The sequence below is a fragment of the Rhodococcus sp. BH5 genome (genome assembly GCF_027583855.1).
GTDB lineage: Bacteria > Actinomycetota > Actinomycetes > Mycobacteriales > Mycobacteriaceae > Rhodococcus_F > Rhodococcus_F qingshengii.
In genome coordinates this window covers 230,686-346,028 of record NZ_JAJHVW010000001.1, presented here as the reverse complement: position 1 = coordinate 346,028, position 115,343 = coordinate 230,686, and the positions used below count along the sequence as shown (strand labels likewise).

98 protein-coding genes (2 of these 98 only partly in view) are annotated in these 115,343 nt (G+C 63.7%); 71 read left to right on the top strand and 27 right to left on the bottom strand.

The window, feature by feature from the left end; genetic code table 11:
• The 11 genes from RhoBH5_RS01440 to aroQ form a co-directional block, all read left to right on the top strand.
• A protein-coding gene (locus RhoBH5_RS01440) for a replication-associated recombination protein A (protein ID WP_370852743.1) crosses the window boundary here: on the top strand, positions 1-245 show its end. Its footprint begins 1,195 nt before the window's first position; the window shows 245 of its 1,440 coding nt (coding positions 1,196-1,440); its start codon lies beyond the left edge, outside the window; its stop codon occupies positions 243-245.
• A gap of 77 nt (positions 246-322) precedes the next feature.
• A complete protein-coding gene (alaS, locus tag RhoBH5_RS01435) occupies positions 323-2,995 on the top strand; it encodes an alanine--tRNA ligase (protein ID WP_270007878.1) in 2,673 nt (890 codons plus the stop codon).
• A gap of 2 nt (positions 2,996-2,997) precedes the next feature.
• On the top strand, positions 2,998-3,531 hold the full coding sequence (ruvX, locus tag RhoBH5_RS01430) for a Holliday junction resolvase RuvX (protein WP_003944838.1): 534 nt from the start codon (positions 2,998-3,000) through the stop codon (positions 3,529-3,531).
• Positions 3,528-4,838, top strand: coding sequence for an endolytic transglycosylase MltG (gene mltG / locus RhoBH5_RS01425; RefSeq protein ID WP_042445689.1), 1,311 nt, complete (start codon positions 3,528-3,530; stop codon positions 4,836-4,838). The genes ruvX and mltG overlap by 4 nt, the downstream gene beginning before the upstream one ends.
• Positions 4,828-5,667 carry a shikimate dehydrogenase gene (locus RhoBH5_RS01420; protein WP_081557839.1) on the top strand — a complete coding sequence of 280 codons (840 nt, stop codon included), beginning with the start codon at positions 4,828-4,830 and terminating at the stop codon, positions 5,665-5,667. Before mltG ends, RhoBH5_RS01420 begins: the two co-directional genes overlap by 11 nt.
• A gap of 182 nt (positions 5,668-5,849) precedes the next feature.
• Entirely contained in the window at positions 5,850-6,371 is a 522-nt protein-coding gene (locus RhoBH5_RS01415) for a prepilin peptidase (protein ID WP_270007877.1), read from the top strand.
• Between the two features lie 225 nt (positions 6,372-6,596).
• A complete protein-coding gene (locus RhoBH5_RS01410; protein WP_270007876.1) occupies positions 6,597-7,295 on the top strand; it encodes a S1 family peptidase in 699 nt (232 codons plus the stop codon).
• A gap of 111 nt (positions 7,296-7,406) precedes the next feature.
• Positions 7,407-8,594: a chorismate synthase gene (gene aroC, locus RhoBH5_RS01405; RefSeq protein WP_063316721.1), complete on the top strand. Its 1,188-nt coding sequence runs from the start codon at positions 7,407-7,409 to the stop codon at positions 8,592-8,594.
• Positions 8,595-8,607: 13 nt separating this feature from the next.
• Positions 8,608-9,117: a shikimate kinase gene (locus tag RhoBH5_RS01400; protein ID WP_030536425.1), complete on the top strand. Its 510-nt coding sequence runs from the start codon at positions 8,608-8,610 to the stop codon at positions 9,115-9,117.
• Between the two features lie 25 nt (positions 9,118-9,142).
• The gene (gene aroB, locus RhoBH5_RS01395) at positions 9,143-10,252 is read left to right on the top strand and encodes a 3-dehydroquinate synthase (RefSeq protein WP_003944873.1); all 1,110 of its coding nucleotides are present in this window, start codon (positions 9,143-9,145) and stop codon (positions 10,250-10,252) included.
• Positions 10,249-10,677 (top strand): type II 3-dehydroquinate dehydratase, encoded by a 429-nt coding sequence (gene aroQ, locus RhoBH5_RS01390; RefSeq protein ID WP_003944916.1) that lies wholly within the window; start codon positions 10,249-10,251, stop codon positions 10,675-10,677. Before aroB ends, aroQ begins: the two co-directional genes overlap by 4 nt.
• Before the next feature lie 87 nt (positions 10,678-10,764).
• On the opposite strand, the gene RhoBH5_RS01385 is transcribed toward aroQ, so the two are convergent.
• The gene (locus RhoBH5_RS01385) at positions 10,765-11,373 is read right to left on the bottom strand and encodes a B-4DMT family transporter (RefSeq protein ID WP_019748369.1); all 609 of its coding nucleotides are present in this window, start codon (positions 11,371-11,373) and stop codon (positions 10,765-10,767) included.
• 111 nt (positions 11,374-11,484) lie between these two features.
• Between RhoBH5_RS01385 and RhoBH5_RS01380 the strand changes: the two genes are divergently transcribed.
• From RhoBH5_RS01380 to RhoBH5_RS01290, 19 genes are all read left to right on the top strand, one after another.
• Positions 11,485-12,579, top strand: a complete 1,095-nt coding sequence (locus tag RhoBH5_RS01380; protein WP_003944812.1) for a M24 family metallopeptidase — start codon at positions 11,485-11,487, stop codon at positions 12,577-12,579.
• Positions 12,580-12,613: 34 nt separating this feature from the next.
• Positions 12,614-13,177 (top strand): elongation factor P, encoded by a 564-nt coding sequence (efp, locus tag RhoBH5_RS01375; RefSeq protein ID WP_003944958.1) that lies wholly within the window; start codon positions 12,614-12,616, stop codon positions 13,175-13,177.
• On the top strand, positions 13,178-13,675 hold the full coding sequence (gene nusB, locus RhoBH5_RS01370) for a transcription antitermination factor NusB (protein ID WP_007728014.1): 498 nt from the start codon (positions 13,178-13,180) through the stop codon (positions 13,673-13,675).
• 173 nt (positions 13,676-13,848) lie between these two features.
• Positions 13,849-14,490, top strand: a complete 642-nt coding sequence (gene pyrR / locus RhoBH5_RS01365; protein ID WP_003944977.1) for a bifunctional pyr operon transcriptional regulator/uracil phosphoribosyltransferase PyrR — start codon at positions 13,849-13,851, stop codon at positions 14,488-14,490.
• Entirely contained in the window at positions 14,487-15,431 is a 945-nt protein-coding gene (locus tag RhoBH5_RS01360; RefSeq protein ID WP_270007875.1) for an aspartate carbamoyltransferase catalytic subunit, read from the top strand. The genes pyrR and RhoBH5_RS01360 overlap by 4 nt, the downstream gene beginning before the upstream one ends.
• A 26-nt stretch (positions 15,432-15,457) precedes the next feature.
• Positions 15,458-16,765, top strand: a complete 1,308-nt coding sequence (locus RhoBH5_RS01355) for a dihydroorotase (protein ID WP_003944990.1) — start codon at positions 15,458-15,460, stop codon at positions 16,763-16,765.
• Positions 16,766-16,771: 6 nt separating this feature from the next.
• Positions 16,772-17,338, top strand: coding sequence for a PH-like domain-containing protein (locus RhoBH5_RS01350; protein WP_003944773.1), 567 nt, complete (start codon positions 16,772-16,774; stop codon positions 17,336-17,338).
• A complete protein-coding gene (gene carA, locus RhoBH5_RS01345) occupies positions 17,335-18,510 on the top strand; it encodes a glutamine-hydrolyzing carbamoyl-phosphate synthase small subunit (protein WP_270007874.1) in 1,176 nt (391 codons plus the stop codon). The genes RhoBH5_RS01350 and carA overlap by 4 nt, the downstream gene beginning before the upstream one ends.
• Positions 18,510-21,866, top strand: coding sequence for a carbamoyl-phosphate synthase large subunit (gene carB, locus RhoBH5_RS01340; RefSeq protein ID WP_003945010.1), 3,357 nt, complete (start codon positions 18,510-18,512; stop codon positions 21,864-21,866). The genes carA and carB overlap by 1 nt, the downstream gene beginning before the upstream one ends.
• Positions 21,863-22,684, top strand: a complete 822-nt coding sequence (pyrF, locus tag RhoBH5_RS01335) for an orotidine-5'-phosphate decarboxylase (protein WP_270007873.1) — start codon at positions 21,863-21,865, stop codon at positions 22,682-22,684. The genes carB and pyrF overlap by 4 nt, the downstream gene beginning before the upstream one ends.
• Before the next feature lie 57 nt (positions 22,685-22,741).
• Positions 22,742-23,941 (top strand): glycosyltransferase 87 family protein, encoded by a 1,200-nt coding sequence (locus RhoBH5_RS01330; protein ID WP_225320370.1) that lies wholly within the window; start codon positions 22,742-22,744, stop codon positions 23,939-23,941.
• A gap of 369 nt (positions 23,942-24,310) precedes the next feature.
• On the top strand, positions 24,311-24,631 hold the full coding sequence (gene mihF / locus RhoBH5_RS01325; RefSeq protein ID WP_003944825.1) for an integration host factor, actinobacterial type: 321 nt from the start codon (positions 24,311-24,313) through the stop codon (positions 24,629-24,631).
• Between the two features lie 36 nt (positions 24,632-24,667).
• Positions 24,668-25,267: a guanylate kinase gene (gene gmk / locus RhoBH5_RS01320; RefSeq protein WP_003944801.1), complete on the top strand. Its 600-nt coding sequence runs from the start codon at positions 24,668-24,670 to the stop codon at positions 25,265-25,267.
• 98 nt (positions 25,268-25,365) lie between these two features.
• On the top strand, positions 25,366-25,665 hold the full coding sequence (gene rpoZ / locus RhoBH5_RS01315; RefSeq protein ID WP_003944996.1) for a DNA-directed RNA polymerase subunit omega: 300 nt from the start codon (positions 25,366-25,368) through the stop codon (positions 25,663-25,665).
• Entirely contained in the window at positions 25,662-26,960 is a 1,299-nt protein-coding gene (coaBC, locus tag RhoBH5_RS01310; protein WP_003944888.1) for a bifunctional phosphopantothenoylcysteine decarboxylase/phosphopantothenate--cysteine ligase CoaBC, read from the top strand. Before rpoZ ends, coaBC begins: the two co-directional genes overlap by 4 nt.
• A gap of 188 nt (positions 26,961-27,148) precedes the next feature.
• Entirely contained in the window at positions 27,149-28,363 is a 1,215-nt protein-coding gene (metK, locus tag RhoBH5_RS01305; protein WP_003944827.1) for a methionine adenosyltransferase, read from the top strand.
• Positions 28,364-28,388: 25 nt separating this feature from the next.
• On the top strand, positions 28,389-30,407 hold the full coding sequence (locus RhoBH5_RS01300) for a primosomal protein N' (protein ID WP_081557843.1): 2,019 nt from the start codon (positions 28,389-28,391) through the stop codon (positions 30,405-30,407).
• A 172-nt stretch (positions 30,408-30,579) separates the two neighbouring features.
• Positions 30,580-31,248, top strand: coding sequence for a PadR family transcriptional regulator (locus tag RhoBH5_RS01295; RefSeq protein WP_442972449.1), 669 nt, complete (start codon positions 30,580-30,582; stop codon positions 31,246-31,248).
• Positions 31,249-31,342: 94 nt separating this feature from the next.
• The gene (locus tag RhoBH5_RS01290; protein WP_270007872.1) at positions 31,343-32,362 is read left to right on the top strand and encodes an esterase/lipase family protein; all 1,020 of its coding nucleotides are present in this window, start codon (positions 31,343-31,345) and stop codon (positions 32,360-32,362) included.
• A gap of 57 nt (positions 32,363-32,419) precedes the next feature.
• Here the strand turns inward: RhoBH5_RS01290 and RhoBH5_RS01285 are convergent, their stop codons facing one another.
• On the bottom strand, positions 32,420-32,626 hold the full coding sequence (locus RhoBH5_RS01285; RefSeq protein WP_003944900.1) for a hypothetical protein: 207 nt from the start codon (positions 32,624-32,626) through the stop codon (positions 32,420-32,422).
• 288 nt (positions 32,627-32,914) lie between these two features.
• Between RhoBH5_RS01285 and fmt the strand changes: the two genes are divergently transcribed.
• From fmt to tpiA, 16 genes are all read left to right on the top strand, one after another.
• A complete protein-coding gene (gene fmt, locus RhoBH5_RS01280) occupies positions 32,915-33,838 on the top strand; it encodes a methionyl-tRNA formyltransferase (RefSeq protein ID WP_007727991.1) in 924 nt (307 codons plus the stop codon).
• Entirely contained in the window at positions 33,835-35,283 is a 1,449-nt protein-coding gene (locus RhoBH5_RS01275) for an RsmB/NOP family class I SAM-dependent RNA methyltransferase (protein WP_118607253.1), read from the top strand. The genes fmt and RhoBH5_RS01275 overlap by 4 nt, the downstream gene beginning before the upstream one ends.
• A 40-nt stretch (positions 35,284-35,323) precedes the next feature.
• Complete coding sequence (locus RhoBH5_RS01270) at positions 35,324-35,671, top strand: MmcQ/YjbR family DNA-binding protein (RefSeq protein ID WP_064075326.1); 348 nt, start codon at positions 35,324-35,326, stop codon at positions 35,669-35,671.
• Between the two features lie 64 nt (positions 35,672-35,735).
• Positions 35,736-36,419 (top strand): ribulose-phosphate 3-epimerase, encoded by a 684-nt coding sequence (gene rpe / locus RhoBH5_RS01265; RefSeq protein ID WP_270007871.1) that lies wholly within the window; start codon positions 35,736-35,738, stop codon positions 36,417-36,419.
• An 8-nt stretch (positions 36,420-36,427) separates the two neighbouring features.
• Entirely contained in the window at positions 36,428-37,480 is a 1,053-nt protein-coding gene (ribD, locus tag RhoBH5_RS01260; RefSeq protein ID WP_030536416.1) for a bifunctional diaminohydroxyphosphoribosylaminopyrimidine deaminase/5-amino-6-(5-phosphoribosylamino)uracil reductase RibD, read from the top strand.
• Between the two features lie 5 nt (positions 37,481-37,485).
• A complete protein-coding gene (locus RhoBH5_RS01255; protein WP_003944892.1) occupies positions 37,486-38,094 on the top strand; it encodes a riboflavin synthase in 609 nt (202 codons plus the stop codon).
• 110 nt (positions 38,095-38,204) lie between these two features.
• Positions 38,205-39,479, top strand: a complete 1,275-nt coding sequence (locus tag RhoBH5_RS01250; RefSeq protein WP_270007870.1) for a bifunctional 3,4-dihydroxy-2-butanone-4-phosphate synthase/GTP cyclohydrolase II — start codon at positions 38,205-38,207, stop codon at positions 39,477-39,479.
• Positions 39,476-39,973 carry a 6,7-dimethyl-8-ribityllumazine synthase gene (gene ribH, locus RhoBH5_RS01245; RefSeq protein WP_003944999.1) on the top strand — a complete coding sequence of 166 codons (498 nt, stop codon included), beginning with the start codon at positions 39,476-39,478 and terminating at the stop codon, positions 39,971-39,973. Before RhoBH5_RS01250 ends, ribH begins: the two co-directional genes overlap by 4 nt.
• Positions 39,970-40,443 carry a PH domain-containing protein gene (locus RhoBH5_RS01240; RefSeq protein ID WP_054826645.1) on the top strand — a complete coding sequence of 158 codons (474 nt, stop codon included), beginning with the start codon at positions 39,970-39,972 and terminating at the stop codon, positions 40,441-40,443. The genes ribH and RhoBH5_RS01240 overlap by 4 nt, the downstream gene beginning before the upstream one ends.
• A 74-nt stretch (positions 40,444-40,517) precedes the next feature.
• The gene (gene uvrC, locus RhoBH5_RS01235) at positions 40,518-42,710 is read left to right on the top strand and encodes an excinuclease ABC subunit UvrC (protein WP_270007869.1); all 2,193 of its coding nucleotides are present in this window, start codon (positions 40,518-40,520) and stop codon (positions 42,708-42,710) included.
• Entirely contained in the window at positions 42,707-43,606 is a 900-nt protein-coding gene (gene rapZ, locus RhoBH5_RS01230; protein ID WP_270007868.1) for an RNase adapter RapZ, read from the top strand. Before uvrC ends, rapZ begins: the two co-directional genes overlap by 4 nt.
• Positions 43,603-44,667, top strand: a complete 1,065-nt coding sequence (locus tag RhoBH5_RS01225; RefSeq protein ID WP_270007867.1) for a gluconeogenesis factor YvcK family protein — start codon at positions 43,603-43,605, stop codon at positions 44,665-44,667. Before rapZ ends, RhoBH5_RS01225 begins: the two co-directional genes overlap by 4 nt.
• Positions 44,664-45,641, top strand: a complete 978-nt coding sequence (gene whiA, locus RhoBH5_RS01220) for a DNA-binding protein WhiA (RefSeq protein ID WP_021344225.1) — start codon at positions 44,664-44,666, stop codon at positions 45,639-45,641. Before RhoBH5_RS01225 ends, whiA begins: the two co-directional genes overlap by 4 nt.
• Before the next feature lie 158 nt (positions 45,642-45,799).
• A complete protein-coding gene (gene gap / locus RhoBH5_RS01215; protein WP_003944851.1) occupies positions 45,800-46,819 on the top strand; it encodes a type I glyceraldehyde-3-phosphate dehydrogenase in 1,020 nt (339 codons plus the stop codon).
• 17 nt (positions 46,820-46,836) lie between these two features.
• Positions 46,837-48,048, top strand: coding sequence for a phosphoglycerate kinase (locus RhoBH5_RS01210; RefSeq protein WP_003944901.1), 1,212 nt, complete (start codon positions 46,837-46,839; stop codon positions 48,046-48,048).
• Between the two features lie 6 nt (positions 48,049-48,054).
• Positions 48,055-48,840, top strand: coding sequence for a triose-phosphate isomerase (gene tpiA / locus RhoBH5_RS01205; protein WP_007727965.1), 786 nt, complete (start codon positions 48,055-48,057; stop codon positions 48,838-48,840).
• 89 nt (positions 48,841-48,929) lie between these two features.
• Here tpiA and RhoBH5_RS01200 read toward each other — a convergent pair whose 3' ends face one another.
• Complete coding sequence (locus RhoBH5_RS01200; RefSeq protein ID WP_118607251.1) at positions 48,930-49,730, bottom strand: tyrosine-protein phosphatase; 801 nt, start codon at positions 49,728-49,730, stop codon at positions 48,930-48,932.
• 209 nt (positions 49,731-49,939) lie between these two features.
• On the opposite strand from RhoBH5_RS01200, the gene secG reads away from it, so the two are divergent.
• The 3 genes from secG to RhoBH5_RS01185 all read left to right on the top strand — a co-directional run bounded on the left by secG (position 49,940) and on the right by RhoBH5_RS01185 (position 53,941).
• The gene (gene secG, locus RhoBH5_RS01195; protein WP_003944946.1) at positions 49,940-50,173 is read left to right on the top strand and encodes a preprotein translocase subunit SecG; all 234 of its coding nucleotides are present in this window, start codon (positions 49,940-49,942) and stop codon (positions 50,171-50,173) included.
• A gap of 103 nt (positions 50,174-50,276) precedes the next feature.
• Positions 50,277-53,051 carry a phosphoenolpyruvate carboxylase gene (ppc, locus tag RhoBH5_RS01190; RefSeq protein WP_007727963.1) on the top strand — a complete coding sequence of 925 codons (2,775 nt, stop codon included), beginning with the start codon at positions 50,277-50,279 and terminating at the stop codon, positions 53,049-53,051.
• A gap of 104 nt (positions 53,052-53,155) precedes the next feature.
• A complete protein-coding gene (locus tag RhoBH5_RS01185) occupies positions 53,156-53,941 on the top strand; it encodes an oxidoreductase (protein WP_042919818.1) in 786 nt (261 codons plus the stop codon).
• Here the strand turns inward: RhoBH5_RS01185 and RhoBH5_RS01180 are convergent.
• From RhoBH5_RS01180 to tkt, 11 genes are all read right to left on the bottom strand, one after another.
• Complete coding sequence (locus RhoBH5_RS01180; RefSeq protein WP_230587563.1) at positions 53,928-54,440, bottom strand: hypothetical protein; 513 nt, start codon at positions 54,438-54,440, stop codon at positions 53,928-53,930. The two genes, RhoBH5_RS01185 and RhoBH5_RS01180, sit on opposite strands and share 14 nt — an antisense overlap.
• A 172-nt stretch (positions 54,441-54,612) precedes the next feature.
• Positions 54,613-54,861 carry a hypothetical protein gene (locus RhoBH5_RS01175; RefSeq protein ID WP_207624530.1) on the bottom strand — a complete coding sequence of 83 codons (249 nt, stop codon included), beginning with the start codon at positions 54,859-54,861 and terminating at the stop codon, positions 54,613-54,615.
• 134 nt (positions 54,862-54,995) lie between these two features.
• Complete coding sequence (locus tag RhoBH5_RS01170) at positions 54,996-55,316, bottom strand: TfoX/Sxy family protein (protein WP_003944891.1); 321 nt, start codon at positions 55,314-55,316, stop codon at positions 54,996-54,998.
• Between the two features lie 27 nt (positions 55,317-55,343).
• The gene (locus tag RhoBH5_RS01165) at positions 55,344-55,991 is read right to left on the bottom strand and encodes an AAA family ATPase (RefSeq protein ID WP_270007866.1); all 648 of its coding nucleotides are present in this window, start codon (positions 55,989-55,991) and stop codon (positions 55,344-55,346) included.
• Positions 55,992-56,099: 108 nt separating this feature from the next.
• Positions 56,100-56,444: an iron chaperone gene (locus RhoBH5_RS01160; protein WP_007727947.1), complete on the bottom strand. Its 345-nt coding sequence runs from the start codon at positions 56,442-56,444 to the stop codon at positions 56,100-56,102.
• Positions 56,445-56,650: 206 nt separating this feature from the next.
• A complete protein-coding gene (locus tag RhoBH5_RS01155) occupies positions 56,651-57,574 on the bottom strand; it encodes an SDR family oxidoreductase (RefSeq protein WP_270007865.1) in 924 nt (307 codons plus the stop codon).
• Between the two features lie 325 nt (positions 57,575-57,899).
• On the bottom strand, positions 57,900-58,640 hold the full coding sequence (gene pgl, locus RhoBH5_RS01150; RefSeq protein WP_054188220.1) for a 6-phosphogluconolactonase: 741 nt from the start codon (positions 58,638-58,640) through the stop codon (positions 57,900-57,902).
• Entirely contained in the window at positions 58,633-59,541 is a 909-nt protein-coding gene (opcA, locus tag RhoBH5_RS01145; protein WP_270007864.1) for a glucose-6-phosphate dehydrogenase assembly protein OpcA, read from the bottom strand. The genes pgl and opcA overlap by 8 nt, the downstream gene beginning before the upstream one ends.
• Positions 59,541-61,085, bottom strand: a complete 1,545-nt coding sequence (gene zwf / locus RhoBH5_RS01140) for a glucose-6-phosphate dehydrogenase (RefSeq protein ID WP_003944956.1) — start codon at positions 61,083-61,085, stop codon at positions 59,541-59,543. Before zwf ends, opcA begins: the two co-directional genes overlap by 1 nt.
• A 4-nt stretch (positions 61,086-61,089) precedes the next feature.
• Positions 61,090-62,214, bottom strand: a complete 1,125-nt coding sequence (tal, locus tag RhoBH5_RS01135) for a transaldolase (RefSeq protein ID WP_039972890.1) — start codon at positions 62,212-62,214, stop codon at positions 61,090-61,092.
• Positions 62,215-62,219: 5 nt separating this feature from the next.
• Positions 62,220-64,322: a transketolase gene (tkt, locus tag RhoBH5_RS01130; protein ID WP_270007863.1), complete on the bottom strand. Its 2,103-nt coding sequence runs from the start codon at positions 64,320-64,322 to the stop codon at positions 62,220-62,222.
• Positions 64,323-64,523: 201 nt separating this feature from the next.
• On the opposite strand from tkt, the gene RhoBH5_RS01125 reads away from it, so the two are divergent.
• Entirely contained in the window at positions 64,524-65,507 is a 984-nt protein-coding gene (locus RhoBH5_RS01125; RefSeq protein WP_003944994.1) for a heme o synthase, read from the top strand.
• 56 nt (positions 65,508-65,563) lie between these two features.
• Here the strand turns inward: RhoBH5_RS01125 and RhoBH5_RS01120 are convergent, their stop codons facing one another.
• Positions 65,564-66,529 carry a quinone oxidoreductase family protein gene (locus RhoBH5_RS01120; RefSeq protein WP_270007862.1) on the bottom strand — a complete coding sequence of 322 codons (966 nt, stop codon included), beginning with the start codon at positions 66,527-66,529 and terminating at the stop codon, positions 65,564-65,566.
• Between the two features lie 83 nt (positions 66,530-66,612).
• On the opposite strand from RhoBH5_RS01120, the gene RhoBH5_RS01115 reads away from it, so the two are divergent.
• The gene (locus RhoBH5_RS01115) at positions 66,613-66,975 is read left to right on the top strand and encodes a hypothetical protein (protein ID WP_003945032.1); all 363 of its coding nucleotides are present in this window, start codon (positions 66,613-66,615) and stop codon (positions 66,973-66,975) included.
• A 63-nt stretch (positions 66,976-67,038) separates the two neighbouring features.
• On the opposite strand, the gene RhoBH5_RS01110 is transcribed toward RhoBH5_RS01115, so the two are convergent.
• The 5 genes from RhoBH5_RS01110 to mptB all read right to left on the bottom strand — a co-directional run bounded on the left by RhoBH5_RS01110 (position 67,039) and on the right by mptB (position 73,145).
• Positions 67,039-68,013, bottom strand: a complete 975-nt coding sequence (locus RhoBH5_RS01110; RefSeq protein ID WP_270007861.1) for a COX15/CtaA family protein — start codon at positions 68,011-68,013, stop codon at positions 67,039-67,041.
• A 146-nt stretch (positions 68,014-68,159) separates the two neighbouring features.
• Entirely contained in the window at positions 68,160-69,554 is a 1,395-nt protein-coding gene (locus RhoBH5_RS01105; RefSeq protein WP_270008055.1) for a hypothetical protein, read from the bottom strand.
• A gap of 47 nt (positions 69,555-69,601) precedes the next feature.
• Positions 69,602-70,438: an ABC transporter permease gene (locus RhoBH5_RS01100; protein WP_371684328.1), complete on the bottom strand. Its 837-nt coding sequence runs from the start codon at positions 70,436-70,438 to the stop codon at positions 69,602-69,604.
• Between the two features lie 14 nt (positions 70,439-70,452).
• Positions 70,453-71,394: an ABC transporter ATP-binding protein gene (locus tag RhoBH5_RS01095; protein ID WP_007727917.1), complete on the bottom strand. Its 942-nt coding sequence runs from the start codon at positions 71,392-71,394 to the stop codon at positions 70,453-70,455.
• Positions 71,391-73,145, bottom strand: a complete 1,755-nt coding sequence (gene mptB / locus RhoBH5_RS01090) for a polyprenol phosphomannose-dependent alpha 1,6 mannosyltransferase MptB (protein WP_003944776.1) — start codon at positions 73,143-73,145, stop codon at positions 71,391-71,393. Before mptB ends, RhoBH5_RS01095 begins: the two co-directional genes overlap by 4 nt.
• A 130-nt stretch (positions 73,146-73,275) precedes the next feature.
• On the opposite strand from mptB, the gene RhoBH5_RS01085 reads away from it, so the two are divergent.
• The 8 genes from RhoBH5_RS01085 (at position 73,276) to RhoBH5_RS01050 (ending at position 94,563) form a co-directional block, all read left to right on the top strand.
• A complete protein-coding gene (locus RhoBH5_RS01085; RefSeq protein ID WP_076948451.1) occupies positions 73,276-74,022 on the top strand; it encodes a helix-turn-helix transcriptional regulator in 747 nt (248 codons plus the stop codon).
• A 155-nt stretch (positions 74,023-74,177) separates the two neighbouring features.
• Positions 74,178-75,638 (top strand): Fe-S cluster assembly protein SufB, encoded by a 1,461-nt coding sequence (gene sufB / locus RhoBH5_RS01080; protein ID WP_003944799.1) that lies wholly within the window; start codon positions 74,178-74,180, stop codon positions 75,636-75,638.
• Complete coding sequence (sufD, locus tag RhoBH5_RS01075; protein WP_003945011.1) at positions 75,638-76,858, top strand: Fe-S cluster assembly protein SufD; 1,221 nt, start codon at positions 75,638-75,640, stop codon at positions 76,856-76,858. The genes sufB and sufD overlap by 1 nt, the downstream gene beginning before the upstream one ends.
• A gap of 61 nt (positions 76,859-76,919) precedes the next feature.
• Positions 76,920-77,726: a Fe-S cluster assembly ATPase SufC gene (gene sufC / locus RhoBH5_RS01070; RefSeq protein ID WP_003944795.1), complete on the top strand. Its 807-nt coding sequence runs from the start codon at positions 76,920-76,922 to the stop codon at positions 77,724-77,726.
• A gap of 5 nt (positions 77,727-77,731) precedes the next feature.
• The gene (locus RhoBH5_RS01065) at positions 77,732-78,997 is read left to right on the top strand and encodes a cysteine desulfurase (protein ID WP_003944865.1); all 1,266 of its coding nucleotides are present in this window, start codon (positions 77,732-77,734) and stop codon (positions 78,995-78,997) included.
• Between the two features lie 3 nt (positions 78,998-79,000).
• Positions 79,001-79,504, top strand: coding sequence for a Fe-S cluster assembly sulfur transfer protein SufU (sufU, locus tag RhoBH5_RS01060; protein ID WP_003944894.1), 504 nt, complete (start codon positions 79,001-79,003; stop codon positions 79,502-79,504).
• Positions 79,501-79,923 (top strand): metal-sulfur cluster assembly factor, encoded by a 423-nt coding sequence (locus RhoBH5_RS01055; RefSeq protein ID WP_003944963.1) that lies wholly within the window; start codon positions 79,501-79,503, stop codon positions 79,921-79,923. The genes sufU and RhoBH5_RS01055 overlap by 4 nt, the downstream gene beginning before the upstream one ends.
• 339 nt (positions 79,924-80,262) lie before the next feature.
• Positions 80,263-94,563, top strand: a complete 14,301-nt coding sequence (locus tag RhoBH5_RS01050) for a non-ribosomal peptide synthetase (RefSeq protein ID WP_270007860.1) — start codon at positions 80,263-80,265, stop codon at positions 94,561-94,563.
• Position 94,564: 1 nt separating this feature from the next.
• Here the strand turns inward: RhoBH5_RS01050 and ku are convergent, their stop codons facing one another.
• Positions 94,565-95,404 (bottom strand): non-homologous end joining protein Ku, encoded by an 840-nt coding sequence (gene ku, locus RhoBH5_RS01045; RefSeq protein WP_442972445.1) that lies wholly within the window; start codon positions 95,402-95,404, stop codon positions 94,565-94,567.
• A 148-nt stretch (positions 95,405-95,552) separates the two neighbouring features.
• Here ku and RhoBH5_RS01040 point away from each other — a divergent pair, with 148 nt between their 5' ends.
• A complete protein-coding gene (locus RhoBH5_RS01040; RefSeq protein ID WP_270007859.1) occupies positions 95,553-96,524 on the top strand; it encodes an alpha/beta hydrolase in 972 nt (323 codons plus the stop codon).
• A 14-nt stretch (positions 96,525-96,538) separates the two neighbouring features.
• Here the strand turns inward: RhoBH5_RS01040 and RhoBH5_RS01035 are convergent, their stop codons facing one another.
• Both RhoBH5_RS01035 and RhoBH5_RS01030 read right to left on the bottom strand, forming a co-directional pair.
• On the bottom strand, positions 96,539-97,669 hold the full coding sequence (locus tag RhoBH5_RS01035; protein WP_270007858.1) for a lycopene cyclase family protein: 1,131 nt from the start codon (positions 97,667-97,669) through the stop codon (positions 96,539-96,541).
• Between the two features lie 10 nt (positions 97,670-97,679).
• Positions 97,680-98,465 carry an SDR family oxidoreductase gene (locus tag RhoBH5_RS01030; protein ID WP_218695031.1) on the bottom strand — a complete coding sequence of 262 codons (786 nt, stop codon included), beginning with the start codon at positions 98,463-98,465 and terminating at the stop codon, positions 97,680-97,682.
• A 129-nt stretch (positions 98,466-98,594) separates the two neighbouring features.
• Here RhoBH5_RS01030 and RhoBH5_RS01025 point away from each other — a divergent pair, with 129 nt between their 5' ends.
• Positions 98,595-100,226, top strand: a complete 1,632-nt coding sequence (locus tag RhoBH5_RS01025) for an ABC-F family ATP-binding cassette domain-containing protein (protein ID WP_003944932.1) — start codon at positions 98,595-98,597, stop codon at positions 100,224-100,226.
• Between the two features lie 60 nt (positions 100,227-100,286).
• On the opposite strand, the gene RhoBH5_RS01020 is transcribed toward RhoBH5_RS01025, so the two are convergent.
• A complete protein-coding gene (locus RhoBH5_RS01020) occupies positions 100,287-100,853 on the bottom strand; it encodes a TetR/AcrR family transcriptional regulator (protein WP_003944970.1) in 567 nt (188 codons plus the stop codon).
• 180 nt (positions 100,854-101,033) lie between these two features.
• A complete protein-coding gene (gene acnA / locus RhoBH5_RS01015) occupies positions 101,034-103,835 on the bottom strand; it encodes an aconitate hydratase AcnA (protein WP_007727883.1) in 2,802 nt (933 codons plus the stop codon).
• Between the two features lie 456 nt (positions 103,836-104,291).
• Here acnA and RhoBH5_RS01010 point away from each other — a divergent pair, with 456 nt between their 5' ends.
• The 8 genes from RhoBH5_RS01010 (at position 104,292) to RhoBH5_RS00975 (ending at position 113,003) form a co-directional block, all read left to right on the top strand.
• A complete protein-coding gene (locus tag RhoBH5_RS01010) occupies positions 104,292-104,882 on the top strand; it encodes an Rv1476 family membrane protein (protein WP_270007857.1) in 591 nt (196 codons plus the stop codon).
• A 451-nt stretch (positions 104,883-105,333) separates the two neighbouring features.
• Positions 105,334-106,881 carry an NlpC/P60 family protein gene (locus RhoBH5_RS01005; protein WP_003944866.1) on the top strand — a complete coding sequence of 516 codons (1,548 nt, stop codon included), beginning with the start codon at positions 105,334-105,336 and terminating at the stop codon, positions 106,879-106,881.
• Between the two features lie 150 nt (positions 106,882-107,031).
• Positions 107,032-108,228: an AAA family ATPase gene (locus RhoBH5_RS01000; protein WP_003944917.1), complete on the top strand. Its 1,197-nt coding sequence runs from the start codon at positions 107,032-107,034 to the stop codon at positions 108,226-108,228.
• A complete protein-coding gene (locus RhoBH5_RS00995; RefSeq protein WP_003944991.1) occupies positions 108,225-109,217 on the top strand; it encodes a DUF58 domain-containing protein in 993 nt (330 codons plus the stop codon). The genes RhoBH5_RS01000 and RhoBH5_RS00995 overlap by 4 nt, the downstream gene beginning before the upstream one ends.
• Positions 109,214-110,194: a VWA domain-containing protein gene (locus RhoBH5_RS00990; protein ID WP_019748426.1), complete on the top strand. Its 981-nt coding sequence runs from the start codon at positions 109,214-109,216 to the stop codon at positions 110,192-110,194. The genes RhoBH5_RS00995 and RhoBH5_RS00990 overlap by 4 nt, the downstream gene beginning before the upstream one ends.
• 70 nt (positions 110,195-110,264) lie before the next feature.
• Positions 110,265-111,014, top strand: a complete 750-nt coding sequence (fabG1, locus tag RhoBH5_RS00985; RefSeq protein ID WP_007727875.1) for a 3-oxoacyl-ACP reductase FabG1 — start codon at positions 110,265-110,267, stop codon at positions 111,012-111,014.
• Positions 111,015-111,068: 54 nt separating this feature from the next.
• A complete protein-coding gene (gene inhA / locus RhoBH5_RS00980) occupies positions 111,069-111,866 on the top strand; it encodes an NADH-dependent enoyl-ACP reductase InhA (RefSeq protein WP_003944803.1) in 798 nt (265 codons plus the stop codon).
• 84 nt (positions 111,867-111,950) lie between these two features.
• Entirely contained in the window at positions 111,951-113,003 is a 1,053-nt protein-coding gene (locus RhoBH5_RS00975) for a ferrochelatase (RefSeq protein WP_007727874.1), read from the top strand.
• Positions 113,004-113,014: 11 nt separating this feature from the next.
• On the opposite strand, the gene RhoBH5_RS00970 is transcribed toward RhoBH5_RS00975, so the two are convergent.
• Complete coding sequence (locus tag RhoBH5_RS00970; RefSeq protein WP_007727873.1) at positions 113,015-113,623, bottom strand: transcriptional regulator; 609 nt, start codon at positions 113,621-113,623, stop codon at positions 113,015-113,017.
• Between the two features lie 106 nt (positions 113,624-113,729).
• Positions 113,730-114,071, bottom strand: a complete 342-nt coding sequence (locus tag RhoBH5_RS00965; RefSeq protein ID WP_003944783.1) for a metallopeptidase family protein — start codon at positions 114,069-114,071, stop codon at positions 113,730-113,732.
• A gap of 77 nt (positions 114,072-114,148) precedes the next feature.
• Between RhoBH5_RS00965 and RhoBH5_RS00960 the strand changes: the two genes are divergently transcribed.
• The gene (locus RhoBH5_RS00960) at positions 114,149-114,640 is read left to right on the top strand and encodes a hypothetical protein (protein WP_003944993.1); all 492 of its coding nucleotides are present in this window, start codon (positions 114,149-114,151) and stop codon (positions 114,638-114,640) included.
• 154 nt (positions 114,641-114,794) lie between these two features.
• Positions 114,795-115,343, top strand: the start of a protein-coding gene (locus RhoBH5_RS00955; RefSeq protein WP_270007856.1) for an enoyl-CoA hydratase-related protein. Its footprint extends 1,245 nt past the window's final position; the window shows 549 of its 1,794 coding nt (coding positions 1-549); the start codon lies at positions 114,795-114,797; its stop codon lies beyond the right edge, outside the window.

Below are 115,343 nucleotides of genomic sequence, written 5' to 3'. Positions count from 1 at the left end.
ACGTGGCCGCCGGAAAATCCGGACTGGTACCGCCGCACCTGCGTGACGGGCACTACAAGGGCGCCGAGCAATTGGGCAACGCAGTCGGATACAAGTACCCGCACGACACACGTGATGGTGTTCTGCGGCAACAGTATCCACCGGACGATCTGGTGGGTGTCGACTATTACCAGCCCACCGCGCACGGCAACGAGCGGGAGATCGCCGATCGGGTGAGCAAACTTCGCCGAATAGTTCGTGGCTGACGCCTGCCAGGTTCCACCGGCCGACGCGTTAGTCTGGACACCCATAGCTCGACGCTCTTGAAGGTAAGGACCGGTTAGTGCAAACCCACGAGATCCGCAGGCGATTCCTCGACCACTTCGTCAAGGCCGGCCACACCGAGGTGCCCAGCGCCTCGCTGATTCTCGACGACCCGAACCTTCTGTTCGTCAACGCGGGCATGGTTCCGTTCGTGCCGTTCTTCCTCGGGCAGCAGACGCCGTCCTACTCACGGGCGACGTCCGTGCAGAAGTGCGTCCGCACCCTGGACATCGAAGAGGTCGGCATCACCACCCGCCACAACACCTTCTTCCAGATGGCGGGCAACTTCTCCTTCGGTGACTACTTCAAGAAGGAAGCCATCTCCCACGCCTGGCAGTTGCTGACAGGTTCGGTCGAGGACGGCGGATACGGCATCGATCCCACGCGCCTGTGGGCCACCGTCTACCTCGACGACGACGAAGCGTTCTCGATCTGGCGCGACGAGGTAGGAGTGCCCGAAGAGCGCATCCAGCGCCGCGGCATGAAGGACAACTACTGGTCCATGGGCATTCCCGGGCCGTGCGGCCCCTGCTCGGAGATCTTCTACGACCGCGGCGCCGAATACGGCGTCGAGGGTGGCCCCGAAGCCGACGAGGATCGCTACATCGAGATCTGGAACCTCGTGTTCATGCAGAACGAGCGCGGCGAGGGCACCAACAAGGGCGACTACCCGATCCTCGGACCGTTGCCGAAGAAGAACATCGACACCGGCATGGGCGTCGAGCGCGTTGCGTTCCTCCTGCAGGGCGTCGAAAACGTCTACGAGACAGATCTTCTCCGCCCCGTCATCGACAAGGCCGCCGAACTGACCGGCAGTGTCTACGGGACCGACCACACTTCAGACGTCCGTTTCCGCGTCATCGCCGACCACGCACGCACCGCAGCGATGTTGATCGCCGACGGTGTGAACCCCGGCAACTACGGCCGCGGCTACGTCCTGCGCCGGTTGCTGCGTCGCATCGTGCGTTCGGCCAAACTGCTCGGCAGCGAGCAGCCCACCATGCGCGAGTTCATGGTCGTCGTCCGCGACACGATGGCGCCGTCGTACCCGGTTTTGGAAACCGACTTCACGCGCATCGAGAACGTCGCCGTCGGCGAGGAGACCGCGTTCCTCAAGACGCTGGCTTCGGGTTCTGCTCTGTTCGAGAATGCTGCCGAGACGGTCAAGTCGTCCGGAAAGTCGGTCATCGCCGGCGATCAGGCGTTTGCACTGCACGACACCTACGGCTTCCCGATCGACCTCACGCTCGAGATGGCGTCCGAGGCCGGTCTCACCGTGGACGAGGACGGCTTCCGCACGCTCATGGCCGAGCAGCGCAAGCGCGCCAAGGACGACGCTCAAGCGCGCAAGCACGCCCATGCCGACCTCACGGTCTACAAGGAACTGCTCGACCGAGGTGCCACCGAGTTCACCGGTTTCGACGAGCTCGTCTCCGAGGCTCACGTCCTCGCACTGATCGTCGACGGCGTCCGTGTCCCGGTCGCGAAGGCCGGTCAGAACGTCGAGGTCATCCTCGACCGAAGCCCTCTCTACGCAGAGTCCGGTGGACAGATCGCCGACATCGGTTCGCTCACCGCTCCGGGCCTCGAAGCCAAGGTCAACGATGTGCAGAAGATCGCCAAGAAAGTCTGGACGCACAAGGTGACGGTGCAGAAGGGTGAGATCACCGAGGGCGACGTCGTGCTCGCGCACGTCGACGCCGAGTGGCGCAAGGGTGCAACCCAGGGGCACTCCGGTACCCACATGGTGCACGCGGCGCTGCGTCAGGTGCTCGGCCCCAACGCCGTTCAGGCGGGCTCGCTCAACAAGCCGGGTTACCTCCGCTTCGACTTCTCCTGGCAGGGCGCGCTGTCCGACTCCCAGAAGCAGGACATCGAGGCACTCACCAACGAAGCCGTGGCGTCGAACTACGCGGTCAACACATTTGTCACGGATCTCGACAAGGCCAAGGCGATGGGTGCGATGGCACTCTTCGGTGAGAACTACGGCGACGAGGTTCGTGTCGTCGAAATCGGCGGCCCGTTCTCGATGGAACTGTGTGGTGGCACTCACGTCGGAAGCTCCGCACAGATCGGTCAGGTAACGCTGCTCGGTGAGCAGTCGGTCGGCTCCGGAATCCGACGCGTCGAGGCGTACGTCGGTTTGGACTCCTACCGCTACCTCGCCAAGGAACGCGCGCTCCTGGCCGGACTCTCCTCCTCGCTGAAGGTTCCTTCGGAAGAGGTGCCCGCCCGCGTCGAGGCGCTCGTCGAGCGACTCAAGGTGGCTGAGAAGGAACTCGAGCAGACCAAGGCCAAGGCTGTGCTGGCGTCGGCAGGCGAGTACGTCGCCAAGGCCAAGCGCATCGGCAGTGTCCTCGTCATCGCCGAGCCTGCTCCCGCCGGAGTCGGCGGAAACGACCTGCGCAGCCTCGTCACGGACATCAAGGGTCGCCTCGGCTCCGAACCTGCCGTCGTAGCTCTGCTCGGTGATGTCGACGGCAAGGTTCCGTTCGTGGTCGCCTCGAGCAAGGCAGCTCAAGGTCTCGGTGTGAAGGCCGGTGAGCTGGTCGCGTCGTTCGGTCCCAAGATCGGTGGCCGCGGCGGCGGAAAGCCCGACATGGCCCAGGGTTCGGGTTCGGACTCCGCCGGAATCCCGGCGGCGCTCGATGCGATCCGGGACAGAGTCGGAGAGCTGGCGGGCGGCAGCTGACGGTGGTGGCTACGCAGCAGGGTCCCGATCGCCCCGGCATCGACGACCCTGGTCGCGGGCGGCGCATCGCCATCGACGTGGGCAGTGTTCGCATCGGCGTCGCGTCCAGCGACCCCGACGGCATCCTCGCGACACCGGTGGAAACGGTTCCACGCTCGAAGGAGCGTGGGCCCGACGCGCCGGATATCCGGCGCATTATCGCCATCGTGTCCGAATACGAGGCGGTTGAGGTTATCGTCGGACTGCCACAGACGCTGCGCGGTGAGCAAGGTAAAGCCGCCGGTATCGCGACTGCATTCGCCAAACGACTGCAGCGGGCCGTCGAACCGATCCCGGTGAGACTGTCCGACGAACGACTGACGACCGTCACGGCTGCGCGCAATCTCCGCGAAAGTGGAGTCAAGGCACGCGGCCAGCGACCGATGATCGATCAGGCTGCGGCGGTGGAAATCCTGCAAGGCTGGCTGGACGAGCGGAGTAGAGCTGTGAAACCAGGGGAGTCGTCGAAGGACGCTGCACTGGAGGGCGATCTGTGAACGCGCGGTGGGATGAGGGCGGCGGAAGCCGGCCCACCAGTTCGTTCGACTTCGACAACGACGAGACCATGGTCATGCGTGCACTGCCGCAGAACATCGATCCGCCGCACATGTCGCGAGCCGAGGCACGCAAGCAACGCGAAGCGCGCAACAAGCGCGCCAAGCGTGGCAAGAAGGTCGGCGTTCTCGCCCTGCTGGTGTTGGTGATCGCAGTCCTCGGTGTCGGTGCATACGGCGCTCTCTGGTACATGGATCGCAACAAGACCGCGGAGGATTTTGCCGGCCCCGGCGGCGCACCCGTGGTCATCCAGATCAACAGTGGAGAAACCGCATCGGAGATCGGTGCGACGCTCGAGGCGAAGAACGTCGTCGCGAGTTCCGCTGCTTTCTACAACGCGGCGATCGCCAATCCGTCTGAGATCCAGAAGGTGCAACCCGGCTTCTACCAGGTGCCGGTGCAGAGTAGCGCCGCGAGCGCACTCGACACCTTGGTTGCCCCGGACTCCCGAGTCGGCAGTGTTGTCATCGCCGAAGGGCGTCAGCTGCACGACAGTTCGGACGCGCAGACGGGCTCACTCAAGAAGGGCATCTACAACCTCATTTCCGAGGCGAGTTGTGTCGGCCCGGTTTCCGCTCAGAAATGTGTCTCGACAGACGAATTGAACACTGCGGGAGCATCTTCCGATCTGGCTTCGCTCGGCGTGCCCGAATGGGCGATGTCGTCGGTCAAGAGCGTGCCGGACAAGGACCGTCAGCTCGAAGGCCTGATCGCCGCCAGCAGTTGGGATTTCGATCCCACTGCGACGCCGACCGAGATCCTGCGGTCGTTGGTCGAGGGTAGCGCCGCCAAGTACGAGGCCACGGGAATTCTGACAGCCGGCAGCGGGGTCGGAATGTCTCCGTACCAGTTGTTGGTGGCAGCGTCGCTGGTCGAGCGTGAGGCGTTGCCCGCTGACATGGCCAAGGTCGCGCGGGTGATCGTCAACCGACTCGCAGTCGATCAGCCTCTGCAGTTCGACTCCACGGTCAACTACTCACTCGACACCACCGAGGTCGCAACCACGGATGCCGACCGTGAGCGCGTCACGCCGTGGAACACGTACGCAATGCCGGGTCTGCCTGCAACGCCCATCGCTTCGCCGAGCATCGACGCGCTGAAGGCCGTGGAATCGCCGGCGGCCGGTGACTGGTTGTACTTCGTCACGATCAACAAGGAAGGCCAGACGCTCTTCACCAAGAGCTACGAGGAGCATTTGGCCAACATCGAACTGGCACAGCAAAGTGGGATTCTCGACAGTGGACGGTAGTACCGCGACTTCGCTCGCGACGCCCCGTAAGGCGGCAGTTCTCGGAAGCCCGATCGCTCACTCGAAGTCCCCGTTGCTGCATCTTGCGGCGTACGCGGCTTTGGGGCTGAGCGATTGGACCTACGAGCGGATCGAATGCACCGGCGAGCAGTTGCCTGCCCTCGTCGACTCACTCGGCCCCGAATGGATCGGCCTCTCGGTGACGATGCCGGGCAAGATCGCAGCACTCGAATATGCCACCGAACGCACACCGCGAGCGGTGACCATCGGCTCGGCCAACACCCTGGTTCGCATCGACGGCGGTTGGCGTGCCGACTGCACGGACGTCGACGGAGTCAGCGGTGCGTTGATCGCCGGCGGTGTCGGCGATCTCAGCGGCACTTCGGCGGTAGTTGTCGGCGCGGGCGGCACCGCGCGGCCGGCATTGGTCGCGTTGGCCGACATGGGAGTTCGGACAGTCACCGTGGTCGCGCGTGATCCGGGGCGCGCATCCGGTGCCATCGAATGCGGTGGTGCGGTCGGGTTGGACATAGATCTGGTCGCCTTCGACGACGCACAGCTAGGCGGGATCTGTGCCGAATCCTCGGTCTTGGTCAGTACCGTTCCCGCGGAAGCGGCAGCGCCCTTTGCCCAGCAATTGGGGAAGGCGCGATTTGTCCTCGACGCGATCTACAACCCCTGGCCGACGCCACTTGCTTCGGTTGTCGAGGCGGCCGGTGGCACGGTGATCGGTGGCCTCGAGATGTTGCTCAATCAGGCCTTCGGGCAGGTAGAGCAGTTCACGGGCAAGCCCGCTCCGCGAGAGGCGATGGCAGCCGCTATCGCCTAGCTCTGTTCACAGTGTCGAGGTAGTCCACAAGACAATTCGTAGTCTGCCGCTGGTGAACGCCAGACGCCAAGCTCGAAACCATGTGGACGTTGGTGGTCTTGGCAGGCGCTGGGGTAATCGCTGGTTTCGGTGCTCGGGCGATCGTCGACAATTGGTTGCGGCGACACGGTTATCGACCAGTCGTGACTTTCTGTTGTGTGCCGCAGTGCGCCGTCGCAACAGGCTGGGTTGTCGTCGGTGCGCTGAATACCTCGGTGGTGCAGTTACTTTCCGGTCTCGCCGTGGTGTGGTGGTGCGTCGCGATCTCGACTGTCGACCTGGCTGTGCGTCGGCTGCCCAACAGTTTCACGCTGCCGGGCTACGCCGTCGTGATGGTCTACGCGACGGTGTCGGGAACGGTGTGGGTGGCGGTGGTGGGGTCGGCACTGCTCGCCGGAATCCACCTCCTGGCGCACGTGATGTCGCCTGGTTCCATGGGTGTCGGCGATGTGAAGCTCTCGCTTCCTCTGGGCGCCGTGACCGGATTGGTGGGAGCGGACGCCTGGCTGTGGTCGTTGGTGTCTGCGTCGGTGCTCACCGCAACGCTGGGCACCGCGCTGGAACTGCGTAGACGAGGGCCGGTAGCCCACAATTCGCCCATTGCGCACGGACCCTCGATGTGCCTGGCAGCCTGCTGTTCGATTGCGTTTGCCTGGCTGACGTGACGAGTGCAACATCCGCGAGAAGTCTGGCGTTATTGACCGTTCAACGACGGACGGTGAACTGCAGGAAAGACGTAACCGTCGGTTTCATAAATGCGGGTATTGCCAGCGCGCGGTCCCAATATGCGGCGAGTCGGACTTGCCGAATGTCCACATCCTGACGTTCACTGAGGTTTCGGAAATGGGACAAAACGAATCTCGTTTCGCACTCGATTATCGGGGGAACCTATGCGCACAAGGCTTTTCGTCGCTGCGGCAGCCTGTTTGGCGGCTGTGGCTGCAGGAGCGGGCGTCGCCGGCGCCGCGCCTGCACCTTCATCGGTGGCACTGGGCGGGGGCTCAGGAATCCTGCTGCCGGACGTGGATCACTCCGATCCTGACCGAGTTGCAGCATGCATGTTGACCGCGGTCGGCTACGACAACGCCGGTTCTCTCGTGGCACTCACCGCCGGACACTGCGGAGTTGTCGGGGACCGGGTGTTCGCCGAGTACCTGCCCGAGGCCGGACCCATCGGTCGGTTCTCTTACTCGAGCCCGGTCTCGGACATCGCCGTGATCGATCTCGACGACGCCAAGGTAGCTCCGCTGCGTACCGTCGGCGGCACGACGATCAACGGAATCGGCGCCCCGCCGGCACCGGGCACGATCGTGTGCAAGGAAGGCCGTTCGACCGGCAACACGTGCGGTATCACCTGGGGCTACGACTCCGTCTACGGTGAGATCGTCGAGCACACGTGCTCGATTCCCGGTGATTCCGGTGGACCGCTCGTCGTCGGTGACCGCCTGGTGGGCTTGATCAGCAACGGCTACCCGCCGTACTGCTTCGAGCCGCTTCCGCCGCCGTTCCACGCTCCCGACAACTCGGCGGACATCAACATCGGTTTGGCTGACATCAACGCAAACGGTGGAGGATTCCGCCTGTTCTAGACCCACAGGTACCTCTGAGATGGCCCACACGCCTCGTGCGTGTGGGCCATCTGTGTTCACCGGGAGGACCACTGTGACAACTGAGGTCTGCGACGTGGAAAGATGGTCGGCGTGCTGCGTTGGATAACTGCCGGAGAATCCCATGGTCCCGCCCTCGTCGCGATGCTCGAGGGCATGGTCGCGGGGGTCGAAGTGACCTCTGAGGCCATCTCGTCCGAACTTGCCCGTCGTCGACTCGGTTACGGCCGTGGCGCACGGATGAAGTTCGAGGCCGACAAGGTCACCATCATCGGCGGTGTCCGCCACGGATTTACGCTCGGTGGCCCCGTGGCCATCGAGATCGGCAACACCGAGTGGCCCAAGTGGGAAACCATCATGTCCGCCGACCCGGTCGACCCGGACCTGCTCGCCGATCAGGCTCGCAATGCCCCGTTGACGCGCCCGCGTCCCGGACACGCCGATTACAGCGGCATGCTCAAGTACGGCTTCAACGACGCGCGTCCCGTCCTCGAGCGCGCCAGCGCTCGCGAGACCGCGGCCCGCGTAGCCGCTGGAACCGTCGCACGGTCCTTCCTGCGTCAGGTATTCGGTGCCGAGGTCGTTTCACACGTTATTTCCATCGGTGCTTCCGAGCCGTACGTCGGCCCCGTGCCGGCGGGCAAGGATCTCGACGCGATCGATGCGAGCCCGGTCCGCGCATTCGACAAGGCTGCAGAAGAGTCGATGATCGCCGAAATCGAATCGGCGAAGAAGGACGGCGACACCCTCGGCGGCGTCGTGGAGGTCGTCATCCACGGCCTGCCGGTCGGACTCGGCACCTTCGTCAGCGGCGCCGAGCGTCTCGATTCACGACTTGCTGCTGCTCTCATGGGAATTCAGGCCATCAAGGGTGTCGAGGTCGGCGACGGCTTCGAGACCGCGCGCCGTCGTGGCAGCGAAGCTCACGACGAAATCCGCCCGGGCCCGGACGGCATCGTGCGCTCCACGAACCGCGCAGGCGGAATCGAAGGTGGCATGACCAATGGTGAGGCTCTTCGAGTTCGCGCCGCGATGAAGCCGATCTCGACGGTTCCGCGCGCTCTGGCGACGGTCGACATGGAGAGCGGCGAGGAAGCGGTTGCCATCCACCAGCGCAGCGACGTGTGCGCGGTTCCGGCCGCCGGCGTCGTCGCCGAGTCGATGGTCGCGCTCGTCGTGGCTCAGGCCGCACTCGAAAAGTTCGGTGGTGATTCCATTGCTGAAACCACTGCCAACTACCGTCGTTACGCCGAGGGCATCGCAGCCCGACCGCCTCGATAGGACTCACGTATCGATGAAGCCGAAGGCTGTACTCATCGGTCCGCCCGGTGCCGGCAAATCGACCATCGGTCGACGTCTCGCGCAGGCACTCGAACTCGAATTGGTCGATACCGACGCCGAGATCGAACGGACCACGGGTAGGACGATCCCGGAGATCTTCACCCATGACGGAGAGCCTCGGTTTCGTGAGATCGAGGAATCGGTGGTTCGCGAAGCGTTGCAGGCCACCGACGGAATCGTCTCGCTCGGCGGTGGTGCGATCCTCTCCGATCGCACGCGCGAACTGCTCCAGGGGCACACGGTCATCTACCTCGAGATCAGTGTCGCCGAAGGGCTTCGCCGCACGGGGGCGAACAATCATCGCCCGCTGCTGGCCGGCGGAGATCCCAAGGTCAAGTACCAGGAGTTGATGAGGCGTCGTCGTCCGCTGTACCGGCGTTCGGCCACGATTCGGATTCGGACCGACGGCCGAAGTCCGGCGCGTGTCGTCGGGCAACTGGTGTCGAAACTTCAAGACAAATGAACAACCGGAGCGGAGTAGTGGAGCAGTGACCGAACCCGTACGTGTAGAGGTGAAGACCGCAAGTCCTTACCCGGTCGTGATCGGCCGCGGCCTGCTCGGTGATCTCGTTGCCGAGTTCGACGGCGCGCGCACTGTCGCGATCTTCCATCAGCCGCCGCTGGCAGAGACCGCGGAGGCCGTACGGGCTGCGTTGGCGGAGAAGGGAATCGACGCCCACCGTATCGAGATCCCCGATGCCGAGGACGGCAAGGATCTTGCTGTCGCGGGCTTCTGCTGGGACGTGCTCGGCCGGATCGGCCTGACTCGCAGCGACGCGATCATGAGTTTGGGCGGGGGAGCGGCGACCGACCTCACCGGCTTCGTCGCGGCTACGTGGATGCGCGGTGTCAAGGTAGTTCACGTCCCCACCACCTTGCTCGCGATGGTCGACGCAGCAGTGGGCGGCAAGACCGGTATCAACACCGAAGCGGGCAAGAACCTCGTCGGTTCGTTCCACGAACCGGGAGCGGTGTTCATCGATCTCGCGACGCTCGAGACTGTGCCGCACAACGAGATCGTTGCCGGCATGGCCGAGGTCATCAAGACCGGATTCATCGCCGACCCGGTGATCCTGGATCTCATCGAAGCCGATCCCAAGGCAGCTCTCGATCCGTCGGGAACTGTTCTGCCCGAGTTGATTCGGCGCTCCGTAGAGGTCAAGGCCAAGGTCGTGGCCGCGGATCTGCGCGAGTCGGATCTGCGCGAAATCCTCAACTACGGCCACACCCTCGGCCACGCGATCGAACGTCGTGAGCGCTACAAGTGGCGCCACGGTGCCGCTGTCTCCGTCGGCCTGGTCTTCGCTGCCGAACTCGGACGGCTCGCGGGCCGACTCGACGACGCCACCGCGGATCGTCACAAGTCGATCCTCGATCTCGTCGGGCTGCCGACGTCGTACGACGGTGATGCGTTCGGCGATCTGATGAAGGGAATGCAGACCGACAAGAAGAACCGTGCCGGGCTGCTGCGTTTCGTGGTCCTCGACGGACTGGCCAAGCCGGGTCGCCTCGAGGGGCCGGATCCGAGTCTGCTGGTTGCGGCGTACTCCGCGATTGCCCGCGATGCGCGGCCGGCCGGCGGAACGGTCCTGTTGTGAGGATCAACGTCGTCAACGGACCCAATCTGGGGCGTCTGGGTAAGCGTCAGCCCGAGGTCTACGGCGCGACCACACACGACGATCTGATCGAATTGTGCGTCGCGGCAGGCAAGGAGCTCGGCGTCGAGGTGATCGTCCGTCAGAGCGATCACGAAGGCGATCTGCTCGGTTGGATCCACGACGCGGCGGACGCGGGGGAACCGGTGATCCTCAATGCCGGTGGCTTGACGCACACGTCGGTGGTCCTGCGAGATGCATGCGCCGAACTGACCGCAGGTCTCGTCGAGGTACACATCTCGAACGTTCATGCGCGAGAAGAGTTTCGGCACCACTCCTACCTGAGTCCGATTGCGACCGGAGTGATCGTCGGACTCGGCGTCGCCGCGTATCCGCTTGCGATCAGGTTCCTCGCCGAGCGAGGCTGAACGAGGGAAGTCGAAAAAACAGCCACACGAATGCGGCCCCGAGGAAAATATCCTCGGGGCCGCATTCGGTTGTGTGGACGGCGGGCGTTACTGCTCGCGCTTGCCCAGATCGATCGCCGGGAAGACCGCGGTATCGGCGTCGGATTCCTCGACGGACATGGCGGCTCCGCTGTATGCGTGCTGCTCGGTGGGGGAGTCATAGCCCTCGCTGACGGGCACCGGTTCGTGGTGACGCTCATGGGACGGGGTCTGCGGAGCTGTTCCGTTCTTGCGCTGTTCACGGCTGACGAAGAAGCGTCCGACAGTGATGGCGATCATGGCGGGGACGAAGATGAGAAGGATCGTGAACGCCGCACCGGAGGTCACCTCGAAGAACAAGCCCTGCTGGGTCAGTTCGAGGGAGGGGACGAGGCTGAGTGCCCAGCTGGCAGCGCCGGCGACGAACCCGCCGACCAATGCGGCCTTGAGCCACAGCATGGTCAGATCGGCGCCGTCCTCGGGTTCGGGGAAGTTCCGGCGGTCACGAATGCCGTCGATACCACCCCAGATCGCGGCGAAGACGATGACGATCAACAGGGACAGCCAGCGCAGGGTGGACCCCTGAAGTGGCCACTGTGCGATCGCTGCACCGAGCAACGCACGAAACACAACATGTATCAGGGCCATGCCGAGGCCACGTACCAACCACGCATTCATGGGTACAGCCTAACTAGAACCCATTACACCTTGTGGCCTAACCCACACTTATTGCTGTAACCGCGAGTTTCGAGTTGATCGGCAGGTCTGCGCGGGCGGTAGGTTCGAGGGATGCCGGTCGACTTCAGAACACGCCGTGAATCCCTCAGACGCCTCCTCTCGGAGCGCGAACTCGACGCGATTCTCGTCACAGATCTCCTCAACATCAGATACCTCACCGGTTTCACCGGTTCCAATGCGGCGCTCGTCGTCAGTGCATCGGATTCAGCGTCCGACGAGCGTGAGACGGTGATCTGCACCGACGGCCGCTACGTGACGCAGGTGTCAGAGCAGGTGCCGGACCTTCGGGCCGAAATCGCCCGTTCGAGTGCTGCGCACTTGATCGAGAAGTCCACGGCGCCCGTTCTCGCGTTCGAGTCACATGTGGCGACGTTCGCCGAACATCGGGCTTGGACCGAAGCAGCGCCGAAGATCCGGTTCGAACCGGTGAGCGGACTCGTCGAACAATTGCGCATGGTCAAGGACGAGTACGAGGTGGAGTTGTTGCGAGCCGCGTGCACCGCAGCCGATGTCGCGTTGGCGCAGTTGATCGCTCGCGGTGGTCTGCGACCTGGCCGAACGGAACGAGAGGTCGGCCGCGAGCTGGAAAATCTGATGCTCGACAACGGGGCGGACGGTATTTCCTTCGAGACGATCGTGGCGGCCGGCGCCAACTCGGCGATTCCGCATCACCGACCGACCGATGCGATCCTGGCGTCGGGTGACTTCGTCAAACTCGACTTCGGCGCCCAGGTCGGTGGGTACCACTCGGACATGACACGGACCTACGTGCTCGAGTCCGTTTCCGATTGGCAACGGGAGATCTACGAGCTCGTCGCGCGTTCGCAAGCTGCCGGTTGCGACGCGCTCGCGCCGGGTGTCGAATGTGCGGCAGTCGACGCCGTCGCCCGTGCGGTGATCGACGATGCAGGCTACGGCGAGTTGTTCCTGCACGGCCTCGGCCACGGTGTGGGGCTCGAAATCCACGAAGCACCGGGGATCGGCAAGCTCGGCACCGGTACACTTCTTTCCGGCGCGGCGGTGACCGTCGAGCCGGGCGTGTACTTCTCCGGGCGCGGAGGTGTACGGATCGAGGACACGCTCGTTGTTCGTGAGCAGGGGCCAGAGCTGCTCACACTGACCGCAAAAGACCTTACCGTCGTCTGAGACGGTTTCCCGACCCCTAGGAGACGCGAAGCAAGTGGCTTCCACCAGTGATTTCAAGAATGGTCTGGTTCTGCAGATCGAAGGCCAGCTGTGGACGATCATCGAGTTCCAGCACGTCAAGCCCGGCAAGGGCCCTGCCTTCGTGCGCACCAAGCTCAAGAACGTGCTCTCGGGCAAGGTAGTGGACAAGACGTTCAACGCCGGTGTGAAGGTCGAGACCGCCACGGTCGACCGTCGTGACATGACGTACCTGTACCACGACGGCAGCGACTACATCTTCATGGACGGCGACACCTACGACCAGGTGTCGATCAGCGAATCCACCGTCGGCGACCAGTCGCGTTTCCTGCTCGAGAACATGGCAGTCCAGGTCGCGACCCACGAAGACGTTCCCCTCTTCGTCGAGCTTCCGGTCACCGTCGAGCTCGTCGTCAAGCACACCGATCCGGGCCTGCAGGGCGACCGCTCCACCGGCGGCACCAAGCCTGCGACCCTCGAGACCGGTGCCGAGATCAACGTCCCGCTCTTCATCAACACCGGTGACAAGCTCAAGGTCGATTCTCGTGACGGCAACTACCTCGGGCGTGTGAATTCCTGAGTGTCCGGCACACATAAGAAACTCGGTGCACGCCACAAGGCGCGCAAGCGTGCCGTCGACTTCCTCTTCGAAGCCGAGGCACGTGACCTCGATCCGGTCGCACTGGCGTCGGAGCGTTCCGATCTGTCCGTCAAGGACGACGCGGTAGCACCCGTCGCGGCCTACACCGTCACGTTGGTGTCCGGCGTTGCGGAGAATCTGGACCGGATCGATCAGGTCATCTCCTCGCATCTGCAGGACTGGACGCTCGAGCGTCTGCCCGCCGTCGACCGTGCGATTCTGCGTATCGCCGTGTGGGAGCTCTTCCACGCGACGGACGTTCCGCCGGTTGTCGCCGTGGACGAGGCCGTCGAACTCGCGAAGCAGCTCTCGACGGACGACTCTCCGGGATTCGTCAACGGAATCCTCGGCCAGGTCGTTCTCGTTGCGCCGCAGGTTCGATCGGCTGCGGCCGCGACCTCCCAGCGCGCGCAGGAATCGGATTCGGGTACCGAGTAGCAAGTTTTGTTCCACCACCGCCGTGCGAGTGTCACCGTGCGCGTTGTGTGTCTGCACACAACCGGTCGGAGTCGCTGCTCGCACGGCGGGATCAGGTCTGTCGGCTGATAGGGTGGGGACCGTCAGACATCCTTTAACGATCCGTCCAGTGAGGCGGAGAAGGAGGTCGCTGCATGAGCGTGCCCGAAGGGTCTCGCCCATCCGATCTTGCAGGTCCAGGTAACTCGAAGGCGCCGGTCGGTGCCGAGGCAGGTAGCGAAACCCGCGAATTGTTGTCCGCCCAGGATGTGGGCCGGACCATCGCGCGGATCGCTCACGAGATCATCGAGAAGACCGCACTCGACGGACCCGAGGGAACTGCCCCTCGTGTGGTCCTGATCGGTATCCCGACGCGTGGAACCACCCTCGCCACGCGACTGCGCGCCAAGATCGAAGAATTCTCCGGTGTGCGACTTCCCATCGGATCTCTCGACATCACCCTCTACCGCGACGATCTCCGGAACAAGCCGCACCGCCCGCTCGAGCGCACGTCCGTCCCCGAGGGTGGCGTCGACAATGCGCTGGTCGTTCTCGTGGACGACGTCCTCTTCTCCGGTCGCACCGTGCGCTCGGCACTCGACGCGTTGCGCGATCTGGGCCGCCCCCGCGCGGTCCAACTCGCAGTGCTCGTGGATCGTGGTCACCGCGAACTCCCGCTGCGCGCCGACTACGTCGGCAAGAACGTCCCGACCGCGAGGTCCGAGGACGTCAAGGTTCTCCTCCAGGAGCACGACGGCAGGGAAGCGGTAGTCATCTCCGGGGGTAAGAGCGCGTGAAGCACCTACTTTCCATCGCGGACCTCGATCGTGAGTCCGCGGTAGAACTTCTCGACGAGGCAGAACGGTTCGAGCAGGCACTTCTGGGACGAGAGGTACGCAAGCTCCCGACGCTGCGCGGACGCACGGTCATGACGGTGTTCTTCGAGAACTCGACGCGCACCCGGGTGTCTTTCGAGGTGGCAGGCAAATGGATGAGTGCCGACGTCATCAATGTCAGCGCATCCAGTTCCTCGGTGTCCAAAGGTGAATCCCTGCGCGATACCGCGATGACCCTGCGCGCGGCCGGTGCCGACGCACTCATCGTGCGCCACCCGGCTTCGGGCGCCGCCCACCAGATCGCAAAGTGGACCGGAGCGGCCGACGACGGTGGCCCGGCAGTCATCAACGCAGGTGACGGCACGCACGAGCACCCCACTCAAGCGCTTCTCGACGCTTTGACCCTTCGCCAGCTTCTCGGCGACATCGAGGGCAAGCGGATCGCCATCGTCGGCGACATCCTGCACAGCCGTGTCGCCCGCTCCAACGCACTGCTGCTCTCGATGCTCGGTGCCGAGGTTGTTCTTGTTGCGCCGCCGACACTGCTGCCGGTCGGTGCGCACACGTGGCCGGTCACGGTCTCGCATTCGCTCGACGCGGAACTGCCCGGACTCGACGCGGTGCTGATGCTGCGGGTTCAGGCCGAACGCATGAACGGTGGCTTCTTCCCGTCGCAGCGCGAGTACTCGATCAACTACGGCCTGTCCGAGAAGCGGCTGGCGATGCTGGCCGATCACGCGGTGGTCCTGCACCCCGGCCCGATGCTGCGCGGCATGGAGATTGCATCCGCCGTTGCCGATTCCTCCAAAACTGCTGTACTGCAACAGGTTACCAACGGCGTACACATGCGCATGGCTGTCTTGTTCCGACTGCTGGTCGGGTCGGAGGACGGTGCGCTGTGACCAGAAACGAGAACGGAGAATCACCCGTGAGTGTCCTGCTCCGCGGAGTCCTGATCTACGGAGAAGGTGAGCCCACCGACGTACTCGTCGGCGACGGCACGATCCTCGAGATCGGCGTGGACCTCGATCCGGCCACGGCATCCGAGGTGATCGATGCCGGCGGGCAGATCCTGCTTCCCGGCTTCGTGGACCTGCACACACATCTGCGTGAGCCCGGCCGCGAAGACACCGAGACCATCGAAACCGGAAGCTCGGCAGCGGCTCTGGGTGGATACACCGCGGTCTTCGCGATGGCCAACACGAGTCCCGTCGCCGATTCGGTGGTCATCACCGATCACGTCTGGCGACGCGGGCAGGAAGTCGGCCTCGTCGACGTCCACCCCGTCGGCGCAGTCACAGCGGGCCTGGAAGGCAAGCAACTCGCCGAGATGGCGACCATGGCCGCAGGCGTCGGCAAGGTCAAGATGTTCTCCGACGACGGCCACTGCGTCTACGACCCACTGATCATGCGTCGCGCGCTCGAATACTCCAGCTCACTGGGCGTCCTGATCGCCCAGCACGCGGAAGAGCCGCGTTTGACCGTCGGTGCGGTCGCCCACGAGGGCCCCACGGCCGCGCGTCTCGGCCTGGCCGGATGGCCGCGAGCAGCCGAAGAATCGATCGTGGCCCGCGACGCACTGCTCGCGCGTGACGCCGGCGCCCGCGTTCACATCTGCCACGCCTCCACCGCCGGAACCGTCGAACTCGTGAAGTGGGCTCGCAGCCAAGGGATTTCGATCACCGCCGAGGTCACCCCGCATCACCTGCTCCTCGACGATTCACGGCTCGAGACGTACGACGCGATCAACAAGGTCAACCCGCCCTTGCGTGAGGCCAGTGATGTTGCCGCGCTGCGCAAGGGTCTGGCCGAGGGAATCATCGACTGCGTCGCGACCGACCATGCTCCGCACGCCGAGCAGGACAAGTGCTGCGAGTTCGCAGCCGCTCGCCCTGGAATGCTCGGCCTCGAAACCGCACTCTCGATCATCGTGCAGACGATGGTCCAGCCCGGCTTGTTGGACTGGCGCGGTGTTGCCCGGGTCATGAGCGAGCGCCCCGCGGCAATCGTCGGCCTCGACGATCAGGGCCGTCCCATCGAGGTGGGGGAGCCCGCGAACCTGACATTGGTCGATCCATCGGCCGAGTGGACGGTCCACGGTCCCGACCTGGCGAGTGTCGCGCATAACACTCCGTACGAGTCGATGACATTGCCCGCTCGGGTCACGACCACACTGTTACGTGGCCGCATCACCGCACACGACGGGAATGTGCGGCTGCGGAGTAGCGAGGAGTAGCGCGTCATGGACAGAGCACTGTGGATCATCGGTCTGGCGATCTTCTGGGTCGCGATGATCGGCCTGATGTACGTCGGCTGGCGTGGACGCGCTCGACGCCAGAAAGACAAGATCGGCGAACTGCCGACGGTACCGGCAACCCTGGGTGAACTGCTCGTCCTGCCGACCACCGGCCTGTACGTCGGCAGCACCATCGCACCCAGTTGGCAGGACCGAATCGCCGTCGGCGACCTCGGTTTCCGCGCCACCTGCGAGATCAGCCGCTACAGCGGCGGAATTCTGGTCGAGCGTGACGGCGCGTCGGCCATCTGGATTCCGGAGAAGTCGATCCGCGCGATCCGCACGGAGAACGGTCTTGCCGGCAAGGTCATGAGCAAGGACGGCGTCCTGGTGATTCGCTGGGAATTGCCGAGCGGAACCGAGATCGACACGGGCGTGCGCGGTGACGACAAGACGGTTTATCCGGACTGGGTCAAGCCGGTGACTGCTTCGAACAAGACCGCTTCGAACAAGACGAATGACAACGAAGACGCAAGCTCTGGCGACATCGAGCAGAACGGAAAGAACGCATGAGCGGCTTTGACAACAGCCCCGCAGTACTGGTCCTCGAAGGCGGACGGGTGTTCCGCGGAACCACCTTCGGTGCGGTTGGACAGACCCTGGGCGAAGCGGTGTTCAGCACCGGAATGACCGGCTACCAGGAAACGCTCACCGATCCCAGCTACCACCGCCAGATCGTCGTCTCCACCGCACCGCAGATCGGCAACACCGGCTGGAACGACGAAGACGACGAGTCGGTCGGACCGACCGGCGAGCGTGCCGGCGCCAAGATCTGGGTTGCCGGGTACGTCGTTCGTGACCCCTCGCGCGTCACCTCGAGCTGGCGTGCAACCGGTTCGCTCCAGGCCAAGCTCGAAGAGCAGGGCATCGTCGGAATCGCCGGGATCGACACCCGCGCCCTGGTTCGCCACCTGCGTACTCGCGGTTCGATGAAGGCCGGAATTTTTTCCGGTGAAGCCATCGCCGCCGATGACGAACTGGTCCGACGGGTTCAGGATCAGCCGACCATGCTCGGCGCCGATCTTGCCGGTGAGGTCAGCACCACCAGCGGCTACGTCGTCGAGCCGAAGGGCGGGGAGGCGCTGTACACGGTTGCCGCCATCGACCTCGGTATCAAGACCAACACCCCGCGCATGTTCGCCGAGCGCGGTATTCGCGTCCACGTGCTGCCGTCCAACGCGAGTCTCGAACAGATCCTCGACCTGAAGGCCGACGGAGTGTTCCTCTCCAACGGTCCCGGTGACCCAGCCACCGCCGACGGCGCAGTCCACCTCACGAAAGAGGTCATCGGACAGGGCTTGCCGCTGTTCGGTATCTGCTTCGGCAACCAGATCCTGGGCCGCGCCCTGGGCCTGAGCACCTACAAGATGAAGTTCGGCCACCGCGGAATCAACATCCCGGTGATCGAGCATCAGACCGGTCGCATCGCGATCACCGCTCAGAACCACGGCTTCGCGCTCGAAGGCGAAGCCGGTCAGGAATTCGACACCCCGTTCGGCCGCGCGGTGGTCAGCCACACCTGCGCCAACGACGGAGCCGTCGAAGGTGTTCGCCTGCTGGACGATTCGGCCTTCTCGGTGCAGTACCACCCCGAGGCGGCAGCCGGCCCGCACGACGCCGCGTACCTCTTCGACCGCTTCACCAGCCTGCTCTCCGCACGGAAAGAAACCGGAGTCAAGAACTAATGCCACGCCGTACAGATCTCAAGCACATCCTGGTAATCGGCTCCGGTCCGATCGTCATCGGTCAGGCCTGCGAGTTCGACTACTCGGGCACCCAGGCCTGCCGCGTCCTCCAGGAGGAGGGCCTGCGCGTCAGCCTGGTCAACTCCAACCCGGCCACCATCATGACGGACCCCGAGTTCGCCGACGCCACGTACGTCGAGCCGATCACGGCCGAGTTCCTCGAGAAGGTCATCGCCAAGGAAGCCTTGCAGGGCAACAAGATCGACGCCGTCCTCGCGACGCTCGGCGGTCAGACTGCGCTCAACGCCGCAGTGGCGCTGCACGAGCAGGGCATCCTCGAGAAGTACGACGTCGAACTGATCGGCGCAGACTTCGACGCCATCCAGCGCGGCGAGGATCGCCAGAAGTTCAAGGACATCGTCGCCAAGGTCGGTGGCGAATCCGCGAAGTCCGCAGTTTGCTACACGATGGACGAAGTACACGCCACGGTCGCCGAACTCGGTTACCCGGTTGTCGTGCGTCCGTCCTTCACCATGGGCGGCCTCGGTTCCGGCATGGCGTACGACGTCGACGATCTCAACCGCATCGCCGGTGGCGGTCTGGCCGCGTCGCCGACGGCGAACGTCCTGATCGAGGAATCCATCCTCGGTTGGAAGGAATACGAACTCGAGCTCATGCGTGACAGTCGCGACAACGTCGTGATCGTCTGCTCCATCGAGAACGTCGACCCGGTCGGTGTCCACACCGGAGACTCGGTCACCGTCGCCCCGGCGATGACGCTGACCGACCGCGAGTACCAGGCGATGCGCGACCTTTCCATCGACATTCTGCGTGAGGTGGGCGTCGACACCGGCGGCTGCAACATCCAGTTCGCGATGGACCCGAAGGACGGCCGCCTGGTCGTCATCGAGATGAACCCGCGTGTCTCCCGCTCGTCGGCTCTGGCGTCGAAGGCGACCGGTTACCCGATCGCGAAGATGGCGGCCAAGCTTGCCATCGGCTACACGCTCGACGAGATCGTCAACGACATCACCAAGGAAACCCCGGCTTGCTTCGAGCCGACACTCGACTACGTCGTCGTCAAGGCTCCGCGGTTCGCTTTCGAGAAGTTCCCCGGTGCCGACGGAACTCTGACCACCACGATGAAGTCGGTGGGCGAGGCCATGAGCATCGGCCGCAACTTCACCGAGGCTTTCGGCAAGGTCATGCGTTCGCTCGAGACCAAGCGTGCGGGTTACTGGACCGGCGCCGACATCGAGACGGAGAGCCTGGATGCACTGCTCGCCGATCTGAGCGTTCCGCAGGACGGCCGCATGTACGGCATCGAGAAGGCATTCGCGCTCGGAGCAACTGTCGAGCAGCTCTTCGACGCCACCAAGATCGATCCGTGGTTCCTCGACCAGTTCCAGCAGATTCACGAGCTCGGTGAAAAGCTGCGCGCTGCAGAGTCTTTCGACGAGGCTTCCCTACGTCAGGCCAAGTACCACGGCATCTCGGACCGCCAGATCGCGGCTCTGCGCCCCGAACTCGGTGGTGACACTCACGCAGGTGAGGACGCCGTTCGCGCTCTGCGTGATCAGCTGGGCGTGCGCCCCGTCTACAAGACCGTCGACACCTGCGCCGCAGAGTTCGAGGCCAAGACGCCGTACCACTACTCGACCTACGAGCTCGATCCCGAGGCCGAGTCCGAAGTTGCTCCGCAGACCGAGCGACCCAAGGTTCTGATCCTCGGATCCGGCCCCAACCGCATCGGTCAGGGCATCGAGTTCGACTACTCGTGTGTCCACGCGGCGCAGACGCTGTCCGAGGCCGGGTACGAGACCGTCATGGTCAACTGCAACCCCGAGACCGTCTCCACGGACTACGACACCGCTGATCGCCTGTACTTCGAGCCGCTGACGTTCGAGGACGTCTTCGAGGTCTACCGCGCGGAGGCGCAGTCGGGCACCGTTGCCGGCGTCATCGTCCAGCTCGGCGGCCAGACCCCGCTCGGACTGGCGAAGCGTCTCGAAGCTGCCGGCGTCCCCATCGTGGGAACCAGCCCCGCAGCCATCGACCTGGCGGAGGACCGCGGCGAATTCGGCCGCGTACTGACCGAAGCCGGTCTGCCCGCACCGAAGTTCGGTACCGCCACCACGTTCGACGGCGCCCGCGAGATCGCGGCAGGTATCGGCTACCCGGTGCTGGTGCGTCCGTCGTACGTGCTCGGTGGACGCGGCATGGAGATCGTCTACGACGAGGCTTCCCTCGCCGACTACATCTCGCGCGCCACGGAGATCTCCGACGATCGTCCGGTCCTGGTCGACCGCTTCCTCGAAGACGCGGTCGAGATCGACGTCGACGCTCTGTGCGACGGCACCGAGGTGTACCTCGGCGGCGTCATGGAGCACATCGAGGAAGCCGGCATTCACTCCGGTGACTCGGCGTGTGCGCTCCCGCCCATCACACTGGGCCGGGCGGATCTCGAGAACGTCCGCCGCTCCACCGAGGCTCTCGCGAAGGGCATCGGCGTCAAGGGCCTGCTCAACGTCCAGTACGCCCTCAAGGACGACATCCTCTACGTGCTGGAAGCAAATCCCCGCGCCAGCCGCACGGTTCCGTTCGTGTCCAAGGCGACGGCCGTCCAGCTGGCCAAGGCATGCGCCCGCGTCATGCTCGGCGAATCCATCGCGGAACTGCGTGCGAGCGGCATTCTGCCGGCGAAGGGCGACGGCGGAAACACCCCGGCCGGTGCACCGATCGCGGTCAAGGAAGCTGTGTTGCCGTTCAACCGCTTCCGCCGCGCCGACGGTACCGGCGTGGATACCTTGCTCAGCCCGGAAATGAAGTCCACCGGTGAAGTCATGGGAATCGACTTCGACTTCGGTACGGCTTTTGCCAAGTCGCAGACTGCCGCCTACGGTTCGTTGCCCACCACGGGCGCGGTGTTCGTCTCGGTCGCCAACAAGGACAAGCGTTCGCTGATCTTCCCGGTCAAGCGCCTGGCAGACCTCGGATTCACCATTCTTGCCACCGAAGGAACCGCAGATGTTTTGCGGCGCAACGGTATCGAGTGCAAGCAGGTGTACAAGCAGTCGGGTGAAGATGTTCCGGCCGGTGCCGAGACCATCGTCGACCAGATCCGCAGCGGCGAGGTCGCCATGGTCATCAACACGCCGTACGGCAACAACGGCCCGCGTGTCGACGGCTACGAGATCCGAAGCGCAGCGGTTGCGTCGAACATCCCGTGCATCACGACGGTGCAGGGCGCCTCGGCTGCCGTGCAGGGCATCGAAGCAGCCATTCGCGGCGACATCGGAGTTCACTCCCTGCAGGAATTGCACGCAGGTCTTCGTCAGCCGGCACAGCAGTCGTGAGTCACAGTTGGGGGCAGCGTCTCCGGTCCGCGATCGCGGACCGGGGGCGGCTGTGCGTCGGTATCGACCCGCATCCCGCGCTTCTCGACGCGTGGGGACTGCCGCGTACGGCCGAAGGTCTCGAGACTTTCGCCGAGATCTGCGTCGAGGCGTTCACCGGTGAGGTCGGACTGGTCAAACCGCAGGTTGCGTTCTTCGAGGCTTACGGCAGCGCCGGCTTCGCCGTGTTGGAGCGGACCATCTCGGTTCTTCGCGATGCGGGAACGCTGGTCGTCGCGGATGCCAAGCGCGGTGACATCGGTTCGACGATGGACGCGTACGCGCAAGCCTGGTTGGGTGATTCGCCGTTGGCCTCCGACTCGGTCACCGTTTCGCCGTACCTGGGATTCGGGGCGCTGACTCCGACACTCGAACTGGCACGGCAGAACGCACGCGGGATCTTCGTCCTGGCACGAACCTCCAATCCGGAAGGCGGCGTACTTCAACAGTCGTCGGCTGACGGTGTGAGCGTGGCTCAGTCGATCGTCGACGCTGCGGTCGATGCGAACGTCGACGGCCGTGAGACCGTCGGACTGGTGGTCGGTGCAACTCGGGACCACGGTCTGGACCTGTCGCAGTTCAACGGCCCGATTCTCGCTCCGGGACTCGGCGCGCAGGGTGCGACGGCAGCGGATCTCGCAGACATCTTCGCGGGATCGACCGAGCTCCTGCTGCCGAACACTTCCCGTGGGGTGCTCAAGCATGGTCCTTCGGTATCGGCACTTCGGGAGGCAGCAATGCGTGACCGAGACGAGATCGAAGCCGCATTGGCGAACTGATCCGTGAGTGACCTCGAGGCTCGTTCGAGCGGTGGAACCCGGTGGTACCGTCCGTCGGTGAATCGTTGGTGGCAGATCGGACTTCTCGTCGCGGCGTGCGCGCTGCTGGCCACCGGGTTCCAATCCGTCACCGGCGTACACGGCGACGATCTCGCCGTGTACCGGACGGCGGGTCAGGCCGTCCTCGACGGCTCGAACCTGTACGACGAGTCGTTCAACGCGAGACTGCCGTTCACGTATCCGCCCTTCGCTGCGCTCGTCGCCGTTCCCGTCGCCCTGGGTTCCTGGGGTGCGGTCCAGTGGGGATGGAGTTTCGTCAGCCTCCTGATGCTGGCCGCGATCATCGTGCTCAGCTATCGCGAAGTCCCGTTCACACGTAAGCGGCCAGTCGTCGTCTACGTGGGTTTCCTGGTCCTGTGGACGGCGGCATCGCCGATCTCCGATCACCTCGGGTACGGCCAGGTCGGGTTGTTTCTGACTCTCCTGTGCTTGATCGACGTGCTGGCTCGACCACGGTGGATTCCCGAGGGCGTGCTGGTGGGGATCGCCGGCGCGGTCAAACTGGTGCCACTCGTCTACATCGGTTACTACGTGATCACCGGGCGCTGGAAAGCAGTTGCGGGCGGCCTCGCCGGCTTCCTCGGCGCCACGGCTCTGGGCTTTGCGGTTCTCCCGCGCCAGACGATCGACTACTTCGGCGACATCGCCTCACTCTCGGGGCGCGTCGCCGTCGGTGACCCGTCCGTGTTCGGTAACCAGTCCGTGCGTGGAATGGCCTTGCGGCTACTTCCCGAGGGCCTGGTGGGTCCGGCATGGCTCGTCGCCTGTGCGGTGTTGGGTGTCCTCGGAATTGTCGCGACGCGGCGCGCTCAGCGCCTGCGGGGCGATCTCGCCGGTTTCACGGTGGTGGCTCTGCTGGCGGCAATCGTGACTCCCATTGCCTGGACGCACCACTTCGTGTGGTTGGTGCCGGCGGTGGGTGTACTCCTCGTTCCGATCAAGTCTGGCGTGGGGGAGGGCACTCGATCGGTCCCTGTGTGGTCCTGGATCGCGATCGGTCTCACCGCTGTCGTAGTGCTGTTTCGGCTTCCTCGAGTCGGCGCGGACATGGATATCCCGGTAGTCGGCTTCGTGCTGGAGAATTCATTGCTCTGGGCGAGCCTCGCGGTAGTGCTCGCTCTGGCCGCCCCCGGCGTGAGTCGCATCGAACCCGAGACGGTCGACGCCGGCGATCCGAAATCGTCGCTGCAGACCTGAAAACGGGCCGCGACACGCGCATAGGCGCCGAAAATGCTCGAAAATTTTGGATGTGTCGGCGACCACGTTCATTCCCGCAGGTAACGATTTCGCACACTCGCACGGGGGTGTCGCACGCTATGGGTCGAAATACATTGTGTTACAGTCTATTTCGGTACTGTACGCACGTTCGTGTGGCGTCGAATTCGTCTCGATCCAGCCGAAAACGGTGACGATCCGTGACATCGATTCGACGCGCATAACCCACCGCGATCTGCATCGGACCGCGGGGGGTGGGTTAGCAATTCGCGCCAGGCGTGAGTACGGTCGCTATCGCTGCTGGTTATCAGCGGAATAGACAAAATTTGCACACGACGAGACGGAGGAACCGTGGCCCTTCCCCAGTTGACTGATGAGCAGCGCGCTGCTGCTTTGGAGAAGGCAGCTGCTGCCCGCAAGGCCAGGGCTGAGCTCAAGGAGCGCCTGAAGCGTGGCGGCACCGACCTCAAGCAGGTCCTCAAGGACGCCGAAGACAACGAAATCTTGGGCAAGATGAAGGTTTCGGCACTGCTCGAGGCGCTGCCCAAGGTGGGCAAGGTCAAGGCTCAGGAGATCATGACCGAGCTGGAGATTGCACCGACCCGTCGCCTTCGTGGCCTCGGTGATCGGCAGCGCAAGGCTCTGCTCACCAAGTTCGACTTCGAGGCCTGAGCCGACAAGTGATGATTGCTGACGCGGCAGTGTCTGATGATTGCTGACGCAACAGTGTCAGAGAGCAAGACCGCAGTGCGGAGGGGTCGGCTGGTTGTACTGGCCGGCCCTTCGGCTGTCGGTAAGTCCAGCGTCGTTCGCGAGCTGAGAACTCGGTTGCCTGAACTCGTTTTCAGTGTTTCGGCGACCACTCGCGATCCCCGTCCAGGTGAAGTGGACGGCAAGGACTACCGATTCACCTCCCGTGAAGAATTTCAACGGATGATCGACTCCGGTGAACTTCTCGAATGGGCGGAAATCCACGGCGGCCTGCAGCGCTCCGGCACCCCCGCAGCTCCGGTCGAAGAAGCGCTCGAAGCTGGAAAGCCCGTTCTCGTCGAGGTCGATCTCGCCGGAGCACGAGCTGTCCGCAAGGCGATGCCCGAGGCTCTGTTGGTGTTCATGGCTCCACCGAGCTGGGACGTTCTGGTGCAACGGCTGACCGGACGTGGAACCGAAACGGAAGACGTCGTGGCGCGCCGACTCGAGACGGCCCGAGTGGAATTGGCCGCACAGGACGAGTTCGACACGGTCATCGTGAACGAGGATGTAAGCCGTGCTTGCGATGAGTTGGTATCCTTGTTGGTTGGGAACTGATTCCGCACCCTTCGGGAACCGATTTCCACCCCGTTTCTCAGATATCCGGATCGATAAAACTAGTTCTTCAATGAAGATCTAATTCAGGAGACACAAGAGTGAGCAGCACTTCAGCCGCGTCCGCAGCAGGTCAGGGCGCTCTGCCTGCCTACGACACCCCGCTCGGCATCACCAACCCGCCGATCGACGAGTTGCTCGAACGCACCTCTTCCAAGTACGCCCTGGTCATCTACTCAGCCAAGCGCGCGCGCCAGATCAACGACTACTACAACCAGCTCGGTGACGGCATCCTCGAATACGTCGGACCTCTGGTCGAGCCCGGTCTGCAGGAAAAGCCGCTGTCCATCGCGTTGCGTGAAATCCACGCTGATCTCCTCGAGCACACCGAAGGCGAGTGAGCACCACATCTGCCGCACCCGAACCTCGTTCGGGTGTCGGGGGAGTGTCCGACGCGCCCACATCGATACGTAAGCGCATTGTCGTCGGTGTCGGTGGGGGTATCGCCGCGTACAAGGCGTGCTCGATCATCCGCAGCTTCACCGAGAGCGGTCATCACGTCCGCGTGATTCCGACCGAATCCGCTCTGGAGTTCGTCGGGCGCGCGACGTTCGAAGCACTCTCCGGCAACCCGGTTCACACCGGCGTCTTCAACGACGTCCCGCAGGTTCCGCATGTCCGTCTCGGACAGGAAGCCGATCTGGTCGTCATCGCGCCGGCAACCGCTGATCTGATGGCGCGAGCGGTCATGGGTCGCGCAGACGACCTGTTGACGGCCACTTTGTTGACCGCGCGCTGTCCGGTTGTCTTCGCCCCAGCAATGCACACCGAGATGTGGGAGCACCCCGCAACGGTCTCGAACGTGGCGACACTGCGTTCGCGCGGCGTCCACGTGATCGAACCTGCCTCCGGGCGTTTGACAGGGAAAGACACCGGAGCCGGTCGACTTCCCGAACCCGACGAGATCGTCGGGTTGGCATCGTTGCTCCTCGAGCGCTCGGACGCGTTGCCGCGCGACCTGGAGGGTCGCCGCATTCTGGTCACCGCGGGCGGTACTCGCGAGCCGCTCGATCCCGTGCGCTTTCTCGGTAATCGCAGCTCGGGCAAGCAGGGCTACGCGCTCGCCCGTCTTGCCGCGCAACGCGGCGCGCACGTGACACTGATCGCCGGGTACACGGCTGATCTCGCCGACCCCGCCGCTGTCGACGTCGTGCACATCAAGACGGCCGAAGATCTCCGGTTGGCAGTGGAAAAGCACGCACCGGGACACGACGGAGTCGTCATGGCTGCGGCTGTCGCGGACTTCCGCCCCACCACCGTCGAAGGCAGCAAGATCAAGAAGGGCGCAAACGAACCCGACTCGATCAGCCTCACCAGAAATGCCGACATCCTCGCCGGTCTCGTCGAAGCGCGTCGTGACGGCGACTTGGATGCTCGAACGGTGATCGTCGGATTCGCCGCTGAGACCGGTGACGCCCATGGTGACGTTCTCACCTATGCCCGCTCCAAGCTTGCCCGCAAAGGTTGCGATCTCCTCGTGGTCAATGCGGTCGGCGAGGGCAAGGCGTTCGAGGTCGATCACAACGACGGTTGGTTGCTCGGTTCCGACGGCTCGGAGTCCGCTCTCGAACACGGATCCAAGGCTTTGATGGCCAGTCGAGTACTCGACGCCCTGGTCAAGCTCTTTCCCGAGTAGCGACACGCGCCCGGTGGTGAGAGTTACCCCACGATAATCGGGTGAGTACAAGGGTGTTGCGCAGGCGGTCCAACCGTTATCGTCGGCTCAGCCCCCAGCTAACAAAGCATGACAAAACGGTCACCGAACGGTGATTCGGATACTTCAATAAGCTGTAGTCAAGAACTCAGTCGTCGAGAGGGAGATCTGTGAGCAAGTCCGGCAGTCGGCTATTCACCAGCGAGTCCGTCACCGAGGGGCACCCGGACAAGATCTGTGACGCGATCAGCGACTCGATCCTCGACGCGCTGCTCACCCAGGACCCGCGCGCCCGCGTGGCCGTCGAGACACTGGTCACCACCGGCCAGGTTCACGTAGCCGGTGAGGTCACGACCACTGCGTACGCGGACATTCCGAAGATCGTGCGCGACACGGTCCTCGAAATCGGCTACGACAGCTCCGCAAAGGGCTTCGACGGTAACTCCTGCGGCGTCAACGTCGCGATCGGCGCCCAGTCGCCCGAGATCGCGCAGGGTGTCGATCACTCGCACGAGGCTCGCGTCGACGGAATCAGCGACGACGAGATCGACCGTCAGGGTGCGGGCGACCAAGGCCTGATGTTCGGCTACGCCACCACCGACACGCCGGAACTGATGCCGCTGCCCATCGCGCTGGCTCATCGTCTCTCTCGCCGGTTGACCGAGGTCCGTAAGTCCGGCGTGCTGCCGTACCTGCGCCCGGACGGCAAGACCCAGGTCACCATCGAGTACGACGGTGACAAGGCTGTCCGTCTCGACACCGTGGTCATCTCCACCCAGCATGCCGCTGACATCGACCTCGACAACCTGTTGACGCCCGATCTTCGCGAGAAGGTGCTTCACTCGGTGCTGACCGACGTCAACCTCACCGATCTCGACACCTCCGATGTTCGTCTGTTGGTGAACCCGACGGGCAAGTTCGTCCTCGGTGGCCCGATGGGTGACGCCGGTTTGACCGGCCGCAAGATCATCGTCGACACCTACGGCGGAATGGCTCGCCACGGTGGCGGCGCGTTCTCCGGCAAGGACCCGTCAAAGGTCGACCGCAGCGCTGCCTACGCCATGCGCTGGGTGGCCAAGAACGCTGTTGCCGCAGGTCTGGCCGACCGCATCGAGGTTCAGGTCGCCTACGCCATCGGCAAGGCAGCTCCGGTCGGACTCTTCGTCGAAACCTTCGGCACCGAGAAGACCGATCCGGCACGGATCCAGAAGGCGATCACCGAGATCTTCGACCTGCGTCCGGGAGCGATCATCCGCGACCTCGACCTGCTGCGCCCGATCTACGCGCAGACGGCGGCATACGGTCACTTCGGTCGCACCGATATCGACCTCCCGTGGGAGAGCACCGATCGCGCCGACAAGCTGCGTAGCGCAGCTGGTCTCTGATCACTGACGTACAGACGGGGCGCGGGTGGGCGCGGAAAGAGTAGCGGCAGAAGTCGATCCGGTCGCCCGGGTGCTGCCGATGCTCCCGCTCGCTCACCTCGACCGTGAATTCGACTACCTCGTTCCTCGTGAACTCGAAGCGGATGCGCAGCCCGGAGTCCGGGTGCGCATCCGCTTCGCTGGTCGTCTGGTGGACGGTTTCATCGTCTCGCGCGAGGCGACCAGTGACCATCAGGGGAAGTTCGGCTGGCTCGAACGCGTCATCTCGTCCGAGCGGGTCCTGACGGCCGAAATCGCGCAAGTCGTCGATCGTGTGGCGGAGCGTTATGCCGGAACCCGTGCCGATGTTCTCCGTTTGGCGGTACCGCCGCGGCACGCGAAGGTCGAGGCGGAACCGTGGGGGCCCGCCGAGCCGCCGTCCGCTCCTGAACCGATCGAAAATGGTTGGCATCTCTACAGATTCGGTGACGCCTTCCTGTCCGCGATTCGCGAGTCGAAAAGCCCACGTGCGGTCTGGCAGGCGTTGCCTGGTGAAAACTGGCCACTGCGCCTGGCCGAACTGGCCGGGGCCGTAGCGGCAAGTGGTAAATCCGCGATCCTGGTTGTGCCCGATCAACGCGACCTGGACCGCGTCGTCGCCGCTTGTACCGAACTCTCCGGAGCGGATGCGGTGGTAGGTCTGTCCGCGGGCCTGGGGCCGGCCATGCGATATCGGAGGTGGCTCGCTGCACTGCGCGGGACCGCCCGGATCGTCGTCGGCACGCGGAGTGCTGTTTTTGCGCCGACGCCCGAGACCGGTCTTGTCGTCGTCTGGGACGACGGCGACGACAACTTGTCCGAGCCGCGGTCGCCGTATCCACATGCCCGCGAAGTTGCCGTCCTGCGTGGCTACGTCGCCGGGTGCGCCGTCGTGATCGGTGGGTTCTCCCGTACGGCAGAAGCGCAGGTACTCGTCGACTCGGGATGGGCGCACGATCTGGTCGCTACGCGGGACGTCGTTCGTGCCCACGCACCCAAGATCACCGCGCTTGCCGACAGCGATCAAGCCTTGGCCCGCGATCCGGGAGCCAGAGCGGCTCGTTTGCCCGCTATTGCATTCGCGGCCGCCCGGCGCGCTCTGGGTGAGGGCAACGGAGTCCTGGTACAGGTGCCTCGGCGGGGGTACGTACCGACCCTGGCCTGCGGAAAGTGCCGTGCCCCGGCACGGTGCCGTCGGTGCAACGGCCCACTGGCTCTTCCCGCTGCGGCAGGTCCCGACGGCGCCGGGACACCGGCGTGCCGCTGGTGCGGGGTTGCCGATGCCGCCTACCGATGTCACGCGTGCGGGGCGAAAGCGTTGCGCGCGGTGGTGGTCGGTGCCGGCCGGACCGCCGAAGAACTCGGGCGGGCGTTTCCCGGTGTGAAAGTTGTTCTGTCCGGGGGCAGTGATGTGGTCAAGGAACTGCCACACGGGCCCGCGTTGGTGGTCTCGACAGTGGGTGCGGAGCCGGTGATGACCGGCGGCTACGGCGCCGCGCTCTTGCTCGACGGTTGGGCACTGCTCGGCCGGCCCGATCTTCGCGCCGCCGAGGAAACACTCAGACGCTGGATGTCGGCTGCTGCCATGGTGATTCCGCTGTCCGAAGGCGGTGAAGTTGTGGTTGTCGCAGACTCGGGTATCCCGACGGTGCAGGCGTTGGTCCGATGGGATCCAGTGGGGCACGCACAGTCTCAATTCGAGGAACGGGACGAGGTCGGCTTTCCTCCGGCCGTTCACATGGCTGCGATCGACGGTGGATCCGCGGCAATTGCGGAGTTGGTGGATTCAGCTGATCTGCCGGCAAGTGCTGTACTGCTCGGACCAGTGGAATTGCCTGCGGGGGAGAGGCTTCCGTATTCCGGTGAGGACGAGAGCGGTGTCGCGCCGGAGCGAATGCTGGTCCGCGTTCCACGCAAGGACGGTCGCGGCCTTGCGGACGCTCTGGCACATGCGAGGGCCGCGCGCAGTGCGCGGAAGTCTTCGGGTCCGGTCCGCATTCAGATCGACCCACGCCGCATCGGCTGAGTTTCGAGTTGTCGGAGGAATCCTTGCGCTACCCGATATGACGATATATCGTCGAACTATCAACGATAGTGATGGAGGTTCGACGATGGATGCAAGTTTCCCGAACGAGGGGATGTTCGGCCGGCGCGGTTTCTTCGGCGGTTTCGGCCGTGAGCAACGGCCACCATTTGTGATGTGGGTGCCGACGGACGACGGCGCGTCGGGCGATGGTCCCGGCGATCGAGACGGTGGACGACGCGGTCGACCGCACGAGCGGCCGGGCTTCGGTGACATGCCACGCAGAGGCCATCGGCGGGGGCGTTTCGGTCCAGACGGCGGACCCGGCCCCGGCTTCGGTCCGGGCGCTCAGTTCGGTCGCGGGCGAGGACGTGGCGGACGAGGTCGTCGAGGAGATGTGCGCGCTGCGATTCTGCTGTTGATCGCGGAAGAGCCGATGCACGGCTACGAATTGATTCAGCAGATCGTCGAGTGCAGCGGCGGCGTCTGGAAGCCGAGTCCGGGCTCCATTTATCCCGCGCTGTCCCAACTCGAGGACGAAGGACTGGTGATCATCGAAAAGGTTGCCGGCCGCAAGACCGCCAAGCTGACAGAAGAAGGCGTCGCGTACGTCGAGGAACATCGCGCCGATCTCGGGGCGCCGTGGGATGACGTTCGTCTCAGCGTAGGGGAGCCGGAGCAGGACCTTCGAGAACTGATCGGCCAGCTGATGGGCGCGGCCGGTCAAGTGGCTGCTGTAGGCACACCAGCGCAGGTCAAGGCCGCAGCCGACGTGCTTGTCGAGGCGCGCAAATCGCTCTACCGAGTGCTTGCCGGTGATGACGCCGATGAAGGCGGCAATTGAGACGTCGGATACCTACTGTTCGGTAGGGTATGCGCCTCGAAGTTTCTGGTGTTACGGTCAGCTCCCTCGTAGGATCAGAGCAGGAGCAGGAACAATGTCTGGCGTCAAACGGTCTGTGGGACCGACATTTTCGGTAGCAGTGGCGCTGCTGATCGGAGCACCGCCGGCTATATCGGGTGCCGCACCGACGCTTCCGTCTGCGAGTGCCGACGCGATGGACGTTCCTCTCGACGTCGGTCCGGGTCAGGCGACCCGTTCCGTTGCTACGGCATATGCGCATGCTCATCCAGCATCCGCACCTGCCGGATCGAACGATTTCGGCTGTGAGCCTTCCGCCACGCATCCCCGACCGGTTGTACTCGCCCACGGAACCGACACCGAGGCGTACGCGGATTGGGCGGCCCTGTCGCCGGCACTGGCAGCTGACGGCTACTGCGTCTTCGCCCTCAATTACGGCGGTGCGATCAAAGAAGAAGACGGGGACGTCGCACACGAGACCTACGGCGTCGGCGACATAGTCGGTAGTGCCACCGCGTTCGGTTCTTTCGTCGATCAGGTGCTGACCGCGACCGGCGCGGACAAGGTCGACGTCATCGGCTATTCGCAAGGCGCGACGGTGACGCGGTACTACGTCAACAAGATGGGCGGCGACGCCTACGTCGATCATTGGGTCGGTTTGGCTTCGCCGACCTACGGCGGGGTGATGTTCGGGTTGGTTCCGATCGTCCGCGCGATCCCCGGCGGAGAGGACTTTGTCGAAGACGTCTTTTCGCGAGCTGTCCGTGAGCAGATGCAGGGGTCGGATATGTTGAACGCCCTCAACGACGGCGGCGACACCGTACCCGGAGTGCGCTACACGACCATCGGGTCCACTGTCGACGAGATGATCCAGCCGTCCTCGAACATCGCGCTCCGCGATGCCGGTGCAGAAAACATCGTCCTCCAGGATCTGTGCCCGTCGAACCTGACCGGCCACTTCCGCATGCCGTACGACCCCTACGTGATCGACGTCATCCGGACGGTCCTCGACCCCGATGCCGAGCGGCACGCTTCGTGCAGCGCGGTGCCGCTCGGCACGGATATTCCGCAAGTGGTCATCGACGCAAATTCGTGAGCTGCAAATTCGTGAGCTGCTAACTCGTGAGCACCGAGATCACGTGGGTCGGGATGTTTACTCGGCGAGCTTGGCAGTGGCCTGCGCCCACAGGAAGAACTTGTTCGTTCCGAGGTCGCGGACGGTCTTGATGTTGAACGCTGCCTTCAAATGTTCTGCGTCCGAATCGCTTACGCCGTTGAGTGCCGCGACCGGGGCGTCCGCCAATTCTTCGACGGACTTTCCTGCGTAGGCCTTGTCGAACTTACTGTCGATGCCTGCCATCTAAGTTCCTCCGTGTGATCGGTGTATCCCGTATCAGCCTCCGCCGAGTGGCGACGACAGAAACAGTCAATACCGAGGACCGGTGAATGTGCAGGGTTCTGATCAAAGAAATTGCTGAGAAAGTGGTTTGGTGTGGCGCGAGGTAGGTCGTAGCTCTCGCAGTCCTTAGACTGACAGTTCCACCCACCGACACATCCGGGAGCATTTTCGTGAGTTGCAGTCCACCGCGTTCGACAGGCCGATCGGCTGATCAGAGTCCGAAGAGCCCAACGAAACGGGAGAGCTGACATGCGCGTCGTGTTCGCCGGAACACCCGAACCCGCGGTTCCTTCACTGCGTCGGCTCATCGAATCCGCCAACCACGAAGTGGTAGCCGTCGTCACGCGTCCGGACGCTGTGGCGGGCCGCGGTCGAAAAGTCACCCGATCGCCGATCGGTCTGCTTGCCGACGAGCACGGCATCCCGGTGCTGACGCCGGCCAAGGCGTCCGATCCCGACTTCGCGGCCGAACTCGCCCGCCTCGAACCGGACTGTGCACCCGTCGTCGCCTACGGAAACCTGTTGCCACAGAACGTCCTCGACATTCCGAAATACGGTTGGGTCAATCTGCATTTCTCGTTGCTTCCCGCGTGGCGCGGCGCCGCGCCGGTGCAGGCCGCGATCAGTGCCGGTGACGAGGTGACGGGTGCGAGCGCGTTCCGTTTGGAAGCCGGGATGGATACCGGCCCCGTGTACGGAGTGATGACCGAGCGGATTCGCGACACCGATACGGCGGGCGACCTGCTCGGACGTCTCGCGGAAAACGGCGCTGCCCTCCTCGAATCGGTACTCGACGGACTCGAGGCCGGCGAGATCAACGCGGTTCCGCAGTCTGCCGACGGCGTCTCGTATGCCCCCAAGGTGACGGTGGACGCGGCCCGCGTGCGGTGGGAACTGCCCGCTCGCACAGTGGACCGGCATATCCGAGCCGTCACACCCGCACCCGGGGCCTGGACGATGATCGGTGATCTTCGAGTCAAGGTCGGCCCGATCACCGTCACGGACGAGACCCTGGCAGTCGGTGAGATCTCGGTACGCAAGGATGGTCTGTACATCGGTACCGCGACCACCGCGGTGCGACTCGGGCAGATTCAGCCCCCGGGCAAGAAATTGATGTCGGCAGGGGACTGGGCACGCGGTGCCCGACTCGACGCGGAGGTACGAGCACAGTGACCGAATCACGACGACCGGCACGGCGGACACAGGGTCCCGGAGCCAAGAACGGCGGCGGCGCCAAGAACACCAAGCCGAAGCAGGCCAAGCGGCCTGATCCGGCAACCGCCGGGCTCGATCAACCGCGTCTGGCGGCGCGTGACGTCCTGCGCGCGGTCCGTGAGCGTGACGCGTACGCGAACCTGGTTCTGCCAGGGCTCCTGCGTGACCGCAAACTCGACGCACGCGACGCTGCGCTGGCAACCGAACTGGCGTACGGCGCGGCACGTGCTCAGGGACTGCTGGATGCGGTGATCGCCCATGCAGCGGGTCGGCCGATCGAAGAGATCGACGGAACGCTGCTCGATGTACTCCGACTCGGCTCGTACCAATTGCTGCGCACTCGTGTCGCACCGCACGCTGCCGTCGCAACCTCGGTCGATCTGGTCCGCGCCGAAAACGGCCAGGGCCGAGCAGGATTCGTCAATGCGGTCCTGCGCCGTGTTTCCGAACGCACCCAGGAGGAGTGGGTCGAGCTGCTGGCCCCGAAGGACCCGGTCGGCCGGCTCGCCTTCGAGCACGCTCACCCCCTGTGGATCGCGCAGGTATTTGCCGACTCGCTCGGCGCTGCTGCCGGTGAACTCGAAGACGTCCTGATCGCCGACGACGCCCGCCCTGCAGTACACCTCGTCGCCCGCCCCGGCGAGATCTCCGCCGAGGAGCTAGCACTGGTGACCGGCGGCGAGATCGGGCCGTACTCGCCGTACGCCGTGCATCTCGACGGCGGTGACCCCGGACAGCTCGAGGCGGTCCGCCAAGGCTTGGCGGGCGTGCAGGACGAGGGCAGTCAGCTGGTGGCCCGCGCCCTCAGCATTGCTCCTCTTGAAGGTGAAGACTCCGGACGCTGGCTCGATCTCTGCGCAGGTCCGGGCGGTAAGGCAGCGCTTCTCGGCGCTCTCGCCGGTATCGAAGGCGGGCGACTCGACGCCGTCGAGCCCGTCGAACACCGTGCCGAGTTGATTCGCAAGACCACTCGCGAGCTTCCCGTGGACGTACACGTGGCGGACGGCCGCGAATCCGGGCTCGAACCCGGATACGACCGCATCCTCGTCGACGCTCCCTGCACCGGGTTGGGTGCGCTGCGTCGGCGCCCGGAGGCACGTTGGCGTCGCCAGCCGTCCGATGTGGCTCCGCTCGTGAAGTTGCAGCGTGAATTGCTTGCTGCCGCAATCGAACTGGTTCGCCCCGGCGGAGTGGTGCTGTACTCCACGTGCTCGCCGCACTTGTCGGAAACGCTGGCAGTGGTCGCCGATGCGGTGCGGCGTCATGGCGTCTTGGAACTCGACACCAAGGAATTGGTGCCAGGTGTCCCGGACGTCGGAGACGGATCGTCGGTTCAGTTGTGGCCGCATCGACACGGCACGGACGCTATGTTCATGGCCGCTTTGCGCAAGCCGCTGGCCTGATCGGATGACTTCTGGGCATCGGTAGTCGTATGGTGCCTACATGGTTACGTGGGAACAGGTTGTAGTACTGGGTTCGGCTCTTCCCTCCGTGGAAGAGTCGACCTCGTACAACACCCCGGCACTCAAGGTGGCAGGTAAAACTTTTGCACGGCTCCGCACCGAAGCGGAGGGCGCTTTGGTCGTGATGTGCGGTCTGGACGAGAAGGAGGCGCTACTCGCCAGTGGCGAGTCGGCTTTCTTCACCACCGATCACTATCACGGGCACGGCTCGATCCTCGTGCACCTCGAACTGATCGACGAGGTGCAGTTGGGTGAGATGCTCGAAGACGCGTGGCGGATCAAGGCACCGGCCAAGGTGCGAAAGCTCCACACCGTCGTCAAGAACTGATCTGATTGCACCGGCTCCGATGTGCATGCACGGTCGGCAATGAGACACAGCTAAACTCGGCGTCGTGGCTTCCCCGATGATTGCACCGTCCATTCTGTCCGCAGATTTTGCTCGACTCGCTGATGAAGCGACTGCCGTGTCCGGCTCCGACTGGCTTCACGTCGACGTGATGGACGCGCATTTCGTTCCCAATCTCACGCTGGGTCTGCCGGTGGTCGAGAGTCTGCTGAAGGCGACGGATATTCCGCTCGACTGCCATCTCATGATCGAGAATCCGGAGCGCTGGGCGCCGCCGTACGCCGAGGCCGGTGCGTACAACGTCACGTTTCACGCCGAGGCCACCGACGATCCGCGTTCGGTTGCCCGCGATATTCGTGCAGCTGGTGCCAAGGCGGGGCTGAGCATCAAGCCTGGAACCCCGATCGACGACTACCTGGAAATCCTCAAGGACTTCGACACCCTCTTGATCATGAGCGTCGAACCCGGATTCGGTGGTCAGTCCTTCATGCCTCACGTGCTCGACAAGGCACGCGCAGTTCGAAAGCTCGTCGACTCGGGTGAGCTGACGCTCCTTGTCGAAATCGACGGCGGCATCAACGCTTCCACGATCGAGCAGGCCGCTGAAGCAGGGATCGACTGCTTCGTCGCCGGTTCGGCGGTGTACGGAGCGAGTGATCCCGGTGAGGCGGTGCGCAAGCTGCGCGCGCAGGCCGCCTCGGCGTCGCCGCACCTGACGCTGTCGGTCTGAGCCGCTCGATGGCAAAGGGTGGACAGGCGTCGACGGCTGATCTCGACGCCGCGATGCAGATCGCGCTGGCCGCAGCTGATTCCGCGCGCGGATTCACCAGCCCCAACCCACCGGTCGGCGCGGTCATCCTCGCTGCCGACGGAACCATCGCGGGCGTCGGTATGACGCAACCGCCCGGTGGACCGCACGCGGAGGTCGTGGCTCTCGACGAGGCCGGCGATGCAGCGCGTGGCGGTACGGCAGTGGTGACACTGGAACCGTGCAATCACCAGGGGCGAACCGGCCCTTGCTCACAGGCATTGATCGATGCCGGAGTCTCGGCGGTTGTCTACGCCGTCGGTGATCCCAATCCCGAGGCTTCCGGCGGCGCAGCGACGCTCATGCGCGCTGGAATCAGCGTCACGGCCGGACTGAGAGCACCCGAGGTGGAAGCTGGTCCACTGCGGGCCTGGCTGCACAAACAGCGCACCGGTCGCCCGCACATCACGTGGAAGTACGCGGCCAGTCTGGACGGACGCAGCGCCGCCGAGGACGGAACGAGTCAGTGGATCACCGGTCCGCAGGCGAGGGCGCGCGTGCATGCGCAGCGAGCGCAGATCGATGCGATCGTGGTCGGTACCGGCACCGTGTTTGCCGACGATCCGTGGCTGACCGCACGTCAGCCCACCGGTGAGCTCGCGGCGCACCAGCCCGTTCGCGTCGTCGTCGGAAAGCGCGAAATACCCTCGACGGCAAGCATTCTCGACGACACCGCACCGACTCTGGTGCTCAACACCGACAACATCGACGAAGTAGTCGAGGCGTTGGGGGAGTACACGGACGTACTTCTCGAGGGTGGGCCCCGTCTGGCCGGAGCATTCCTTGCCGCCGGATATGTCGACGTCATAGAGGCATACATCGCTCCGATCCTGCTCGGCGCGGGCGCCTCCGCACTCGTCGATGCCGGAGTGCACACCATCACCGACGCCCACCGATTCCGTTTGGAGTCTGCGGTAACGATCGGCCCCGATATTTTGTTGAGTCTGGTTCCGGAGAGTTCTGCTCCGGGGAACGAGGAGTAGGGCGCGTGTTCACAGGAATTGTGGAAGAACTCGGCGAAATTGTCGCCAAGGAAGAACTGGTCGATGCTGCACGTTTCACGGTGCGCGGGCCACTGGTCACCTCCGACGCCGGTCACGGTGATTCGATCGCGGTCAACGGAGTGTGCCTGACGGTGGTCGACGTGCTTGCCGACGGTTCGTTCACCGCAGATGTCATGCAGGAAACCCTGAACCGCTCGAGCCTGGCGAAATTGGATGTCGGCTCTCGCGTCAACCTCGAGCGTGCCGCGGCGCTGAACAGCCGACTCGGCGGCCACCTGGTTCAAGGGCATGTCGATGGAACAGGCCACGTCATTTCCCGCTCGCCGTCCGAGAACTGGGAGGTAGTGCGGATCGCACTGCCCGACTCCATTTCCCGTTACGTCGTGGAGAAGGGTTCGATCACCGTCGACGGAGTCTCGCTGACGGTCTCCGCGCTGGGCGGAGACCGCGGGTTCGAGTACTTCGAGATCTCGCTGATCCCGACAACGCTCGAGTTGACGACGCTCGGAACCGCTGTGGTCGGTACGCCGGTCAACCTCGAGGTGGACGTGATCGCCAAGTACGTCGAGCGGCTTCACTCTGCCGGTCGGTAGGACCAGGCTGATCGGACCCGTCCGATTGGTCGTAGGGTTGTCAGTGCATCCGTCGGATGCACTTGTTGTATTCGATGATGTGAAAAGTCAAGACTTTGGAGTGCGAGCACGTGACCAGGTTCGACAGTATCGAGCGCGCAGTAGCAGATATCGCTGCAGGTAAAGCTGTTGTCGTCGTGGACGACGAGGATCGCGAGAACGAGGGCGACCTCATCTTCGCCGCCGAGAAGGCCACCCCGGAACTGGTGGCGTTCATGGTCAGGTACACCTCCGGCTACCTGTGCGTGCCGCTCGACGGTGACGATTGTGATCGGTTGGGCCTGCCCCCGATGTACGCCACCAACCAGGACAAGCACGGCACGGCGTACACCGTCACGGTCGACGCCCGTGAGGGAATCGGTACCGGCATCTCGGCGTCGGACCGCGCTGCGACGATGCGTCTGCTCGCCAACCCCGAATCCGGTGCCAACGATTTCACTCGCCCCGGTCACGTCGTTCCGCTCCGCGCGAAGGAAGGCGGAGTACTGCGTCGTCCTGGCCACACGGAAGCTGCAGTCGACCTCGCCCGCATGGCGGACCTGCGTCCTGCCGGCGTCATCTGCGAAATCGTCAGCCAGAAGGACGAAGGCGCGATGGCTCAGACCGACGAGTTGCGAGTCTTCGCCGACGAACACAACCTTGCTCTGATCTCGATCGCCGACCTCATCGCGTGGCGTCGCAAGCACGAGAAGCACGTACTGCGCATCGCCGAGGCCCGCATCCCCACCCGCCACGGTGAGTTCACCGCTGTCGGCTACACCAGCATCTACGACGAGGTCGAGCACGTTGCGCTGGTGCGCGGCGACATCGCAGGCCCCGACGGCGACGGTAGCGACGTACTCGTCCGCGTTCACTCCGAGTGCCTCACCGGCGACGTCTTCGGTTCGCTGCGGTGCGATTGCGGCCCGCAGCTCGACGCCGCACTGGACATGGTCGCCCAGGAGGGCCGCGGCGTTGTTCTGTACATGCGCGGGCACGAGGGTCGTGGCATCGGTCTCATGCACAAGCTGCAGGCCTACCAGCTCCAGGACGCCGGTTCCGACACCGTCGACGCCAATCTCGAACTCGGCCTGCCGGCGGACGCCCGTGACTACGGCATCGGTGCCCAGATCCTCGTCGATCTGGGGATCTCGTCGATGCGTCTGCTGACCAACAACCCGGCCAAGCGTGTGGGTCTGGACGGCTACGGCCTGCAGATCACCGATCGTGTTCCGATGCCGTTGCGCGCGAATGCGGAGAACCTCACCTACCTGCGCACCAAGCGCGATCGGATGGGGCACGATCTGATCGGACTGGACGAGTACGAGGCGAACCATAACACCACACAGCCGGGAACCGCACTGTGAGCGGCGAAGGTCAGCCGCAGCTCGCGATCGCCGAGGCCAAGGATCTGAAGCTGGCGATCGTTGCCGGGCAGTGGCACGCGACGATCTCCGAGGCCCTGATCGCGGGCGCGCAGCGCGTCGCGCAGGAAGCACAGATCAAGGACGTGACACTGGTCCGTGTCGCCGGCGCGATCGAACTGCCGGTCGTTGCGCAGGCATTGGCGCGCACGCACGACGCCGTCGTCGCTCTCGGTGTTGTCATCCGCGGCGGTACGCCGCACTTCGAGTACGTGTGCGACGCGGTCACCGCGGGCCTCACACGCGTCTCGCTCGACGAAAGCACCCCCGTGGGGAACGGTGTCCTGACCACCGACACCGAGCAGCAGGCTCTTGACCGTTCGGGTCTGCCGGGTAGCGTCGAGGACAAAGGCGCACAGGCCTGCGCCGCCGCACTGGACACCGCAGTGACCCTGCGCCATCTCCGAGCACCATGGACCGAGGATTCGTTTCGATGAGTACACCCGGCGACCATGAGAACTGGGAACTGATCGCGTCACCGCGTAAGTCGACGCGATACGCGATCGGAGTTGCCGTCCTCCTGGTGATCGTTCACGTCACACTGGCACTCCTGCTTCGCCAGGGGTCCACCGGCGTGTACTTCCGTGCCGCGGACCAGATCGCGATGGCAGGCATCGGCACCATTCTGGCTCTCGGTGTGCTGATGTTGACGCGGCCCCGGGTCAAGGTGGGCAAGCAGGGTATTGCCGTACGAAACATCCTGGGCGAGAAGATCGTCGACTGGGATCTGTTCGAGGGACTCTCGTTCCCCGACGGTGCCGCCTGGGCACGCATCGAATTGCCCGACGACGAGTACATGGCAGTGATGGCGATCCAGTCCAACGACCGCGAGTACGCCGTCGACACGGTCGGTAAGTTCCGCGAACTGGCCGACCGCTACGCACCGGTCGCGCACAAGAGCAACTGACGTCTTCCGACCGGTTCGGTGCCCGCATCCTGCGCGTTTCCGAGTCGGTCGGTGGCGGCGACTAACCTGAAACCGTGCCGGATCCCTCGACTTACCGCCCCGCTACCGGAACCATTCCGGCTGCGCCGGGCGTCTACAAATTTCGCGATCCGCATGGTCGGGTCATTTACGTCGGAAAGGCGAAAAGCCTCCGTTCACGTTTGAACTCGTACTTCGCGGACGTCACGACACTTCATCCCCGTACTCGGCAGATGGTGACCACCGCCGGCAGCGTCGAGTGGACCGTCGTCAGTACCGAAGTCGAAGCGCTTCAGCTCGAGTACAACTGGATCAAGGAATTCGATCCGCGGTTCAACGTCCGGTACCGCGACGACAAGACGTATCCGGTTCTCGCTGTGACGCTCAACGAAGAGTTCCCGCGCTTGTTCGTCTACCGCGGTCCGCGGCGCAAGGGTGTCCGCTACTTCGGTCCCTACTCCCATGCCTGGGCGATCCGCGAAACACTCGATCTGCTGCTACGAGTCTTTCCCGCACGAACGTGCTCGTCCGGAGTCTTCAAACGACACAACCAGATCGGCCGGCCGTGTCTGCTCGGCTACATCGACAAGTGCTCGGCGCCCTGCGTCGGGCGAGTCAGCGCCGAGGAGCATCGTCAGATCGTCGAAGATTTCTGCGACTTCCTCGCCGGCCGCACGGACAAGTTGGTCAAAGATCTCGAAAAGCGCATGCAGCAGGCTTCCGAGGACCTCGACTTCGAGACCGCAGCCCGTCTGCGTGACGATATCGGGGCTTTGCGCAAGGCGCTCGAGAAGCAGGCCGTCGTACTCGGTGACGGCACCGACGCCGATCTCGTCGCCTTTGCCACCGATGATCTCGAAGCCGCCGTTCAGGTGTTCCACGTGCGGGGCGGACGCGTGCGGGGTCAGCGTGGATGGGTCGTGGAGAAGGCAGGCGACGCCATCGACTGGGCCGCACTCGACGCCGAGTCCGACCTGCCGATCCTGGTCGAGCAGTTCCTCACCCAGTTCTACGGGGAGCAGGCGGCCCTCGACCCGGGAGCGGGTTCCGAGGCCGGGATCAGCGCAGTTCCCAAGGAAGTTCTGGTGCCGGTTCTGCCGGCAAACGCGACCGAGATCCAGGCGTGGCTGAGCAAGCTTCGGGGATCGCAAGTGCAACTGCGGGTTCCGCAACGCGGCGACAAGAAAGACCTCGCCGAAACAGTCCAGCGAAACGCGAAAGAGGCTCTGGCGCAGCACAAGCTCAAGCGCGCCGGCGATTTCACTTCGCGTTCTGCGGCGCTGCAGGGCATCCAGGAAGCACTGGACCTGGACTCGGCTCCGCTACGAATCGAATGCATCGACATCAGTCACGTCCAGGGAACCGACGTCGTGGCGTCACTGGTCGTGTTCGAGGACGGGCTCCCGCGTAAGTCGGACTACCGCCACTACGCGATCAAGGAAGCTGCCGGCGACGGTCATTCCGACGACGTCGCGAGTATCGCGGAGATCACGCGTCGGCGGTTCCTGCGCCACAACCGCGACCTGGGCGTCCTCGCGGCGTCGGCGTCGACCATGGACTCGGACGGTGGGGATCTGGCTCCCGAAGCGGCGATCGACCCGGCGACGGGCCGGCCTCGGCGGTTCGCCTATCCGCCCAATCTGTTCGTCGTGGACGGCGGCGCCCCTCAGGTCACGGCGGCAGCGGCGGTCCTCGACGAGCTGGGGGTCACTGACGTCGCGGTAGTCGGGTTGGCCAAAAGACTCGAAGAGGTATGGGTACCGGGGGAAGAAGATCCGGTCATCCTCCCTCGGACGAGCGAGTCGTTGTACCTACTGCAGCGCATCCGAGACGAAGCCCACCGCTTCGCGATCACGTTCCATCGCAGCAAACGCTCGAGGCGGATGACGGCTTCGGCTCTGGATTCGGTCAAGGGACTCGGTGAAACTCGTCGAACCGCTCTGGTGGCTCACTTCGGTTCCGTGGCGAAGCTGAAAACGGCAACGGTCGAGGAGATCATGCAGGTCCCCGGTATCGGTGAGACCACCGCCACAGCAGTTCTGGCCGCACTCGGCACGGATTCGGCTGCAGCCGACGCGGGCGCTGAAGCTCGAGCGCTGCGAGCCGCGGTAGGGGATGATGAGCTGGACACGGAATCCGAATCGTCTGTTACGTCTGCTGACGCGCCCAGTGCCGAATCCGGTAGCGATGACGAGGGCTCCGAGTCACGAGAATTGTCCATGCCGACGACGGGGCCGAGTGCACAGTGACTACCGACAGCGCCAAAGACAGTCGAACGATGGATTTCCTGCTGGTGACGGGATTGTCCGGAGCAGGTTTGAGTACCGCTGCCAAGGTGCTCGAAGACCTCGGCTGGTATGTCGCGGACAATTTGCCACCTGAGCTCATTTCCCGAATGGTCGGTCTGAGCTTGACCTCCGATCCGCCGGTCGATCGTCTCGCCGTCGTGATCGACGTGCGGAGTCGACTCTTCACCGGCGATCTCGGGTGGGTGCTCACCGAACTCGAGGCGGAACCGATCCACACTCGGGTGCTGTACCTCGAAGCGTCGGACGACGTGTTGATCCGACGGTTCGAACAGGTGCGCCGCAGTCATCCGTTGCAGAACGACGGCATCGACGGCACGTTGTCCGAAGGGATCGCAGCCGAGCGTCGGCAGTTGGCCGTGGTGAAGGCGGCCGCCGATCTGGTCATCGACACGTCGGCACTGAAGGCGCATCAGCTGCGTCAGAAGATCGAAACGGCGTTCGGGAACGATGCCAACCGCACGATGAAGGTGACGGTCCAGTCGTTCGGATTCAAGTACGGCCTGCCGATGGACGCCGATCTCGTCTGTGACGTTCGTTTCTTGCCCAATCCCCACTGGATCCCTGAACTTCGCCCGCACACCGGTCAGGATGCCGACGTTCGCGACTACGTGTTGTCCCGCGAGGGCGCGGAAGACTATCTCGACACCTACCGACATCTGGTGGATTTGACGATCGCCGGATATCGACGAGAAGGAAAGCGCTACATGACAATTGCGGTCGGATGCACCGGCGGTAAGCACCGAAGCGTGGCCATGTCCGAAGCTTTCGCGAGGCGTTTGGGTTCCGAGGACGACATCTCGGTCAGCATCGTGCACCGGGATCTGGGGCGCGAATGAGTGAACCGACACATCGCTCGCGGGAGACACCCGAAGGGCCGGCCATCGTCGCGCTCGGCGGCGGGCACGGATTGTTCGCCACGCTCCAGGCCGTCAGAGGCTTGACGGTCGACGTCACCGCCGTGGTCACGGTCGCCGACGACGGTGGTTCGTCGGGCCGGCTGCGCGCCGAACTCGGCGTCATCCCGCCTGGAGACCTCCGGATGGCGCTGGCAGCTCTCGCGTCGGACGAACCCGAGATAGTCGACTGGACTCGGACCATTCAGCATCGCTTCGGCGGTGTCGGCGCACTTGCCGGGCATTCGGTGGGCAATCTCATCCTGGCCGGACTGACCGAGGTGCTCGGCGATCCGGTCGTCGCACTCGACGAGATGGCGCGACTGCTGCGAATCCGTGGCCGTGTGCTGCCGATGTCGCCGATCGCGCTCGAGATCGAAGCCGACGTTCAGGGACTCGAGGAGGACCCCCGCGTCAGCCGCTGCATTCGTGGACAGGTTGCCGTCGCGACCACCCCGGGCAAGGTTCGGCGTGTGAGACTGCTCCCGTCCAATCCGCCCGCGTGCCCCGATGCCGTGACTGCGATCGATCGTGCCGATCTCGTGGTTCTCGGCCCGGGATCGTGGTTCTCGAGCGTGATCCCACACGTCCTGGTACCCGAACTCGTCGAATCACTGTCGTCGACGAAGGCTCGAAAGGTACTGGTACTCAATCTCGCACCCGAGCCGGGGGAGACCGCCGGATTCTCCGCGGAGCGTCACCTGCACGTACTCTCCCAACACGTGCCCGATTTCCGGGTCGACTACGTGGTGGTCGACTCGGCGTCGGTACCGGCCGGGCGTGAACGTGAACATCTGCAGCGTGCGGCGGATCAATTTTCAGCCGAAGTCAGGTACGCGGATGTCGCGGACACCTCACCGGGCGCAGCGCATGTACACGATCCGGCAAAACTGGCCGATGTACTGGCTGAACTGTCGAGCAGTGCGGCAGTAGGGGATTCGACACAGTCTTCCCTGCAAGAACAGCAATCCGAAGAACAGAGGGAGAACGCTTCGTGGCAATGACAGCGGAGGTCAAGGACGAACTGAGCCGGTTAGTGGTGACTCAGGTCAGCTGCCGCAAGGCAGAGGTCTCCGCGTTGCTGCGCTTTGCCGGTGGGCTCCACATCGTCGGCGGCCGGGTGGTCGTCGAAGCAGAGGTGGATCTGGGCTCCACGGCGCGACGTCTGCGCCGGGAGATATTCGACCTGTTCACCTACAGTGCCGATGTGCACGTACTCAGTGCGGGCGGGCTTCGAAAGTCCGCTCGCTACATCGTGCGTGTAGCGAAGGAGGGTGAGGCCCTCGCGCGCCAGACGGGACTGCTCGATCTTCGCGGGCGCCCGGTTCGCGGCTTGCCTGCGCAGGTCGTCGGCGGAAGTGTCGGCGACGCCGAAGCAGCGTGGCGCGGTGCGTTCCTCGCGCACGGTTCCCTGACCGAACCCGGCCGTTCGTCGGCGCTCGAAGTGAGCTGCCCCGGCCCGGAAGCTGCACTTGCTCTGGTTGGAGCTGCGCGGCGTCTGGGGATCTCGGCGAAGGCACGTGAGGTTCGCGGAACGGATCGTGTGGTGATCCGCGACGGTGAGGCCATCGGCGATCTCCTGACCCGAATGGGAGCCCAGGACACACGTCTGGTGTGGGAGGAGAGGCGGATGCGACGCGAGGTCCGCGCCACCGCCAATCGTCTCGCCAATTTCGACGACGCAAACCTGCGACGCTCTGCTCGCGCTGCCGTTGCGGCTGCTGCGCGCGTCGAGCGTGCGTTGGAGATCCTCGGTGAGGACGTGCCCGATCACCTCGCGGCGGCGGGTGCACTGCGCGTCGAGCATCGGCAGGCGTCCCTCGAAGAACTCGGCCAGTTGGCCGACCCGCCGATGACCAAGGACGCCGTTGCCGGACGTATCCGTCGCCTGCTGTCCATGGCTGATCGCAAGGCCAAGGAAACGGGCATACCCGACACCGAATCCGCAGTGAATGTGGAGCTACTCGAAGAGGGGTGACCTGCCCTCCGTCAGGGTGGGCTGCGCACGTTCGGGCCACGCGCATTAGGGTATGAGTCACATCGACCGATGAACCCCACGTCCGCGTCGTGCACACACGGATTCGGAGTATGCGTGGGTCAAGTTGCACACCAGAATCATGGTCAAAGGAGCGAATTGTGACTGTCCGGGTTGGCGTAAACGGTTTCGGCCGTATCGGACGTAACTTCTTCAGGGCGGTGGATGCGCAGAAGGCGCTCGGAACCACCGATATCGAGATCGTGGCAGTCAACGACCTGACTGACAACGCGACGCTCGCTCACCTGCTGAAGTACGACTCCATCCTCGGCCGTTTGCCGTACGACGTGTCGCTCGACGGTGACGACACGATCGTCGTCGGCGATCAGCGCATCAAGGCCCTCGCACACCGTGGCCCGTTGAACGAACTTCCCTGGGGCGAGCTGGGCGTCGACGTCGTCGTCGAGTCCACCGGCATCTTCACCGACGCCGCAAAGGCCAAGGGACACCTCGAAGCCGGCGCCAAGAAGGTCATCATCTCGGCTCCGGCCAAGGGTGAAGACATCACCATCGTGATGGGCGTCAACGACGACAAGTACGACGGCAGCCAGAACATCATCTCCAACGCGTCGTGCACCACCAACTGCCTCGGCCCCATCGCCAAGGTTCTCGACGACGAGTTCGGCATCGTCAAGGGTCTGATGACCACGATCCACGCGTACACCCAGGATCAGAACCTGCAGGACGCTCCGCACGCAGACCTCCGTCGCGCCCGCGCAGCTGCCCTCAACATCGTTCCCACCGGTACCGGTGCAGCCAAGGCAATCGGCCTGGTTCTCCCGCAGTTGCTCGGCAAGCTCGACGGCTACGCACTGCGCGTGCCGATCCCCACGGGCTCGGTCACCGACCTCACCGCGAACCTGAAGAAGTCGGCCACCGCCGACGAGATCAACGCTGCGATGAAGGCTGCTGCCGAAGGACCCCTCAAGGGCATCCTGAAGTACACCGACGCACCGATCGTCTCCTCGGACATCGTCACCGACCCGCACTCGTCGATCTTCGACTCGGGTCTGACGAAGGTCATCGACGACCAGGTCAAGATCGTCTCCTGGTACGACAACGAGTGGGGCTACTCCAACCGCCTCGCCGACCTCATCGGCCTCGTCGCCAAGTCTCTCTGAGCGGAGTTTCGATAACAGTGGCAGTTCAGACGCTGAAGGATCTGCTGGACGCTGGGGTCGAGGGGCGCACCGTACTGGTGCGTTCCGACCTCAACGTCCCGTTGGATGGCGGAGAAATCACGGACCCGGGCCGCATCGTCGCGTCCGCTCCCACCCTGCGGGCACTCGCCGAGGGTGGAGCGAAGGTCATCGTGACCGCGCACCTCGGGCGCCCCGACGGTCAGCCCGATCCCAAGTTCTCCCTCGCACCGGTTGCCGCGAAGTTGGCCGAAATCCTCGGTCGCAACGTGCAACTCGCCGGTGACGTCGTGGGACAGGACGCGCTGGCTCGTTCCGAAGGACTCACCGACGGTGACGTCCTGATGCTCGAGAACATCCGTTTCGACCCTCGCGAGACCAGCAAGGACGAAGCCGAGCGGGTCAAGCTCGCCAAGGCTCTCGTCGAGCTGGTCGGTGACGACGGCGCATTCGTCTCCGACGGATTCGGTGTTGTTCACCGTAAGCAGGCGTCGGTCTTCGACGTCGCGAAGCTGCTCCCGCATTACGCCGGATACCTGGTCGGCGCCGAGGTCGAGGTGCTCGCCAAGCTCACGCAGGACGCAGCGCGTCCGTACGCGGTGGTGCTCGGTGGCTCCAAGGTCTCGGACAAGCTGGCCGTCATCGAGGCACTGGCACCGAAGGTCGACACTCTGGTGATCGGCGGCGGAATGTTCTACACGTTCCTCGCGGCTCAGGGTGTTTCCGTGGGCAATTCGCTATGCGAAGAGTCCATGATCGAGACCTGCAAGGATCTCCTCGACCGGTACGCCGACGTCATCCACATCCCTCAGGATGTTGTCGTCGCGGACTCCTTCTCGGCCGATGCCGAGTCGAAGATCGTTCCGTTCGACAAGATTCCCGACGGCTGGATGGGTCTGGACATCGGACCGGAGTCGGTCAAGCGCTTTGCCGCGATCCTGACCGGCGCCAAGACGGTGTTCTGGAACGGCCCGATGGGCGTGTTCGAGTTCCCGAAGTTCGAGGCAGGCACCCGCGGTGTCGCCGAGGCAATCGTGGAGGCAACCGAGAAGGGCGCCTTCAGCGTCGTCGGCGGCGGCGACTCCGCAGCAGCCGTTCGTCAACTCGGTATCCCGGACGAGGGCTTCTCGCACATTTCCACCGGTGGTGGCGCTTCCCTCGAGTACCTCGAGGGCAAAGAGCTGCCTGGCATCGCAGTACTGGAAGGCTGATCCGACATGGCACGTAAGCCGTTGATCGCCGGCAACTGGAAGATGAATCTGAACCACCTCGAGGCTATCGCCCTGGTGCAGAAGATCGCTTTCTCCTTGCCTGCGAAGTACTTCGACAAAGTGGACGTCACGGTCATCCCGCCGTTCACCGACATCCGAAGCGTCCAGACGCTGATCGAGGGCGACAAGCTCCTCCTCACGTACGGCGCGCAAGATGTCTCGGCTCAAGACTCGGGTGCGTTCACGGGCGAGATCAGCGGCTCCATGCTGGCCAAGCTCGGTTGCACCTTCGTCGTGGTCGGCCACTCCGAGCGTCGCACCCTTCACGGTGAGACCAACGAGACCGTCCTCGCGAAGACGAAGGCTGCTCTCAAGAACGGCCTCACGCCGATCGTGTGCATCGGCGAAGGCCTCGAGATCCGCGAAGCGGGCGAGCATGTCGCCTACAACGTCGACCAGCTCAAGGGTTCGTTGGCGGGCCTGAGCGCGGAGGAGATCTCCAAGATCGTCATTGCGTACGAACCTGTCTGGGCCATCGGCACCGGCCGTGTCGCTTCTGCCGCCGATGCACAGGAAGTGTGTGCTGCGGTACGAGCAACAGTGGCCGAACTTGCCGACGCCGAGGTCGCGGCCGGCGTTCGCGTTCTGTACGGCGGTAGCGTCAGCTCGAAGAACGTCGGAGAGATCGTCGGCCAGACCGACGTCGACGGCGCTCTTGTCGGCGGCGCGTCACTCAAGGCTGACGAGTTCGCGACACTGTCTGCGATCGCTGCAGGCGGTCCACTCCCGTGATGATCGGGTAGTGAGCTGAAACTGCTCGAGACTAAGACTGCGGGTGTGTGACCGAGTAGGTCACACACCCGCAGTTTTTTGTTCGCGAGTCAGCTCACCAGTTTGGTTTCCAGAGCGCCGACGAGTTCGGGAGCAAGCTCCAACCCGGCGGTCAGATAGTTCTCGACGGTCCCGTAGTGGTGCTCGACCTGCTCGAAGGCAGCGCCCAGGTAACTCGCGTCGACGGAAAGCAGCAACCGGATCACCTCGCCCTTGTCTGCATCTGTGGCAGCGGCGATCTTCGCGACTGTTGCATCGATGTACTCGGCCGAGTACGTGTTCGTGAGCAGGTAGTCCGCCGTGATCGTTTCGCGCGGTACACCAGCGAGTGTCTGCAGTAGTGCTGCCGCCCAACCTGTTCGGTCCTTGCCCGCCGTGCAGTGGAAGAGTTGCGGCCCCTCGGTGGTCGCCAGGGCGGCGAACAACTGCGAAAATCCGTTCCGAGTGACGGGGTCTGCGACAAAGCTGCGATTGATGTTCTGCATGAAAGCTGTTGCAGCGTCCGCTGTTCGGAGAGCCATCGCTTCGGCGTGGATGTTTCCGGACAGGATGGGAATGTGGGCGTACATCGCCGGCGCCGGCACGATGTCGGGAGTTTCGTTCGCCTCGGTTTCGGAGCGCACGTCATAGACGGCGGTCAGCCCCAGCGATTCCACGATTGCAAGATCCTCGGGCGAGGGCGTCAGTACGTTTGCACGGTAGAAGACTCCGCGGCTCATCGCCTGTCCGCTGGTCGTGACGTACCCGGGGCCGGCCACGTCGCGGAAGTTGTGAATCGAAGCCAGACGCGGTGTGTCAGGCAGGGGTGTCTCGGGCAGGGCAGTGTTGGGCAGGGCAGTGTCGGAAAGCATGGAGCCGGCCTTTCGGAGGTAGAGTCGCGTCAACTGAAAAACTACTGAATCGGTATCTCGACAGTGTGATCGATGCCACTGACCAAGAGTCGTGCCTGGCCGGGTGCAAAGTCATGTGCGAGGCGGGTATGTGGTCAGGCTATCTGCGCGCGCCTGTATGGTGTTATCGGTTGTAGTTGTCCCTATTGGATTGGTGGACGTAGACAGACATGAAACTGTTCCTGGATATCCTGCTGGTCATCACCAGCTTGCTCCTCATCGCCTTGGTGCTCCTGCATCGCGGTAAGGGCGGCGGTTTGTCGAGTCTGTTCGGTGGCGGTGTCCAGTCCAGCCTGTCCGGATCGACTGTTGTCGAGAAGAACCTCGACCGGTTGACGGTCTTCACCGCGTTGATCTGGCTCATTTCGATCGTCGGCATCGGCCTGGAGATCAAGTTCGCCTGATTCTCGGCTCATGACTTACAGCCGGTAGTTTTTCACACACGAATTTCAGACACGGAACCCCGCCTATCGAGCGGGGTTCTTTGTTTCGGTCGATAATTGTGTGATGACTGAAACCGCGTCGCATCGAGAAACACCGCGAGAGGCCACCGAGCCGCTGCGCGAAGACATCCGGCTTCTCGGCGGAATACTCGGACAAATAGTGCGAGAGCAAGCCGGCGACAATGTGTTCGATCTGGTCGAGCGAGCCCGTGTCGAGTCGTTCCGAGTCCGTCGTTCGGAGATCGATCGCGCCGAACTGGTGTCGCTGTTCGCCGAAATCAGTACGGACGACGCCATTCCCGTCATCCGGGCGTTCAGTCACTTCGCACTGCTCGCCAACCTGGCCGAGGACATCCATCGCGAGCGTCGACGGGCCATCCACGTCAATGCGGGGGAACCGCCCCGCGACAGCACTCTCGCGGCCACGTACACCAAACTTGATGCAGCCGATATCGATTCGGCCACCGTCGAAGAAGCGCTGCGGGGCGCCCTGGTCTCACCCGTCATCACCGCTCACCCGACGGAGACTCGACGCCGTACGGTGTTCGAGACGCAGAGTCGGATCACCGAGTTGATGCGATACCGCGAGCGCACGGCGCTGAGCGTCGCAGAAACCGCTGATGTCGATCTGCAATTGCGCCGTCAGATCCTGACCCTGTGGCAGACGGCTCTGATCCGGCTCAGCCGCCTCCGCATCCAGGATGAAATCGAGGTAGGCCTGCGCTACTACGACGCAGCGTTGTTCGAGGTGATTCCGAAGATCAACGCCGAGGTTCGCAAAGCTCTGCGCACTCGTTGGCCGGACGCCGGGCTCCTGCCGGAACCGATCCTGAGGCCGGGTTCGTGGATCGGCGGTGACCGAGACGGCAATCCGTACGTGACCGGCGAAATCGTCCAGCGCGCCACGTCGCGCGCTGCGGCGACTGCTCTCGAGCATCACCTCGAGGAACTCGAACATCTCGAGCGTGAACTGTCGATGTCGGCGCGGCTGGTTTCCGTCACGCCCGAACTCGATCTGCTGGCGTCTACCTCCGGCGACGACTCTGCCTTCAGGGCCGACGAGCCGTACCGTCGCGCGATTCGCGGTATCCGCGGGCGCTTGAGCGCCACAGCACTGACGGTACTGGGGGAGTTGCCCGCCCACGGGTCCGACGACGGACTCGAGGCGTACACCGACCCGGCACAGTTGCAGCGGGATCTCGGAATCATCGACACCTCGTTGCGTCGTTTCGGTGACGAGACCATCGCCGACGATCGACTCGATCGGCTCCGAGAAGCGGTGGAGGTGTTCGGCTTTCACCTGTCCGGTCTGGATATGCGGCAGAACTCCGAGGTACACGAAAGCGTCGTCGCAGAACTTCTGGCGTGGGCCGGAGTTCACCCGGACTATGCGTCCTTGCCGGAAGCCGATCGAGTCGAATTGCTGTCGGCCGAGTTGACGACGCGGCGACCACTGACTTCGCCGGACGCCGAGTTCAGCGAATTGACCACCAAGGAACTGGCCATCATGGCGGCCGGTGCCAAGGCAATGCGGGTTCTCGGAGCGGGTGCGGTACCCAACTACATCATCAGCATGTGTACCTCGGTCAGTGACATGCTCGAGGCCGCAGTGCTGCTCAAAGAGGTCGGGGTGCTCGATCCGGGCGTCGGTAGCGAGCCCTCGTGCCCGATCGGCATCGTGCCGTTGTTCGAGACGATCGAGGATCTGCAGGGCGGCGCCGACACATTGCTGGCGACGCTCGACATCCCGATCTATCGTGCGATCGTCCGTTCCCGTGGTGACAGTCAAGAAGTGATGCTCGGGTACTCCGACTCGAACAAGGACGGCGGGTACCTGGCAGCCAACTGGGCGCTGTACCGTGCCGAACTCGACCTCGTCGATGCCGCGCGTAAGAGCGGAATCAGGTTGAGGCTCTTCCACGGCCGCGGCGGAACCGTCGGACGTGGCGGCGGACCGAGTTACGAAGCGATTCTGGCTCAGCCTCCCGGTGCAGTCGCTGGTTCTCTGCGAATCACCGAGCAGGGTGAGGTGATTGCGGCCAAGTACGCCGAACCGCGTCTGGCACATCGCAACCTCGAAACACTCATCGCCGCGACTATCGAGTCGACGTTGCTCGACGTCGAAGGACTCGGCAGCGATGCCGACGCTGCCTACGCGGTACTGGACGAGCTCGCGGCCCTCGCCCGCACCGCGTACAGCGAATTGGTGCACGACACACCAGGATTCGTGCAGTACTTCGAAGCGTCGACACCGGTCGCCGAGATCGGGGCACTCAACATCGGCTCTCGTCCGGCCTCTCGCAAGCAGACCAAGGCGATCTCCGACCTGCGAGCGATTCCCTGGGTGCTCTCGTGGAGTCAGTCTCGCGTGATGCTTCCGGGTTGGTACGGAACCGGCGCCGCGTTCGAAAGATGGATAGACGGAGACGATACTCGGCTTGCCACGTTGACGGCCCTGTACGAGAAGTGGCCGTTCTTCCGAACCGTGCTCTCGAACATGGCCATGGTGATGTCGAAGTCGGATCTCGGTTTGGCGGCCCGGTACGCGGACCTCGTGCCCGACGCCGAACTGCGCGATCGAGTCTTCGGAATGATCACCGACGAGCACGAACGCACAATTCGCATGTACAAGGCAATCACGGGCAACGAGAACCTCTTTGCCGACAACTCGGGCCTCGAGCGTTCGGTCCACAACCGGTTCCCGTACCTCGAACCTCTCAACCATCTACAGGTCGAGCTGATCCGTCGGTACCGTTCCGGCGACGAGAGCGATCAGGTGCGTCGGGGTATCCAGCTGACGATGAACGGCCTGGCCACTGCGCTTCGTAACAGTGGCTAGGTAACAGCGGCTGGTTCTGCAGGTTTACCAGGGTGTGCGTGCGGCGACTCTAGAGCTGTCGCACGCACACCCAACGCTGCGCACCGGACCGAACGGGGACCGCAGTGGATCTGCAATTGGACGGACGAACTGCCGTCGTTACCGGCGCGGGAAAAGGTATCGGGTTGGCGATCACTCGGGCCCTGGTGGCCGAGGGAGTCCACGTCGTCGCGGGCTCGCGGACGCTCTCGCCGGAACTCGAATCGCTGCAGTCCGGCGGCGCCGTCACCTTTGTCGGCGTCGACCTCGCGAGTGTCGAAGGATCAACCCGACTGCTCGAGGTTGCAGCAGCGAGGGGCGGCGTCGACATCCTGGTCAACAACGTCGGCGCCGTCACCCCGAGAACGAGCGGTTTCGCGGCCATCACGGACGAAGAGTGGGCGGCGTCGTTCAATCTGACGTTCTTGTCTGCTGTACGCACTGTTCGCGCTGCGCTGCCGGAGTTGATCCGCCGAGGTGGAGGGAGCATCGTGACGATCAGTTCGGTCAACGCATTCTTACCTGACCCCACGGTGATCGACTACAGCGCCGCCAAAGCGGCATTGACCAACTTCTCGAAGTCGTTGTCGAAAGAACTGGGCGGGCAGGGGATCCGCGTCAATACCGTCAGCCCTGGCCCGGTGCAAACGGAGTTGTGGCTCGGCAAGCACGGAGTGGCCTCGACGCTGGCGAAGGCGAGTGGATCAGCCGCCGACGACATCGTCGAAAGCGCCGCGGCCGGAGCCGAGACTGGGCGGTTTACCTTCCCCGAAGAGGTTGCCGACCTGGTGTTGTTCCTCGCCAGCGATCGTGCGGGGAACGTGACAGGCGCGGATTTCGTGATCGACGGCGGTCTGATCAAGACCTTGTGATCATTGCTGCCTGAAACCTGATCATGTGCGCGACGGTCGACGACGTGATGCACAGGATCACTGCGGACGCGATGACCACCCACAGTCCCCACCCGATGGACGGTCCGGCAGTGTGCCCTGCGAACTCGGTACTACGTCGCACGATGGACGCGGCGTTTCCGACGGCAACGATCAATACCGCGATTCCGACCAAAGGGCCGGTGCAGTGATTCTTGATCTCGGGCGTGACGTCTCGAACCATGAGGGTGATCAACGCGGTCACCGCGCACAGAGCGAGGACGAGAGTGATCGCTCCGCATTCGTCGACACCACTGTGGTCCAGCGCAGAGGATGACGTCCACGGGCCGAGGCTTCCGGCGACGATCCCGGCGCACGCCCAGAGCGATCCGATGAGGCTAGGTCCGAAACGGTCGGGCATGAGGGAGGGAATTGCGCGGGTCGACGGCGTCTGAAACCCGAAGGCGCGTTGGTGATCCGGCTGATTGGGTGTGAACGTCACGCGACGGACCACCTTTCCTCCGCGGCGTCGAGCCGCCCAATCCAATGCTTTTCCGGAGTCTAAGGGCCGCCCAGTTCACTTTTGCCGAATCGAGCGAAATTGATCGAACCGGCGCTAGGGCTCGAGCAACTCGGCGTGAGAATATTCGTTGCGGCCCGCACCGACGAGGCGCTTACTGATCAAACGGCGTCGTGAACGACACTGGTTTGCCGGCGGCGCGCGCGTACGCGATCTCTCGGCGCGTGGACTCACCGATGTATCCGCGAGGGTTGACGACCAGAACCCGATCGGCGAGGTCGATCTTGCGCAGATGGAGCGCGTCGAGCAGGTTCTTCTGCTCGACAGAGACCGCCTCGTCTGCTTCAACCGGCGCGACGACGATCACGCCCGCGAACGTCAGGTCGCGGTTCGCCTCCCGCATCTCTTCAGCGAATCGCGCAGAGCCGCAGATACAGACAATCTCAGGTCGATCGGGCACGGTTCAGTCTCTCATCGACGCGAGAGCCCGCGGCCACACCAGTCTCGTCAGATATCTTCGGCAACGCACCCCAGCTGTCAGTGAACGAAGTCCAGAGCTTCCTTGATCCACGCGTTGAATTCGACGTTCGAACTCGTCCCGGTTCGGTCGACGACGATCCATCCCTTGCTCATCGGCTTACCCCGCATCTCGGGCCAGCTTGCACCCTTGTGCGTCAGAAGCTCGTCGACTCGATCGGGGTCACACCGAACCATGATGTTGCCGTGTGAGTTCGCACTGGCGGCCAGCTTCCCGTTCACCATGAAGCTCAGCCCACCGAACATCTTTACTTCCTCGACGTCGTCCTCGCCCGAGAGCGCATCGCGGATACGCTCAGCCAGCGCTTTGTCGTATGCCATGGAGGCCTCCTGGGGTGGAGTTCCAGGTTAGATCAGATGGCGCAGGTACGTGTGCGGGTCGTGAAGGAACCGCTGCCAGTTCGACACCAGATCGAGGTCCTCCCAGCTCGAGGCTCGGATTCCCCATTCTCCGATCTCGAGCAGGTTGGCGTTCGGCAGCGCCGCGATGATCGGCGAGTGCGTCGCGATCACCGCCTGCGCGCCGGATTCCACCAGCTTGCCGAGCAGCGCCGCCAGTGTCAGGGTCCCCTGGAAGGAGAGTGCGGCATCGGGTTCGTCGATGAGATAGAAGCCGCCGTCGGAGGTCCTCGACGACAGGATCTCGAGCAGCGCCTCACCGTGGGAGAGGTGATGGTAAAGCGGTTCAGGTCGCTTGGGATTGGGGTTGTCCTCCAAGTACGTGTACAAACCGTGCAGGGTTTCGTCTCGGAGGTAGTACGCCCACTTCGATGCGCCGGGACTCCGCTCGACCACAAGGTCGAGGCCGCCCGGTTCACTCGATCGAGTCTGATGCCGCGTATTGGTCGACCCGCCTTCGGCATTGAGACCGAGAACGGCGGCAAGAATTTCGATGACGGTCGACTTTCCCGCTCCGTTTTCGCCGACCAGAATGGTGACACCCGGTGGAAGTTCGAGACCGTCCTGAACGATCTGCGCAACAGCGGGTACCGTCATCGGCCAGCTGCCTACGTCAGCGCCTGACGATGTCCCGGTCTTGATGCGTCGGATGGGTTGTCTCTGCACGGCCATACGCTCTCACAGGGCTCCGACGGGAAACTGGAGCTAGTGGCGCTGCGCGAGCAATTCGACGATTCGGGCCACGAGGTCGAGAGGGATCGGTTTGTTCAGCGGGAACTTCACCGTTGATTTCGCAGCCCGGTACGGGTCGACGGACTTCTCGAACTCTGCATCACCTGCCGGGAGCGGGTACATCGAGATGTGGTTTTTCCAGCCTGCGAAGTGAATCAGGTTCTTTCCGTTCACCGTCATGGTCGGCATCTGATAGCTGATGGTCTCATCGAGGCCTGGAACCGTGTTGTGAATCGTCTCGCGGATACTCTCGAGGGCTGGTTGCACGTCGGTGGGAAACGAAGCGATGTATTCGTTGATCGTCGCGAATTCGGCCATGCGCGGATCATAATCGCGCTCCGACTCCCAATTGCGGCGACTTGGGGGACAAATGAGACCATTAGGTATGAAAAATCTGGAACCTTGGGAGTTCGCCGGCATGCTCACGCATCTGCGCGCCTACCTGACCAACGCAAGGCGCTTTCTGTGGGGGTGGTCTTACCGCGAGATAGACGGCTCGTCGGAAGATCGTTGACTAGTCACGTTCAGCGTTGGTAATGCCAGAAATCGGGGCGGCTGCCGTCCGCGTCGGTGAACCCGTATTCCGTTCCGAGTTCGCCTGAACTGACCGATCGCTGATTCCATCGCTGTCGATTCGGATCGGCAGCGATGGCCGCGATCGCACGTCCGATGAATCTTGGTGACTCGGAGCGTGCGAAATCCGCGGGCGCAGTCGGACCATCCCGCTCCGACAACAGAGCGTCACGCCAATTCGATTCGCCGACACCAAAATTGTCGAGCATCATCTCCGATCGCAGGAACCCGGGAGTGATGGCGACGGCAGTACATCCGAACGGGGCAAGTTCGTGGCCTTGCGAAAATGCGAGCCTGTTCACGGACACCTTGGCCAAGTCGTAGAACACCGAGATGCGATAGTTCGATGCGTTGTATTCGGTAGTGCCATCGGTTATTTCGGCGACCAGTCCGCCCGGCCGATCAGTCATGAGCGGCAGGAGGTGGTGCGACGTGGTGATGTGGGTGTCGATTGCCAGACGCAAGATGTGAAACCCCTTGTCCAGATCGTGTTCCCATACCGGCGTGTTCCACTCCGCCGGCCCACCCTTGAGTAATTCCGCGCCCCAGATGTCGTTGACCAAGATGTCGATATGGTGATAGTCGATTCGCAAGCGTTCGGCGAGATCAGCCACTTGTTTGCTCTTGAGATGATCGACGGCAATCGGCACGCCGACGCCACCCAGGTCGGTGACCAGCTCTGCCGTCTCTTCGATGGTCTCTCCGCGCGGATAGTCCGACTGAAGAATTCCGGCAGATGTGCTCCGGCCAGTGCAGATGACGGTTGCACCGGCCTCGCCCAAGGCCGCGGCGATTCCGCGTCCGGCGCCCCTCGTCGCCCCGGCAACTACAGCCACTCGCCCGCGAAGTGCGTCCGGATTCGGTGTCCACGACATTGTTCGATTGTTCTCGCCTGGATTGCTTCGTTCAAGAGTGAACGCGATCTGCGGAACCGAACCTTACTTCGCGGCGTCCAAGGTAGTAATCATTCGGATGAAGGAGGCAGGGGGAGAGATGAATCGTTGTGTGGGGCGCAGTGCTGGTTGGAGAAACGGAATCTCGGGATTGAGTTCCGTTCCGTCAAAAGGAAATTCGCATCGGATCCGGACTCGGCGGGTAGTCGAAAGTCGCCACGGTGAGAAAGTCGTCGACGTACCACCAAGCCGGGAATCGCCGGAAGACGATTCCCGACCGGTGTGAAATCAGATCTGTGAAATCAGATCAGGGAAGCTGCGAGGCAGCGTCCGTATCGAGGAACCAACGTGTCGCAACCAAACCGGTGGCGCCGGCGGACGGCCAGTCGTCGGCCGAAGCACCTCCGACGGCTTTGGCAACGGCCTCGGCCTTTGCAGCACCCGAGACGAGCAGCCAGACCTCTTTGGCTCGCCGAACAGCAGGCAACGTGAGGGTGATCCGCACCGGTGGCGGCTTGGGGGAGTCCGTCACCGCGACTACGAAACGCGCTTCTTCGCGAACAGCGTCGGTGTGCGGGAACAACGAGTTGACGTGTCCTTCGCCGCCCATACCGAGCAGGTGCACGTCGAACGTCGGAACCTGATTCCCGTGTGCCTGAGCGCCCAGCAGTTGTTCGTACGCCGTCGCCGCCCCGTGTGGATCACCGTCGTAGATACCGTCGGATGCGGCCATCGCATGTACCCTGTCGGGATCGACCGGCACATGATCGAGAAGCGCCTCACGTGCTTGCACTTCGTTCCGCTCGGGATCGCCGGACGGCAGGAACCGTTCGTCGCCCCAGTACAGATCGATCTGCGACCAGTCGATGTCGCCGGTAGCTTCACGCAACTTCTCGAGAAGTGCGATGCCGGTTCCACCGCCAGTCAGCACGATGGACGCAAACCCGCGAGCCTTCTGGGCATCGACGATGGTCGTGACCAGGCGTGCGGCGGCAGCGTCGACAAGTTGGCCGGCGTCGGAAAACTTCTCCACGACAACATCACTCATAGGTCACCTTCTCCAATCCGGCCAGAGCTTCCTCGTAGATCTCGTCCGGATCGAGCCGACGCAATTCCTCGGCGAGGCAATCGCGTGTCTCTCGACGACCCAGAGAAACCAGCGCGTCAGGCTGACCGGTGCGGATCAACGTAGCGGTCGTGCCCTCCTGAGGACGACTGATGGAGATGCTGCGAGTCTCGAGCTTCAACTCGACCGTCAGCTCACCCGTACGCCGAATGACCGGACCGTCGATCTTGGCCGCCAACCAACCGGCGAGAATATCCAGTGCCGGTTCGGTTTTGAGACCGGAGACCACCGCTGAGGTGATCTTCTCGTGCGGCGGCTGATCGAGAGCCGATGCGAGGAGCGCGCGCCAGTAGGTGACGCGACTCCAGGCGAGATCGGTATCGCCGGCGGTGTACGACGCGAGTCGCCCCTTGATGGTGGCGGTCGGATCGGGGGTGCCGGTGGCATCGGTGATACGCCGTATCGCGAGCTTCCCGACGGGGTCCTTCGCCGGAATCTCGGGTGCCTCGAGGGGCCACCACGCGACTACCGGGGTGTCGGGGAGCAGGAACGGGATGACGACGCTGCTCTCGTGATCCGCAAGCGGACCGTAGAGACGCAACACGACAACCTCCGAGGCGCCGGCGTCCCCGCCGACACGGATCTGAGCATCGAGCCTGGGCTCACTCTGCTCGTCGCCACGCAGAAGCACGATGACGCGGCAAGGGTGCTCGCGGCTTGCTTCGTTGGCGGCCTCGATGGCTTCCTCGGCATTCCCGGTGTCCCTGGTGCAGACGACGAGCGTCAGCACTCGCCCCAAGGTGACAGCGCCGCCGGTCTTACGCACCTCGACCAGTTTCTTGCTGACCTGGACCGTGGTGGTGGAGGGCAAATCGAGAATCACTAGGGTCGCCTCCATTCGCGTCCGGTGCGTTGCATCATTTCGTCCGCAGACGGTGGTCCCCACGTTCCAGCCTCGTAGGGTTCCGGCTTGCCGCCGGCTGCCCAGTGTTCGAGGACGGGATCGAGGATTTCCCAAGACAATTCGACTTCGGCGTTGACCGGGAAGAGTGACGGCTCACCGAGCAACACGTCGAGAATGAGTCGCTCGTACGCCTCCGGAGACGACTCGGTGAAAGCCTGGCCGTACGAGAAGTCCATGTTGACGTCACGGACTTCCATGCTCGATCCGGGAACCTTCGAACCGAACCGCATGGTGACGCCCTCGTCGGGCTGCACGCGGATGACCAGAGCGTTCTGGCCGAGGTCTTCGGTCATCGTCTTGTCGAACGGTAGGTGCGGTGCACGTTTGAACACCACCGCGATCTCGGTGACGCGACGGCCCAGTCGTTTGCCCGTGCGCAGGTAGAACGGCACACCCGCCCAGCGGCGGGTGTCGACCTCGAGGGTGATGGCGGCAAAGGTCTCCGTGATGGAGTCCGCTGCGAAGCCGTCTTCTTCGAGGAGCCCGACCACCGGCAGCCCACCCTGCCAGCCGCCCGCGTACTGGCCGCGGGCGGTGGTCTCGTCGAGGGGCTCGGCAAGGCGAGTAGCCGAGAGGACCTTGATCTTCTCCGCCTGCAGATTGAGCGGCTCGAAGCTGATGGGTTCTTCCATCGCCGTGAACGCGAGCAACTGCAGCAGGTGGTTCTGGATCACGTCACGGGCCGCGCCGATGCCGTCGTAGTACCCGGCGCGTCCACCGAGGCCGATGTCCTCGGCCATCGTGATCTGAACGTGGTCGACGTAGTGCGCGTTCCAGATCGGATCGAACAACTGGTTCGCGAAGCGCAGAGCCAGAATGTTCTGGACGGTTTCCTTACCGAGGTAGTGGTCGATACGGAAGACCGTGTCCTCGGGGAACACCTTGTTGACGACGGCGTTCAGTTCGCGAGCGCTCTCGAGGTCGTGGCCGAACGGCTTCTCGATGACGACTCGTCGCCACTGACCGTCCTCGGCCTGCGCGAGGCCCGACGCCGACAGTTGCTCGAGCACCTGAGGAAACGCGTTGGGCGGAATCGCAAGGTAGAAACCGTGATTGCCGCCGATACCACGTTCGTTGTCGAGCGTGGCCAACGTGTCGGACAGGTTCTGGAAGGCCTCGGCCTCGTCGAAACTGCCCTCCACGAACCGGATACCTTCAGCGAGCCTCTCCCAGACGTCCTGACGGAACTTGGTGCGAGCACCGTCCTTGACTGCTTCGAGGACGACGTTCGCGAAGTCCTCGTCCGTCCAGTCACGCCGGGCAAACCCGACCAGAGCGAATCCGGGCGGCAACAGTCCACGGTTGGCGAGGTCGTAGATGGCGGGCATGAGCTTGCGCCTGGCAAGGTCGCCGGTAACACCGAAAATCACCAGGGCGCAGGGCCCCGCAATGTGCGGAAGCCGTTTGTCGGTGCTGTCCCGAAGGGGATTCACCCAATCTGATGCCGCCGCGGAATCGCTCACAGGCTCAGCTCTTCTGGGTTGCTGCGCGGAGCTGCTCGGCGGTTGCGTCGAGCAACTCGTTCCAGGACACCTCGAACTTGTCGACGCCCTCAGTCTCGAGGACCTTGAACACGTCCGCAAGATCGATGCCGACTGCAGCGAGCTGATCGAAGACCGCCTGTGACTCCTGAGCGGTGCCCGAGATCGTGTCGCCGGTGATCTCGCCGTGGTCGGCGAGAGCGTCGAGCGTCTTCTCCGGCATGGTGTTGACCGTGTTCGGCGCAACCAACTCGGTGACGTAGAGCGTGTCGGGGTAATCCGGGTTCTTCACGCCGGTCGACGCCCACAGCGGACGCTGAGCCTTGGCGCCGTCGGCCAGAAGAGCCTGGAAGCGCGGCTGCACCTCGAAGATCTGCTGGTACGCGTTGTACGCCAGACGCGCGTTTGCGAGTGCAGCCTTGCCACGAAGCTCGAGGGCTTCCGGCGTGCCGATTGCCGTGAGGCGGTTGTCGATCTCGGAATCCACGCGGGAGACGAAGAACGAGGCGACCGACTCGATGGACGAGATGTCGCGGCCGGCAGCCTTGGCGGTGTCCAGACCTTCCAGGTATGCGCCCATGACAGCTTCGTAGCGCTCGACCGAGAAGATCAAGGTGACGTTGACGCTGATGCCCTCACCGATCACCTTGGCGATGGCGGGAATGCCTGCCAGCGTCGCGGGGATCTTGATCAGGACGTTCGGACGATCGACGATCTTGTGCAGCTCGATCGCCTGCGCGACGGTGGCGTCGGTGTCGTGAGCCAGGCGAGGATCGACTTCGATGGACACGCGGCCGTCGACGCCGTTCGACGCCTCGAACTGCGGAGCCAGGATGTCGCACGCAGCACGCACGTCGTCGGTGGTCACCGCGGTGATGGTGGCGTCGACATCGGCGCCGCGCTGTGCGAGCTCACGGACCTGAGCGTCGTACGCCGATCCCTTGGACAGTGCCGCCTGGAAGATCGACGGGTTGGTCGTGACACCCACGATCGACTTCGTGTCGATGAGGTTCTGCAGGTTGCCGGACTGGATGCGATCCCGCGAGAGGTCGTCGAGCCAGATGGAAACGCCTGCAGCGGAGAGCTTTTCGGTATTCACGTTCTGTGTCATCGAGATCATCCCTTCACAGCTGCGAGGGAGCGCTGCGCGGCTTCGACAGTCGCGTCGGCAGTGATGCCGAACTCCCGGAACAAGGTCTTGTAATCGGCGGAAGCGCCGTAGTGCTCGAGCGAGACGGCCTGACCGGCGTCGCCGAGGATGCGCCACCACGGCATCGCGATGCCGGCTTCGACGGACACACGCGCGCGCACGGCGGGCGGAATGACCTCGTCGCGGTACGCCTGATCCTGCTCGAGGAACCAATCGAGGCACGGCACGGAAACGACGCGGGTTGCGACGCCCTGAGCTTCGAGGGTTTCGCGAGCCTCGGTGGCCAGATGCAGTTCGGAACCGGTCGCCAGCAAGATGACCTCGGGCGAACCGTTGGCTGCGTCGACGAGGACGTAAGCGCCGCGCTTGACACCCTCGGCAGCCTTCTCCTTGGTGCCTTCGAGAACCGGGATGTCCTGGCGCGTGAGTGCCAGAGCCGTCGGGCCCGTCTTGTTCTCGAGTGCTGCCTGCCATGCGAAAGAGGTCTCGTTGGCGTCACCCGGGCGGACGACGGCGAGGTTCGGGATCGCACGAAGAGCAGCGAGGTGCTCGACCGGCTGGTGGGTCGGGCCGTCTTCGCCGAGACCGATGGAGTCGTGGGTCCAGACGTAGGTGACGGCAGTCTTCATCAGTGCGGCCAGGCGAACCGCCGGACGCATGTAGTCGGAGAAGACCATGAAGGTTCCGCCGTACGGGCGGGTGGGTCCGTGAAGCGCGATGCCGTTGAGGATCGAGCCCATCGCGTGCTCGCGGATGCCGAAGTGGAGCGTGCGGCCGTACGGCTGCGCATTCCAGTCGTTGGTGGAGATGGAGAACGGGCCGAACGAATCTGCGCCCTTGATGGTGGTGTTGTTGCTGCCGGCGAGGTCGGCGGAGCCGCCCCACAGCTCGTGCAGGATCGGTCCGAGCGCGTTGAGTGCCGAACCGGAGGCCTTGCGAGTCGCAACGCCCTTGGCGTCGGCCTCGTAGGTCGGGAGAGCGTCGGCCCAGCCGGCAGGGAACTCACCGGCGAACAGGCGGTCGAAGAGTTCCTTGCGCTCGGTCTCACGTGCAGCCCACGCGTCGAACTCGACCTGCCATGCCTTGCGTGCGTCGGCGCCGCGGGAGACGACCTCACGGGCGTGAGCCAGAGCGTCGGCGTCGACGTCGAAGGACTTGGCCGGATCGAAGCCGAGGGCTTCCTTGACCGCTGCAACTTCGTCGGCACCGAGAGCGGAGCCGTGGACGTCGCCGGTGTTCATCTTCTTCGGAGCCGGGAAACCGATGATGGTGCGGAGCAAGATGATGGACGGACGATCGACGACGGCCTTGGCCGCGGCAACCGCGTCGAGGATGCCGGAGACGTTCTCGCCACCTTCGACGTGCTGAACGTGCCAGCCGTATGCCTCGTATCGCTTTCCGACGTCTTCGCCGAGAGCGATGGTGGTGTCGTGCTCGATGGAGATCTTGTTATCGTCGTAGAAGACGATGAGGTTGCCCAGTTCCTGGACACCGGCGAGAGACGAGGCCTCGGACGTAACGCCTTCTTCGATGTCACCGTCGGACGCGATCACGTAGATGTGATGGTCGAAGGGGGAGGAGCCGACCGGGGTCTCCGGATCGAACAGCCCGCGCTCACGACGCGCAGCCATCGCCATGCCGACTGCGGACGCAAGGCCCTGGCCCAGCGGACCGGTGGTCATCTCGACGCCGACGGTGTGGCCGACCTCGGGGTGGCCGGGGGTCAGTGCGCCCCACGTGCGGAGAGCTTCGAGGTCAGCGAGCTCGAGACCGTAGCCCGACAGGTAGAGCTGGGTGTACAGCGTCAAGGATGAATGGCCACAGGAGAGAACGAAGCGGTCACGGCCGACCCATTCTGCGTCCGAAGGATCGTGGCGCATGACGCGCTGGAAGAGGGTGTATGCCAACGGCGCCAAGCTCATTGCAGTTCCGGGATGGCCGTTGCCGACCTTCTGAACCGCGTCGGCGGCGAGCACGCGGGCGGTATCGACAGCCTTGGTGTCCAGGTCGGTCCAGTCCGAGGGGTGGACGGGTTGCGTGAGGACGTGGATCTCGTCTGTGATCGACACTGGCAGATGTCTCCTGACATGGTGTACGTGGATTGCGAGGGTGGGGTGTCCCTCCACTGCGTAACCCAGCCTAATGGTCCTGGCTGTCCGGGTCGATTCGGTTCCTCAATGGCTGCGGTCTACCATCGTTCGTAGTAGAGAACAGTGTCAGCAGTGTGTCGTGAAGAGTTAGTGCGGTAACGCGTGGTGCAAGGAGAGAACGTGCGGACAGGGCAACAGCCGAGCGGACATGGCTTCGGCAGCCCAGGTGCCGCCCCGCGGGCGACCAATACCGATACGGTGTGGGGTCGCGCAACGGGCAAGGTTCTGGCTTATATCGCGCTCACGAAGCCGCGAGTGATCGAATTGCTGTTGGTGGCAACCATTCCGGCAATGCTGCTGGCCGATCGCGGAACAGTCGACATCGTTCTGATCCTCAGCACCCTCTTCGGTGGCTGGATGGGCGCGGCGAGTGCGAACTCGCTCAACTGCGTCGTCGACGCCGACATCGACAAGGTCATGAAGCGCACGGCGAAGCGTCCGCTGGCCCGCGAGGCGGTGCCGACGCGCAACGCGCTCGTCTTCGGGCTCCTTCTCGGACTCGCGTCGTTCCTGTGGCTGTGGTGGCGAGCCAACCTCTTGGCCGGCATCCTCGTCGTGATCACGATCGCGTTTTACGTCCTCATCTACACGATGGTTCTCAAGCGTCGTACCTGGCAGAACGTCATCTGGGGTGGCGCAGCCGGATGTATGCCCGTCCTCGTGGGCTGGGCAGCTGTCACCGGTTCGCTGAGCTGGCAGCCCGTCGTGCTGTTCCTGATCATCTTCTTCTGGACGCCGCCGCACACCTGGGCGCTGGCGATGCGATACAAAGAGGACTACAAAGCTGCCGGTGTTCCCATGCTTCCGGTGATCGCCACCGAAGAGCACGTCACCAAGCAGATTCTGTTCTACAGCTGGGCAATGGTCGTCACGACGCTTGTCCTCGTCCCCGCATCGGGAGTCATCTACGCCGCCATCACCATCGTTGCCGGTGCGTGGTTCCTGCTCATGGCACATCAGCTGTACCGCAGCGTTCGCGGTGGTGCTCAGGTCAAACCGCTCCGCCTGTTCCTGCAGTCCAACAACTATCTTGCGATCGTGTTCGTCGGCCTCGCTGTCGACTCGGTTCTCGGACTGCAGACGATCAGCGACATGCTGAGCTGATTCTGCTGTGCGCCTTTATTAACCGCGGGCGGTTAATAAAGGCGCACAGCACTTCGCTAGGGAATCAGAACGATCGACCCGGTCGTTGCTCGACCTTCCAGATCCCGATGCGCTGTTGCCGCATCGGCGAGGGGATACTCGGCGCCGACGCGAATTTCGAGTTTCCCGGCCGCAATGGCGTCGAAGACATCGCCGGCACGCCAGGTCAGTTCCTCTCGAGTGCGAATGTGATGCGCGAGCGTCGGACGCGTCAGGAACAGCGAACCCGACGAATTGAGCCGCTGCGGGTCGACAGGCGGAACCGGTCCACTGGCCGCACCGAACAAAGCGACCGTGCCGCGGATGCGCACGGAAGCCAAGCTCGAATCAAAAGTTGCCGCACCGACGCCGTCGTATGCCGCCGCTACTCCTTCGCCGCCGGTCAACTCCCGGACTCGCGCTGCGATGTCCTCGTCGTACCGCAGGACCTCCGCGGCGCCCGCGCCACGCGAGAGTTCTTCCTTTGCATCCGATGACACAGTCGTGATGACCTTCGCCCCGAGGCTGACGGCCATCTGCGTCAGGATCAACCCGACGCCGCCCGCGCCTGCGTGCACGAGCACGGTGTCGCCGCTCTGGATCGGATACGTCGACTTCGCGAGGTAGTGCGCCGTCATCCCCTGCAGGAGCGCCGACGCTGCGGCCGATGCCGGGACACCGTCAGGCACTTTCACTGCGACTGCGGCGGGAACAGCCACCTTCTCGGCATAGCTGCCAGTGGCAGCGGCCCACGCGACCCGGTCGCCCACGGAGAATTCGTTGACGTCGGAGCCGACAGCTTCGACGACACCGCTGCCCTCGTCGCCGGGAATGTAGGGGAGCGGACGCTTGTACTGGCCCATTCGGAAGTACGTGTCGATGAAATTGATGCCGATCGCTTCGGTCTTGACGAGTAGATCGCCTGGGCCTGGTGTCGGTTCGGGTTGTTCGGTCAGAGTCAGAACCTCTGGTCCGCCGGTTTCGGTCACGTAGATGGCTCGCATGGTTTCTGTTCTACACCCGAGGCGGCCGACGCTCAGTCCATGCCTGGTGTCGCTTCCGGGCTACCGACCAGTATTGTCGAGTCATGAGCACCGATACTGAGAAGTCGGACGCCACCCCGTCCGCGCCGGAACTGCCGAAGTCCACGGTGAACGCCATCACCAAGTTCGTCGCCGAGCACGGCGGCTCCGCCAGCGCCGTCATCCAGCCGGTCGGCCTGGCCGGCGTTCGCATCACCCTCGTAGGTGCCGACGGCATCCTCGGTGATCAGGTCGTCGAGGACCTCGCCACGGCAAACGCGGTCGTCGCGTCCTTCGACAACGTCACCGTCGCCGAGTGGGAGCGCGAACTGACGAGCATCGTCACCCCGCAGGAAGGCCATTTCAAGAAGATGGCCGGTTGGGTCGCCAACCAGACTCGGTTCCCGAAAGCTCGCAACGAATCCTGAAATGACGTGTGGGGCGTAGGAACACCTTTTGGTGTTCCTACGCCCCACACGTGTCTTGAAGCGTCAGACAGCTGGTATCGGCGAATTGGTCGGCGTGTACTGGCGGGTCTTACCCGCAGCCCAAACTGCTGCGGTCGCAGCCGTGCACAGTCCTGCACCGGCGACGTGCATGATCACCAGAACTTCCGGCACATCGGTGAAGTACTGCACGACACCGATGAGCGACTGCGCGAGGATCAGTCCCAGCAGGACCTTCAGACAGATCTTCACGGCTGCGGATGTCCCGACCGCATACAGGCCGAAGGTCAGACCCACGACCAGCGCGAGATATCCGACCAGAAGCTGTGAGTGCAGATGGACGAGCGTCACGATCTCGATCTCCAGGCGAGGCACCGTCCGGTCCAGTCCCTTGTCGCCGGCGTGCGGGCCTGCGCCCGTTACGAGAGTTCCAGCGACCAAAACGCCGGCGAGCGCGACACCTGACAGCGCGGTAAGCCAGCGCAACGGCTTCGGCATCACGACCAGAGTGGTTGCTTCGTCGGGTTCCGCGATCTTCGCGTACATCACCGTGGCAACCCAGACCATCAGCATCGACGCAACCAGGTGAATGGCGACCGTCCACCACAGCAAGCCTGTGAGGACGGTGATACCGCCGATCACTGCCTGAACGACAGTGCCGAGCGGCATCATCCAGGCGTAGACAAGCACCTCTTTGCGTCGGCGAGCGCGAGTCACCGCAAGCACGATCGCAGCGGCGACGATGACGACCAGGAAGGTCAGCAGGCGGTTGCCGAACTCGACGGCTTGGTGAATCACCGCGACCTGTCCGTGGCCGACCGGGACGAAGCTACCGGGGAAGCACTGCGGCCACGTCGGGCAACCGAGTCCCGAGTCCGTCACGCGCACCACCGCGCCGGTGACAGCGATGCCGCCCTGCGTCAGGATCACGATGAACGCGATGATCTTCTGCGTTTTCAGCGAGGGGAGAGGTAGTCGATCCACCAAGCGTAAAAATCCGGCATACACACGATTCACCACGCCAACGATCGTAGTTCCCCATCAACTACACAGTGTCGTTGGGGCCAGCTCGCTCCGCGCCTGCCCCGCGTCGTTGGGGCCAGCTCGCTCCGCGCCTGCCCCGACTCGACGAGACCAGAACTGCGCAGCCGTGGGGCCAGCTCGCGTCAGTTCGCGCGAACTCGCACGATTCCCGAGATCGTTCCCTGGAAGTACTCGCCCGACTCGGTGATGAGTGCAGACATCTGAAGGGTGTCGTTGAGGATCGTCGACGGCAGCGGAGTCGAACCGATCTGCGACCCGTCCTTCGAGTCGATCACCGCGAAGGAGTAATCGTCCAGCGGAGAGGTGTTCGGAGCACCGTCCCGTGTCACCGTGTAAATCGAGCCGTCAGCCGTCGAGAGGTGGGGTACCGCGGAGCTACGAATCGTGTTGTCCCACACGACATGGCAGCCGACCGGATCGATGTCGACGCGGGTCATTCCGCCGTTGAAGGGTGCCGTGGCGGGGACCGCTGGACCGGCACCTTCAGGAGTCGTGGGGTACGGGTATCCGTAAGTGCCGGCGACGTAGACGGAATGACCGATGCCGACGGGGGAGTTCTCGCTGCCGCTCGGTGAGCCGTCCTGGCTGGCAGCGGACAACACCGGCTGCGTGCACACCTCGGCGCCCGTGTCAGCGCGATAGACATGCAAGCTCACTGTCGGGTGGGCGTTGTCGACGATGGTCAAGAAATCGCTGCCCGTCGACGGGCCGAAGTATGTCGGCGTCGATCCGGTTCCCCAGCTGAGCTGACCCGGATTACGGGCCGGCCCGCGGTCGTACGGCTGACGCCAGTCGATGACGACCTCGTCGCCATTTCGCTTCAGTTGGTAGAGCGCGTGGGTCGTTGCGACGGCAGTGCCCGTCGGGGAGGTGGAGATGCTGTTCTGCACCTGTTCACCTTCGGGGAGCGCAATGCTGTGCGCGATTCGATCCGCGCCGACGTACCCGACGGTGCCGTGCCCGGTGGCGAACCAGACATTGCCTTCCCAGTCCGGAGCGAGGCCGGTGACGTTGTCGTCGGCGGCAACCGCACCACTGAGATCGATGACATCCGCGAGTTCCAGCCGCCAACTGCCGTCCGGATTCTGCGCATGGGAAATGCGGACCAGTTGACGGTTTCCGTCGACGGCGACGAGACGGTTCTCGTTGTCGAGGTAGGCGTAGACGCCGCCGAGCAGACTGCCCTTCGCGAGCGGCAGTTGTGCTACGGATCTACCCAACGGCGTGGCGTCGGCCTTCGGATCGATCAAATGGATGGTCGGGATCTGGCCGATCATCGTCGTGCAGAGCGAGACGACCATGCCGTCGGAACCCTGGAGGACCGTCGGGCAGGCGGCCATCATCGGGAAAGCAGTCACCTCGTGGGGGCCGGTTCCTGGACCGGGCAGCGGCGTGACGTCGGACGAGCCCGCGTCACCGTGCATGGTGGAAGTACCGACGGGACCGAGGTACGGATTTGCAGGTGCGAGTGGACCGGACACCGAAGGGGTCGCCGTTGCGGGTCCGGCACACAACATGACTGTTGCGGCCACACAGCCGACGATCTGAGCTGTCCGTCGTGTACTCACGTGAACTTGAACCACCTTGCTGCGCAAACTCCGGCCACTGCGGCCCAGATGAGAAGTACGAGAATCGAGAACCAGTCCATCGAGGTGTCGAGGGCCGCTTCGAGTGCGTGTGCGAGAGCGCCGGACGGAACAATGCGGACCAGCGTGTGGACGGCGGTCGGGAGTTCACCGCTGGCGAAGACCACACTGCCGATGCCCACCATGATGAACCACAGGATGTTGGCGAGAGCGAGAACGATCTCTGCTCGCAAAGTACCGCCGAGCAGTAGGCCAAGCGCTGCAAATGTGACAGTACCGATGGCAATGACCACTGCGCCGAGTACAAGTTCGACGAATGACGGACGCCATCCCAACGCCAAACCGATAGCGCCGAGCAAGAGTGACTGCAGAGCCACGACGATGATGACGGCAGCGCTCTTGCCTGCGATGATTCCCCACCGCGGTAGCGGCGTTGCACCGAGTCGCTTGAGCGCGCCGTATCGGCGGTCGAATCCGACGGCGATGGCCTGTCCGGTGAACGCCGTCGACATCACGGCAACCATCATGACACCAGGGAGCACGGTATCGACCCGAGAATCGCCCAAATCGCCGATCGGAAGTAGACACAGTCCGATGAGCAGGGTGATCGGGATGAACATGGTGAGCAACAATTGCTCACCGTTGCGGAGCAGAAGAGTCAGCTCCAGTTTGGTCTGCGCCGCCAGCATCTTGGCCGCCGAATTGGGGCGGGGATCCGGCGAGAAGGTGCCTGGCTCGAAGCGGTTCTCGGCGAGCCGTCGGTCTCTGGCAACGCTGATGGGACTGCTCTGGCCGTTCGACGCTGTTTCGTTCATGACCTTGATCTCCGTCATCCCCTCAGTTCCCGGCCCGTCAATTCGAGGAAGACGTCTTCCAGACTCCGTTGATCGACGCGAATGTCGTTGATCAGCACGTCCTGATCGGCACACCACGTTGCGACAGTCGCCACGGTTGCCGGATCGATTGCACCTTCGACGACATAGGTGCCGGGGTTGGATTCCTCGATGCGGAACCCGGCGAGTGAACCGGCCAGCGAATCGAGGCTCAAACCGGGAACCGTCGTCAGACGGAGTTGTCCTTCGGCGCCCTTGCTGGTGACCTCCGCCGGCGTTCCCGACGCGACGATCTTGCCGTGGTCGATGATGACCAGTTCGTCGGCGAGCGCTTCGGCCTCGTCCATGAGGTGTGTGGTGAGCAGGACGCTCACGCCGTCGCGTCGCAGAGCGTCGATGAGTTCCCACACGAGTAGACGTGCCTGAGCGTCGAGGCCGGCGGTGGGTTCGTCCAGAAATACCAATTCGGGACGGCCGACCAGCGCGCACGCCAATGACAGTCGTTGCTGCTGGCCTCCGGAGAGGCGGCGGTACGGGGTCTTGCGCGCATCGGTGAGGCCGAGTTTGGAAAGGAGCCAGGCGGGATCGAGCGGGTCGGCCGAGTATGCGGCCACAAGGTCGAGCATTTCCCCGGCCTTGGACCCGGGGTACGCGCCGCCGCCCTGCAGCATGACGCCGATTCGCGAGCGGACTTCACCGGAGTCGGCGATGGGGTCGAGACCGAGCACTCGAACCGTGCCGGCATCGGGGGTGACAAAACCTTCGCACATTTCGACGGTGGTCGTCTTACCGGCTCCGTTGGGGCCGAGCAGGGCAACGACCTGGGCCGTCTCGACAGTGAGATCGATACCGTCGACGGCTCGAACACCGTCGAAGGACTTGACGACACCCTGGATCTGTACCGCCGGCGTCGACGATCTGGAGGCTCTCGAGGTCACGGGGAATCAGCGTAAGCCCCCGCCGAGTTGTCTTCGTCTACCGGTCCGCCTTTCGTGATCTCCGCTACTGGCTTGTCGCTACGCCAGGGGAGTGAATTGCGGGTGAAGACGATGAGCGTTCCGGCGGTGAGGATGGTCGCGATGACGGCCTGCACGATCATGAACGGAAGGTATTCGGCGCCGTTGGACATCAACATGACGCTGACGATCGAGGTGAAGACGACGGCAGGGATGCGGAAAATCGGTGCGGTGGCCCACGCCGCCAACGGAAGGATCGCCCACAGCAGGTACCACGGCTGAACGACGGGGAACAGGAGAACGATCGCTCCGAGTGCGATACCGAGTCCACCGACCGGGTGTATGCGGCCCATGTACACCGAGATCATCATCCGTGCGGTGACGAGCATGGCGACGAGAGTTGCGATGGGCCGCGTGATCGTGAGGATCGCCGTCGTGTGATCGCCGAGTCCGAGCAGTACGCCTGCCAATCCCGTGCCGACGCCCAGGAGCGTCGGGATGGACATCCAACTCCGGACTGCCGTGGCGGTGTCGAGGGTGTTGATCCAACCCATACCGAGCCCACTGGCCACGCTGATGACAAACGTGACGACAGCGGCAACGATGCCCAGGAGAATCGCGGCTCCCGCCAGGGCTTTCCAGGTTCCACCCCAACGCCGGGCCAAAGCCATGCCGACAAATCCCAGTGCAAGCAAGGACGGAATTTTGACGGTCGACGACAAGGCGATCAAACCTGATCCCGCAACGAGATAGAACAGCGCTCGCCCACGGATGGGCCCGGACCCTTCGACTGCGCGAAGAGCGATCTCGATTCCGGCGAGCATCAACCCGAGCATGAGTGCTTCGTTGTGGATGCCGGCCACCAAGTGGAAGAGCAACAGCGGGTTCGCGGCACCGAGCCAGAGCGAACTGACGGCAGAGACACCGCATCGCTTGGCCAGTCGCGGTATCGCCCACACGATGAGCGCGACGCCGGCCAATGCGAGCAAGCGGTGCAAGAAGATTCCGGCCACGATGTTGTCGCCGGTCAGTGAGCTGATCCCGCGTCCCAGCCACAGGAAGAACGGTCCGTACGGAGCCGGGGTGTCGCGCCAGATCGTCGGAACCGTGCGGGTGAGAACGTGGTCGACGCCCAGTGCCGCCTTGGGGCCGATGGCGTACGGATCGAGTCCACGGGCCGCGATTTCGCTTTGAGCCAGATACGAGTAGACGTCGCGGCTGAACATCGGCGGTGCGACCGAGAGCGGCAGGATCCACAGCAGGAGTGTGCGGTCCAACTGGGAACGGGTCATGCGCCGCGGTGCGCCGGAACGGCTGCGTATGTCCCCGACTGCAAATCGGCCCATCATCAGCCAGGCCAGAACGACGAGCACGGTTCCGGTCATCGTCATGGTGAGTGAGACCGTCGGCATACGTCCGGGAAGGCTGAGGACTCGAAGTCCTGCGGTCGGATTCTGCAGGACGGGTTGTGCGCCGGCGCCGAGCGCTCCGACTGCCATCAAGACCGCGCCGGTTGCGCCGAATCGGCGAATCCCTCGCAGTTGTGCGGTTTCCTTCGCGTTCAGGCCCGGGCGCTCGTCCTCGTCGCCGTGCAGCACCGCGGCCATACTCTGCCGGGGAGCGGATCCGAAAGGTCGAACGCCGATTGTGGAAAGCGCGAGTGCCTTGGGTTTTTCCAGCAGGATCGCGCGCGCCGATCGCGCGGTCGTCGTCTTCTCGGGGGTCTGCGGCACACCAGGCAGCGTAGCGGCTCCATCCAGCCGGACAGACAAGCACAAACAACGTACGTTGTCCGGATATTCCCGAATGTAATGCAGGTTGCCCTTAGTAGACCTGCGAAAAGAATTCCGTCACACTTGTGTTGTGAAAAGAAATGCGTCAGACCCTCGAAGCAAGGAAGTTGCAGGTCAGCCCACTGTAGCGACCTCGCCTAGTGCTGCCGCAAATCCGGTGACGGTGAGCGTCGAAGGCCAGACCCGGGCCGCAGTGGTCAAGCTGCTACTCGAAGAAGGCCCCATTACCGCCTCCGAAATCGGCACGCGCCTCGGTTTGAGTGCCGCAGGTGTCCGACGTCACTTGGACGCTTTGATCGAGTCCGGCGAAGCCCGAACCGCTTCGGCGGCGTCGCTGCGTCAGCGTGGACGAGGTCGTCCCGCCAAGCAGTTCCAGATCACCGCGACCGGCCGAGGCCGCCTCGGCCACACCTACGACGATCTGGCGGGAGCCGCGATGCGGCAACTCCGTGAAATCGGCGGAGACGCGGCAATCGAGGAGTTCGCCAAGCGTCGGGTTCAGGCGATCGTCGGAGACGTCGAACCGGCTGATCCGACAGATGTCGACAACGTCGAGGCGACAGCGGACGCAATCGCCGAAGCCTTCAACGCGGTGGGGTTCGCAGCGTCGACCCGGCCGGTCGGCAACGGCGTGCAGATCTGCCAACACCATTGCCCGGTTTCCCATGTGGCAGAAGAGTTTCCGGAACTGTGCGAGGCAGAGCAGCAAGCATTCCGGCAATTGCTCGGGACTCATGTTCAGCGTCTGGCGACCATCGCCAACGGTGACTGCGCCTGCACGACGCACGTTCCCCTCGTGTCCACCGGGAGTAGATGACCGGACCAGAGTGTTTTACAGAGCGTTGCCACCGTGCAGCGTTCGAATAGAGATTTTTCAGCTAGTTCTTCAAAGTCAGAACTGCTCGACCACAGCGACCAGCCCTCGCTGAAACCGAGCAGCCGTCAAGAAACAAGACTCCGGAAGGAGCTCGCATGACCGTCACATCAGACCAGGCGACTACCACTGCGGCAGCAGGCACCGAGCCGCTCACGCAGGAAGAGACCATCGCGTCCCTCGGTCATTACGGCTACGGCTGGTCCGATTCCGACGAAGCCGGAGCCAGCGCGCAGCGCGGGTTGTCCGAGGCTGTCGTGCGGGACATCTCCGCCAAGAAGAGCGAGCCCGAGTGGATGCTCGACATCCGCCTCAAGGCGCTGCGCACCTTCGACAAGAAGCCGATGCCGAACTGGGGCAGCGACCTCGAAGGTATTCACTTCGACAACATCAAGTACTTCGTCCGGTCCAGCGAGAAGCAGGCCGAGTCGTGGGAAGACCTGCCCGAGGACATCAAGAACACGTACGACAAGCTCGGCATCCCCGAGGCGGAGAAGCAGCGCCTCGTTGCCGGCGTCGCAGCTCAGTACGAGTCCGAGGTCGTCTACCACTCGATCCGTGAGGACCTCGAGGAGCAGGGCGTCATCTTCCTCGACACGGACACCGGTCTCAAGCAGCACCCGGAGCTGTTCAAGGAGTACTTCGGATCGGTCATCCCGGCCGGCGACAACAAGTTCTCCGCGCTGAACACCGCCGTGTGGTCGGGCGGCTCGTTCATCTACGTTCCGCCGGGAGTCCACGTGGACATCCCGCTGCAGGCGTACTTCCGCATCAACACCGAGAACATGGGTCAGTTCGAGCGCACCCTGATCATCGTCGACGAAGATGCCTCCGTGCACTACGTCGAGGGTTGCACCGCGCCGATCTACAAGTCCGATTCACTGCACTCGGCCGTCGTCGAGATCATCGTGAAGAAGGGCGGCCACTGCCGCTACACGACCATCCAGAACTGGTCCAACAACGTCTACAACCTGGTGACCAAGCGCACCAAGGTCGAGGCCGGCGGATCCATGGAGTGGGTCGACGGCAACATCGGCTCCAAGGTCACCATGAAGTACCCGGCCGTGTGGCTGATGGGCGAGTACGCCCGCGGTGAGGTTCTCTCCGTTGCGTTCTCCGGCGAGGGCCAGCACCAGGACACCGGCGCCAAGATGCTCCACCTCGCGCCGCACACGTCCTCGACCATCATCAGCAAGTCTGTCGCCCGCGGCGGTGGACGTGCGTCGTACCGCGGTCTGGTGCAGGTCAACAAGGGTGCCCACGGCTCCAAGTCGACCGTCAAGTGTGACGCTCTGCTCGTCGACCAGATCAGCCGAAGCGACACCTACCCGTACGTCGACATCCGCGAGGACGACGTCACCATGGGTCACGAGGCCACCGTTTCGAAGGTCAGTGACGATCAGCTCTTCTACCTGATGAGCCGCGGACTGACCGAGGACGAGGCGATGGCCACCATCGTGCGTGGATTCGTCGAGCCCATCGCGAAGGAACTCCCGATGGAGTACGCGCTCGAGCTCAACCGCCTTATCGAACTTCAGATGGAAGGGGCTGTGGGTTAGTGACCACGCCAGAGACCGGAGTCATCGGAGCTGTTGCCGGGGAGAACCCGACCGCTCCTGTAAAGGGTGCAGCCACCGGCTCACCCATCACGAACAAGGGTGAGCAGTTCTCCTCGTTCGACGTCAATGCTTTCGAGGTTCCCGGCGGACGTGACGAGATCTGGCGGTTCACCCCGCTGCGTCGCCTCCGGGGATTGCACGACGGCAGCGCCGTCGCCAACGGACAGGTCACCGTCGAGGTCGACGGCGGAAGCGACATCACCGTCGAGACCGTCGGGCGTGACGACGCACGTCTGGGCAAAGCCGGCGTTCCCGCTGATCGCATTGCAGCGCAGGCGTATTCGAGCTTCGAGACGGCAACGGTCATCTCGGTTGGTGCCGAGGTCGAGGTCGAGAAGCCCGTTGTGGTCACCATGACCGGCCCCGGAGTCGACAACGTCGCCTACGGACACACCCAGATTCGTCTGGCGCAGTTCGCCAAGGCGACGTTCGTGATCGACCAGCGCGGCAGCGGAACCTTCGCGGAGAACATCGAATTCGTTCTCGGTGACAGTTCGCAGCTGACCGTGGTGGCCATCCAGGACTGGGCGGACGACGCAGTTCACGTGACGTCACACCACGCTCGCCTGAACCGCGACGCAGTGCTTCGATACACCTCGATCAGCCTGGGCGGCGACCTGGTTCGCCTGTCCGCCACCGTCAAGTACGACGGACCGGGCGGCGACGCCGAACTGCTCGGCCTGTACTTCGCCGACGCCGGCCAGCATCTGGAACAGCGTCTGCTGGTGGATCATTCGCAGCCCAACTGCAAGTCCAACGTGGTCTACAAGGGTGCGCTTCAGGGAGATCCCGGATCCGGTAAGCCCGACGCGCACACCGTGTGGATCGGCGACGTTCTCATCCGCGCCGCAGCGGAGGGCACCGACACGTTCGAGCTCAACCGCAACCTGGTGCTGACCGACGGCGCCCGCGCCGACTCGGTTCCGAACCTCGAAATCGAGACCGGTGAGATCGTCGGGGCCGGCCACGCAAGTGCAACGGGACGTTTCGACGACGAGCAGCTGTTCTACCTGCGTGCTCGTGGTATCCCGGAGGATCAGGCTCGTCGTCTGGTCGTACGTGGGTTCTTCCACGAAATCATCAACAAGATCGCTGTTCCCGAGGTGCGCGATCGCCTCGAAGCCGCAGTCGAAGCCGAACTCGCAGCCGTCGGCTCCTGACCGCCCCGCCTGCGACACCACCCCGTCGCTACGCTCGCCCGCCTCATCTTGAAGGAATTTCATGTCTACCAGTGACAACACCACCACCTCGGTCCTCGAGGTTCGTGACCTGCACGTCGAGGTCGCCAACTCCGATGCCAACGCCGAGCCCATCCAGATCCTCAAGGGCGTCGACCTGACGGTCCGCTCCGGGGAGACCCACGCGATCATGGGCCCCAACGGCTCCGGCAAGTCGACTCTGTCGTACGCCATCGCCGGTCACCCCAAGTACCAGGTCACGTCCGGCTCCATCACCCTCAACGGTGAAGACGTCCTCGCAATGAGCGTCGACGAGCGTGCACGTGCCGGGCTCTTCCTGGCCATGCAGTACCCCGTCGAGGTTCCCGGCGTTTCCATGTCCAACTTCCTGCGCACCGCCGCTACGGCCGTGCGAGGCGAGGCTCCCAAGCTGCGCCACTGGGTCAAGGAAGTCAAGGAAGCCCTCAGCGAGCTCGAGATCGATCCCTCGTTCATCGAGCGCTCGGTCAACGAAGGCTTCTCCGGTGGCGAGAAGAAGCGCCACGAGATCCTGCAGTTGGGCATGCTCAAGCCGAAGATCGCGATCCTCGACGAGACCGACTCCGGCCTCGACGTCGACGCTCTGCGCACCGTCTCCGAAGGCGTCAACCGCTACAAGGAGCGCGAGAACGGCGGCGTTCTGCTGATCACGCACTACACGCGCATTCTGCGCTACATCAACCCCGACTTCGTTCACGTGTTCGTCGGTGGCCGCATCGTCGAGTCCGGTGGACCGGAGCTGGCCGACGAGCTCGAGACCAACGGCTACGTTCGTTTCACCGCGGACACCGCAGCTACCCAGGGAGCGTAATCACGATGACCACCTCGGTGCGCGAGCTCGACGTCACAGCGGTTCGGGCCGACTTCCCGATCCTGGCGCGAACCGTGCGCGACGGAAAACCTTTGGTGTACTTGGATTCCGGCGCTACCTCGCAGCGTCCGGTCCAGGTTCTCGATGCCGAACGGGACTTCCTGACCACGTGTAACGCGGCAGTACACCGGGGTGCTCATCAGCTCGCAGAAGAGGCGACGGACGCGTACGAGAATGCTCGCGCCACCATCGCTTCTTTCGTGGGCGCGGATTCGGACGAGTTGGTGTTCACCAAGAACGCCACCGAGGCTCTCAATCTGGTGACCTACGTTCTCGGTGACGATCGCTTCGACCGCCATGTCGGTCCTGGCGACGAAATCGTCATCACCGAACTCGAACACCACGCCAACCTCGTTCCCTGGCAGGAACTTGCGCGCCGAACCGGTGCGACGCTCAAGTGGTACGGCGTCACCGACGACGGCCGGATCGATCTCGATTCGCTGGAGCTGACAGACGCGGTGAAGGTCGTTTCGTTCACCCACCAGTCCAACGTGACCGGCGCGATCGCGCCCGTCGAGGAATTGGTGCGACGAGCACGCGCCGTCGGTGCACTCGTCGTGCTCGACGCGTGCCAGTCGGTGCCTCACATGGCCGTCGACTTCCACGAACTGGGAGTGGACTACGCGGCGTTCTCGGGCCACAAGATGCTCGGCCCTTCGGGGGTCGGAGTTCTCTACGGCCGTCGTGAACTGCTGGCAGCGATGCCTCCGTTCATCACCGGCGGCTCGATGATCGAGACGGTCACCATGGAGGTCAGCACTTACGCGCCACCGCCTCAGCGTTTCGAAGCCGGCGTACCGATGACCTCACAGGTGGTCGGGTTGGGCGCTGCCGTGGATTACCTGAACACCTTCGGGATGGACGCAGTCGCCGCGCACGAGCACGTGTTGGTGGAGGCTGCTCTCGAAAAGTTGTCGGCGATCGAAGGTCTGCGCATCATCGGACCGCAGACGTCCGAGAACCGCGGCGGAGCGATTTCCTTTGTCGTGGACGGTATTCACGCCCACGACCTCGGACAGATCCTCGACGACGAGGGCGTCGCGATTCGCGTCGGACACCATTGTGCGTGGCCGCTGCATCGTAAGTTCGGTGTCGCTGCGACGGCCCGTGCGTCGTTTGCGCTCTACAACACCACCGCGGAAATCGATGTTCTCGTTGCCGCGATCAAGCGTGCGCAGGAATTTTTCGGTGTCGCAGGGGAGTTGAACTGAATCATGCGCATGGAGCAGATGTATCAGGAAGTGATCCTCGATCACTACAAACATCCGCACGGCCGCGGACTCCGTGAGCCGTTCGGCGCCGAGGTGCACCACGTCAACCCGACGTGTGGCGACGAGGTGACGTTGCGCGTCCAGATATCCGAGGACGGAACGGTCTCCGACGTCTCGTACGACGGTCAGGGTTGTTCGATCAGCCAGGCGTCGACGTCGGTGCTCAACGACCTCGTCATCGGGATGCAGGTCACCGACGCACTGAAGACGGTGACGGCGTTCAACGAGATGGTGAGCAGTCGGGGCACCGTCGAGGGGGACGAGGACGTTCTCGGCGACGGCATCGCGTTCGTCGGTGTCTCGAAGTACCCGGCACGCGTGAAGTGCGCCTTGCTCGGATGGATGGCATTCAAGGATGCTGTAGTCCAGATTGTCGACGGCAGTGCTGTGACGACGGCGGACAGCAGCAGTGAATTGGTCGACACGACTGAAGGACAGGGATCATGACCGAGACACAACCAGTGCAGGACGCCGAGGTCGGCGCTCCGGTGAATCCGAATCCCGATTCCACTGCGGAATTCGGTGGCGCACAGGGCAGTGGCACTGTCCCGTCGCCTGAGCGACTCGACGAACTCGAAGAAGCGATGCGCGACGTCGTCGATCCCGAACTGGGAATCAACGTCGTCGATCTCGGCTTGGTCTACGGACTCTTCGAAGACGACGGTGTCGTCACGATCGACATGACTTTGACGTCGGCGGCGTGCCCGTTGACCGACGTGATCGAGGACCAGGCGCGCGGCGCACTTGTGCGTAGCGATCTGTGTACCGACATGAAGATCAACTGGGTGTGGTTGCCGCCGTGGGGACCGGACAAGATCACCGAAGACGGACGCGAGCAACTGCGCGCACTCGGCTTCACGGTCTGACAAGCAACCTCGGCACGATCAACTGAATACATTTCACCGGAGCGTCGGTGCCCGTTCGTCGGGTACCGGCGCTTCGGTTTGTTATATAGGGCCGTTTTAGCCATGATATTCAGGACAATAGTCCCAAATGGTTGTTTGATGAATATTTGCTGGAAGCTGACTGATCGGTAACATCGCAGCTGATTGTCACGATGTGATCTCCGGCGGGCGATTTGCCAGTTTCCACCCGAGCTTTCCAAAGTATTCGTCTCATTTTCGAAGTGCCCCGATCAGTTCGAAGCGTCCAGCGGACGCATAAACCTGTTTGCATCATGATCAAGTTGTAAGAGGGAGATTCGTGTGGATGGCAGTCCCGACCGAGGAATCGTTTCCGCAGCTCGTCCGGACGACGAACTCACCTTCCCTCTTTCTGCCGCGCAACTTTCCCTGCTTGTCGCACAACAGCTTCGACCCGAGATTCCCGTCAGCATCGCTCAGTACGTGGACGTGGACGGCCCACTCGACATCGAGCTGCTGACCGCTGCCAGCAAACAGACCGGCCGTGAGATCGGCTCCGGATATCTGCGCCTGGTCGAGGTGGACGGGGTTGCGCGTCAGTGGCTCGATCTCGACATGGACGACTCCCTCGACGTGGTCGATCTTCGCGCCGAATCGGATCCGGAATCTGCAGCGCAGGAATGGATGCGCAGAGAGCACACTGCTGCCATCGATCCGTTCACCGATCGCCTGGTCAGGCTGGCAGTCCTGGTGCTTCGCGACGACCATTACTACTGGTACAGCCGTATTCATCACGTAGCGCTCGACGGTTTCGGCGCGATGTCGATGATGAACCGCACAGCCGAGATCTACACCGCTGTGGTGCGCGATCTACCAGTTCCCCCAGCGGTAACTGCCCCCCTCCAATCGTTGGTGAAGGCAGAGGCCGACTATCTGGGCTCCACGCGGTGGGAGCGCGATCGCGACTACTGGAACACCAAGATGGCCGACAAACCGGGCGGAACCTCGCTCGCGTCCTCGACTGCTCCGTCGCAGGCATGGTCTCGCCTACGGTCGGCGACGGTACCTACGGAACTGCGGAGCTCCCTCGAACGGCTGGCCTCCGCCCACGATGTGACGACGTCGTCAGTGGTGATCGGTGCTCTGGCGGCTTACCTCGCCCGGGCCACCGGGACCCGCGACGTGGTCCTCAGCCTGCCGGTCTCGGGGCGGACGACAAAAGCTGCTCGCAGGTCCGGCGGAATGATGTCGAACGTCGTCCCGATACGTGCGAGCGTCGATCCGCATTTCGCGGTCGGGGACCTGATGCACGAGGTGAAGATCGAACTCACCGGCGCACTGCGTCATCAGAAGTACCGCCACGAGGACCTACGACGCGACCTCAACGCCGGTGATCACAGCATCGCCGACGGACGAGGCTTCCACGGGCCGTTGATCAACCTCATGCTGTTCCATTCCGGAATCACTCTCGGGGACGCGCACGGCGAACTGAACGTGATCTCGACCGGGCCGATCGAAGACCTCTCCGTCAACGTCTATCAGACTTCCGCAGCCGAAGAGATCCAGATCGACTTCGCCGCGAACCCAGACCTGTACACCAACGAGGACATCTCGCGTCACCACCGGCGTTTCCTCGAATTCCTCGAATTATTCTGCGCCGCAGAATCGGGAACTCGATTGATGGACATCGACCCCGACGCCGCGGGGAAATGGATCGCCGAAGTCCAACACGCCCGCAACGTCGAGTACTGGTCTGCGACCTTGTCGAACCCCGCCGAGGAACTGGGTTTGCCGGTCGTCGCCGGAACCGGTCGAACGTCCACGCCCCTCGAGATCGAGGCAGGCCTCTGCCGGAGCCTCGAGACGATGGCGACGACGATGAACACGAGTCTGTTCGTGCTGTTCCAGTCTGCGATGGCCGGACTGCTGCGCCGCGTCGGTTCGGCCGACGAGGTGTCGATCGGCGTCTCGGTCCGAGGGTACGGCGCCTCCAATCCGGACGATTTCGTCTCGATGTTCGCCAACCAGTTGGTGCTTCGCTCGACGGTGTCGAACACCATGACGCTCACCGACCTGGTCGGTGCGGTGGACACCGTCGCAATCGAAGCTCTCGAACACGCAGACATTCTTCTGTCTTCGGTGACCGCCGCACTCGGTGACGGCCGCTGGGTCGAGACGGGCCCGTTGTTCCGGGCGATGGTCTGTTTCGAGGAGCCGCTGGATGCTCACCCGAGATTTCCGGGGCTCATGGTCGGTGCGCCTATCGGATCGGATCTGGCCACCGTGCCGGAACTGTTTGTCTCCCTGGCGATTCCGACTGGTGAGCATGCCGATTTCGATCAGCCGATCTCCGGTGTTCTGGATTGGCTCGGCACGAAGGAGCAAGCCGAGGACCTCGCCGACCGTTATCTACGAATCTTGACCGCGATGGTCGGTGCTCCGCACTCGGCGCTCGGCTCAGTGGATCTACTGCGCCCGGACGCGCGCCAGGCGCTGGTGCCGCCCGTTCTGCCGATTACCCCGGTCCGAACGCTCTCCGAGATCCTTTCCGACCGCATTCAGGCGACCCCGGAAGCGATCGCCGTTGTCGCAGGTAGCGAGCGCGTGTCGTACCGCGAACTCGATCGACGATCGAATCAGTTGGCGCGCAAGCTCGTCGATCATGGCGTGCGATCCGAGTCGTTGGTCGGAATCATGCTGCCGAAATCCGTGGACATGATCGTTGCCGCTGTCGCGGTAGTGAAGGCCGGCGGCGGATACCTCCCACTCGATGGTGCGCACCCCGCCGAGCGTTTGGCGTATGTGGTCGAGGATGCGCAACCGGTGTGCGTCATCTCCGATTCCACTTTCCCGAACTCCACTTTCCCGAACTCCGCCTTCCCGAACTCTGACGTGGTGGTCGTCGGGGTCGAGTCCGACGAGTACTCCGGTGAGAGTCTGGAAACCGATGAGCGCCCGCGCGGACACGGAGCCGACAATCTGGCGTACGTGATCTACACCTCGGGGTCGACGGGCCGACCCAAGGGCGTCTCCGTCACCCACGCCACCGTGGTGCGATTGTTCGAGAACACGCACGTCGAATTCGGATTCGACGGCAACGACGTGTGGACGATGTTCCACTCGTTCGCCTTCGACTTCTCGGTGTGGGAACTGTGGGGCGCGCTGCTCCACGGCGGAACGCTGGTCCTGGTCGATCACGAGGTATCACGCGACCCTGACGCCTTCCGGGCGCTGGTCGCCGCAGAAGGCGTCACCGTGCTCAATCAGACGCCCTCGGCCTTCTACCAGTACATCGAAGCCGACCTTCGAGCCGATTCGGAGACCCGGCTCCGGTACGTGATCTTCGGTGGCGAAGCCTTGGACCTGCGTCGACTCGGGCGCTGGTACGACAATCACCCGGGGTACGAAAGTCACACGGAATCCGCGCCTGCACTCGTCAACATGTACGGCATCACCGAGACGACGGTGCACGTCACCCATCTCGAACTCGACCGGGCGAGCGCGAGTGCGCTGACCGGCAGCCGGATCGGTGACGCGATCGACGGACTTCGTGTGTACCTGCTCGACGAGCATCTCTCCCCGGTCCCGGTGGGGATCGCGGGGGAGATCTATGTCGCGGGCGGTCAACTCGCCCGTGGCTATCTGGGCCGTCCAGACCTCACCGCGGGCCGGTTCGTCGCCGATCCGTTCAATGCCGGCGGACGACGGTTGTACCGGTCCGGCGACCGCGCACGATGGATTGCGCCCGGACAACTCGAGTACCTCGGACGCGGCGACGCGCAGGTCAAGATCCGCGGATTCCGGATCGAACTCGGCGAAATCGACTCCGTCATCCTCAGCGCGCCGGGAATCGACGATGCCGTGACCGTCGTGGCTCCGACGCCGGCGGGCGGCGCTCTCGTGACCTATGTGACCGCTTCCGACGTCGTGGACGCCGACGCCCTCCGAGCTCACGCCGCCGAAGCCCTCCCGACCTACATGGTTCCCGATGCCTTCATGGTCCTCGATTCGATTCCGTTGACCACCAACGGAAAACTGGACCGGCGTGCGCTGCCTTCGCCTATCCTGGCCTCCACCAAGGTCTTCCGACCCCCGACGACCCCGACCGAGGGCAAGGTTGCGGCGGTTCTGGCTGACATCCTGAGTAGTGGACCGCTCGGACTCGACGATAATTTCTTCCATCTGGGCGGAAACTCGCTGGTAGCGACGACGGCGGTAGCGCGCTTGACCGAAGCCACCGGGGTTAAAATGCCGCTGCGTGCACTCTTCGACCATCCCACGGTGTCTGGGATCGCGGCGACGATCGAGCGTGCGGCACAGACCCCGGACGCCGACGGTATTCAGGTCGTGGCCCGGCCGGCTGTACTGCCTCTCGCTCCCGCGCAGCAGCGACTGTGGTTCCTGAACCGCGTGGCACCGGAATCAGGTGCGTACAACATTCCACTGGCGGTGTCGTTGCGCGGCGCCGTCGATCCCGACGCACTCAGTGCCGCGATCGTGGACGTCGTGACACGTCACGAGTCACTACGCACCGTGTTTCCTCAGGTCGGGGACAACGCGACGCAGAAGGTTCTGGGCCTGGGCGAGGGGATCGCAGGGCTCGAGTCGATCGACGTGGAACGCGGAAGCCTCGAGAGAGTGATCTTCGAATTCTCTTCGGCCGGTTTCGATCTGGTCCGCGAACGTCCGGTGCGCTACCTGCTGATCAATGTCGCCGCCGAGAAGGAAGGCGATGAGGAGGAAGCTGTCCTCGTAGTGGTTCTGCATCACATGGTGGCCGACGGTTGGTCACTCGCCCCGTTGGCTGCTGATCTCACCGGCGCTTACGCCGCTCGCGTCGGCGGCAACAGCCCGCAGTGGGCACCGCTTCCAGTGCAGTACGCCGACTACACGCTCTGGCACCGAGAACACCTCGGGGACACGGCATCCACCGAATCGCTTGCCCACTCACAGATCACGTTCTGGAAGCGGCAGCTGGCAGGAGCACCCGAGCAGCTCCACCTGCCGACGGACCGTCCGCGCGCACTCGACCCGACCATGCGCGGAGCCGGAGTCGACATCAGAATCGGCGCTTCCACGCATCAGAAGCTCGTTGTACTTGCCGCCGATCACGACGCCACGCCGTTCATCGCCCTGCACGCGTGCTTCGCCCTGCTTCTGGCCAGGTACAGCGGCACGGACGACATCGTCATCGGAACACCGGTGGCCGGGCGAGGGGACAGATCTCTCGATCTGCTCGTCGGCATGTTCGTCAACACTCTTGCCCTGCGGACCGTCGTCGATCGGGACGTAACGTTTGCCGCACACCTGTCACAGGTCAGGGCCGTCGACGTGGATGCCTTCGACAATGCGGACGTGCCTTTCGACGTCGTCGTGGACGCGCTCGAACTGGACCGCTCGCCTGCGCACCACCCGGTCTTTCAAGCGGCCATCACCTCGCGGATAGCCACCACCCACACTGCCGAACTGGCCGGGGTGTCGATGACGGCGCGGGCAGTCGAGACGGGGCTGACCAAGTTCGACCTCGAGCTCACCGTCACCGAACGTCACGAGTCCGGGACCGCAGCTGGAATCGATGCCACGTTCACCTATTCCACCGACCTGTTCGACAACGCGACCGTCGAATCCTTGGCGCGAAACTTCGTGACCCTCGTGGAATCGGCAGTGTCGGAACCGACTGCACCGGTTGGTGATCTTCGTGTACTCGGATCCCGGGAGAGTGCCACGATATTGCCGCGGCGCGGCGTGGCTTCGGTGGGCGAATCGACGCTGGCGCAGATCCTCGGGGATACCGCGAGGACGTATCCCGACGCGATCGCCCTCGAAGACTCCGAGCGCTCACTCTCGTACGGGGAGCTGGAGCGTCGATCGAATCGGATCGCTCGATACCTCATGGACCTGGGCGTCGGCCCCGAGACACCGGTCGCACTGGCAGTTGCCCGATCGGTCGACTCCGTGCTCGCAGTCTGGTCGGTCACCAAAGCCGGTGGCGTTTTCGTCCCGGTCGATCCCCGTTATCCCGCAGATCGAGTTGCGCACATGCTCGCGGATTCGGGTGTGCGGATCGGAATTCGGTCCGCCGAGGTTGCGGCCGGTCCGGCAGCCGGTGGGAACGTCGCAGTCTGGATCGACCTCGGCGACGCGGACACGGTTGCAGAATGTGCCGCCTACTCCGACGCTGCCATCGACGACGCTGACAGAACAGCGTCGATCACTGCGGCGTCGGCTGCGTACGTCATCTACACCTCCGGCTCGACCGGAGTGCCGAAGGGCACCGTCGTCACTCACGCGGGTTTGGCCAATCTTGCTCGCGAACAACAGGATCGGTACCGGATCACCGCCGGGTCGCGAACTCTGCATTTTGCGTCACCGAGCTTCGACGGCGCCGTACTCGAGCTACTGCTCGCCGGTTCGACCGGCGCGACGATGGTGATCGCCCCTCCCGACATCTACGGAGGGGAGGCGTTGAGCGAGTTCCTCCGAAGCCACGAGGTCACTCATGCCTTCATCACTCCGGCTGCGCTGGCGACCGTCGATCCGGCGGGCGTGACGGCACTGGAATGCGTAGTCGTCGGCGGCGACGTGTGCACGCCGGAATTGGTCTCGAGCTGGGGCAACGGGCGCAGACTGCACAACGGATACGGTCCGACCGAAACCACTGTCATGGTTGCCATCAGTGACCCACTCTCACCGGGGGAGCCGATCACCATCGGCGGTCCCATCCGCGGAATCGACGCCGTGGTGCTCGACTCTCGGCTGCAACCGGTCCCGATCGGCGGCGTCGGCGAGCTGTACATCGGTGGGCCGGGCCTTGCACGTGGTTACCACCTTCGTCCCGCGCTGACCTCGGATCGGTTTGTCGCGCATCCGTACTCGACGCCCGGTGCCCGGATGTACCGAACCGGTGACCTGGTCCGCTGGACCAAGGACCTGACCCTTCGCTACGTGGGCCGCAGCGATCATCAGCTCAAGATCCGCGGGTTCCGCGTCGAACTCGGCGAGATCGACGCTGCTCTGATGGATTCCCCTCTCGTCCAGTTCGCCACGACGATTCCCGTCGAATCCGCCGCGGGTACCACTCTGGCGTCGTACGTGTTGCTGAGCGGCGACGCTGATATCGAGTCGCTGTTCGTGGGACTCGCCGACACGCTGCCGCGGTACATGATTCCGTCGTCGATCACCCCGATCGACGCCATTCCGTTGACTCCGGTCGGCAAACTCGATCGCAGAGCGTTGCCGACGCCGATACCGCGCGAAATCCTCGGAACGGGCCGTGAACCCGAGGCCGGACTCGAACGCACCGTTGCCGACGTGTTCGCTTCACTGCTCGACGTGCCCGAGGTCCGGGCCGGAGACAGCTTCTTCGATCTCGGGGGCAACTCGCTCGTCGCGACGCAGGTGTCCGCGCGGTTGAGCGCAGCGACGGGACTCACCGTGGACGTGCGCTCGATCTTCGAAGCACCGACCGTCGAAGCGCTCGCTGCACGTCTGGCGGCGAGCGCCGAAGCATCAGACGATCGACCTGCCCTGAGCGCCGGTGCTCGGCCGGACCGCCTACCGCTCTCCGCCGCGCAACAGCGCCTGTGGTTCGTCAATCGCTTCGACCCCCATTCCGCGGTCTACAACATTCCGTTCGCGATCCGCATCACCGGAGACATCCACGGCGATGCACTCGAGGAGGCGCTTGCGGACGTCATTGCACGCCATGAGGTGCTTCGAACGATCTACGTCGACAGCACCGACGGCCCGAGCCAGGTCATCCGAGCAATTTCCGACGTGCAGTTCTCCGTCGAGCGCTACCGCGGATCCGAAGGTGTGGACGCGGCGACGACGGAGTTCGCGGCGCGTGGGTTCGATCTCGGTTCGGATCTGCCGATTCGGGCCATGCTGGTGCGCGAGGACGCCGGCGCTCACGTACTGGTCGTCGTCATCCACCACATCGCCTTCGACGGCTGGTCCCTGACTCCCTTTGCGACAGATTTCGTCGCGGCGTATTCCGCACGCGTCGTCGGAGACGCCCCGGTTTTCACACCGCTCGACGTGCAGTACGCCGACTACGCGGTGTGGCAGCAAGACTCGCTCGGACAGGTCGGCGACCAGGAGTCTCTGGTTGCCCGCGAACTGACCTTCTGGACCACTGCCATGGCTGGTGCCCCGGACGAGGTACTGCTACCGGTCGATCGCCCACGCGGATCTGTCTCCACGACCGCCGTGGGATCGGTGCCGATCGTCATCGACGCGGCGACCGGGGAGCGTCTCGCCGCCTTGGCGAGGCGCAGTGGCTCGACGCAGTTCATGGTCGTACACGCGATCCTGGCGGTTGTTCTCGCGCGTCTCGGTGCAACCGACGACGTGGTGGTCGGCACCCCGGTGGCAGGCCGCGGGCGACCCGAGCTGGATTCCCTGATCGGGATGTTCGTCAATTCGGTACCGCTTCGCACGCCGGTCGATCACCGAGCGCCGTTCACCTCTCTGCTCGAGGTCGTCCGTGAACGCGACCTTGCCGCCTTTGCGCACCCCGAGCTGCCCTTCGAGGTGCTGGTCGACGCCTTCGATCTCGACCGGTCGACTACGCGACACCCCATGTTCCAGGTCATGCTGTCCTATCACCAGAACGTGGTTTCGCCGCAGGTCACGGTCCACGACGCGCATCTCGAAGCGCAAGCACTCGAACCATCCGTCGCGAAGTTCGACCTCGAGTTCACCCTGCTGGCAGGCGATTCCGAGAAGACCGAGATCACCGGGTCGCTCAGGTTCGCCGAGGCGCTCTTCGACATTGCCACCGCGGAAACGATCGCCGCGCGTGTGCAGTCGGTGGCCCGCGCCGTCGCCGCAGATCCGGACGCCGCGATCGACGACCTAGATTTCCTCAGCACCCTCGAGCGGGCGTCGCTGATGCCGGTACGAGGTCCGGCGTGGACCAGTTCGCGCACCTTGGCCGAAATATTGACGCGGACCGCCACCCGTTCAGGCGATTCGGTGGCCCTTCGATCCGGTGACACCACCGTGCTCTACCGAGATCTCTTCGCCCGTGCATCGGCACTTGCCCGCCGTCTGACCACGGAAGGGATCGGTGCCGAAGACATTGTGGCGATCGCGATTCCGCGCTCGATCGACTCGATCGTCGCCTTGTGGGGCGTTTCCTTGACCGGCGCCGCGTTTGTTCCGGTCGATCCGCGATACCCCGCCGATCGCATTCTGCACATGCTCACCGACTCCGGAGCCACTCGCGGAGTGACGACGGAAGCGGTGATCGAATCACTGCCCCGCCCGGTTCCGTGGATGACAATGGACGACATCCACGGCGACGGTGTCGGGCAGCCGGTTCCGGCCGCGCCGATCCGAATCGACAACCTCGCCTACATCATCTACACCTCCGGATCGACGGGAAAGCCCAAGGGCGTCAGCGTCACTCATCGTGGCCTGAGCGCGTTGGCGGCCGAGCAGACGGCGCGTTACGCCATCTCGGCGCAGTCGCGGACGCTGCACTTCTCCTCACCGAGCTTCGACGCATCCATCCTCGAACTGCTGCTCGCAGTCGGTGAAGGCGCGACGATGGTGATCGCCTCTCCCGACGTTTACGGCGGCCAGGACCTAGCCGAATTGGTCACCGATCACCAGGTGACCCACGCGTTCATCACACCGGCAGCGCTGGCCTCGGTCGATCCCACCGGGCTGGACGTCCTGCAGTCGATCGTTGTCGGTGGCGAGGCATGCCCACCCGAACTTGTCCGTAAGTGGGCACCGGGTCGCCGATTGTTCAACGGCTACGGGCCGACCGAAACCACCGTCATGGTCTGCATCAGTGATGCCTTGAGCGTGGGGGAGACCGTGACCATCGGCGGGCCCGTCCGCGGCGTGTCCGCGGTAATTCTCGACGGCTCGGCTCAGCCGGTACCCGTCGGGGTCACCGGTGAGCTCTACATCGCCGGCCTGGGACTTGCCCGCGGCTACCTCGACCAACCCGCCTTGACGGCGACGCGATTCGTGGCAGCGCCGTTCGGCCCGGCCGGCACCCGCATGTACCGGACCGGTGACTTGGTTCGGTGGACGCCGCTCGAGACGATCGAATACGTCGGACGCTCCGATCACCAGGTGAAAGTGCGCGGATTCCGCATCGAACTGGGCGAGATCGACTCCGTCCTCAGCACTTACCCCGGCGTCGAGTTCGCGGTCACCGTGGGCGTCGACGCAGCTTCCGGTGAGACGATGTTGGCGTCGTACGTAGTGCTCGGTGCCGATGCGGTCGAGATGGACGAGTTGCTGAGCCATGCGCGCCGCTCACTGCCCGCCTTCATGGTGCCGTCGGCGATCACCCCGATCGATCACGTACCGCTGACCCCCGTCGGGAAGCTCGACCGATCGGCATTGCCGGCGCCGACACTGCGTTCGTCCGAGCGAAGTGTCGAGCCGCTGACGACCGCGACCGAACTCCAGGTTGCCGGCGTCGTGGCGGAACTGCTGGGTATCGACCAGATCAGTGCGTCGGACAGTTTCTTCGAACTCGGTGGCAACTCACTGCTCGCCACCAGACTGGCCCAGCGACTCGGCGAGTCGTTGGGCAGGCAGGTGCCTGTCCGAATGCTGTTCGAGCACCCCGAAATTCGGGAACTTGCCACTGCGCTCGACACATCCGCCGGGGCGAAGACGCTTCCACCGATCACCGCCGTAGACCGCCCCGAGCGAATTCCGCTGTCCTACGCGCAAGCACGCATCTGGTTCCTCAACCAGATGGATCCCGGCTCACCCGCGTACAACGTCCCTGCTGCGATCTCCCTCGACGGTGCACTCGACGTGCCGGCCCTCGAAGCTGCGGTCCTCGACGTGATCGAAAGGCACGAAATCCTGCGCACGGTGTTCCCCGACTCCGACTCCGGTCCACACCAGGTGATCCAGGATGCATTCACCTCGCTCGAGTACGGAAATGCGGACACCCGTGAACCGGCAGAGCTCGCCAGAGAATTCGCGTCGCGTGGATTCGACATCACGACCCAAGCTCCCGTTCGCGCGCTCCTGCTCGAATCGACGCCGCAGCACCACACACTTGTCATCGTGATCCACCACATCGCGGCGGACGGATGGTCGATCGCGCCGTTGATGAAGGACGTGCTCACCGCCTACGTCGCGAGAAGTTCGGGACACGCTCCCGAGTTCACCCCGCTCGAAGTGCACTACGCGGACTTCGCCATCTGGCAGCGGGAAGCGCTGGGCTCGGTGAACGAATCCGAGAGCGTGCTCGGGGCACAGGCGTCGTACTGGCGGGAGACGTTGCGGGGCGCACCTGAATTGATCGACCTTCCGAGCGATCGAGCGCGTCCGCTCACCCAGTCGTTGAGCGGTGCCCACACCGCGGTCTCGCTTCCGGCGCACACCCGGATCGCGGTCGAGGCGGTTGCCGGAGCCAATGCGGCGACGCCGTTCATGGTGCTGCACGCTGCCTATGCCGTCCTGCTGTCCAGGCTGAGTCGAAGCACCGACATCGTGATCGGATCTCCGGTCGGCGGGCGAGGACACCGAGTTCTCGACGACCTCGTGGGAATGTTCGTGGGCACGGTCGGACTGCGCACGACGGTCGATCCCGGGTCGACGTTCGTCGACGTTCTGCGTACTGTCCGCTCCGTCGATCTCGACGCCTTCGCCCACGCGGACATTCCGTTCGAGCAGGTCGTGGACGTGGTGGCGCCGACCCGGAGCACCGACCGTCATCCGGTGTTCCAGACGATGATCTCGTTCCACGGCGCCCACCCGACGACGTGGGACCTGCCTGGACTTGCCGTTCGTGCCCACGAGATCACACCGGACATCGCCAAGTACGACCTGCAGTTCACCGTTGTCGAACAGACCGCGGAGGAAGGCGGCGGCTACGAGGCCTCCCTCACCTACGCGAAGGATCTCTTCGACACCGATACGGCGGAGTCGTTTGCAGTGATGCTGGAAACGATCGTCGAGACACTGACTGCCCAGCCCTCCGCCGTCGTCGGTGACGTGGATCTTGCGGGACGTCGCCTGCGTGCGTTGCCCGGACGTCCGGCCGGCGATGCTTTGACCTTGCCGGAGTTGCTGCTTCGCGGCGCTGCCGATCCGCACGCTCCGGCAATCGTCGACGTCGCCACATCCGTCACGCTCACGTACGGCGAACTCGACCGACGCTCCGACGCTATGGCGTTTGCGTTGATCGCTCGCGGAATAGCGCCGGAAATGATGGTGGCACTGGCGCTTCCGAGGTCGGCCGACTACGTGATCGCGCTCTGGGCCGTAGCGAAAGCCGGCGGAGTGTTTCTTCCCGTGGATCCGGCGTACCCCGCCGAGCGGATCGAGCACATGCTCACCGACAGTGGAGCGGTACTCGGTATCACCAGGGGCGAGTATGCGGCCGACCTTCCTGGCGTCACATCGTGGATCGAGTTGGATGCGATCGAATTCACCACCGAAATCGAGGCAGTCCATTCCGAGACACTGCCGGACGCGCCACTCGAGTTCGACAACCCGGCCTACTTGATCTACACCTCGGGCTCGACAGGAAAACCCAAGGGCGTGTTGGTCACTCACGCGGGACTGGCAGCGTTTGCCGACGAACAGCGGGAGCGTTTCGGCGTCACCGCGCACTCTCGCGCTCTGAGCTTCGCCTCGACGAGCTTCGACGCGTCGGTTCTCGAGCTCCTTCTGGCTTTCGGCGCCGGCGCAACGATGGTGATAGCGCCTCCGACAGTTCTCGGCGGTGTCGAATTGCACGAACTGCTCGACGAGCAGACGATCACCCATGCTTTCGTGACTCCAGCCGCCTTGGCGACTGTCGATCCCGCCGGGCTCGACCATCTCGGAGCCGTCGTCGTCGGCGGCGACGCCTGTTCCGCCGACCTCGTATCTCGGTGGGCCCCGGGGCGCCGAATGTTCAACGCGTACGGCCCGACCGAGGCCACCGTCGCCGTCACCATCAGTGATTCGCTGGTCGCGGGGGAGCCCGTGACGATCGGCGGCCCGATCCGCGGCGTGGACGCGATGATTCTCGATTCCCGACTGCACTCGGTTCCCGGCCAGGTCGTCGGTGAGCTCTACGTCAGCGGCGACGGTCTCGCCCGCGGGTACCTCGGCAACCCCGCACTCACAGCCGCGCGCTTCGTCGCCGACCCGCATGGACCCGAAGGCGCTCGCATGTACCGCACCGGGGATCTTGTGCGCGAAGATCGCTCAGGGGCACTGATCTACCTCGGACGCGCAGACCACCAGGTCAAGATCCGAGGGTTCCGAATCGAACTCGGAGAAATCGACGCGGTGCTGGCAGCGGAAGCGTCCGTGCATTCGGCTGTCAGCGTCGTCGTCGGGGAGGGCGTCGACGCTCGGATCGTCGCGTACGTCGTCCCGGCACATGCGGACTTCGACGCCGCCGCGCTACGCCGTCACGCAGGTATATCGCTGCCTGCGCACATGATCCCGTCCGCTGTTGTCGTGATCGGCGCAGTCCCGATCACACCGGCGGGCAAGCTCGATCGCAGCGCTTTGCCTGCTCCCAACTGGGAGTCGCCGAGTGGACGCAGTCCGGAAGGCAGCGACGAGATCGCGATCTGCGCTGCTTTCGCAGAGGTACTCGATCTGGCCGACGTAGACACGTACGCCGATTCGAGTTTCTTCGAACTCGGCGGCAACTCACTCATGGCAACGCGTTTGGTCGCTGCCATCAAAGAACGCACCAGCATGACCGTCCCCGTCGCGTGGATATTCTCCGACCCGACTCCGGAGGCATTGGCGCGCAGACTCTTCGAACTCGAGGCAACAGTTGTGACAAGTGACGCGGATACCTCCGCACTTGCGGTAGTCCTGCCACTACGTCCGGAAGGCCGCGCCGAGCCACTGTTCTGCATCCATCCGGCCATCGGATTGGCCTGGTGCTACGGAGCGCTCGATCGCTACGTCGACTCCAGCCGGCCGCTCTACGGCCTGCAGTCGCCGGTCCTGACGGACTCCGAATTTCGGGCGGAGCTGATCGAGGACTTCGCGGCGCGGTACGTCGAGGAAATTCGCGGAGTTCAGCCGCACGGTCCGTATCACCTGCTGGGGTGGTCGATCGGCGGATTGATCGCTCACGCGGCGGCGGTGCAGTTGCAAGCCGCGGGTGAGAGCGTCGCCGACCTGATTCTGCTCGACAGCTTCGTTCTCGAAGACCCGACGATGGCGGGCGCGCAGCCTTCTCTCGCCGAACTGATCGGCGGGTTGGGGATCTCGGTCCCGGACACCGGCGAGCGTGATCTGACACCCGAGGACGCCGAAGCACTCTTGCGCGAAGCCATCGGCGATCACCCCTTGGTCTCGAGCGATCGAATCGAGCGACTGTTCGAGGAATACTCCGCAGGCGCCGAACTGGCTCACCGATACCGCCCGGGCAAGTTCGTGGGCGATCTGCTGTTCTTCTCGGCACACGCCGACACCTTCGACCCGCTGCGAACCGCGTCGGCGTGGCGACCGTTCGTCTCCGGGGTGATCATCGACCGTCCGGTGCCCACGTCACACGCCGAAATGTTCACCGAGGCAGGTCTGGAGGCGATCGGACCCGTGATCAACCTTGCGGTCGGAACGGGTCGTCACGCGGCCCCGGACGTCGACGCAGAGTTCGACGCTCTGATCGAGGTCCAAGACGTGCGCGGCTGACTCAGGCTCGTTTCTTCCTCGGCGTCGTAGACTTCGACGAGCCGGCCTTGGAGGCGTTCGACTTCGCTTCGTCCACACTGCGCTGCAGTGCGGCAACCAGGTCCACCACCTCTGCGTCGGTGCCCTCTTGGTCGACCTCGGCGGCCGGGATGACCTTCTTGCCGCCGTTCTCGATCATCTCGTCGAGCAACTGCCTCAGTTGGAGCTGGTAGTCGTCGGTGAACTCGGTCGGATCGAAATCGCCCGCCATGCTCTCGACCAGCGTCTGCGCCATCTTCAGTTCCTTCGCCTTCGGCTTCTCCGCGTCGTCGAGGGAAGGGAACTCTGCTGCGCGAACTTCGTCGGGCCACAGCAACGTCTGGATCACCAGGACGCCGTCGCGAGCGCGCATCGCGGCCAGGCGCGTCTTCTGTCGCAGCGTGAAATGCACCAGTGCCGTTCGATCACTCTCGGTGAGCACAGTCGAAAGCAGGACGTACGCCTTCGGCGACGCCGAATCGGGTTCGAGGAAGTAACTCTTCTCGAACAAGATCGGATCGATCTGATCGTTCGCCACGAATTCCAGCACCGGAATCTCGTGCTTCTCCGCAGCCGGGAGTTTGTTGAAGTCCTCGTCGCTCAAGATGACGCGCGATCCGTCTTCCGAGTCGTACGCCTTGTCGATGTCCGCGAACTGAACCGTGTTTCCGCACTCGGAACACACACGGTTGTACTTGATGCGGCCACCGTCTTTTGCATGGACCTGGTGAAATCGGATGTCGTGGTCCTCGGTCGCCGAGTACACCTTGACCGGGACGTTGACCAGACCGAAGGCTATCGAGCCTTTCCAAATCGAGCGCATGCCTCCCATGATGGTCGCCGCCGGCCGTTTGCGCGAGGCAACGATCACGGTTGATCCCGAACCGTTGCGTGTGGATGGGTCGGTTCGGGGCGTATCGAGCGGGTATCCGCTTCGAGAACCCGACTCGCACACCTGGGGGGACGCTCCGATGAGAATCCGAACCTACCGTCGACGCGTCACCGCGGCGCTGGCGATTTCACTGGTTCCACTGCTGTTTGCGCCTTGGCCCGCGAACGCAGATCCGGCACGCACCGTAACCATCAGCGTCCACTCCGATGCGATGGGCCGCGACATTCCACTCGAGGTGATCCTCCCCGCCGACACGAGCGCCCCACGGCCCACGTTGTATCTGCTCAACGGCGCCGGTGGTGGCGAGGACAGTGCAACGTGGGAAGGACGGACCGATGTCCTGGACTTCTTCGCCGACAAGAACGTCAACGTCGTGACGCCGCTGGAAGGAGCGTTCAGCTACTACACCGACTGGCAGAAAGACGATCCCGTACTCGGGCGCAACAAGTGGCAGACGTTCCTCACTCGCGAACTGCCGCCCGTCATCGATGCGCAGTTCGGTACCAATAGGGTCAACTCCATCGCGGCGATTTCGATGACGGCGACGTCGGTACTCAATCTCGCGATCTCGGCACCAGGCCTTTATCGGAGTGTCGGGGCCTACAGCGGGTGCGCGGAGACTTCCACCCAGCCGGGTCAGGACTATGTGCGGTTGGTGGTCGGCGCGCGGGGTGGCGCTGATCCGACAAACATGTGGGGACCGTTCGACGGTCCGGGGTGGCGCGAGAACGATCCGGTCGTGAACGCGGAGAAGTTGCGGGGGACCGCACTGTACGTTTCCACCGGATCCGGGCTGCCAGGTCCGCACGACAACCTTCAGGCGCCCGATGTGAACGGAAATCCCGGAGCGCTCCTGAATCAGATCGTCGTCGGCGGCATCATCGAATCCGCGGTCAACGGGTGCACGCACGGCTTGGCGGACCGACTGAACGCACTGGGCATCCCCGCGACCTTCGACTTCAAGCCGACCGGAACCCACTCGTGGGGCTACTGGCAGGACGACCTACACAATTCCTGGCCGATGATCGCCGGCTCGATGGGAGCGCAGTAGTCGGTCCGGAGTGCTCACCTCAGAAACGGCGCGCGCATCAACGTCTTTCGGACGTGCCACGGTGACGATCGGAACAGGGTTGCCATCACCTTCGCCGTCGCGGACGCGTCCCGCCGATCGGACAGGTAGGACCGCTGAGCCTCGACCGGTAGATCGAAGAACGTGTCGAAGAATGTCGCGACCTCTCTCGAGCCGAGGGTGAGAAGTGCGTTCAGGCCAACGCGGCGAAGGGCATACACCGCCTTGGCCGACCGCGGCCAGAGCGCCGCGTTGGGATCTCCACCGTCGGCGATTGCTTTGGCGACAGCGTCTGCCTCGGCGAGTGACGAGGCAACGCTGTATCCGGTTCCCGGATGCATCAGACCGCCTCGCCCGCCGAAACGGAGTACACCGTCGGGGAACGACTCCTTCGGGCCTTCGACTGCAAAACGGACCCGCTCTACCGGTGCGTCGTCGGGGACTTCGCAGCCCCGATTGTGAAGTCGGGTGCGCAGACGCGCTTCGAGTTCGCGGAGCCCCAACGCCGGCCGGCCGACGAGGCAGGTCTCTTCGAGGAGAACTCGCTCGTCATCGAGTGGGACCGCATAGAGAAACGACGGAGTGTCGGCGTCGGAGGCGCCGTTGTCTGTTCGCCAGTCCATGAACCAGGCTTCGCCACCACCCAGAATCGGATCGGCCAGAGCGCGGTCGACGATCACTCCGAAGGCGGTCTGCTGGGCGGTTGTCACCGTCAGTTCGGTACCCCGGGCGTCGATGACGACGGAACCTGTCAGCTGCGATCCGTCCACGCACAGGACGGCGGTAGGGGACAGTGTTTGAGCACGCAAGGCTCTGAACTGTACGGATGTGCCCGAGAGAAATGATTGCAGTAAAGATGTATTCAATACGCAATATGCGCGGTCAAGCGTTTTCTGTCTGCGGGTCCACACGCTCGGGCGTTCGATCCGGCTTGCGATCACATCGACCGGCAGCCACGACGGCAGCTCGTCAGCCCACGCCGAATAGGTCGGCGTCCACACCCGATGGGGATGCGGATCGACAACGACGACGGTGAGTTGCCGGGCGATACAGCGGGTGGCGAGTGCCCGCCCGGCCGGGCCGCCACCGACGATCACCACGTCGGCGGAGGAGTTGTCTGTGCTCACGACTGGCGCACTACATCGATCCCGTTGCGAGCAGACCGCCGTCGACCCGGACCGTTTCGCCCGTGATCCACGCCGCCGCGTCGGAGACGAGGAAGCCGACCAAGCCGGCAACGTCCTCGGGGGTGCCGAGCCGCTTCATCGGGTAGCCCGCCGACGCCTTGTCCTCGCCGGCAGCGACCAGGGCTGCCGCGAACTGCGTCTTGACGATCCCGGGAGCTACGGCGTTGACACGAATCTTCGGTCCCAGTTGCCAGGCCAGTTCTTCCGTCAGGCGGATGAGCGCAGCCTTCGACGCGCCGTACGCGGCGATGACGCCCGTCGACCGGATCCCGGCCACACTTGCCAGGTTCACGACGGCTCCACCGTGTTCGCCCATCCATGCCCGATGTGCTTGTTGGACGTACCCGAGGGCGGCAACCACATTCACGTCGAAGATCTTGCGCACGGCGTCGAGGTCCGCTTCCATGAGCGAACCGAAGACGGGGTTGATTCCGGTGTTGTTGACCAGAATGTCGAGTGAACCGAATTCGGACACGGCGCGGTCGACGGCACCGGAGCGGGCTTCGGCATCGGCTGCGTTGCCCGCGAATGCGACGACCTTTCCGCCGTGCCCCAGAGCGGACAGCTCGGATGCGGCGGCATCGAGGGGCTCCGGCTTGCGGGCTGTGATCAAGACGTCGGCACCGCGAGCGAGGAGTTCGGCGGCGACAGCTTTGCCGATTCCGCGACTTGCGCCGGTGACGATGGCGGCACGGCCTTCGAGGTCGCGAGGACGAGTGCTGTTTTCGCTAGTCATGTCCCGAACGTTAGCGGACTCACACGCTGCTGGTCGGAACGACCGTCAGGTCACGGTAAAATCGATAGTTCTTGTGTCTGTAGTCAGGCATTGTTTACCCGTATTCGTCGTTTTTCCTGAGGAGTTTGCTTGATTACCGCCACTGACCTCGAAGTTCGTGCCGGTGTCCGCACCCTTCTCACGGCTCCCGGGCCTTCGTTGCGCATCCAGCCGGGCGACCGGATCGGACTCGTCGGACGTAACGGAGCCGGAAAGACGACCACACTGCGCATCCTCGCCGGCGAAGGTGAGGCATATGCGGGAAGCGTCGTACGTACCGGTGAACTCGGATACCTCCCGCAGGACCCCAAAGAGGGCGACCTGAGCGTCCTCGCCAAGGACCGGGTTCTCTCCGCACGTGGCCTCGACACGATGCTCCGCGAGATGGAGAAGCAGCAGATTCTTATGGGCGAGGTGCTCGATCAGGAATCGCAGGACCGCGCGGTCAAGAAGTACGGCCAGCTCGAGGATCGGTTCTCGGCCCTCGGCGGATACGAAGCCGAGAGTGAAGCTGCACGCATCACCAGCAGCCTCGGTCTCGAAGACCGCATTCTCGGGCAGCCGCTCAGCACGCTGTCCGGCGGTCAGCGTCGTCGCGTCGAATTGGCGCGCATCCTCTTCGCCGCCTCCGACGGCAGCGGTGCCCGCTCGGACACGACTCTGCTGCTCGACGAGCCCACCAACCACCTCGACGCCGACTCCATCACCTGGCTGCGTGGCTTCCTCCAGAACCACGAGGGTGGACTGGTGGTCATCAGCCACGACGTCGACCTGCTCAACGACGTCGTCAACCGCGTGTGGTTCCTCGACGCCGTCCGCGGTGAGGCCGACGTCTACAACATGAACTGGAAGAAGTACCTCGACGCTCGTGCCACGGACGAGCAGCGTCGTCGCCGCGAGCGCGCCAATGCCGAGAAGAAGGCCGGTGCGCTGCGGATTCAGGCCGCCAAGATGGGCGCAAAGGCAACCAAGGCCGTCGCGGCTCAGAACATGGCCAAGCGAGCCGACAAGTTGATGGCGAACCTCGATGCCGAACGTGTCTCGGACAAGGTTGCGCGGATTCGTTTCCCCGAACCCGCCGCTTGTGGCAAGACTCCGCTGATGGGCAAGAACCTCACCAAGGTGTACGGCTCGCTCGAGATCTTCACCGGTGTCGATCTCGCGATCGATCGTGGGTCTCGTGTGGTTATCCTCGGACTCAACGGTGCAGGTAAGACCACGCTGCTCCGCATCCTCGCGGGCGCGGAGAAGGCGGACGCTGGTGAGCTGATCGCCGGTCACGGACTCAAGGTCGGCTACTTCGCTCAGGAGCACGACACCCTCGACGACGACGCGTCCGTGTGGGAGAACATCCGCCACGCCGCGCCGGACACAGGGGAGCAGGAACTGCGTTCGCTGCTCGGTGCCTTCATGTTCACCGGCCCGCAGCTCGAACAGCCGGCCGGAACGCTCTCGGGTGGTGAAAAGACGCGTTTGGCTCTGGCCGGTCTGGTGTCTTCGGCTGCCAACGTTCTGCTTCTCGACGAGCCCACCAACAACCTGGACCCGATCTCACGCGAGCAGGTGCTCGACGCGCTCCGCAGCTACACCGGTGCCGTCGTCCTGGTCACCCACGATCCGGGCGCTGCCGAGGCCCTCAACCCCGAGCGAGTCATCCTCCTGCCCGACGGCAACGAGGACCACTGGTCGCAGGAATACCTCGAGCTGATCCAGCTCGCCTAAACCCCTGTGCGCCTTTTTGGTAGTGGGAACTACCAAAAAGGCGCACAGGGGCGAAGCCCCTCAGTCTCTCCGCCGCACCGATTCCTCGACCAGATCGAGAACCGCTGACAGGTTGTCGACGCCGTGGCCGGAGGCGATTCTCGCGACCAGGCCGTCCATCACCAGATCCAGATACCCGATCAGAATTTCGGTGGGGACGTCGTCACGGAGTCTGCCTGCCGATTTCTGTCTGGCGAGACGCGCACTGGTCGCTTCCGTCAGTTCTACGGAGCGCTGCGACCACTTCTCGCGGAAATCGGCGTCGTTGCGCAGTCGACGCGCTATCTCCAGTCGCGTTCCCAGCCAATCGAATTGGTCGGGCTGCGCGAGCATGTCCCGCATGACCTGGACGAGGCCCTCTTCGGCGACGACATCTGCCATCCGGCTCGCATCCTCGCTTGCGAGAGCGAGGAACAGGCCGTCCTTGTCCTTGAAGTGATGGAAGATCGCTCCGCGGGACAAACCGGTGACTTCTTCGAGACGGCGAACTGTGGCGCCGTCGTAGCCGTATTCCGCAAAGCAGCGGCGGGCGCCGTCAAGGATCTGACTGCGCCGTGCCGCGAGATGGTCTTCACTGACCTTGGGCACGGGCATCCCTCCTTTGTCGGGTTGCCTGTGAGCACTTTCGGCCGTAGGCGCTGAATGTCGACTCAGTGCACAAAGCGCTCACGACCACCGATGAAACCTGGTTCGCCTTCCGGCGAAAGTGGTCGTGAGCGCTTTGTGACCCGTCAGGGGCCGAAAGTGCTCACAGGCACGTAGTGCCTACTAGCCCCGGATCATGTTGCGAAGCACGTACTGCAGGATGCCGCCGTTGCGGTAGTAATCCGCTTCGCCGGGGGTATCGATGCGTACGACTGCGTCGAACACGACCTTCTCGCCGTTCTCGCGCGTCGCCGTGACCTTCATGGTCTTCGGGGTGACGCCCTCGTTGAGCTTCTCGACACCTTCGATGTCGAAGGTCTCGGTGCCGTCGAGCTTGAGCGAACCTGCGGACTCGCCGACCGGGAACTGCAGCGGGACAACGCCCATGCCGATCAGGTTGGAGCGGTGGATGCGCTCGAACGACTCGGTGATGACGGCCTTGACGCCGAGCAGGCTCGTGCCCTTGGCTGCCCAGTCACGCGAGGATCCGGAGCCGTACTCCTTGCCGCCCAGGACGACCAGCGGGATGCCGGCTGCCTGGTAGTTCTGCGACGCGTCGTAGATGAATGCCTGCGGTGCGCCTTCCTGCGTGAAGTCGCGGGTGTAACCACCCGAGACGTCGTCGAGGAGCTGGTTGCGCAGACGGATGTTCGCGAACGTTCCGCGAATCATGACCTCGTGGTTACCGCGACGCGAGCCGAGCGAGTTGTAATCCGCACGCTCGACGCCATGGGAGTCGAGGTACTGCGCAGCGGGGGTACCGACCTTGATCGGACCTGCCGGGCTGATGTGGTCGGTGGTGACCGAGTCGCCGAGCAGTGCGAGGACGCGAGCGCCCTTGATGTCCTTGACCGGAGCCGGATCCATCGTCATGCCGTCGAAGTAAGGTGGCTTCCGCACGTAGGTGGAGTTCTCGTCCCACTCGAAGGTGTCACCCTTCGGGGTTTCGAGGTTCTGCCAGCGGCTGTCGCCCGCAAAGATGGTTGCGTACGACTTGCGGAACATGTCCTGGTCGATCGAGGACTTGATGGTCTCTTCGATTTCCTGCGTGGACGGCCAGATGTCCTTGAGGTAGACGGGGTTTCCGTCGGTGTCGTTACCGAGCGAATCGGTCTCGAAGTCGAAGTCCATGGTTCCGGCGAGGCCGTAGGCAATCACGAGCGGCGGGGAAGCCAGGTAGTTCATCTTGACGTCGGGGGAGATACGTCCCTCGAAGTTACGGTTACCCGAGAGCACCGCGGTGACCGAGAGGTCGTTGTCGTTGATGGCCTTCGAGACTGCCTCGGGCAGCGGTCCGGTGTTACCGATGCACGTGGTGCAGCCGTAACCGCCGAGGTAGTAACCGAGCTTCTCGAGGTACGGCCACAGGCCGGCCTTCTCGTAGTAATCGGTGACGACCTGCGAACCGGGAGCCATGTTGGTCTTGACCCACGGCTTGGTGGCGAGGCCCTTTTCGACGGCGTTGCGTGCGAGCAGTGCAGCACCGAGCATGACCGACGGGTTGGACGTGTTGGTGCAGGAGGTGATACCTGCAACAACGACGGCGCCGTGGTCGAGAACGAACTCACCGGCGTCGGACTTGACGACGACCGGCTTGCTCGGACGGCCTTCTGCACCGTTGGCAGCAGAGAGAACGTCGACCGCTCCGTCGTCGGCAAACGACAGAACCGCGGGATCGGAAGCCGGGAAGGACTCTTCGACGGCCTCGTCGAGCTGGGTGTGCTCGGTCGGGTGGTTCTCTTCCACGTAGTTGTGGATGTCCTTGCGGAACGCAGTCTTGGACTCCGACAACAGGATTCGGTCCTGCGGGCGCTTCGGGCCGGCGATCGAGGGAACAACGGTTCCCAGATCCAGCTCGATGTACTCCGAGAAGACGGGTTCCTTGTCGGGGTTGTGCCACAGGCCCTGTTCCTTGGCGTACGCCTCGACGAGAGCGAGCTGCTCGTCGCTGCGGCCGGTGAGGCGCAGGTATTCGATGGTCTCGGCGTCGATCGGGAAGATCGCTGCGGTGGAACCGAATTCGGGGCTCATGTTGCCCAGCGTCGCGCGGTTCGCGAGCGGAACCTCGGCAACACCGTTGCCGTAGAACTCGACGAACTTGCCGACGACGCCGTGCTTACGGAGCATCTCGGTGGCGGTGAGCACGACGTCGGTTGCGGTGACGCCGGGCTTGATCTCACCGGAGAGCTTGAAGCCGACGACGCGGGGGATCAGCATGGAGACGGGCTGGCCGAGCATTGCTGCCTCGGCCTCGATGCCGCCGACGCCCCAGCCGAGCACGCCGAGGCCGTTGACCATCGTGGTGTGCGAGTCGGTGCCGACACAGGTGTCGGGGTATGCCTGTCCGTTACGCGACATGACGGTGGGTGCCAGGTACTCGATGTTGACCTGGTGAACGATGCCCATTCCCGGGGGGACGACCTTGAAGTCGTCGAATGCGCCCTGGCCCCAACGGAGGAACTGGTAACGCTCGCCGTTGCGCTCGTATTCGAGGTCGACGTTGCGCTCGAGTGCGTCGGCCTGGCCGAAGACGTCGAGGATGACCGAGTGGTCGATGACCATGTCGGCGGGGGAGAGCGGGTTGACCTTGTTCGGGTCGCCGCCGAGGGTGGTGACGGCCTCACGCATGGTGGCGAGGTCGACGATGCAAGGAACGCCGGTGAAGTCCTGCATGATCACGCGGGCAGGCGTGAACTGGATTTCGATGCTCGGCTCGGCTGAGGGATCCCAGCTTGCGATTGCGCGGATGTGATCCGCGGTGATGTTGGCGCCGTCTTCGGTGCGGAGAAGGTTCTCGGCGAGAACCTTCAAGGAATAGGGCAATTTCTCGGTGCCGGGGACGGCCGAGAGGCGGAAGATCTCGTAAGAGTTCTCACCGACCTCGAGGGTTCCCTTGGCTCCGAATGAATCGATACTGGTGCTCACGTCTGCTCCACTCGTCTATGAGGGTCGCTACCGACGGGGCTGTGTCGGCAGCTGAAGCGAGGTACTTCGGCCGGGAAGATCCTCCGTAGCTCACGCCAATCGCACAGTTCGCGTGAGAACTGTCCGAACATCGGAGCTGCAGTAGAACCTGTCCTGATCGGTGGTACCTCTTGGTCCAAGTCTAACAGTACGCTTGTCCTGTGAGAATTCAGGGCAAGTTGACCGAAACAATCTTCATGCAGACTGCGGGCCTGCGCAACGCAGGCTTGGCTGGGTGACCGCACCCACAGCTACCGCTCGGGCGGCACGCGCGGCGGTTGTGTGTGACGCCTGGTGGCAGTCGACCTGAAGTAGGGTGCATGCAGGCCCGTCGCGGGTCGGCCGCCGAAAAACGACCTCGGAAGAACTCCCCGCATCTCAGCGGTGGACGGAATCCGAACAGCACCCGGATGAGAGATGTCTGCTCCTACAAATCACGCTTTTGCGCCTGTGCACGTGAAGTCCCCGTTGCACGTCGCTGTTCCGTCGGACGTCGATCTCGACGACGTGCTCGCGGACATTTCGACGGACGGCGTCTCCGCCCCCGCGGATGATGTTGCGGGGCTGACCGCGGTGGTGACCGACGCTCGTGAACGTGGTGTCGACTTGAGCGTCGTAGTGGTCGACGCAAATCCGGGCCGGCCGTCCGATCTTCGAGACCTGGCCACGACGGTCGGCAAAACAGAAGGCGGAACGGTTCTCGTTCTGAGCCCTGACTGGATGGGTAGCTACAGCGATTCGATCAGTCGAGTGCAGCTCGAAACTGCACAGGACCGATCTTTCGGAGTAAGCGCAAGCGTGACCGCGGACCGCTTCTCGCACGAGATCGTGGCGCCAGGTCCGCCGTGGACGCTTTACACGGTCCTTGTCATCGCAGTGGTGGCGGTTATTGCCGGAATTACCTTTGCCGTCAAGTGGCGGCGAGATCCAGAAAACGCGCAAAACGGACATATCGCTTCGACTTCGGAAACGCCAGCACCATCCGACCACCGGGCCGATTCCGTCTGACCTTGGTCCTTTTGCGAGATTTTCAGTAACTCGTCGAAAACAGGTACTCACCGCTGTTTGCGGTGAGTACCTGCCCTTTTTGGCTCCTGCATGCCATTCGACCAGCTCAAATACCGTTTGTGTTATTTGTGGCTAAAGTTTCCAAAGAACGCTTGAGTGTCGTACGGTACAACTGGCACTTTTTGGGGAAGAAGTGTCGCAGACAGGCTGATGTTGTTCGACGCGTACTTGTCGGTTGCCTTGTTCTCGAGGTGCCGACGGTGGCGTTCGTACGGCACGTCCAGGTCGACGAGCAGCTCTCGGGCTGTGGGCGACCGGTGCTTGGTCTGCGCATTCCCTCCCCGCACGGATCGGCGACCCAGCGGGCCGTGGCGTTACACGCGAGGGAGAGTTATTTGTGAGGCAAGTAACACGTGGCGGCGAGTCCCGTCGTGGTCCTTCCCGTAAATCGATGCGCCTGGCGCAACTGGTCATCGGATTCGGCGTCGTCGGATCCCTGATCGTCGGGACGCCGGCCATGTCCTCGGCCGTACCGCCACCGCCGCCGAATCCGAGTGACTCGGATATCGCCGCGGCAGATTCGCAGGTCTCGTCGAGCGTCGGCACAGTCAGCGCGCTAATCAATCAAGTCGCATCGGCAAACGAACAGTTGTCGGCACTCGACAACGAAGTTGCGATCAAGCGTGAAGACGTCAACAAGACTCTCGTGGATCTGCAGAACGCTCGCGGCGCCGCAGACTCCGCAGCGCAGGCCGTCGGAGTCACGAAACAAGCTCTGAAGGACGCGTCGGCGCAGATCGAGGTCGCTCAGACGGACTTCGACAAGTACGCACGCTCGAGCTACGTCAAGGGCACCAATACTGCGTCGATCTCGTCGTTCCTCGACGCCAAGGGTCCCGGCGACGTTCTCGACCGCGCCCAGGTCCTCAAGCTTCTCGCCAATACGCAGAGTGCAGTGCTCGACGGTCTCCAGCGAGCACGTACCGAGCAGGCGAACAAGGATTCCGCGACCCGCCAGGCCAAGCAGCAGGCCGATGCCGCCGCCGAGGTCGCCGCGCAGCTGAAGGATCTGGCGGAGCAGGCGATTCAGATCGCGCGCAACGCTCTCGATCAGCAGGTAGCCAAGAAGGCCGCGATCGAAGCCGAGCGCAACTCTGCCCAGGCTCAGCTCGACGCCGCCCGCAACGCCGTCGCCGGCTTGCAGGGTCAACGCCAGGCATACGCGACCTGGGACGAACAGCGCCGCGCCGAGGAAGCTCATCAGAAGGCTCTCGAAGCCGCTGCCAAGGAAGCGGCCGCTCAGGCCGCCGCCCGTGCCGCTGCCGACCAGGCAGCCAAGGATCGAGCTGCCGCATTGGCAGCAGCCCAGCGTCCGCACACCGCGGTCGAAGACCCGACTCCGACCGTCATCCCGGACGACGACGACACCTGGACTGACGAAGAAACAGGGACCGACGAGGAAACAGGCACGGACGAAGAGACCGGCACCGACGAGGAAACGGTCACGACGCCCAAGCCCACCACCCCGAAGCCGACGACGCCGAAACCCACCACTCCGAAGCCTTCCGTCACCGGAAGCGCTGCAATCGAATCCGTCATCGACCGCGGAATGTCTCAGCTAGGCGTGCAGTATGCCTGGGGCGGCGGCGACGAGAACGGTCCGACGCGAGGCATCCGTGACGGCGGCGTCGCTGACAGTTACGGCGACTTCAACAAGGTCGGGTTCGACTGCTCCGGCTTGATGATTTATGCCTTTGCCGGCATCGGGATCTCGCTGCCGCACTACACCGGCTATCAGTACACCGCAGGCACTCAGGTTCCGTCTTCGGAGATGAAGCGCGGCGACATGATCTTCTACGGCCCCAACGCCAGCCAACACGTGGCGCTCTACCTCGGTAACGGTCAGATGCTCGAGGCACCACAATCCGGTTCGAGTGTCATGGTCTCACCGGTTCGGTGGGGCGGAATGACGCCGTACGCCGTCCGACTGGTGTCCTGACCGTCAGAGGAAATGCCGCTGACACCCGCATTGTCAGGGAAGTATCAAGTTCCCGACGTGGTGTTACGGCATCGAGCGCAACTACCTGGAATAGTTGACGGGGAACACGTTACTGTCGGTACTTTTCTAGGTGAAAGCGATGGATTCTTGGTGACCTCACGTGAAGATTCGGTCGGAACGGTCGACGTAAGCAAGGCGAGTGGAAGTGCGGACGGAGCAGCACCTTCCCTGGCAGCCGACGTTCAGACCTTGGAACGAGCGATTTACGAGGTCAAGCGAGTCATCGTCGGGCAGGACCGGCTTGTCGAGCGCATTCTCGTCGGACTTCTCGCCAAGGGGCACGTCCTCCTCGAAGGCGTACCCGGTGTCGCCAAGACGCTGGCCGTCGAGACTTTCGCGAAGGTCGTCGGCGGTTCGTTCTCCCGCGTCCAGTTCACCCCGGACCTGGTGCCCACCGACCTGATCGGCACGCGCATCTACCGTCAGGGCCGCGAGGAGTTCGACACCGAACTCGGCCCCGTCGTCGCCAACTTCGTGTTGGCCGACGAGATCAACCGTGCCCCGGCCAAGGTGCAGTCCGCGCTCCTCGAGGTGATGGCAGAACGCCACGTCTCGATCGGTGGCAAGCGGTACCACATGCCCGATCCGTTCCTGGTGATGGCGACGCAGAACCCCATCGAGAACGAGGGCGTCTACCCGCTCCCCGAAGCGCAGCGCGACCGCTTCCTGTTCAAGATCCTCGTCGATTACCCGACAGTGGAGGAAGAACGCGAAATCGTCTACCGGATGGGCGTGGCAGCGCCGGAGCCGCACCAGATCCTCGGTCCGGAGGAGTTGGTCAGGCTCCAACGCGTCGCCAGCAACGTCTTCGTTCACCACGCGCTCGTCGATTACGTTGTCCGGGTCATCGCCGCCACGCGTACGCCGCGTGAGGTCGGACTCGAGGACGTCGCCGGCTGGATCGCGTACGGCGCCTCACCCCGCGCGACGCTCGGCATCATCGCCGCGTCGCGGGCCCTCGCTCTCGTCCGCGGGCGCGACTACGTAGTGCCGCAGGACGTCATCGAGGTGATCCCGGACGTGTTGCGTCACCGTCTCGTTCTTTCCTACGACGCCATGGCCGACGAGGTGACTCCCGACGCCGTCATCGCCCGGGTGCTGCAGACCGTCGGACTGCCGCAGATCGCCGCGCGGCCGGTTCCTACCGTTCCCGGACCGCCCCAGCAGGGCGCACCGCAAGCACCGCAGTTCAACGCACCGGGCACAGCTAATCCGCAGGGCACAGCTAATCCGCAGGGCAACGGCGCGCCGATCGCGACCGCTGAGACGATGAGTCGCCCGCAGTGACCGAAGGCCGCGACGGTGGCCAGGCGACACCCGCCGGATCCACCGGTTCTCCGCCGTCGTTCCGATCCGGCGAGCTCAGCGACCCCAAACTCACCGCTGCGCTGCGCACCCTCGAGCTGACGGTTCGCCGTCGCCTCGACGGTGTGCTGCACGGCGATCATCTCGGCCTGATTCCCGGTCCGGGTTCGGAGCCGGGAGATGCCCGCGAGTATCAGCCGGGCGACGACGTGCGGCAGATGGACTGGTCCGTCACCGCACGGACGACGCACCCACACGTGCGTCAGTCGGTCGCAGATCGTGAGCTCGAGACGTGGCTCGTCATCGACTTGTCCGCAAGTCTCGACTTCGGGACCGCCGGATGCGAGAAGCGCGACCTGGTCGTCGCCGCAGCCGCGGCGATCACTCACCTGACCAGTTCGGGCGGTAACCGCGTCGGCGCCATCATCTCGACCGGCGCACAGACAACTCGAATTCCGGCCCGCGGTGGGCGAATTCACGCACAGGCGATGCTCCGCAAGATCGCGACGACTCCGCACGCGCCGGACGGGGTACGCGGTGATCTGGTCGGCGCGATCGAAGCGCTCAGACGCCCACAGCGTCGGCGCGGACTCGCGGTGGTCATCAGTGACTTCCTGGGACCGATCGACTGGGAACGCTCGCTGCGCGCCATTTCAGGACGGCACGACGTGCTCGGTGTCGAAGTGGTCGATCCGCGAGACCTCGAACTGCCCGACGTGGGCGACGTGGTGCTCCACGATCCCGAGTCCGGCCGGACCAGAGAATTCACCACGACGCCGCAATTGCGCGCCGACTTCGCCAGAGTCGCCGCCGAGCACCGCGTCGAGGTCAGGCAAGCTCTACGTCGTTGCGGCGCACCGCTCATGTCCCTGCACACCGATCGGGACTGGATTGCCGACGTCGTGAGATTCATCTCGGCACGCCGACACAGTTATGGTGCCGGCGCCGGAACTGGGGGCGTTCGTTCGTGAGTCTTTCTCAATTCACCGCACCGTGGTGGCTGCTGTTCCTCGCTGTCATCGCCGCGTTGGTGGTCGGTTACGTACTCGTGCAGAAGCAGCGGGCCAAGCACACACTTCGGTTCACGAACTTCGCGCTACTGGAGAAGGTCGCGCCTTCGCGGCCCGGGCGGTGGCGTCATATTCCAGCGATTCTGATGGTCGTCGCGTTGGTGTTCTTCACCGTCGCCCTTGCCGGTCCGACGGCAGACAAGAAGGTCCCGCGAAACCGTGCCACGGTGATCCTCGTGATCGACGTGTCGCTGTCGATGCAGGCCACCGACGTCGAGCCGACGCGATTGGCAGCAGCGCAGGAAGCGGCCAAGTCGTTCGCCGACGGTCTGACTCCCGGCATCAACCTCGGGTTGGTCGCATTTGCCGGGACCGCTTCGGTTCTGGTGTCGCCCACCACGAATCGTGACGCGACGAAGGTCGCCATCGACAACCTCAAGCTCAGTGAGCGAACGGCGACGGGCGAAGCGATCTTCACCTCGTTGCAGTCGATCGACACGCTGTCGGCTGTTCTCGGCGGCAGCGATCAGGCGCCACCGGCGCGCATCGTGTTGCTGTCCGACGGTAAGCAGACCGTTCCCGAAAACTCGGACGATCCGCGGGGCGGATTCACCGCTGCCCGTCAGGCCAAGGACAAGGGCGTTCCGATCTCGACCATTTCCTTCGGAACGACATACGGGCGAGTCGAGATCGAAGGAGACCGAATCCCCGTCCCGGTCGACGACGCGTCATTGAAGGAGATCGCCAACCTTTCCGGCGGAAGTTTCTTCACGGCATCGAGCCTCGAAGAACTGCGCCAGGTGTACGACACGCTCGAAGAGCAGATCGGTTTCGAGACGACACGAGGCGATGCGAGTCGACCGTGGTTGGTCCTCGGCGTCGTGTTCGCGACCGCTGGTCTGACGATTGCCCTGGTACGCAGGCAGCGTCTGCCCTGATCGAGAGCAGTTCCGAATTGTCCAAATACCGCTGGTACGCGGCCCGCAGAGAATTGATAGGTTGATCGCCATGTCTACCCCTCCCACGACAGTGGTTTCCGAACGGACCGTCACCACACCTCGCTCGGTGCTCGTCACCGGCGGTAACCGCGGAATCGGCTTGGCCGTCGCTCAGCGGCTCGCCGCAGACGGCCACAAGGTAGCCGTCACGCACCGCGGTTCCGGTGTCCCCGAAGGGTTGTTCGGCGTCGTGTGCGACGTCACCGACACCGAGTCGATCGACCGTGCATTCAAAGAGGTCGAAGCGCACCAGGGGCCGGTCGAGGTCATCGTCGCCAATGCCGGCGTCACCGACGACACACTGATCATGCGAATGAGCGAAGAGCAGTTCACGAGCGTCGTCGACGCGAACCTCACCGGTACGTTCCGCCTCTCGAAGCGTGCGACCCGGTCGATGCTGCGCGCGCGTTTCGGACGGTTCATCTTCCTCGGCTCTGTGGTGGGTCTGGCAGGACAAGCCGGCCAGGTCAACTACGCAGCGTCCAAAGCAGGCATCGTCGGTATCGCTCGTTCCCTGACAAGGGAACTCGGCTCACGTTCGATCACCGCCAACGTCGTCGCTCCCGGGTTCATCGAGACCGACATGACGGCAGCACTGGGCGACGACGTCAAGGACAAGGCCACCGAGTTCATCCCGTTGCAGCGGACCGGAAAGCCGGAAGATGTTGCAGCAGTTGTCAGTTTCCTCGCCTCCGACGATTCGGCCTACGTCTCGGGTGCGGTCATCCCCGTCGACGGCGGACTCGGCATGGGGCACTGACCCGCTTTTCGCACACACACCTTTCTCGTACGTCTGAAATCAGGAGGACATCTCATGGGCGGCTTGCTCGAGGGTAAGACCATTCTTGTCACCGGCATCATCACCGATTCGTCGATCGCGTTCCACGTGGCCAAGGTCGCGCAGGAGCAGGGCGCAAAGGTACTGATCACCGGATTCGATCGTCTGCGCCTCATCGACCGCATCGCCCAGCGCCTGCCGCAGCCCGTGCCGCCGGCAATCTCGCTCAACGTCCAGAGCTCGGAGGATCTCGCCTCTCTCGCCGAGCGTGTGCGCGAGCTGGCTCCCGAGGGTATCGACGGCGTCGTCCACTCGATCGGCTTCGCTCCCCGCTCCTGCCTGGGAAGCCCGTTCATGGACGCGCCGTGGGAAGACGTGGCGGTCGCACTCGAGGTGTCCGCATACTCGTACAGCGCACTGGCCAAGGCCTTGCTGCCGGTGCTCAACGACAACGCGTCCATCGTCGGTATGGACTTCGATCCGGCGCGCGCGATGCCGTTCTACAACTGGATGGGTGTCTCCAAGGCGACCCTCGAGGCCGTCAATCGGTACGTGGCCAAAGAGGTCGGCGTCCGCGGCATCCGCTCGAACCTGGTGTCCTCCGGCCCGATCAAGACCTTGGCCGCCAAGGCCATTGCCGGTGACAGCACCGGTCCGGGCGCGGAGTTGGACAAGCTGAACACCGCATGGGACGGTGCTGCGCCCATCGGCTGGGACGTCGACGATCGCGAGCCGGTCGCCAAAACGGTCTGCACCGTTCTCTCGGATTGGTTGCCCGGCACGACCGCGTCGATCATCTACGTCGACGGCGGCTTCCACGCGATGGTCGGCTAGTAGCACCCCTTCTACTACGCAGGTGAGTACCCGGGTGACTCCCGCCGAACGGCATCGCGCAAGATTGAACTCATGACCGTAAGTATGGACATGCAGTTCGATGCTCTTCTCGTTTTGTCGTTCGGCGGTCCCGAAAAACCCGAAGACGTACGGCCGTTCCTCGAAAACGTCACGCGCGGTAGGGGAGTGCCACCGGAGCGGCTCGACGCTGTCGTCGAGCACTACATGCATTTCGGTGGAGTTTCGCCCATCAACGCGCTCAACCGAGACCTGATCGAACGGGTCGAAGGTGAGCTGGCAGCAGCCGGCGTGGATTTGCCCGTGTACTTCGGCAACCGCAACTGGCACCCGATGGTCGAAGACACCGTTGCCAAGATGCGCGAGGACGGTGTCCGCAACGCCGCCGTGTTCGCCACGTCGGCGTGGGGTGGTTACTCCGGATGTCGGCAGTACCACGAGGACATCGCCCGTGCCCGTGAGGCGGTCGGTGACGGCGCACCGACGCTGACAAAACTTCGCCAGTACTACGACCATCCGCTCGTCGTCGGCGCGTTCGCCGACGGTGTGCGCGCAGCCCGCGCAGAGTTGCCCGAAGCGACTCGCGATACTGCGCGCCTGGTGTTCACCGCGCATTCGGTACCGAGTGCCGCAGACCGCAATGCAGGGCCGCCGGCAGAGGGCGGAAACCTCTACAGTCGACAGGTCGCCGAGGCCGCGAAGTTGGTTGCCGAGGCCGTCGGCGTCGAGGATTTCGATCTGGTGTGGCAGTCGCGATCAGGCCCGCCGCAGGTTCCGTGGCTGGACCCCGACATCTGTGATCACCTGGATACGTTGTCCGCCAAGGATGTTCGCGCCGTGATCGTGTGCCCCGTCGGTTTCGTCTCCGATCACCTCGAAGTGGTGTGGGACCTGGACACCGAGGCCAAGGACAAGGCAGCCGAACTCGGGATGGATTTCGTTCGGGCAGCAACGCCCGGCCGCGATCAGCGTTTCGCGCAGCTGGTGCCCACGCTCGTTCGGGAACTGGCCGAGGCCGAGCAGCCACTGCGACTGGGGGTCGAGCCGCTGCTCGGCTCGACGACCAACGGTCTCTCGTGTGCGGTCAATTGCTGCGCGGCCGTTCAGCGTCCCCGCTGACGGTCCGACGCTCAGGTGTTCGGATGCTTGAGCTTTCCGCAGGGCCCGGGAACGGTGGACGTGCTGCGCGAGGTGAGGAGCGTCTCGACGATCTGTCGATCCTCGGGGCTCAGTGACGGGTCGATGTAGTTGAGTTCGGGCGCGCCCAGTTCGCGGACTCGCCCGGCGAGGGTCGCGACAAACGAGACGCGTTCTTCGTCGTCGTCGTTGACGTCGTGGATCTGCAGCACCGACACCGGAAACTTGCGCAGCGTCACAGGCAGGAAGCGGGCGCCGAGCACATGGTCGACGTTGAATCCCGCCCACTGCCCCTGGTTGGCCTCCACGCATTCGGCGTCGGAGTGAATTGCGCTCTCGCCGATGTACTTACGTGCGGGCAGCATCTTCTTGGGTGCAAGTTCGGATGCGCCCTGCTGAAGGACGGGAAAGTCGCCGTCCGAGTACAACCAGGGCTGGTTGGCCATCTTGATCAACCGACCGGCGTCCAGATCCGGGAGATAGCGAGACTTGAGGAGAAACGCGACGCTGTCGACCGAGATGCCCAGCAGTTCTGCGGCCTTCTGTCGGCTCATCGCGAACGTCGGGGCATTCTTCGGGGCGATCTGGATCAAATTGACCATGCGAACTCCTGTAAGTGTTCAATTGTTGCGGGTTTGGTACAGCTGACATGACAATTCGCCGATTATCAACCTCTAGCTGATTTCCGACTTGTAGATGAGTCGGTTGTCACCATCCGAGTTCACGCAACCGGGGATCTCCGATCCCGAAGTGGTGGCCGATTTCGTGGATCACTGTTCGGCGAACTTGCTCGATCACCTCGTCTTCGGTGCTGCAGATCGCACAGATGGCCCTGCGGTAGATCGTGATGCGGTCGGGAAGGACGCCGGCGTACGTGGTGGTTCTCTTGGTCAGTGGGATGCCCTGATACAGCCCGAGTAGCCCCGGTCGTCCACCTTCGAGTTGAACGGTCACTGCGACATTGGCCATCTCCGCACCCAATTTCGGTGGCAGGCTGTCGAGCGCCCGCTTGACCATGTCCTCGAACTGGCTGTCGTCCACGTCGATCATTTGCCCATTGTGCGTGCGGGGGCGGGATCCGGGTGTGTCCATGTGGAAACAGTGCAGCTTACGGCTATGTTCATTGCGTGGCCGAAGACCTCTATCACCGTTACGAATTCACATTCATCGTTCAGATGCTGACAGTCTCGCAAGAGCAGGCGATCGAAGAGAGCTTGGGCGGAAGGGTCGAGGACCGACGCGGGCTGCAGCTGCTGACGCTCACCTCGGAAGGTATGCGAGCGGCGACAACGGCTATCACCGTGGTGGACCAGTTGGTGGCTGCAGGCGTGCGTCCCCAGCGGACACATCCCGATCTGGTGTCACGTCAGGACATTGCCGACCGTGCGGGGGTGACGCGGCAAGCTGTCGGGCAGTGGGTGCGAGGGGTCCGGCAGGCGGCTACGCCTTTCCCGATTCCGTACAACTCGGTTGCCGGGGGGATCTGGTTCTGGGGCGACGTCCTGGATTGGTTGCGCCGTCAGGGGTACAGCCAGGACACCGGTTTGCGCTACCCGACGCTGGATGAACATATTCGCATCGACCGCCATATCGCGATCAATCACAAGACTGTGGGTTGATCGATCAAACGGTTTGCTTGAAAATAGCTATTGAAACAAACCGACGGTAGGTATAAAGTCCCTAAATACCTCAATCAATCTATCGGTGCGTCGGTCCTGCTCTGGGGGGAGTCTGGCCTGCGCTGCAGATACCCGAGCATGCGAGCAGGAATTCATGGTTTCGACCCCCGAAGTACGACCGATGCCCAAATCGGCCGCGCTCACGACTTCTGTGGCTATTTCCAGCGATGGAGCAACGGCGAAGCTACGTGAAGGTGTATCGGGCAGGGGCCGTCTGCGAGCGGCGACGGCGGCGCTGTTCCGGCGCTCACGCCCACGTATGACCTTCGCGCCACCGTTGAGCGTGCTTCTTCTCGTCACCTCCGACAACGGTCTCTCGCAGCGGGCCGGTCTTGTTCTTCGCGAGGCGGGACACCAAGTCCGTACAGCCGTCGTCGCCGACGCGGACGCAGTGCTGGCCGCGACTTCTTCGGGAGATTTTGACCTCGTCATCTGCCCGTTTTTGAAAGCCTATGTCCCGGAATCTGTTTGGCAGCGGTGGACAACGATCATCATCCATCCCGGCCCGCCCGGAGATCGCGGGCCGTCGTCGCTGGACTGGGCGATAACGGATGGCGAACCGATCTGGGGTGTCACGGCATTGCAGGCCGCTGAGGAACTCGACGCCGGGCCGGTGTGGGCCTGGCGGACGTTCGAACTCCGG

Bases quoted from the DNA above. Each gene is read 5' to 3' on its own strand.
- RhoBH5_RS01410 (WP_270007876.1), top strand. From the start codon at position 6,597: ATGCGCACAAGGCTTTTCGTCGCTGCGGCAGCCTGTTTGGCGGCTGTG.
- RhoBH5_RS01400 (WP_030536425.1), top strand. From the start codon at position 8,608: ATGAAGCCGAAGGCTGTACTCATCGGTCCGCCCGGTGCCGGCAAATCG.
- RhoBH5_RS01385 (WP_019748369.1), bottom strand. From the start codon at position 11,373: ATGAATGCGTGGTTGGTACGTGGCCTCGGCATGGCCCTGATACATGTT.
- RhoBH5_RS01380 (WP_003944812.1), top strand. From the start codon at position 11,485: ATGCCGGTCGACTTCAGAACACGCCGTGAATCCCTCAGACGCCTCCTC.
- pyrR (WP_003944977.1), top strand. From the start codon at position 13,849: ATGAGCGTGCCCGAAGGGTCTCGCCCATCCGATCTTGCAGGTCCAGGT.
- RhoBH5_RS01350 (WP_003944773.1), top strand. From the start codon at position 16,772: ATGGACAGAGCACTGTGGATCATCGGTCTGGCGATCTTCTGGGTCGCG.
- carA (WP_270007874.1), top strand. From the start codon at position 17,335: ATGAGCGGCTTTGACAACAGCCCCGCAGTACTGGTCCTCGAAGGCGGA.
- carB (WP_003945010.1), top strand. From the start codon at position 18,510: ATGCCACGCCGTACAGATCTCAAGCACATCCTGGTAATCGGCTCCGGT.
- gmk (WP_003944801.1), top strand. From the start codon at position 24,668: ATGATTGCTGACGCAACAGTGTCAGAGAGCAAGACCGCAGTGCGGAGG.
- RhoBH5_RS01295 (WP_442972449.1), top strand. From the start codon at position 30,580: ATGTGGGTGCCGACGGACGACGGCGCGTCGGGCGATGGTCCCGGCGAT.
- RhoBH5_RS01290 (WP_270007872.1), top strand. From the start codon at position 31,343: ATGTCTGGCGTCAAACGGTCTGTGGGACCGACATTTTCGGTAGCAGTG.
- RhoBH5_RS01285 (WP_003944900.1), bottom strand. From the start codon at position 32,626: ATGGCAGGCATCGACAGTAAGTTCGACAAGGCCTACGCAGGAAAGTCC.
- fmt (WP_007727991.1), top strand. From the start codon at position 32,915: ATGCGCGTCGTGTTCGCCGGAACACCCGAACCCGCGGTTCCTTCACTG.
- RhoBH5_RS01270 (WP_064075326.1), top strand. From the start codon at position 35,324: ATGGTTACGTGGGAACAGGTTGTAGTACTGGGTTCGGCTCTTCCCTCC.
- ribD (WP_030536416.1), top strand. From the start codon at position 36,428: ATGGCAAAGGGTGGACAGGCGTCGACGGCTGATCTCGACGCCGCGATG.
- RhoBH5_RS01240 (WP_054826645.1), top strand. From the start codon at position 39,970: ATGAGTACACCCGGCGACCATGAGAACTGGGAACTGATCGCGTCACCG.
- RhoBH5_RS01225 (WP_270007867.1), top strand. From the start codon at position 43,603: ATGAGTGAACCGACACATCGCTCGCGGGAGACACCCGAAGGGCCGGCC.
- whiA (WP_021344225.1), top strand. From the start codon at position 44,664: ATGACAGCGGAGGTCAAGGACGAACTGAGCCGGTTAGTGGTGACTCAG.
- tpiA (WP_007727965.1), top strand. From the start codon at position 48,055: ATGGCACGTAAGCCGTTGATCGCCGGCAACTGGAAGATGAATCTGAAC.
- RhoBH5_RS01200 (WP_118607251.1), bottom strand. From the start codon at position 49,730: ATGCTTTCCGACACTGCCCTGCCCAACACTGCCCTGCCCGAGACACCC.
- secG (WP_003944946.1), top strand. From the start codon at position 49,940: ATGAAACTGTTCCTGGATATCCTGCTGGTCATCACCAGCTTGCTCCTC.
- ppc (WP_007727963.1), top strand. From the start codon at position 50,277: ATGACTGAAACCGCGTCGCATCGAGAAACACCGCGAGAGGCCACCGAG.
- RhoBH5_RS01175 (WP_207624530.1), bottom strand. From the start codon at position 54,861: ATGCGGGAGGCGAACCGCGACCTGACGTTCGCGGGCGTGATCGTCGTC.
- RhoBH5_RS01170 (WP_003944891.1), bottom strand. From the start codon at position 55,316: ATGGCATACGACAAAGCGCTGGCTGAGCGTATCCGCGATGCGCTCTCG.
- RhoBH5_RS01165 (WP_270007866.1), bottom strand. From the start codon at position 55,991: ATGACGGTACCCGCTGTTGCGCAGATCGTTCAGGACGGTCTCGAACTT.
- RhoBH5_RS01160 (WP_007727947.1), bottom strand. From the start codon at position 56,444: ATGGCCGAATTCGCGACGATCAACGAATACATCGCTTCGTTTCCCACC.
- RhoBH5_RS01155 (WP_270007865.1), bottom strand. From the start codon at position 57,574: ATGTCGTGGACACCGAATCCGGACGCACTTCGCGGGCGAGTGGCTGTA.
- pgl (WP_054188220.1), bottom strand. From the start codon at position 58,640: ATGAGTGATGTTGTCGTGGAGAAGTTTTCCGACGCCGGCCAACTTGTC.
- tal (WP_039972890.1), bottom strand. From the start codon at position 62,214: ATGACACAGAACGTGAATACCGAAAAGCTCTCCGCTGCAGGCGTTTCC.
- RhoBH5_RS01120 (WP_270007862.1), bottom strand. From the start codon at position 66,529: ATGCGAGCCATCTACGTGACCGAAACCGGCGGACCAGAGGTTCTGACT.
- RhoBH5_RS01115 (WP_003945032.1), top strand. From the start codon at position 66,613: ATGAGCACCGATACTGAGAAGTCGGACGCCACCCCGTCCGCGCCGGAA.
- RhoBH5_RS01105 (WP_270008055.1), bottom strand. From the start codon at position 69,554: ATGTTGTGTGCCGGACCCGCAACGGCGACCCCTTCGGTGTCCGGTCCA.
- RhoBH5_RS01100 (WP_371684328.1), bottom strand. From the start codon at position 70,438: ATGAACGAAACAGCGTCGAACGGCCAGAGCAGTCCCATCAGCGTTGCC.
- sufB (WP_003944799.1), top strand. From the start codon at position 74,178: ATGACCGTCACATCAGACCAGGCGACTACCACTGCGGCAGCAGGCACC.
- sufC (WP_003944795.1), top strand. From the start codon at position 76,920: ATGTCTACCAGTGACAACACCACCACCTCGGTCCTCGAGGTTCGTGAC.
- RhoBH5_RS01065 (WP_003944865.1), top strand. From the start codon at position 77,732: ATGACCACCTCGGTGCGCGAGCTCGACGTCACAGCGGTTCGGGCCGAC.
- sufU (WP_003944894.1), top strand. From the start codon at position 79,001: ATGCGCATGGAGCAGATGTATCAGGAAGTGATCCTCGATCACTACAAA.
- RhoBH5_RS01055 (WP_003944963.1), top strand. From the start codon at position 79,501: ATGACCGAGACACAACCAGTGCAGGACGCCGAGGTCGGCGCTCCGGTG.
- ku (WP_442972445.1), bottom strand. From the start codon at position 95,404: ATGCGCTCGATTTGGAAAGGCTCGATAGCCTTCGGTCTGGTCAACGTC.
- RhoBH5_RS01040 (WP_270007859.1), top strand. From the start codon at position 95,553: ATGAGAATCCGAACCTACCGTCGACGCGTCACCGCGGCGCTGGCGATT.
- RhoBH5_RS01030 (WP_218695031.1), bottom strand. From the start codon at position 98,465: ATGACTAGCGAAAACAGCACTCGTCCTCGCGACCTCGAAGGCCGTGCC.
- RhoBH5_RS01010 (WP_270007857.1), top strand. From the start codon at position 104,292: ATGTCTGCTCCTACAAATCACGCTTTTGCGCCTGTGCACGTGAAGTCC.
- RhoBH5_RS01005 (WP_003944866.1), top strand. From the start codon at position 105,334: ATGCGCCTGGCGCAACTGGTCATCGGATTCGGCGTCGTCGGATCCCTG.
- fabG1 (WP_007727875.1), top strand. From the start codon at position 110,265: ATGTCTACCCCTCCCACGACAGTGGTTTCCGAACGGACCGTCACCACA.
- inhA (WP_003944803.1), top strand. From the start codon at position 111,069: ATGGGCGGCTTGCTCGAGGGTAAGACCATTCTTGTCACCGGCATCATC.
- RhoBH5_RS00975 (WP_007727874.1), top strand. From the start codon at position 111,951: ATGGACATGCAGTTCGATGCTCTTCTCGTTTTGTCGTTCGGCGGTCCC.
- RhoBH5_RS00970 (WP_007727873.1), bottom strand. From the start codon at position 113,623: ATGGTCAATTTGATCCAGATCGCCCCGAAGAATGCCCCGACGTTCGCG.
- RhoBH5_RS00965 (WP_003944783.1), bottom strand. From the start codon at position 114,071: ATGATCGACGTGGACGACAGCCAGTTCGAGGACATGGTCAAGCGGGCG.